General features: G+C 53.4%; 102 protein-coding genes and 1 other annotated feature (2 of these 103 only partly in view). Of the genes, 79 read left to right on the top strand and 23 right to left on the bottom strand.

Going from position 1 to position 115,343, the window contains the following annotated elements; genetic code table 11:
• The 4 genes from JNUCC32_RS17130 to JNUCC32_RS17115 form a co-directional block, all read left to right on the top strand.
• A protein-coding gene (locus JNUCC32_RS17130; protein ID WP_192569282.1) for an ABC transporter substrate-binding protein crosses the window boundary here: on the top strand, window positions 1-441 show its 3' portion. Its footprint begins 888 nt before the window's first position; 441 of the gene's 1,329 nt are visible here — the last part of the coding sequence; the start codon falls outside the window, past its left edge; the stop codon is at window positions 439-441.
• Window positions 442-519: 78 nt separating this feature from the next.
• On the top strand, window positions 520-1,413 hold the full coding sequence (locus JNUCC32_RS17125) for a carbohydrate ABC transporter permease (RefSeq protein ID WP_036666213.1): 894 nt from the start codon (window positions 520-522) through the stop codon (window positions 1,411-1,413).
• Between the two features lie 2 nt (window positions 1,414-1,415).
• Window positions 1,416-2,249, top strand: coding sequence for a carbohydrate ABC transporter permease (locus JNUCC32_RS17120; RefSeq protein ID WP_015734103.1), 834 nt, complete (start codon window positions 1,416-1,418; stop codon window positions 2,247-2,249).
• A gap of 100 nt (window positions 2,250-2,349) precedes the next feature.
• Window positions 2,350-2,565, top strand: coding sequence for a DUF2905 domain-containing protein (locus tag JNUCC32_RS17115; RefSeq protein ID WP_009591958.1), 216 nt, complete (start codon window positions 2,350-2,352; stop codon window positions 2,563-2,565).
• Between the two features lie 181 nt (window positions 2,566-2,746).
• On the opposite strand, the gene JNUCC32_RS17110 is transcribed toward JNUCC32_RS17115, so the two are convergent.
• The 5 genes from JNUCC32_RS17110 to JNUCC32_RS17090 form a co-directional block, all read right to left on the bottom strand.
• Window positions 2,747-3,616, bottom strand: coding sequence for a YitT family protein (locus JNUCC32_RS17110; protein ID WP_192569281.1), 870 nt, complete (start codon window positions 3,614-3,616; stop codon window positions 2,747-2,749).
• A 17-nt stretch (window positions 3,617-3,633) separates the two neighbouring features.
• Entirely contained in the window at window positions 3,634-4,878 is a 1,245-nt protein-coding gene (locus JNUCC32_RS17105; protein ID WP_096772978.1) for a cation:proton antiporter, read from the bottom strand.
• A gap of 3 nt (window positions 4,879-4,881) precedes the next feature.
• Complete coding sequence (locus JNUCC32_RS17100) at window positions 4,882-5,373, bottom strand: cation:proton antiporter regulatory subunit (RefSeq protein WP_009591954.1); 492 nt, start codon at window positions 5,371-5,373, stop codon at window positions 4,882-4,884.
• Window positions 5,374-5,610: 237 nt separating this feature from the next.
• Complete coding sequence (locus tag JNUCC32_RS17095; RefSeq protein WP_015734106.1) at window positions 5,611-5,955, bottom strand: hypothetical protein; 345 nt, start codon at window positions 5,953-5,955, stop codon at window positions 5,611-5,613.
• 141 nt (window positions 5,956-6,096) lie between these two features.
• Window positions 6,097-6,288: a hypothetical protein gene (locus JNUCC32_RS17090; RefSeq protein ID WP_096772979.1), complete on the bottom strand. Its 192-nt coding sequence runs from the start codon at window positions 6,286-6,288 to the stop codon at window positions 6,097-6,099.
• A gap of 217 nt (window positions 6,289-6,505) precedes the next feature.
• Here JNUCC32_RS17090 and JNUCC32_RS17085 point away from each other — a divergent pair, with 217 nt between their 5' ends.
• The 10 genes from JNUCC32_RS17085 to JNUCC32_RS17040 all read left to right on the top strand — a co-directional run bounded on the left by JNUCC32_RS17085 (window position 6,506) and on the right by JNUCC32_RS17040 (window position 23,371).
• A complete protein-coding gene (locus JNUCC32_RS17085) occupies window positions 6,506-7,135 on the top strand; it encodes a stalk domain-containing protein (RefSeq protein ID WP_192569280.1) in 630 nt (209 codons plus the stop codon).
• Between the two features lie 47 nt (window positions 7,136-7,182).
• On the top strand, window positions 7,183-7,614 hold the full coding sequence (locus JNUCC32_RS17080; protein ID WP_096772981.1) for a zinc ribbon domain-containing protein: 432 nt from the start codon (window positions 7,183-7,185) through the stop codon (window positions 7,612-7,614).
• A gap of 181 nt (window positions 7,615-7,795) precedes the next feature.
• The gene (locus JNUCC32_RS17075) at window positions 7,796-9,355 is read left to right on the top strand and encodes an extracellular solute-binding protein (protein WP_192569279.1); all 1,560 of its coding nucleotides are present in this window, start codon (window positions 7,796-7,798) and stop codon (window positions 9,353-9,355) included.
• Window positions 9,337-11,175, top strand: a complete 1,839-nt coding sequence (locus JNUCC32_RS17070) for a sensor histidine kinase (protein WP_192569278.1) — start codon at window positions 9,337-9,339, stop codon at window positions 11,173-11,175. Before JNUCC32_RS17075 ends, JNUCC32_RS17070 begins: the two co-directional genes overlap by 19 nt.
• A 38-nt stretch (window positions 11,176-11,213) precedes the next feature.
• Window positions 11,214-12,818, top strand: coding sequence for a response regulator transcription factor (locus tag JNUCC32_RS17065; protein ID WP_192569277.1), 1,605 nt, complete (start codon window positions 11,214-11,216; stop codon window positions 12,816-12,818).
• Between the two features lie 1,068 nt (window positions 12,819-13,886).
• A complete protein-coding gene (locus tag JNUCC32_RS17060) occupies window positions 13,887-14,855 on the top strand; it encodes an ABC transporter permease (RefSeq protein WP_175495180.1) in 969 nt (322 codons plus the stop codon).
• Between the two features lie 16 nt (window positions 14,856-14,871).
• A complete protein-coding gene (locus JNUCC32_RS17055; protein WP_192569276.1) occupies window positions 14,872-15,789 on the top strand; it encodes a carbohydrate ABC transporter permease in 918 nt (305 codons plus the stop codon).
• 297 nt (window positions 15,790-16,086) lie between these two features.
• The gene (locus JNUCC32_RS17050; protein WP_096772987.1) at window positions 16,087-17,619 is read left to right on the top strand and encodes an extracellular solute-binding protein; all 1,533 of its coding nucleotides are present in this window, start codon (window positions 16,087-16,089) and stop codon (window positions 17,617-17,619) included.
• Window positions 17,620-17,743: 124 nt separating this feature from the next.
• Complete coding sequence (locus JNUCC32_RS17045; RefSeq protein WP_192569275.1) at window positions 17,744-22,393, top strand: S-layer homology domain-containing protein; 4,650 nt, start codon at window positions 17,744-17,746, stop codon at window positions 22,391-22,393.
• Window positions 22,394-23,263: 870 nt separating this feature from the next.
• The gene (locus JNUCC32_RS17040) at window positions 23,264-23,371 is read left to right on the top strand and encodes a sporulation protein YjcZ (protein ID WP_192569274.1); all 108 of its coding nucleotides are present in this window, start codon (window positions 23,264-23,266) and stop codon (window positions 23,369-23,371) included.
• A 24-nt stretch (window positions 23,372-23,395) separates the two neighbouring features.
• Here the strand turns inward: JNUCC32_RS17040 and JNUCC32_RS17035 are convergent, their stop codons facing one another.
• Window positions 23,396-24,157, bottom strand: a complete 762-nt coding sequence (locus tag JNUCC32_RS17035; RefSeq protein WP_192569273.1) for an aminoglycoside adenylyltransferase domain-containing protein — start codon at window positions 24,155-24,157, stop codon at window positions 23,396-23,398.
• Between the two features lie 184 nt (window positions 24,158-24,341).
• Between JNUCC32_RS17035 and JNUCC32_RS17030 the strand changes: the two genes are divergently transcribed.
• Window positions 24,342-25,049 (top strand): 4'-phosphopantetheinyl transferase family protein, encoded by a 708-nt coding sequence (locus JNUCC32_RS17030; protein WP_228468771.1) that lies wholly within the window; start codon window positions 24,342-24,344, stop codon window positions 25,047-25,049.
• A 71-nt stretch (window positions 25,050-25,120) separates the two neighbouring features.
• On the opposite strand, the gene JNUCC32_RS17025 is transcribed toward JNUCC32_RS17030, so the two are convergent.
• Both JNUCC32_RS17025 and JNUCC32_RS17020 read right to left on the bottom strand, forming a co-directional pair.
• Window positions 25,121-26,695 (bottom strand): FAD-dependent oxidoreductase, encoded by a 1,575-nt coding sequence (locus JNUCC32_RS17025; RefSeq protein WP_192569272.1) that lies wholly within the window; start codon window positions 26,693-26,695, stop codon window positions 25,121-25,123.
• Window positions 26,696-26,840: 145 nt separating this feature from the next.
• Window positions 26,841-29,153 (bottom strand): AraC family transcriptional regulator, encoded by a 2,313-nt coding sequence (locus tag JNUCC32_RS17020; protein WP_192569271.1) that lies wholly within the window; start codon window positions 29,151-29,153, stop codon window positions 26,841-26,843.
• Between the two features lie 198 nt (window positions 29,154-29,351).
• Between JNUCC32_RS17020 and JNUCC32_RS17015 the strand changes: the two genes are divergently transcribed.
• From JNUCC32_RS17015 to JNUCC32_RS16980, 8 genes are all read left to right on the top strand, one after another.
• The gene (locus tag JNUCC32_RS17015; protein ID WP_192572684.1) at window positions 29,352-30,890 is read left to right on the top strand and encodes an extracellular solute-binding protein; all 1,539 of its coding nucleotides are present in this window, start codon (window positions 29,352-29,354) and stop codon (window positions 30,888-30,890) included.
• 210 nt (window positions 30,891-31,100) lie between these two features.
• Window positions 31,101-32,639 (top strand): extracellular solute-binding protein, encoded by a 1,539-nt coding sequence (locus JNUCC32_RS17010; protein ID WP_192569270.1) that lies wholly within the window; start codon window positions 31,101-31,103, stop codon window positions 32,637-32,639.
• Window positions 32,640-32,789: 150 nt separating this feature from the next.
• Window positions 32,790-33,683, top strand: a complete 894-nt coding sequence (locus JNUCC32_RS17005) for an ABC transporter permease (RefSeq protein WP_375121119.1) — start codon at window positions 32,790-32,792, stop codon at window positions 33,681-33,683.
• A 21-nt stretch (window positions 33,684-33,704) separates the two neighbouring features.
• Window positions 33,705-34,583, top strand: a complete 879-nt coding sequence (locus JNUCC32_RS17000; RefSeq protein WP_192569269.1) for a carbohydrate ABC transporter permease — start codon at window positions 33,705-33,707, stop codon at window positions 34,581-34,583.
• 46 nt (window positions 34,584-34,629) lie between these two features.
• Entirely contained in the window at window positions 34,630-36,039 is a 1,410-nt protein-coding gene (locus JNUCC32_RS16995) for a family 43 glycosylhydrolase (RefSeq protein WP_430623468.1), read from the top strand.
• Between the two features lie 14 nt (window positions 36,040-36,053).
• On the top strand, window positions 36,054-37,172 hold the full coding sequence (locus JNUCC32_RS16990) for a hypothetical protein (RefSeq protein WP_192569268.1): 1,119 nt from the start codon (window positions 36,054-36,056) through the stop codon (window positions 37,170-37,172).
• Window positions 37,173-37,353: 181 nt separating this feature from the next.
• Window positions 37,354-37,686: a cupin domain-containing protein gene (locus tag JNUCC32_RS16985; protein ID WP_192569267.1), complete on the top strand. Its 333-nt coding sequence runs from the start codon at window positions 37,354-37,356 to the stop codon at window positions 37,684-37,686.
• Window positions 37,687-37,741: 55 nt separating this feature from the next.
• A complete protein-coding gene (locus tag JNUCC32_RS16980) occupies window positions 37,742-38,551 on the top strand; it encodes an alpha/beta hydrolase (protein WP_192569266.1) in 810 nt (269 codons plus the stop codon).
• A gap of 96 nt (window positions 38,552-38,647) precedes the next feature.
• Here JNUCC32_RS16980 and JNUCC32_RS16975 read toward each other — a convergent pair whose 3' ends face one another.
• The 3 genes from JNUCC32_RS16975 to JNUCC32_RS16965 are packed head-to-tail and all read right to left on the bottom strand — an operon-like array spanning window position 38,648 to window position 41,908.
• Window positions 38,648-39,751: an ABC transporter permease gene (locus JNUCC32_RS16975; protein WP_228468769.1), complete on the bottom strand. Its 1,104-nt coding sequence runs from the start codon at window positions 39,749-39,751 to the stop codon at window positions 38,648-38,650.
• Window positions 39,717-40,739: an ABC transporter ATP-binding protein gene (locus JNUCC32_RS16970; RefSeq protein WP_192569265.1), complete on the bottom strand. Its 1,023-nt coding sequence runs from the start codon at window positions 40,737-40,739 to the stop codon at window positions 39,717-39,719. Before JNUCC32_RS16970 ends, JNUCC32_RS16975 begins: the two co-directional genes overlap by 35 nt.
• 5 nt (window positions 40,740-40,744) lie before the next feature.
• Window positions 40,745-41,908, bottom strand: a complete 1,164-nt coding sequence (locus tag JNUCC32_RS16965) for an NEW3 domain-containing protein (protein WP_192569264.1) — start codon at window positions 41,906-41,908, stop codon at window positions 40,745-40,747.
• A 235-nt stretch (window positions 41,909-42,143) separates the two neighbouring features.
• Here JNUCC32_RS16965 and JNUCC32_RS16960 point away from each other — a divergent pair, with 235 nt between their 5' ends.
• The 3 genes from JNUCC32_RS16960 (at window position 42,144) to JNUCC32_RS16950 (ending at window position 44,742) form a co-directional block, all read left to right on the top strand.
• On the top strand, window positions 42,144-42,743 hold the full coding sequence (locus JNUCC32_RS16960; RefSeq protein ID WP_015734135.1) for a sigma-70 family RNA polymerase sigma factor: 600 nt from the start codon (window positions 42,144-42,146) through the stop codon (window positions 42,741-42,743).
• A complete protein-coding gene (locus JNUCC32_RS16955) occupies window positions 42,724-43,620 on the top strand; it encodes an anti-sigma factor (protein WP_192569263.1) in 897 nt (298 codons plus the stop codon). The genes JNUCC32_RS16960 and JNUCC32_RS16955 overlap by 20 nt, the downstream gene beginning before the upstream one ends.
• Window positions 43,621-43,710: 90 nt before the next feature.
• The gene (locus JNUCC32_RS16950) at window positions 43,711-44,742 is read left to right on the top strand and encodes a dienelactone hydrolase family protein (protein ID WP_096773000.1); all 1,032 of its coding nucleotides are present in this window, start codon (window positions 43,711-43,713) and stop codon (window positions 44,740-44,742) included.
• Between the two features lie 179 nt (window positions 44,743-44,921).
• Here JNUCC32_RS16950 and JNUCC32_RS16945 read toward each other — a convergent pair whose 3' ends face one another.
• The 5 genes from JNUCC32_RS16945 to JNUCC32_RS16925 all read right to left on the bottom strand — a co-directional run bounded on the left by JNUCC32_RS16945 (window position 44,922) and on the right by JNUCC32_RS16925 (window position 52,823).
• On the bottom strand, window positions 44,922-48,173 hold the full coding sequence (locus JNUCC32_RS16945; RefSeq protein WP_192569262.1) for a carbohydrate-binding protein: 3,252 nt from the start codon (window positions 48,171-48,173) through the stop codon (window positions 44,922-44,924).
• 80 nt (window positions 48,174-48,253) lie between these two features.
• Window positions 48,254-49,603 carry an ABC transporter substrate-binding protein gene (locus JNUCC32_RS16940; protein ID WP_192569261.1) on the bottom strand — a complete coding sequence of 450 codons (1,350 nt, stop codon included), beginning with the start codon at window positions 49,601-49,603 and terminating at the stop codon, window positions 48,254-48,256.
• Window positions 49,604-49,700: 97 nt separating this feature from the next.
• Complete coding sequence (locus tag JNUCC32_RS16935) at window positions 49,701-50,600, bottom strand: carbohydrate ABC transporter permease (RefSeq protein ID WP_192569260.1); 900 nt, start codon at window positions 50,598-50,600, stop codon at window positions 49,701-49,703.
• A gap of 14 nt (window positions 50,601-50,614) precedes the next feature.
• Window positions 50,615-51,505: a carbohydrate ABC transporter permease gene (locus JNUCC32_RS16930; protein WP_036666123.1), complete on the bottom strand. Its 891-nt coding sequence runs from the start codon at window positions 51,503-51,505 to the stop codon at window positions 50,615-50,617.
• Window positions 51,492-52,823: a glycoside hydrolase family 125 protein gene (locus tag JNUCC32_RS16925; RefSeq protein ID WP_192569259.1), complete on the bottom strand. Its 1,332-nt coding sequence runs from the start codon at window positions 52,821-52,823 to the stop codon at window positions 51,492-51,494. Before JNUCC32_RS16925 ends, JNUCC32_RS16930 begins: the two co-directional genes overlap by 14 nt.
• Before the next feature lie 525 nt (window positions 52,824-53,348).
• Between JNUCC32_RS16925 and sigK the strand changes: the two genes are divergently transcribed.
• The gene (sigK, locus tag JNUCC32_RS16920) at window positions 53,349-54,050 is read left to right on the top strand and encodes an RNA polymerase sporulation sigma factor SigK (protein ID WP_006208952.1); all 702 of its coding nucleotides are present in this window, start codon (window positions 53,349-53,351) and stop codon (window positions 54,048-54,050) included.
• A gap of 179 nt (window positions 54,051-54,229) precedes the next feature.
• Here the strand turns inward: sigK and JNUCC32_RS16915 are convergent, their stop codons facing one another.
• The 3 genes from JNUCC32_RS16915 to JNUCC32_RS16905 form a co-directional block, all read right to left on the bottom strand.
• Window positions 54,230-54,499, bottom strand: a complete 270-nt coding sequence (locus JNUCC32_RS16915) for a hypothetical protein (RefSeq protein WP_192569258.1) — start codon at window positions 54,497-54,499, stop codon at window positions 54,230-54,232.
• Window positions 54,500-54,703: 204 nt separating this feature from the next.
• Window positions 54,704-54,982, bottom strand: coding sequence for a hypothetical protein (locus JNUCC32_RS16910; RefSeq protein ID WP_096773007.1), 279 nt, complete (start codon window positions 54,980-54,982; stop codon window positions 54,704-54,706).
• A gap of 103 nt (window positions 54,983-55,085) precedes the next feature.
• A complete protein-coding gene (locus JNUCC32_RS16905; RefSeq protein WP_192569257.1) occupies window positions 55,086-55,922 on the bottom strand; it encodes a sugar phosphate isomerase/epimerase family protein in 837 nt (278 codons plus the stop codon).
• A gap of 302 nt (window positions 55,923-56,224) precedes the next feature.
• Here JNUCC32_RS16905 and JNUCC32_RS16900 point away from each other — a divergent pair, with 302 nt between their 5' ends.
• The 7 genes from JNUCC32_RS16900 to JNUCC32_RS16870 all read left to right on the top strand — a co-directional run bounded on the left by JNUCC32_RS16900 (window position 56,225) and on the right by JNUCC32_RS16870 (window position 62,980).
• Window positions 56,225-57,190, top strand: a complete 966-nt coding sequence (locus JNUCC32_RS16900; RefSeq protein WP_192569256.1) for an acetylxylan esterase — start codon at window positions 56,225-56,227, stop codon at window positions 57,188-57,190.
• Between the two features lie 272 nt (window positions 57,191-57,462).
• Window positions 57,463-57,837 (top strand): Na-translocating system protein MpsC family protein, encoded by a 375-nt coding sequence (locus JNUCC32_RS16895; RefSeq protein WP_009592183.1) that lies wholly within the window; start codon window positions 57,463-57,465, stop codon window positions 57,835-57,837.
• Between the two features lie 149 nt (window positions 57,838-57,986).
• On the top strand, window positions 57,987-58,766 hold the full coding sequence (locus JNUCC32_RS16890) for an ABC transporter ATP-binding protein (RefSeq protein WP_009592193.1): 780 nt from the start codon (window positions 57,987-57,989) through the stop codon (window positions 58,764-58,766).
• Between the two features lie 30 nt (window positions 58,767-58,796).
• Window positions 58,797-59,678, top strand: coding sequence for an ABC transporter permease (locus JNUCC32_RS16885; protein WP_090911916.1), 882 nt, complete (start codon window positions 58,797-58,799; stop codon window positions 59,676-59,678).
• A gap of 53 nt (window positions 59,679-59,731) precedes the next feature.
• Entirely contained in the window at window positions 59,732-60,775 is a 1,044-nt protein-coding gene (locus JNUCC32_RS16880) for an ABC transporter substrate-binding protein (RefSeq protein WP_192569255.1), read from the top strand.
• A 38-nt stretch (window positions 60,776-60,813) separates the two neighbouring features.
• Window positions 60,814-61,476: a cysteine hydrolase family protein gene (locus tag JNUCC32_RS16875; protein WP_192569254.1), complete on the top strand. Its 663-nt coding sequence runs from the start codon at window positions 60,814-60,816 to the stop codon at window positions 61,474-61,476.
• A gap of 100 nt (window positions 61,477-61,576) precedes the next feature.
• A complete protein-coding gene (locus tag JNUCC32_RS16870) occupies window positions 61,577-62,980 on the top strand; it encodes an MFS transporter (protein ID WP_192569253.1) in 1,404 nt (467 codons plus the stop codon).
• 74 nt (window positions 62,981-63,054) lie between these two features.
• Here the strand turns inward: JNUCC32_RS16870 and JNUCC32_RS16865 are convergent, their stop codons facing one another.
• Entirely contained in the window at window positions 63,055-64,128 is a 1,074-nt protein-coding gene (locus JNUCC32_RS16865; RefSeq protein WP_009592187.1) for a M42 family metallopeptidase, read from the bottom strand.
• Between the two features lie 559 nt (window positions 64,129-64,687).
• On the opposite strand from JNUCC32_RS16865, the gene spoVAC reads away from it, so the two are divergent.
• The 20 genes from spoVAC (at window position 64,688) to leuS (ending at window position 85,040) form a co-directional block, all read left to right on the top strand.
• Window positions 64,688-65,176 (top strand): stage V sporulation protein AC, encoded by a 489-nt coding sequence (gene spoVAC, locus JNUCC32_RS16860; RefSeq protein WP_015734151.1) that lies wholly within the window; start codon window positions 64,688-64,690, stop codon window positions 65,174-65,176.
• A gap of 7 nt (window positions 65,177-65,183) precedes the next feature.
• Entirely contained in the window at window positions 65,184-66,197 is a 1,014-nt protein-coding gene (gene spoVAD / locus JNUCC32_RS16855; RefSeq protein ID WP_096773012.1) for a stage V sporulation protein AD, read from the top strand.
• Window positions 66,198-66,201: 4 nt separating this feature from the next.
• A complete protein-coding gene (spoVAE, locus tag JNUCC32_RS16850; protein WP_015734153.1) occupies window positions 66,202-66,552 on the top strand; it encodes a stage V sporulation protein AE in 351 nt (116 codons plus the stop codon).
• Between the two features lie 179 nt (window positions 66,553-66,731).
• Window positions 66,732-67,688: an AAA family ATPase gene (locus JNUCC32_RS16845; protein WP_009592163.1), complete on the top strand. Its 957-nt coding sequence runs from the start codon at window positions 66,732-66,734 to the stop codon at window positions 67,686-67,688.
• 2 nt (window positions 67,689-67,690) lie between these two features.
• Window positions 67,691-68,938 (top strand): DUF58 domain-containing protein, encoded by a 1,248-nt coding sequence (locus JNUCC32_RS16840; protein WP_192569252.1) that lies wholly within the window; start codon window positions 67,691-67,693, stop codon window positions 68,936-68,938.
• Window positions 68,935-71,175, top strand: coding sequence for a transglutaminase TgpA family protein (locus JNUCC32_RS16835; protein WP_192569251.1), 2,241 nt, complete (start codon window positions 68,935-68,937; stop codon window positions 71,173-71,175). The genes JNUCC32_RS16840 and JNUCC32_RS16835 overlap by 4 nt, the downstream gene beginning before the upstream one ends.
• Before the next feature lie 235 nt (window positions 71,176-71,410).
• Window positions 71,411-71,941, top strand: coding sequence for a YqeG family HAD IIIA-type phosphatase (locus JNUCC32_RS16830; RefSeq protein ID WP_015734156.1), 531 nt, complete (start codon window positions 71,411-71,413; stop codon window positions 71,939-71,941).
• The gene (yqeH, locus tag JNUCC32_RS16825; protein ID WP_119849350.1) at window positions 71,938-73,065 is read left to right on the top strand and encodes a ribosome biogenesis GTPase YqeH; all 1,128 of its coding nucleotides are present in this window, start codon (window positions 71,938-71,940) and stop codon (window positions 73,063-73,065) included. The genes JNUCC32_RS16830 and yqeH overlap by 4 nt, the downstream gene beginning before the upstream one ends.
• A 53-nt stretch (window positions 73,066-73,118) precedes the next feature.
• The gene (locus tag JNUCC32_RS16820; RefSeq protein WP_192569250.1) at window positions 73,119-73,985 is read left to right on the top strand and encodes a shikimate dehydrogenase; all 867 of its coding nucleotides are present in this window, start codon (window positions 73,119-73,121) and stop codon (window positions 73,983-73,985) included.
• 100 nt (window positions 73,986-74,085) lie between these two features.
• Window positions 74,086-74,376, top strand: a complete 291-nt coding sequence (gene yhbY, locus JNUCC32_RS16815; RefSeq protein WP_009592173.1) for a ribosome assembly RNA-binding protein YhbY — start codon at window positions 74,086-74,088, stop codon at window positions 74,374-74,376.
• A gap of 64 nt (window positions 74,377-74,440) precedes the next feature.
• The gene (gene nadD / locus JNUCC32_RS16810) at window positions 74,441-75,031 is read left to right on the top strand and encodes a nicotinate-nucleotide adenylyltransferase (protein WP_090911900.1); all 591 of its coding nucleotides are present in this window, start codon (window positions 74,441-74,443) and stop codon (window positions 75,029-75,031) included.
• Entirely contained in the window at window positions 75,015-75,593 is a 579-nt protein-coding gene (gene yqeK, locus JNUCC32_RS16805; RefSeq protein WP_015734160.1) for a bis(5'-nucleosyl)-tetraphosphatase (symmetrical) YqeK, read from the top strand. The genes nadD and yqeK overlap by 17 nt, the downstream gene beginning before the upstream one ends.
• Window positions 75,590-75,937 (top strand): ribosome silencing factor, encoded by a 348-nt coding sequence (rsfS, locus tag JNUCC32_RS16800; protein ID WP_009592160.1) that lies wholly within the window; start codon window positions 75,590-75,592, stop codon window positions 75,935-75,937. The genes yqeK and rsfS overlap by 4 nt, the downstream gene beginning before the upstream one ends.
• Complete coding sequence (locus JNUCC32_RS16795) at window positions 75,934-76,836, top strand: CvfB family protein (RefSeq protein ID WP_096773020.1); 903 nt, start codon at window positions 75,934-75,936, stop codon at window positions 76,834-76,836. The genes rsfS and JNUCC32_RS16795 overlap by 4 nt, the downstream gene beginning before the upstream one ends.
• Window positions 76,837-76,877: 41 nt before the next feature.
• Entirely contained in the window at window positions 76,878-77,648 is a 771-nt protein-coding gene (locus JNUCC32_RS16790; protein WP_009589238.1) for a class I SAM-dependent DNA methyltransferase, read from the top strand.
• A 434-nt stretch (window positions 77,649-78,082) separates the two neighbouring features.
• Window positions 78,083-78,949, top strand: coding sequence for a sugar phosphate isomerase/epimerase family protein (locus JNUCC32_RS16785; protein ID WP_192569249.1), 867 nt, complete (start codon window positions 78,083-78,085; stop codon window positions 78,947-78,949).
• Between the two features lie 25 nt (window positions 78,950-78,974).
• A complete protein-coding gene (locus tag JNUCC32_RS16780) occupies window positions 78,975-80,144 on the top strand; it encodes a Gfo/Idh/MocA family protein (protein WP_015734164.1) in 1,170 nt (389 codons plus the stop codon).
• Window positions 80,145-80,168: 24 nt separating this feature from the next.
• The gene (locus JNUCC32_RS16775) at window positions 80,169-81,242 is read left to right on the top strand and encodes a Gfo/Idh/MocA family protein (protein WP_192569248.1); all 1,074 of its coding nucleotides are present in this window, start codon (window positions 80,169-80,171) and stop codon (window positions 81,240-81,242) included.
• A gap of 84 nt (window positions 81,243-81,326) precedes the next feature.
• Window positions 81,327-82,208, top strand: coding sequence for an AraC family transcriptional regulator (locus JNUCC32_RS16770; protein ID WP_096773023.1), 882 nt, complete (start codon window positions 81,327-81,329; stop codon window positions 82,206-82,208).
• Between the two features lie 40 nt (window positions 82,209-82,248).
• Window positions 82,249-82,509: a binding site (T-box leader), on the top strand.
• A gap of 89 nt (window positions 82,510-82,598) precedes the next feature.
• Window positions 82,599-85,040 (top strand): leucine--tRNA ligase, encoded by a 2,442-nt coding sequence (gene leuS, locus JNUCC32_RS16765; RefSeq protein WP_192569247.1) that lies wholly within the window; start codon window positions 82,599-82,601, stop codon window positions 85,038-85,040.
• On the opposite strand, the gene comER is transcribed toward leuS, so the two are convergent.
• Window positions 85,021-85,863 carry a late competence protein ComER gene (comER, locus tag JNUCC32_RS16760; protein ID WP_192569246.1) on the bottom strand — a complete coding sequence of 281 codons (843 nt, stop codon included), beginning with the start codon at window positions 85,861-85,863 and terminating at the stop codon, window positions 85,021-85,023. The two genes, leuS and comER, sit on opposite strands and share 20 nt — an antisense overlap.
• Window positions 85,864-86,034: 171 nt before the next feature.
• Between comER and JNUCC32_RS16755 the strand changes: the two genes are divergently transcribed.
• The 6 genes from JNUCC32_RS16755 (at window position 86,035) to holA (ending at window position 93,387) form a co-directional block, all read left to right on the top strand.
• Complete coding sequence (locus tag JNUCC32_RS16755) at window positions 86,035-86,697, top strand: ComEA family DNA-binding protein (RefSeq protein ID WP_192569245.1); 663 nt, start codon at window positions 86,035-86,037, stop codon at window positions 86,695-86,697.
• Between the two features lie 48 nt (window positions 86,698-86,745).
• Window positions 86,746-87,264, top strand: a complete 519-nt coding sequence (locus tag JNUCC32_RS16750; RefSeq protein ID WP_009590851.1) for a deoxycytidylate deaminase — start codon at window positions 86,746-86,748, stop codon at window positions 87,262-87,264.
• Between the two features lie 115 nt (window positions 87,265-87,379).
• The gene (locus tag JNUCC32_RS16745; RefSeq protein WP_228468768.1) at window positions 87,380-90,082 is read left to right on the top strand and encodes a ComEC/Rec2 family competence protein; all 2,703 of its coding nucleotides are present in this window, start codon (window positions 87,380-87,382) and stop codon (window positions 90,080-90,082) included.
• Window positions 90,083-90,266: 184 nt separating this feature from the next.
• On the top strand, window positions 90,267-90,815 hold the full coding sequence (locus tag JNUCC32_RS16740) for an RNA polymerase sigma factor (protein WP_009590814.1): 549 nt from the start codon (window positions 90,267-90,269) through the stop codon (window positions 90,813-90,815).
• Complete coding sequence (locus JNUCC32_RS16735; protein ID WP_192569244.1) at window positions 90,812-92,080, top strand: zf-HC2 domain-containing protein; 1,269 nt, start codon at window positions 90,812-90,814, stop codon at window positions 92,078-92,080. The genes JNUCC32_RS16740 and JNUCC32_RS16735 overlap by 4 nt, the downstream gene beginning before the upstream one ends.
• Before the next feature lie 287 nt (window positions 92,081-92,367).
• The gene (gene holA / locus JNUCC32_RS16730; RefSeq protein ID WP_096773028.1) at window positions 92,368-93,387 is read left to right on the top strand and encodes a DNA polymerase III subunit delta; all 1,020 of its coding nucleotides are present in this window, start codon (window positions 92,368-92,370) and stop codon (window positions 93,385-93,387) included.
• A 242-nt stretch (window positions 93,388-93,629) separates the two neighbouring features.
• Here holA and rpsT read toward each other — a convergent pair whose 3' ends face one another.
• The gene (rpsT, locus tag JNUCC32_RS16725) at window positions 93,630-93,902 is read right to left on the bottom strand and encodes a 30S ribosomal protein S20 (RefSeq protein WP_009590780.1); all 273 of its coding nucleotides are present in this window, start codon (window positions 93,900-93,902) and stop codon (window positions 93,630-93,632) included.
• Between the two features lie 162 nt (window positions 93,903-94,064).
• On the opposite strand from rpsT, the gene gpr reads away from it, so the two are divergent.
• The 18 genes from gpr (at window position 94,065) to JNUCC32_RS16635 (ending at window position 112,835) form a co-directional block, all read left to right on the top strand.
• Complete coding sequence (gpr, locus tag JNUCC32_RS16720; protein WP_015734174.1) at window positions 94,065-95,066, top strand: GPR endopeptidase; 1,002 nt, start codon at window positions 94,065-94,067, stop codon at window positions 95,064-95,066.
• A gap of 162 nt (window positions 95,067-95,228) precedes the next feature.
• Window positions 95,229-96,602 (top strand): stage II sporulation protein P, encoded by a 1,374-nt coding sequence (locus tag JNUCC32_RS16715; RefSeq protein ID WP_192569243.1) that lies wholly within the window; start codon window positions 95,229-95,231, stop codon window positions 96,600-96,602.
• A 54-nt stretch (window positions 96,603-96,656) separates the two neighbouring features.
• A complete protein-coding gene (locus tag JNUCC32_RS16710; protein WP_090911872.1) occupies window positions 96,657-97,070 on the top strand; it encodes a hypothetical protein in 414 nt (137 codons plus the stop codon).
• 89 nt (window positions 97,071-97,159) lie between these two features.
• A complete protein-coding gene (lepA, locus tag JNUCC32_RS16705) occupies window positions 97,160-98,977 on the top strand; it encodes a translation elongation factor 4 (RefSeq protein WP_036666087.1) in 1,818 nt (605 codons plus the stop codon).
• A gap of 206 nt (window positions 98,978-99,183) precedes the next feature.
• On the top strand, window positions 99,184-100,350 hold the full coding sequence (gene hemW, locus JNUCC32_RS16700; RefSeq protein WP_096773030.1) for a radical SAM family heme chaperone HemW: 1,167 nt from the start codon (window positions 99,184-99,186) through the stop codon (window positions 100,348-100,350).
• 75 nt (window positions 100,351-100,425) lie between these two features.
• Entirely contained in the window at window positions 100,426-100,887 is a 462-nt protein-coding gene (locus JNUCC32_RS16695) for an N-acetyltransferase (protein WP_036666086.1), read from the top strand.
• 108 nt (window positions 100,888-100,995) lie between these two features.
• Window positions 100,996-102,030: a heat-inducible transcriptional repressor HrcA gene (gene hrcA, locus JNUCC32_RS16690; protein WP_015734180.1), complete on the top strand. Its 1,035-nt coding sequence runs from the start codon at window positions 100,996-100,998 to the stop codon at window positions 102,028-102,030.
• A gap of 13 nt (window positions 102,031-102,043) precedes the next feature.
• Window positions 102,044-103,579 (top strand): TCP-1/cpn60 chaperonin family protein, encoded by a 1,536-nt coding sequence (locus JNUCC32_RS16685; protein ID WP_096773031.1) that lies wholly within the window; start codon window positions 102,044-102,046, stop codon window positions 103,577-103,579.
• Between the two features lie 59 nt (window positions 103,580-103,638).
• Window positions 103,639-104,253 carry a nucleotide exchange factor GrpE gene (gene grpE / locus JNUCC32_RS16680; protein WP_096773032.1) on the top strand — a complete coding sequence of 205 codons (615 nt, stop codon included), beginning with the start codon at window positions 103,639-103,641 and terminating at the stop codon, window positions 104,251-104,253.
• 84 nt (window positions 104,254-104,337) lie between these two features.
• The gene (gene dnaK / locus JNUCC32_RS16675) at window positions 104,338-106,176 is read left to right on the top strand and encodes a molecular chaperone DnaK (protein ID WP_009590812.1); all 1,839 of its coding nucleotides are present in this window, start codon (window positions 104,338-104,340) and stop codon (window positions 106,174-106,176) included.
• Window positions 106,177-106,268: 92 nt separating this feature from the next.
• Window positions 106,269-107,387, top strand: coding sequence for a molecular chaperone DnaJ (dnaJ, locus tag JNUCC32_RS16670; protein WP_009590783.1), 1,119 nt, complete (start codon window positions 106,269-106,271; stop codon window positions 107,385-107,387).
• A gap of 235 nt (window positions 107,388-107,622) precedes the next feature.
• Window positions 107,623-107,994: a hypothetical protein gene (locus JNUCC32_RS16665; RefSeq protein WP_176502366.1), complete on the top strand. Its 372-nt coding sequence runs from the start codon at window positions 107,623-107,625 to the stop codon at window positions 107,992-107,994.
• Between the two features lie 50 nt (window positions 107,995-108,044).
• Window positions 108,045-108,245: a YfhD family protein gene (locus tag JNUCC32_RS16660; RefSeq protein ID WP_009590798.1), complete on the top strand. Its 201-nt coding sequence runs from the start codon at window positions 108,045-108,047 to the stop codon at window positions 108,243-108,245.
• A gap of 185 nt (window positions 108,246-108,430) precedes the next feature.
• On the top strand, window positions 108,431-109,408 hold the full coding sequence (gene prmA / locus JNUCC32_RS16655) for a 50S ribosomal protein L11 methyltransferase (protein WP_009590801.1): 978 nt from the start codon (window positions 108,431-108,433) through the stop codon (window positions 109,406-109,408).
• A gap of 2 nt (window positions 109,409-109,410) precedes the next feature.
• Window positions 109,411-110,103: a site-2 protease family protein gene (locus JNUCC32_RS16650; RefSeq protein ID WP_119849328.1), complete on the top strand. Its 693-nt coding sequence runs from the start codon at window positions 109,411-109,413 to the stop codon at window positions 110,101-110,103.
• A 72-nt stretch (window positions 110,104-110,175) separates the two neighbouring features.
• The gene (locus JNUCC32_RS16645) at window positions 110,176-110,946 is read left to right on the top strand and encodes an RsmE family RNA methyltransferase (RefSeq protein ID WP_009590785.1); all 771 of its coding nucleotides are present in this window, start codon (window positions 110,176-110,178) and stop codon (window positions 110,944-110,946) included.
• 2 nt (window positions 110,947-110,948) lie between these two features.
• A complete protein-coding gene (gene mtaB / locus JNUCC32_RS16640) occupies window positions 110,949-112,292 on the top strand; it encodes a tRNA (N(6)-L-threonylcarbamoyladenosine(37)-C(2))-methylthiotransferase MtaB (RefSeq protein ID WP_192569242.1) in 1,344 nt (447 codons plus the stop codon).
• Between the two features lie 87 nt (window positions 112,293-112,379).
• Window positions 112,380-112,835 carry an NUDIX hydrolase gene (locus tag JNUCC32_RS16635; RefSeq protein ID WP_192569241.1) on the top strand — a complete coding sequence of 152 codons (456 nt, stop codon included), beginning with the start codon at window positions 112,380-112,382 and terminating at the stop codon, window positions 112,833-112,835.
• On the opposite strand, the gene JNUCC32_RS16630 is transcribed toward JNUCC32_RS16635, so the two are convergent.
• A complete protein-coding gene (locus JNUCC32_RS16630; RefSeq protein WP_192569240.1) occupies window positions 112,832-113,803 on the bottom strand; it encodes a Na/Pi cotransporter family protein in 972 nt (323 codons plus the stop codon). The two genes, JNUCC32_RS16635 and JNUCC32_RS16630, sit on opposite strands and share 4 nt — an antisense overlap.
• 209 nt (window positions 113,804-114,012) lie before the next feature.
• Between JNUCC32_RS16630 and JNUCC32_RS16625 the strand changes: the two genes are divergently transcribed.
• Window positions 114,013-115,343 carry the 5' portion of a class I SAM-dependent rRNA methyltransferase gene (locus JNUCC32_RS16625; protein WP_192569239.1) on the top strand. Its footprint extends 43 nt past the window's final position, so 1,331 of the gene's 1,374 nt are visible here — the first part of the coding sequence; its start codon is at window positions 114,013-114,015; its stop codon lies beyond the right edge, outside the window.

Here is a 115,343-nt window from a genome sequence, read left to right as displayed (position 1 = left end):
ATAGCCATCGCGCCGATTCCGGTCATCGAAGAAGGAATGCCCCGGTCGGTTGGCGGCGGCGGAACCGGCACGGTCGTGACCAAGACGGCAAAAGACGTGCAGCTGGCAAAAGATTTTCTGGCCTTCGCCAAACTGTCCCTGGATGCCAATAAAGAAATTTGGAACACGCTTGGATTCGATCCGGTCAATATGGACGTCTGGGATATGAAGGATGTTACGCACAATGCCGAGAATCAGTTCGTGAAATATTTCGTCAATAACCCGTTCGATGTCCTGAATGAGATCCGGGATGAAATCCGTTTAATCAAATCGACCTCCGCATCGCCCACCATCAACAACGTCCTGTGCACAACCACCTTCAACGAGATTTTTGAGGACGGCAAGGACATTACCGAAGCCCTGAATGACGCCCAGAAGCAAATCGAACAGGAATTGAAATAACGTTCGCTTATACGGTACAAAAACGAAGAGCTGCTCATGGATCGTCGGTGAGCGGCTCTCATTCAAAGGAGTCGAATCATGATTAAAAAATTTCTGTACTCTCAAAAGGTTGCTCCTTACGTGTTTGTCCTGCCGTTTATTCTGGTATTCCTCGTATTCTGGGTGTTTCCGCTCGGCAGCTCATTCAGCATGAGCTTTCAGAAAACGCAGCTGGGGCAGGAAGCGGATTGGGTCGGCTTGGCTAATTACGGGAAGCTGATGGGGGACGGCGTCTTTTTGAAGGCAGTCACGAACAGCGCGATTTACATGGTGTTGACGCTCCTGATCCTGATTCCGTTTCCGATGCTGTTCGCGGTGCTGATCAACAACAAGTTCATGTGGGGAAGGGAGTTCTTCAAGTCGTCTTTTTTCTTCCCTGCACTGACGTCGGTCGTTGTGGCAGGCACCATCTTCCGGCTCATGTTCGGCGAGATGGAAGGATCCCTGATCAACAGCATCCTGGGGTGGTTCGGGATCGATCCGGTGAAGTTTCTGAAGGGACAGGTCACCGGCTTTATCGCGCTGGTGGCTCTCGCCACTTGGCGGTGGACGGGGGTCAATATGCTATATTTTTTATCGGGACTCAAGAACATTCCGGGTGAATATTACGAGGCGGCATCCATCGACGGTGCCTCGGCCTTCCAGAAGTTTACCAAAATCACGATGCCTTTGTTGAAGCCGACCACGATTTATGTGTTAACGATCAGCATTTATGCGGGGCTTGCCATGTTTATCGAAAGCATGATGCTCTGGAACGGCAACAACTCTCCAAAGAATATCGGCCTCACGATCGTCGGTTACCTGTACCGTCAAGGCATCGAGAAGAACAATTTGGGTTATGCCGCCGCTGTAGGGATCGTGCTGCTGGCAATCACCATGATCATTAACCTGACGCAGCTGAAGCTCTCCGGCATGTTCAAGAAGGAGGATTGAGGATGAGAAGAGAAACGCTGGTCAAAATAATCCTCTTGATCTTGTTCTCCATACTGTGCTTTCTGATCCTGGTGCCTTTTTATGCCGTCACCATCGCTTCCTTCAAACCCGGCGAGGATTTGATCCGGTATGGCCTGAATTTGAAATTTGATCTGTCGGTGATGAGCCTGGACAATTTCGCCTACCTGTTTACGGGCGATCACTCCTACTTCATGTGGTTTTTTAACTCCTTGCTCCTCACGGTGGTGCAGGTTACGTTAACCCTGCTGGTCAGCGCAACCGTTGCCTATGGGTTTGCAGCCTATGATTTCATCGGCAAGAACTTCTTGTTTATCTGCGTGCTTTTGATTATGATGGTTCCTTTTGAAATTCTTCTTCTTCCGCTATACTCCCTGACGTACAATCTGGGCCTCATGAATACGTACTCGGCGATTGTGCTGCCGGGGATCGCAAGCGCGGCCACGATTTTCTTCTTCAGGCAGTATTTAAGAGGGGTTCCAAAAGAAATGATTGCGGCAGGTCGGGTCGACGGGGCCAGCGAATACGGGATCTATGTTCGGCTGATCCTGCCCGTGATGAAGCCGTCCTTTGCAGCCATGGCGATTCTGAACGGCATGAACAGCTGGAACAATTTCCTATGGCCGTTCATGGTGCTCAGCGATGATCGCAAGTACACGCTTCCGATCGGGTTGAAGACGCTGTTGACTCCTTACGGGAACAACTATGATTTATTGATTGTCGGCTCCTTTTTCTCGATCATCCCGATTTTCATCTTGTTCATGGCTTTCCAGAAATATTTCATTGACGGGATGACGGCGGGGGCGGTGAAAGGCTGATCGTTCGGTCGGTATGACCGGTCCTGCCCTTGCTGTCGGCACCTCAAATCCATTATGATACAAGGAAACCTGCGTATTCTGATGAATGAGGTGACATATCGTGCATCCTGTAACAAAGGCTCTACTATGGATTGGCGGCGCTCTGATCGTGATCGGGCTGCTGTGGCCTGTCATCGGCCGATTCGTCGGCCGGCTGCCGGGCGACATCGTCGTGGATAAACCCAATGTCAAAATTTATTTTCCGATCGTAACCTGCCTCGTCATCAGCGTGGTGGGTTCGTTGATTCTGTTTCTGATCCAGCAGTTTCGCAAGTAGTCGGGATTTCATAAGAAAAACGTCATCGACGTACTTTCTCAGAAGACAGACCGCGGTTAGGGGATGTTTTTCTTGCGATATCAGGAAGGCCTAAGCTTCGGAGTTTATACTTTCTGATATCTAAAAAAACAGGCCGGTTAGGGGAAACCCTTAACCGGCCTGTTTACGTGGAACAGCCGTTTTATTTTTGGATGATGGTGATTTCGGCATTCGGATCCAGGCTAAACACGATGGATTTGAACCTGGGCATTTCCAGAATGTGAACCCGGTAGACCAGCTGCTGCGAATGGGCGGCGTCACCGTGGTTCGCGCCTTCACCCTTGGCATGTGCCGATAGGGGATCATACCCCATGATGGCTTTCATGGTGTGCCGGATTTCCGCTTCGCTGATGCTTCGAATCCGTACCTCCCGTTTAAGGGGAAGGCTTGAAGTCGTAACGCGCCCTGTCTCCAGTGCCATCAGGCACGCGATGGCGGAATACATCGCCCGTTCCCAGCCGAGGAGGAGCCCCGCCAAAGTCAGTACCAACAGATTGATCAGGATATGGACGTAGGGCAGCTTCAGCCGGGTCAGCAGCTGCGATAGCTGCTGGGGGATCTTCGGCATCTGGAGCGTATCCAGGACGACGCCGTAACGAAGGCCGATGCCGATGCCGAGACCGAGGAAAATGCCGCCGATGCCTGCGCTCCCGATCTTGCTGTCGATGAGAGCGGGGATCGGAAAGAACAGGATCGAGCATACGGAAAACGTCAGCAGCCCGACGGTTGCGATGACGGCTTTTTCCCGGTTCGACCGGCGATAGGCAAGCAGAAGCAAGGGCAGATTTAATGCAAACAAAAACATGCCCGTATGAAGTCCCGTCAGATGCGAAGCGAGCGCAGAGATTCCCGTTACGCCGCCCGCGATGATTCCGCTAGGAACAAGAAATAAATCCAAACCGAACGCTGCGATCAGGCCTCCGATGGCAGCCATGCTCAGTCTTCTTCGTGTACTTGCCTTGCTTGCGGCCTCTTGTGCACCGTTCGTTGTCCGAACCGGGGCTTGAACCATAGGCAATGTACCCTCCTTTATCCGCTGGCACTTTCATCCTTTAGCTTCGGTTTAACCGGTTTCTTCTCCTTATGATCTTTAAATTTAAATATTTTGTTCAAGAAGTTATAGACGTGCTTGGACTCCTTGGTCAGCAGCGGTCCGAGTATGGCGAGTATCAGTACATACAGGGCAGCGAACGGTTGAATGAAGGTTGCAAGCCCGCCGGCTTTCCCCATATTGGCGAGAATGATGGAAAACTCCCCGCGGGATACAATCGTCAGACCGATATTGGAGGATGCTTTCGAAGACAATCCGGCGCTGCGGCCGGCAAGCATGCCTGCAATGAAGTTGCCAAGAAGCGTGATGATCACGGCGATCAGCGATAACCACACAGCTCCGCCAAGCTCGGACGGTACTATCGTTAAACCGAAGCTAAAGAAGAATATGGCTCCAAAGAAATCGCGGAATGGTAATATCAAATGCTCAATGCGTTCACGATGCTCGGTCTCGGCCAGAACAAGCCCGACGAGCAGCGCGCCGATGGCCTCGGCAACATGAATCGTTTCAGCGAATCCTGCGAGCAGGAACAACGCGCCGAATACGACCAAGGCAAACAATTCGTTAGACCGTATATTCAATGCTTTATTCAGAAGCGGTACGGCTTTACGCCCGATAATAATGACTAGCAGCATAAATCCAAGAGCGATTACGGCAGATATCAGGACGCCGCCCAGCGACGAGGAGCCGCTCAATACGAGTCCGGAAAGAATCGAGATATACACAGCGAGGAATACGTCCTCAAACATGATGATCCCGAGGATCATCTCGGTCTCCGGATTCGCCGTTCTTCTCAAGTCGACCAGCACCTTGGCTACGATAGCGCTCGAGGAGATGGTCGTTATGCCTGCGACAATGAGCGTCTCCGCCAAGGGAAATCCGGCAAAGATCCCGATCATCAGTCCAAGCGTAAAGTTAATGGCAATGTAGATGCTGCCACCTACAACGATGGACTTGCCCGATTTGATCAATCGGCCGACCGAGAACTCGAGTCCGAGATAGAACAGAAGGAAGAGTACGCCGATCCGCCCCATAAAGTCGATGAGCGGAGCACTTTCTATAAAACGAAAATCGAAAGATCCAAAATGAAAAGCATGAGGCCCAACCGCCATCCCCACCAGAATATAGAAAGGGACGACGGAAAACCGGAGTTTAGCTGATAGCAACCCCGCCAGGGCGATCAAGGCAATCGCCAATCCTACTTCTAAAACCAAATGATCCATTCATCAACCACGTCCGTTCATCAAGATTTGTTTAAATAGCCGCTGTTGTTGACGTTCACCCACGACGACGAGCGTCGAATCCGGTGTAATGATAACGTCAGGCCCGGGATTGATTTGTTTGCTGTTTTTGTCAACTCTTGCAATGATGGTTGCGCCTGAGGCTTGGCGTACGCCCAGATCGCCAATCGATTTACCTGCCCCGTAATAGTGGGGCTCGATGCGGTACCACTCGATGATCAATTCATCCAGCGCCATGTCGATCGTTTCGAGCGCCTTCGGTTTATACGTGAGACCGCCGACGATGGCCGCAATTTGACGGGCCTCGTCATCGTCCAGGGAAATCATGGAGATGCTTTCGTCCGGATCGTCGTATTCATAATGGTACATTTCACGGCGGCCGTCGTCATGAATGATGATGACCAGTTTATCGCCACCGCGGGTATCAATTACGAATTTCTTACCGATTCCAGGCAAATCTGTTTCGCGAACATGCATAGATTAGAGTCCTCCTAAGAAAATACACTTTTTAGTTGTTTTGCACACCGATCACACGGATATCAAAAATACACGCAGCCAAATAAAACAATCCATTCACGATGAAATTGCACAGTCTTTAATAAACCCTGATGCACAGGTCAATCCGCACAGGCTGTTTATGTTGTTGCATGGGAAAAGAAAAATTGGCAAATTTAAGAAACCGCAGTCAGTTGGAATGCGAAAAAGTGTGGAGGACTAGACGAACTTCGATGTGTATTTAATGGGGAATAATACTAAAAGCCGGAGTCGAAGCGGAATAATCGGCCGATAGGGCAGACGTGTTTTGGGAGCCTGCTGCATCACAATGGCCGACATCAATAAGAACAGCGCTATGGTATTGCCGGCTGCCTTAAGTTTGGAGAGAATTTGAGAGTGTTTCAGAACAGCCGCTTTCAGATGATGGTCATGCTTGTAAACATACCGCTCATCTTGGGTTTCGTTGCTGTAATACTCCTGGACGGGAATGTATAGGGCAAATGCCGTAACCAGAACAAGCACCAGCATCCATGCAATTCTTGCCGTTTTTAAGAAACAGTTCACGGTTACTCCCCCCTTCGTCCCAAGCTTCTATGTTAATCATAACATAAAAATAATCGTTCTCAAAATGAGAACGATAAATTATTTTTGAACACTTTTACAGATCGATTCAATTTTTTACATTATATAGAAGCGATGCTTCTTCTATTTTTTGCGAAGCTTATCATAGTTTTCCGTATCGGGCCCGATATCGGCTTTCGCTTGATCCTTGTCTTCCAAAACGCCGAGGACAAGATCGTCGAGTTTATCGGTTGCGGCCTGATCCGGCCGGTCGGGCTCGGGAATCGGGTCCACGCCGGGAAATTGACCGTCAAATTCAGGTTTCTGTTTGCTCATTGGGCTCTCATTCCTTTCTGGCAATATTGTGGCACAAAAGGATCTATTATATGTAACGAATAAACGCGGGAGATGAAAGTGAAACAATGCAGGAACGTCGGCCTGGTAACAATTCATAACAATTCACCTTCTATATAATGTAACCCTATATATCAATCAGCTATATAAGAATATGCTAGAATAGTAGAGGAATATTATACCAGGGGGTTATTTAGGCATGAAGAAAAAATGGATAGGCTGTACCCTTGCTTTATTGCTTGTATCCGGCTCTGTCGTATCTGCGCATCCGGGACGAACGGATGCCAACGGAGGGCATACCTGCCGAACCAATTGCGAACGCTGGGGTCTGTCATATGGCGAGTATCATTATCATAACGGCGGTGGGAGCTCTTCCGGAAGCAAGTCGTCCCCATCCGCGCCTAAGTCGAAATCATCGCAAAAGAGCACGGCTAAGCCTGCAGCGCCGAAGCCCGCGGCTCCGGCTTATGCTAAGTCCGGCCTTAAGGTTTACGTCAACGGCAGCGCGGTAAAATTTGATAGCGAGCCATTGGTGTACAACAACATCAACCTGGTGCCGCTGCGGGAAATTGCGGAGGGCATGGGGGCTAAGGTCAACTGGAATCGCGATGCGGCCAGCATCGGCGTGCAGAGAGGCAATCATAAAATCACGCTCACGATCGGAAGCAAAACCGTTTTCTATAATGGCAAATCGGAAACCGTTGCGGTCGCTCCCAAAGTGATGGACGGCGTGACGTATGTTCCCATTCAGGTGTTCGCACGGGGGCTGGGCGCTGGCGTGAACTATACCGAGCATGATAAAATTCTGAGAATATCGTTTAAGGAATAAAATAAACACGGGTTCCATTTTGCGAACAGAGAGGGGAAGAGTTTGCTTTGAGTTTTTTTGATAAATTTAAAGCCGGTGTATCGGACGCCGGAAACAAAGCGAAAACGCTGGTGGAGATCAATCGCTTAAAGCTGCAGAACAACGGCAAAAAAAGCGATATCGACGAACAGCTCCTGGAAATCGGCAAGGTTGTATTCGCTTCAACCGAAGCAGGGAAGTGGCCGCCTGATCAGGAGAGCATCCAAAGCTACGTGGCCAAGATTCATCAATTGAATTTCGAAATCGAGCAAAATCTGCTTCAGATTGCCAACCTTACGGATGAGAAAATATGCCGGGGGTGCGGGAACAGTTCAGCCATGAACGCCAAATTTTGCGCCCACTGCGGCCGTACGTTCGAAGTGATTCAAGTTCAAACGGAAGAGCAGCGCAAAGAGGTTCCGCTGCTGGAGGATGGCGGCGACCAAGAGGAGCCGAAATAGAAGCTGTTTGCTTCATGAATAGCCGTACCCTGGTTCGGGAATGACCAGGGTCGGCTTTTTCTTTTTGTCCGGGGTGAAGGAAGCAGCGCTTGATTAGGAGAATGATTATTAAGGTGATCTTACTCACGACATCATCATTATATAGTAATATTAGCTTACTAGCTGGAGGGAGTGAGGACATATGCCGATGAACAAGGCCTGTAATGATGAATTTAGTCAACATGGGGATCGAGGGGTGTCAAGGCTGCTTAAAGGTAACGTTCTATTGCTTCCCGTATGCGTAATTTTGATGCTCTTTGCTGCCGGGTGCAACGGCCCGGGGTCTTCGGAGGAGGAGAATGCGCCGGAGAACCTCCCCAAGGGCGCATCCATCAACATCGTCATTTCCAGTCTGGGGATGACGTTCCCTGCAGGAATGGACGAGAATGACAATCCGTACCTGAATTACATCGAAGAGCGTACGGGGCTCGAGATCGGAGTCAATCTTCCTCCGCCCGAGGTATACAACGAGAAGCTCGACGTCATTATGTCCTCAGGCAATTTGCCGGATATGCTCCATACGTACGAGCCGGTGTGGTTCGACAATTACGTCAAGCAGAAGGCATTTATGCCGCTGGATGAATTAATCGACAAGTACGGCCCCCACCTGAAAGAAAAAATTCCGCCAGAGGTCTGGGATCGGGTCCGATACGGCGGTAAAATCTATGCGGTTCCGAGCTTGAATGAGGTGACTGGAGCCGAATTGATGTATGTCCGGAAGGATTGGCTCGATCGGCTCGGCTTAGAGCCGCCCGAAACGCTGGAGGAATATTACGAAGTCATTCGTGCCTTCACCCTGGATGATCCTGACGGCAATGGCGTCCAGGATACGATCGGTCTAACCTTGACCTCGAGCCTGGGAAGGTCCTCGCCGTTTTTCGGCGCTTTCGGCACGCAGCGAAATACGTGGTTTGAACGGGACGGGCAGCTGGTGAACGGAAGCATTCTGCCGGAAACGAAGGAAGCCCTCGCCTTTTTTGCCAAGCTGTATCAGGAGAATCTGCTCGATCGGGAATTTCCTTTAAACCTGCAAAACAATCTGTTCGAAAAAATAGAAAACGGCACGGTCGGCCTGTTCTCCGCGGCTTGGTACGATACGCGCGGACCGATTGCGGCCAATATGAGCAAGGACCCCGAGGCCGAATGGATGCCGCTTCCGTATCCGACGGGACCGGACGGATTTAAAGGCGTTGAAGGGAAGGACATCATACGAGGTTATAACGTCATACCGGCCGAATCGGAGAAGGCTGCCGAAGTGATCCGGTTTCTGGACTTCGTTGCCAGCGACTACAAGACGCTGAAGCTCGGCTTCGAAAACGAAATCTGGCGCTGGGAGGACGGGGCGATCGTTACGGACTTCGCGCTGCACGACAAGCATTTATACCGCGGCATTTACCAATCCCTTGTCGACGTGCCGGATCAATTGCTGTTCAAGGAACGGCTTGATTCGCTCGGGGACTTCAATCTGTACAACAATCTGCAGCTGATCAATCAGAATATTATTCCGAATGCATTCTACGGAGTTCCTACCCCCGGGATGACGAAATACAACACGAAGCTTAAAAATCTGGAGGATGTGTTCACGAAAATCATCATGGGGCTTGAGCCGCTGGACGCATTCGACGACTATGTGAAGACCTGGAAGGAAGAAGGGGGAGATGAAATCACGAAGGAAGTGAATGAATGGTACTCCAAACAATAATGCTGGCGGCCAAGAGCGCGGGGGACCGAGTGATCGACTTGTTTCGCTGGATCCGGGATCGGTTTTCGCAGAACATTCAAACCCGCTTGACCGGTTATTTTCTGCTGATCCTGCTGCCGCTGGTCATTATCAGCCTCTTCGCCGTAGAACGGTCCCGGGATATTCTCTACGAACAGGCGGTGGGGAGGACGGAGATGGCGCTGTCGTCGGCGATGAACCATTTTGATCTGGCGCTACAAAACGTGGAGGAGATATCGACCCTGATTGCGGGCGACCTTGGAATGAATGAGCTGCTTAACAAAAACAGCACCAACTTCTCCCCTCAATCGATCGTTGATTTCTCGCACATTTTGGAGCAGCTGTCGAATTCCGTATCGGTAAACCGGTTCGTATCCCAAATTACGGTGTATCATCGGGCTTCCAACATGTTCATCTCTACCCATTACGGCGGCAAAAAGCTGACGGGCGAGACGCAGCAGGAATGGCTGGTGGAAGCTGCGCGACGGAACGGAACGGGGATTTCCTACGTCATGTCGGAAGCCCCAGTGGCGGAGGGCATTACGTTTGGCCAGATGACCAATACGGACAGCATCTCCCTGATTCGGGCCATGGACCTGTACAACAGCGAACGGCAGTCGAACCTGCTGGTGGTGTCTTTTAATAAAAGCAAACTGCTGAATATCATCAAGACGCTGCTTCCGTCCGAGAACAGCCGCATCGCCCTGCTGAACGAAAGGGGAGAAGTGGTGGTGGAGACCGGAAGAGTGTATGAGGAGGACATTACCGAGAAGGATATGACCGTCACGATTGATTCGGATTACTCCACATGGCGTCTTGAGCTGGTTCAGCCGAAAAGCGAGCTGTACAAAGAAACCGATCAGCTGCGCCTGTTCACGGTTGCGATCATCGGGCTGAGCATCCTGCTGGCCATTATCATTTCATGGGTGGTGTACAGCGGGATTGCCTCACCTGTGTTGAAATTATCGCGCGGGATGAAGCGGCTCAGCAGCGGAGAGCTGAACATTCATGTCGACACCAAGCGGAAGGACGAATTCGGTTTTCTCATCCAGTCGTTTAACAAAATGGCTGTCGTGCAGAAGCATCTGATCGAGGATCATTACGAGCAGCAGCTGCGATTGACGACAACGGAGCTGAAGTTCCTGCAATCCCAGATCAATCCGCATTTTCTGTATAACACCCTCGATTCGATTTATTGGACGGCCAAAAACTACGATGCGGATGAGATCAGCGAGATGGTGATGAACCTGTCGAAGTTTTTCCGGTTGAGCCTGAACAAGGGCAGGCAGGTGTTTACGATTGAGGAGAGCATTACCCACCTGCACTACTATCTACGAATCCAGCAGCTTCGTTTCATGGACAATTTCACCGTGGATTATCAAATTTCGGAAGAGAGCAAGGGGGTTCCGATTCTCAAGCTCCTGCTTCAGCCTTTGGTGGAAAATGCCATCATTCACGGCATGGAGGGCAAATCCTCCGGAGGGAGCCTGGTCATCTCCAGCCGGATTGAAAAAGGGCATACGGTGGTTATCAGCGTACAGGATAACGGGCCCGGGATCAGCGAAGAGCGGCTGCGCTACATCCAGCATGAGCTGGAGATGATGGGCTCGCGCAGCGTGCCCGCGTCTTCCCAGGATGAAGAGCATGTGAAGGATCTGTTCGGTCTTCGGAACGTGCTTGGCCGAATGAAGCTGTATTATGGCAGAGAAGCGGATCTGACGGTACAGAGCGTGGCAGGGGAAGGCACCACCGTCACGATTTCCATCCCGCTGGATCGCTGCAAGGAATTTAACCTGAAATAGACACTTATATAGAGATGCTCGAAAGGGGAACAAACCGAATGAATCTCATGATCGTGGAAGATGAACCTCGGCTGCGCAACGCACTGGCTTACAATATCCCATGGGACAAGCATGGGATTGAAGTTGTGGGCATGGCGTCCAACGGCATCGAGGCCCTTGAGCTGGTTGGCCGAAAAAAACCCGATATTATGCTGATCGATGTGCAGATGCCTGAAATGGACGGGCTGACGCTCCTCGGCGAGCTGCGAAGCCGGCAGGACATCAGCCGATTGACGAAAATGATCATCCTGAGCGGACATGACAACTTCGAATTTGCGCAGCTGGCGCTGGAATACGGGGTGTCCAAATATTTATTGAAGCCCGCCGGCGAGGAAGACATTCTCGAAGCGGTGCTTGACGCGAGGCAGCAGCTGCGGGAGGACTTGGAGCAGTGGCAGCGCAAGGCGGCTTTGGAGCAGAAATGGAAGGACAATCTGCCGCATTTGCAAAATCTCTTTTTTATCCAATGGGTCAGCGGCAAATATACAAAACAGGACGTCCTTACCAAGGGCAGGGAATTATATATTTCATTGAAGGAGAATGACCGCATCGCCGTCGCCGTGGTGGATCTGGACCCCTTGCCGGAGAGCGAGACCCGCTTTCAGCGGGGGGATGTCGAGCTGCTGCAGTTTACGATGCAGTGCCTGGCCAAGGAGCTGCTGTCCCATCTTTGGATCACGTCGGATTCAGGCAATATGCTCCTGATGGTCCTGATCCTGGAGGAAAGCCAGGATGCCAAGGAAGCCATGCTGCGACTGAATGCGGACGTATCCAAGCTCCTCTCCCAAACGAGGGAGGTGCTGAAGATAACGGCCAGCGCCGGCATCTGTGCATCCATCGGGACGATCGAGGAGATGAGCCTCTTGTATGCGCAGGCTTGCCGGGCGCTTCAGGAGCGCGTCGTGTATGGACACGACCTCGCGATTCCTTACCGGGAGCAGCTTCAGCGGGATATTCAGGGCGTGATCGTGCAGCAGAACCTGGAGAAGACGCTGGAGATCGCGCTGGAAACGGCGGATGAAACGAAGGCGCTGGAGGCGCTGAAGGGATTATGGGAGGAAGCCTTCTCGAGGTCCGAATCCTCGGACGAATTCCAGGAGGCGGTGCTTTACATGAACAGCTTCTTTACCCGCATGATCCAGAAGCAGGGCTGGACGGTTAAAAGAGTCGTCGGCGACGATATCGAATATTTCCACAACGTCAAGCTGCTGAGCACCAAAATGCAAACCTGGTCGCTCCTGGAGCGAACGGTGAAGCATATCATCACGTTTATGGGCGAACAGCGGAAAACGACAAGCAATCAGGTGGTAAAGGACATTCTGAACCTGCTCGAGGAGGAGATGGACCAGGAAATTACGCTGCACACGGTAGCGGACCGGCTTTACGTGAATTCTTCCTACCTCAGTCGGCTGTTCAAGCAGGAAATGGGGGTCGTCTTCTCCGCATATGTGCTGGAACGCAAAATGGAGCGGGCCAAGTCGCTGCTGCAGGACGGTCTCAAGGTATACGACGCCGCCCGGCTGGTCGGGTACCGCGATGTCAGTTACTTCACCAAGGTGTTTCGGAAGTATTGGGGCGTGAACCCGGGGGAGTTCAAGGGATAAGGATATGGGAGAGGCCGTACGGCACTGCTGCACACATCTGAAAGCCCGTTGCGCGGCCGTATCGTTCCTCCAATCGCTGTTGTCGCCGAATTTCCTGGAATGATGAAGACAGCGGAAGAAATTCGGCTCCAAAGGCGACCGCTAACGCTTTTCCGGAATCGATTCGCCCTCTCCGCTGGTTAATGTGGGTTGTATCACAAGAACGTCTTTCCCTTGAGATTGGGGTGAAGGGAGAGATGTGGAAGCCCGCTGCGCGGCCGTATCGTTCCTCCAATCGCTGTTGTCGCCGAATTTCAGGAATGATGATGACCAGAAGAAGAAATTCGGCTCCAAAGGCGACCGCTAACGCTTTTCCGGAATCGATTCGTCCGCTCCGCTGATCCGCGTGGGGCCCCGATCCTCCCCCTATTAGGATGGGGGAGGGGGCAAAACGCAGCGCAGCAGAGCGTGCGCAGTTACATAAACCAAGCAAACGAGCCGTTCGGGGCATACATCCAGAACGGCTCGTTTGCGTTTACCCCCTGCCCCAACCATCGGCAGGGCGGAAGTAATCACCCGCGCAGAAAGGTTGAGGCTAGGGAGGCCACGCTCGACGCAGAGCTGAGGAGGCCTCGCTTGACGACGAAGCACGGCATTGCCGTGTTTCGAATGCCAACGCCATGATTGAATCAGCTTCAACGGAGCATGCGGAATTGTTCTGGAGAAGCGGCAGCGGTCCCCTTTATCCCCGGATTTCCACATTGTCTATCCATTCGGATGAAATCCGGGGGTAACAGGGATCGGAAGAACAATCCGCATGCGGAGTGATGAACAACCCTCTTTTTTTAGCAGCGTATGCTTTGAAATCCAGTTATGAATTTCGTTGCCAACGGTTCGCCGATCATCACAAGTTAACATCCCATGAAACACCCACCGCAGCCCCATGGCATAATTTCTGACGTCCGTGCCCCAACACAACATCATATTACCATAAATAGTAATGATCCTCGCCTACTCAGTCCCTGCGCAGGGAATTACAATTTGTAGTAACCAAGGAGATTGAATCAATAGAAAGGGGGAGACGAGTCGATGAAACCCACGTTAGAACCATCGCCCGCACCGCATAGAGAGATGAAGCCAAAACGAGGGTATTGGGGGCGTTTAGGGTCCGACATATGGAAAGAGTGGGATCTTTATTTGCTGCTCGTGCCGGGCATTTTGTTCATTTTACTGTTCAAGTACACGCCGATGTACGGGATCACGATCGCATTTAAGGATTTCAACATCTTCACCGGATTTGCCGACAGCCCGTGGGTAGGATGGAAGCATTTCGAGAAGCTGTTCACGTCGCCGGATTTTGCTCAGGTATTCAAAAATACGGTCATCATCAGCTTCCTGAAAATCGTGATCTTGTTTCCGCTCCCTATCATTATCGCACTGATGCTCAATGAGCTGAGGCATATGGTATTTAAACGCACGGTGCAAACCGTCATCTATCTTCCGCATTTCCTGTCCTGGGTCATCGTTGGCGGATTGTTTATCGATTTGCTGTCGACGAATGGAGGAATCGTCAACAAATTGCTGGTGTCTCTGGGCATGGAGCAGATTGCGTTCTTCCTGGATAACAGCGTGTTCCGGAGCGTGCTGATCACGTCGGCGGGTTGGAAGGAAACGGGCTGGAGCACCATCGTATATTTGGCAGCGTTTACAATGATCGATCCGATGCTGTATGAAGCGGCGAAGATTGACGGTGCCGGACGCTGGAAGCAACTGTGGCATATCACGCTGCCGGGGATTGCACCAATCATTGTCCTGATGTTTATCCTGCGGCTGGGGAATGTGCTGGAAGCGGGAACCGAGCAGATTCTGGTCATGTACAACCCGGTGGTGTACCAGGTGTCGGATGTCATTGGTACCTATGTTTACCGGCAAGGCTTAGGGAACCAGGACTACAGCTTCTCGACCGCGGTTGGCTTGTTCGAAGCGGTGATATCGTTCACGTTGGTCATTGTCGGCAATGCCATGAGCAGAAAATACTTACAGCGCGGGATCTGGTAAAGAAAGGGTGGCATAAATGGATCACAAAAAAGCTTTGGAAGGAACAAACACCACCCGAGGTGTCATCAAAACGTCGTTCTCGGAAAAATGCTTCTCGGTATTTAATTATACGTTCTTCATCGTGATGGGTTTAACGACCCTGCTGCCTTTCATGAACCTGATTGCGAAATCCCTGAGCAGCGAGGGAGCCGTCATATCGGGTCAGGTTGGACTGCTCCCGGTCGGGGTTCAATTCGAAACGTACAAGTACGTGCTGCAGGATTCCATGTTCTTGAATTCGCTCAAGGTGTCCATCTTTCTGACGATCATCGGAACGGCTTGCAGCTTGTTTTTGACCACGCTGACGGCTTATCCGTTGTCCAAATACCGGCTTCGCGGACGGAAAGGCCTTCTGTTGATCTTCGTATTCACGATGCTCTTCAGCGGCGGACTGATTCCGACTTACCTGCTCATGCAGAATTTGAATCTGGTGAACTCCTTCCCGGTGTTATTCCTGCCGGCGATGGTGAACGTGTACAACATGCTGATCATCAAAAACTATTTCGAGGGTCTTCCGGATGAGCTGGAGGAATCCGCCAAACTGGACGGCGCGGGGAACATCCGCATTTTGGTTTCGGTCATCGTGCCGCTCTCGCTCCCCGTCATGGCAACGATCGGATTGTTCTTTGCGGTTGCTTTCTGGAACGATTATTTTGCAGCGATGATCTACATTACCGATCCTGCGATCAAACCGATGCAGCTGTACCTGAAGGAACTGCTGGTTTCGTCCAGCGGGGATTTCCTGAAGGACAATGTCGACGCCGCGATCAACGCAACGCCGCAGTCCATACAAGCTTCGTCGATTCTGCTGGCAACGATCCCGATTTTGCTGGTGTATCCGTTCCTGCAAAAGTATTTTGTCAAAGGCGTGCTGGTGGGTTCGGTTAAAGGTTAGGGTCATCAGGTTTTCTGAAGATATCAGAAAGTATAAACATTGGAGGGATCTGCAGCCTGGTATCGCAAGAAAAACCACCGCTAAACGCGGTCTGTCTTCTTTGAGAGTACATCGATAGATCGATAGACGTTTTTCTTAACATTATAGAAGTTATAATTTCCGGGGTCTCCGCAAAGTACCTGAATGGACTTCGGAGCAAGGCCCCACTTTGTGGGGTTATCTTAAAGGTGGTGATGCGCTTCGTATTGCTCAGCTGGCAGAATTCATTGAATTTCTCAATCACAAGGAGGGTTATCCATGATCAAGATTAAAAAATCCGCGGTACTAGCCGGGATTCTCGGATTCACGCTGGCGCTGTCCGGCTGCGGCGGCGGGGGAGGCGGCACGACGAACACGCCGGCGGCTCAGCCATCGGACACACCGGCAAGCACCCCGAAAGACGACGGGAACAAAGACACAACGGCTGAAAAACCAGGGCTGCGCATGATCATGCAATATGGATTGTTTGATCCGAAGACCGAATACGTGGCCAAGTACATCCAGGAAAGAACCGGGTTCAACGTGGAATACGAGCTGCTACCGGCAGAGAACGCGGATGAGAAGCTGAACCTGCTCGTGTCCAGCAAAGATAACTATGACCTGGTGAAATTGAATGCGGCCCAGTTCTACAATCTGGCCTCTGCGGGTGCGCTCGAGCCGATCGATGAGCTGTTGGAATCCCACGGCAACTATATTAAGCAGTCCATTAAACAGGAATCCTTCGGCAGTGCAACGATCGACGGCAAGATTTTCGGCATTCCTGAAACCGGAGCCGGCGTAAGCATCGGGGAGGAACTTGTGGTCAGACAGGATTGGATGGATGAATTAGGGCTGGCCACGCCTACGACCGCCGATGAGCTATACAATGTGCTCAAAACGATCAAAGAGAAGAAAAAAGTCATTCCGCTCACCATGAGCAAGGACTCCCTTTATGGCGACATCGCAACGACATTCGGCATTTTGACCGATTGGAAAGAGGTTGACGGCAAACTGGTGCATCGTGCCGAGCAGCCGGAGATGAAAGAATACATCACCTTTATGAACAAACTGTACAAAGAGGGTCTGCTGGACACCGAAACGCCGATCAATACCGCACAGAAGTCCATCGAGAAATTCTCGGGCGGCAATGCGGCGATGTATAAGCTGGCATGGTGGAACGCAGGGACGACGATTGCCGCACTGGAGAAAAACTTCCCGGATGCCAAAACGTCCATCATTCCTTATCTGAAAGGCAAGGACGGCAAAGCCGTGGTCGGAGCGAAAGCGAATACCACTTGGTATGTAGCCATCCTGAAATCCTCGAAGAACAAGGAAGCCGCCATGGAATTCCTGAACGCGAAGATGGAGCCGGAGACCTTCAAAGGCATCGCGCTGGGTAAAGAAGGCGTCCACTATGAAGTGAAAGACGAAAAATACTATCCGATTCTGCCGATTTTCAATGATGAATTGAGTAATGCAAGCAGCTTCCTGACAGGGGTGGACGAAGAGAAATATCCGATCTACTGGCAGGCACGCGTACGTAAAGATCCGATTCTGCAAGCACATTTCGAAGCCTTCCAGAAGAATGCCGAAGGCATCATCGTTGTGGATCCGATGTCAACGGCACCGCCGATTGAAGCCGTATCCAAAAACCTGCTGAAATTGACGACCATGCTCGATGACAATGTGCTGCAATTCATTTCCGGAGCGAAGCCGATTGATGCTTACGATCAATTCCTGGCTCAATGGAGAGCCGAAGGTGGAGCCGATATGGTGACCGCAGCAAATGAATGGTTTCAATCCACGAAGTAAATGACCTAAACGAAAAAGCAGTCTGCGCAAGCAGCTGCTTTTTCAAAATTCGTAAAGGGGGTGACTGTTGAATTTATATTCACGTGATCGTTCATTCTGAATAAAAGAAGGGTGGTATTCCTTGATGTATCGTTTATTTCGCAGGCGGATCGCGCTGCTCCTCAGTTTGTCGCTGATCGTATCGCTCATCGTGCCGATTGGTTCTTCCGCGTTCGCGGATAACGAAATTCCCCCGGCTCAAAGCGCGGTTCCCGAGCCGGTTACGCTGGTCTCCCAAGGCGGAAACAGTCTGGAATTCACGGATATCAACGTGGCAGGCGACGCGCTGGAGAGCAAAAATGACTACTTGGCGCTGTACACGAGCGGCGCTTCGGTTACGGGCTCCGTGTACACCGATGAGGTATGGGTTCCCACGCTTCATGTCGCGGTCTCGGTGGATGCCGGCGGTCAAGTGCTGGACATTCTCGGACCGAAAGACGATCCTCCGACTGCCTGGGATCCGGGCACGCTGCTGCCGATTCCGGCCGGCGGTTATGTTGTCGTGGCCGGCGGGACGCTTCCGTGGGAGCAATCCGCTTTTCAAAAGCCTCTCTTTAATCAAAACAAAACAGGAGATTCGGTGAAGCTGATGCGCGCGGGCGTCGAAGTGAAAGCAGCCGATTTCCTGCCGGATCAGCCGGGGCCAGGGCCGGATCCGCTGCCTCCGGAGCTGCATCTGCTTACGCCAAACGATGCGACCGTGGATATCCCGGTCATTGAGATTGCGGGTTTTGTGGCGAACTATGCCGCGGACCTGGATTTAAGCGTGACCGTCAATGGCGATGAAACGGCGCTTACGGCGGATGGCGTGTTCCGCACGAATGTGTATTTGGAACCGGGCCCGAACGCGGCTGAGGTAAAGCTGTTTAAGGGAGACGGCGAATTGGCCGTCCAAACGCTGAACATCGTGTACGAACCGATCGAGAACCAGGATTATATTGAAGTCGAGGCGGCACCGAAGGATATTACGATCGACATCGAAGGTCCGCGCAAGAAGCTGGATTACGTCGATAAGGATGTCACGGGCGTGCCGAACATCGTGGCGGTATTTACGAGAGATTACGGCAGCTCCATCACGATTCCCCAGACCAATGTGGCCGTGCAGGTGGATGCCAACAACCGCGTATTGCTGGTGGTCAATCCTTCGATCAACGGCAAGCCTCCGGTATGGACCGGACCGACCGATCTTGAAATACCCGAAGGCGGTTATGTGCTGATGGCACAGGACAACAGCTATGCAGGCAACAACATCAAGCGGTATTTGGCCGAGAACTTTAAGGTCGGCGACATGATCAAGCTGCGCAAGAACGGGGAAGTGGTTCAGGTACGCGACATCATGAGCGGCAACGGTCTCATTGCACGTCTCACGCTGGATAACCAGACGATGTACACCGTAACGGAAGGCAGCACCGCCATTACGGGGCGCATCGACAACATGGACGATGTTACGGCCATCAAGCTGCTGGTGAACGGGAACGAGATTCCGTTTGAAGCGGACGGCACCTTCACTCACAATTATACGTTAACAAACGGCACCAACTATATCGAAGTCAAAGTGATGAAGAATGACATCGAGCAGGATGTGCGTCATTTGGCCGTGTTTGCCAGACCTGGTTTTTCTCCGGAAAAAGAAGTCATTCTCTGGGTGGACCAGGCATCCAATGCGAGAAAGTTCAAAACCAGCGAGGATGTTTTGGCATTTCTGCAAAAAGCCAAGGAAACGGGCGTGACTTCGGTCGCGTTTGACGTGAAGGGCGTTGAAGGCTATGTTTCGTACAAAAAGAACGATTTGACAGGCAGACCTTACGTCAGCGAGATCAAAGCACCCGAAAAGGCGGGGGCAAGTCCGGATCTGGATCTGCTGCAGGAGTTCATTGACCATGGTCATGCCCTGGGATTAGAGATTCATGCGGCGATCAACGTGTTTGCCGAAGGATCGATCGCCCATAACGAGTATGCGGTTCTGAACGACCACCTCGATTGGGAAGAACGCGTGTATTTCCCTGAAAACAACGGCGAGATCAAGCGTCTGCGCGAAAGCAAAAAGCAGGGTCTGGTAGCCTTCGTCAACCCGTCCAATGACGAGGTTCGGGATTATCAGCTCAGAACGTTCGAGGAAATCATCAAGAACTACGACGTGGACGGGGTCGTCCATGACCGAAGCCGGTATGACAACGAAGGGGCCGATTTCAGCGACGAAACCCGCGTGAAGTTCGAGCAGTTTTTGCAGGCCCGGGGCAAGCAGCTTGTCAATTGGCCAAACGATATCTTCTCCTATGAAAACAATGTAAGGGTATACGGCCCGCTGATTCAGGAATGGTGGGAATTCCGTTCGGGCACGATTCAGAGCTTCTTCGGCGAAGTGAAGGCGCTGGTGGATTCCTATGAAGTTTCAGAAGGCAGAAAGATCGAGGTATCCTCTTATGTAGGATCCTGGTATGAAACGTATTATCTAAACGGCGTCAACTGGGGCAGCAAGAACTTCCGGTTCAATCCCGCACTTGGCATGCCGGACGAATCGGTGTATACGCCGGAATATTACCAAACCGGATATATCGAATATTTGGATTTTCTGATGATCGGGGCTTATCAGACCACCAGTCAGGAAATCCAGAAATACATTACGCTCGGCAATATCGTAACGAACGGGGAAATTCCGCTGTATGCAGGCATTGCCATGAACAACGTGCAGGCGCCGGCCGTCCAGCGCGAAGTATTCCAGGCGGGGCTGAAGTCCACGAACGGCCTGATGCTGTTTGACGCATCCCAGGTCAACTGGCCGATCGCGGCTGCCGCTCTCCAAGATAAGGAGTGGGTGAAGGACTACCAGCTCGGCATGAGCTTGCCGGGAAGCCCGGATTCGTTCCTGGAAGGCAATTTCTATAATATCAACCGGATCGAGGGCAACGTCAACGTGATGACGGAAGCCTTCGGATACTCCACGGGCACGAACCGCTTCGGGGTTGAAGTGGTTGTGGATAACACGGGTCACGTGACGCGAGTAGTCAACCGGAACCAAGCGATCAACTGGAGCTGGGGAGCCCCGGAAGAGAATAACAGCGTCATACCTGCGGGAGGTTTTGTTATTTCCGCTCTGGATCCGTCAGGCACAAGAACGCTTCGTCAGCTCGTGGCCAATGCTTACAATACGGGCGACCAGGTTCGTTCGGCCATATTAAGCGGGCTGATGGACGACGAAGGCAAGGAAACGCGCGCCAGCCAGCTTGCGTTGACAGGGCTGGTCGAAGTTCTCGGACCCGGCCAAGCGACCGTGAAGGTGAACGGTGCCGATGCGACCCTGTCGGCGAAAGGTGAATTTACAGCGAACGTGCCGCTGCAAACGGGCGCCAATTCGATCACCGTGGACGTATTCGTTGACAACTTCAAAACAAACAGCAAGACGTTTGAGGTCATCCGGACTTCTACGGGAGACGGCGGATCCGATCCGGGAAATCCGGGCGGAGGATCCGGTTCACCTGGTGGAGGAACGACGCCGACCCCTCCAAAACCGACCGAACCCGAGCGCTTGAACATCAAGAAAGAGACGGCACCGGACGGCAGGACGGTCATCATAGCGGATGCAAACGAGAAGTCTTTGCTCGATGATGTGGCACGGCTTAGCAAGCTGCCGGCGGCTTCACGCGTGCTTACGTATTCGGTGACCGACGCTTCGGATTCCGTCGTTCTTCACTTGCCGGTTCAAGGGCTGAGCGCCGCCGTGAAAGACCTGCCGGGGGGCTCCATCGTGTTGGAATCCTCCCAAGGGCGATTGGAAATACCGCTCCAGTCGCTGACGGAAGCTTTGCAGCAGCGAGGGACGGCGGAAAGCTTGCAGATCCGCGTCGGGTTTGCTTCGAAAGAAGAAGAGGACCGGATGAAGGCAGCACTGGAGGAGGGAGCCTCCATGCTGGATGCATCGCTTGCCATAACCTTGGCTTGGAAACAAGGTGACAAGTTGTCGACACTTCCGGCACTGAAAGGACCTTACGCTAAGTTTACGAAGGTTCTATCCCGTGTCGCCAGTCCATCCCAAACGACGGTGCTGCGGATGGATCCGGCTTCCGGCAAGCTGGTCTTCGTACCGGCGCTCATTCGCACATCGAACGGTACCTCCCAAGCGGAGTTCAAATGGAGGGAGAGCGGTGTTTATTCCGTTGTCTCCCATGCGAAGACATTTGAGGATTTAAGCAGTCATTGGGCCCGCGAAGACGTATCGCTGCTGGCCTCGAAAAAATTGATTGAAGGACTGAGCGATACGCGTTTTGGTCCGAACGAGCCGATCACGAGAGCGCAGTTCACGGCCATGCTCGTCCGTGCGCTCGGGTTGAAGGATCAGGGAGCCGACACGGGCTTCCAGGACGTGAAGGCAAACGATTGGTTTGCGTCCGCTGTCGCTACGGCTGTGGAGAGTGGGCTGATCGAAGGCTTCAGCAATGGCACATTCCGTCCGGACGAGGAGATTACCCGTGAGCAGATGAGTGTCTTGCTGCTCCGGGCGCTGAAGCTTGCCGGCAAGGATCTGGAGACAGGAGACTCCGGCTCCATATTGGAAGGGTTCAAGGATCGTGACCGCATCGCATCCTGGTCCGAAGAGGCCGTGTCGGCCATCGTCCATTCAGGTCTGATGGAGGGACGTTCTTCTGACAAGTTCGTTCCAAAGGCACATTCTACCCGTGCTGAAGGAGCGGTCGTATTAACCAGAATGCTGCAGATGGCAGAATTCATTAATCGTTAAAGCCAAAGACCCGTTCGATCCTATCGAACGGGTCTTTGTTATGTACCAGGGCGTTGCACATAAGCAACGATCTATTAAATACGGATAGATTATTATCGATCCGTATCGTTAGTGTTATTTTTTATTCTTAAGTAAACCCATCTAACAATCAACAGTATCAGGAAGGAGGTTGTTACGTACCAAGGAGTTGCGTTACCAACGAATCTGCCGAGCAAGAAAACACCGATAAATAGAAGGATGAATATAACAACGGCCAGAGACTTAACCATTATGATCGTTAATTTATCCATAAGAAACTCTCCTAGAAGAACCAATTATATCTAATTCCAACAGCTATAAATAAAATGATCCAACCCCACAGAACCCATAATCGAAAAGAACGCGGGATAATTAAATACTCCGAATACAGTTTGAGTATAATCTTCAACCGATTCCCTCCTGTCGATCGTGAGACTGTAATAGACTTTCTAAATCTAAGTGGGATTTTAGTGCATCGCTGCGGCAACTGACCAGCCATCAGTTGAATAGCTTCATCATCAGTCGCGGGATATATAACACGGTATCAGTGATGAGGGTAAGGATGTTTGCCCAGTTTTCGATACGGGATCTTCCAAACCTGAATTTTTTCATATTAAGCACCTCGCTTCAGAATGAGATCAGCTCCTTAAAGTCAATATTACGCAGGAATTTGTACAAAGTTCCAATAAATAGGAGGTAAGCGGATGTACCGAACTCTGCTTCGGATATGCAGGAGGCATGACATGGAAATTAGACTCATGCACATTCTGATCATCATTGCCGAAATGCCCTGTCTAAGGGCATCTGTTTACATAAACTGTACCATACCACTTCGCAAGGAGGTTTATATCGATGAGCTACGATAAATGTTGCTACGGCGGCGGATACGGAACTTCGGTAGGCATTGTTCTGGTATTGTATATCCTGTTGGTGATTGTATTGAGCACCTTTTGGATTTAAGTCTTGGTGAAGCATCCTTGTCAATCATAGAACCTTCCGGATTCGCTCCAGCATGTCGCCGGCAAACGTGATGAGTCCGTCCGGTGCGGATTCCGCAGGTTTCCCGGCTCCGCCGGTATATTGATGCAGGGCATGCTCGATCATCGGGTGATACTGCGAGGGAAGTGCGCGAAGCCCCCATTCGCCTCCTTCTTTTTTGGAGGACACCACGCCTTCCCTCAGATAGTACAGCACCCGGCAAAGGTTCAGCGTGTAATACACAGGAGAGGCGGTAATATCCTGTACCGCACTCTCTACATCCTCGAGGATGGCTTGAACGTAATAGGATCGGTCCACGGACGGGAAGACCTCGCGAACGGGTTTGCCGTACAGTGCAATGCCCCGATGATAGATCACGGTATAATGGGCGGCCAGGTCCGCATCTTGGAATCCGCCGCATAGGTAATCGTCATCGGCCAGATACCTCTCGCGATGGAAGGCGGAGTAGTGGAATTCGAATGGTGGCGGATAGACGAGCTCCCGAAGACTGGACTCCAGGACCAGGCTCAGTTCCAATCCCTGCTGATTGGCCATTCCATCGTGGAGGGCTATGAGTTTGTTGGCAAGCCGCCTCAATTGATCCCGGGACGGCTGCCTTGCTGCCACGACCAGCAGATCCACGTCGCTTGCTTCCGGGTTGAAACAGCCCATAGCCAAGGAACCATGCAAGTAAACGCCGACCAAATGGCTGCCCAGCTCCTCCGTAAACAAGTCCACCGCTTGATCCAAAACCGATTGCGTGTCCAATCGAACCCCCACCTTCATTTAAACGATAATTTTCTCCATTATGGTAGGGTGGTCTTTCCGTTGTCAATGATCATTCCTTCCCCCGTATATGAGGAAAAGGCAGCAGGAGGGCGGAAAGAAGCAGGGGAACGGAACGTACATATCGAAGTGAACACGGGACTATGTTTAGAGAAAGGGCGGAGTTATGGACACTTTTAATGAGAATCATCCAAGCGCTGTGGAGGTCTACGCGATCCGGAATTCGGATCATATCCGCGACGAAACGTTTCGGACCTTGTTCCAGACGCTGTCCCCTGATCGACAGGAGTATGTGTCCAAGTTCAGAAGGGCGAGCGATTACCAGCGTTCGGTGCTTGGCGATGCATTGGCCCATCGCATGCTTCGGGATAAGCTGGGACGGGAACGGACGAATATGGAAATCATCAGAAACGCTTACGGCAAACCATTCTTGAAGGATCATGATAACCTGCATTTTAACGTCTCCCATTCCGGGCAGTGGGTCGTGTGCGCCGTCGGCTATGAGCCGGTCGGGATCGACGTCGAGAAAATGGAGAACATCGATATGGATATCGCCAAACGTTATTTCCATAAAACCGAGTTTAACGCGCTGCTTAACTGCCCTCCATCCGAACGGCTTTCCCGCTTCTTTGATTTATGGACGCTAAAAGAAAGCTACATCAAGGCCGTTGGCAAAGGGTTGCATTTGCCGTTGGATTCTTTTGTAATGGAGCGGCAAGGCGGTGAATGGGAGTGGGCACCCGTGGTTGGCGATAACGGAGGAACCTACTATTTTAAGCAATATGCGCTGGAAGAAGGGTACAAGCTGTCGGTGTGCAGCATGGATCGCCATTTCCCCGATCAGATTCAATACGTAACGGCTGATGAGTTATAAAATGGAAAAACCAAAACCAGCTCAGGGCGTTGCCCTTGAGCTGGTTTTTGCAGCGGTTCTATAGCGGCGGATCAGACGGGCCGGAGTGCCGGCCATGCCAGCTCGATGCCTTCGCTTACGAGCTTTTGCTGGAAGCTGGCCAGTCTATCTTCGTCGTTCCGAACATCCGTCGGCAGAATGTCATGATCCAGGCAATGGCTGATGCAGTATCCGGCGGCCTCGCCGATGTTCCATTCTACAGGATGCAGCCGGTAGCAGCCGTTCGTAATGTGGGTGACCCCGATGTTTTTGCTGGCCGCCAGCACATTCTTCACCCGCTTCGGTATTAAGCTGCCCAGCGGAATTTGAAATGGCAGGGAAGAGATATCAATGTAAGGACGCTCACCCGTGCTCGGGTGCAAATCGATCCGGTAACAGCCGATACCGACGGAATCGTGGAACGTTTCGGCAACTCCGTCAGGGCGCGATTCGGTTGCCACATGCTGTTCCAGGACCGTGAACTCGGCCTGAATTCTTCTCGACTCACGGATGTAAGGATACATGGCCATTCCGTCTTCCGTTCCAACCACATCGGGACGCAGACGCAGTCCGGGATAACCCTGTCCGCCATCCGGCCGGGGCACCTCGGTTTGAAGCCAGTACAGCAGGGACAAGCTGAGCTGTTTAGCTTGATCAATATGATGGTCGGCCTCTTCCTTCGGCACATCGATAATGGAACCCAGCCAGTAGTCGTTCTGCGGCCAGTTCACTAGCGACACCGAACTGTCGAACGTACCTTCGGCAAAATGCTTCGGGTCCAGGATTTGACGGTATTGATAAAGCGGGAACTTGCCGTGTCCCGGGAAAATCTCATACTCGACCGGCTCATTCGTCGACGGCTTGACGGCGGTCAGGCTTAACAGCTTATCCGGCCAGAAATCGGGTTTATACTCCCGCCAAAAATCATAAAGCGCGGGCTTCTCAATCGTATGGTCTTCACCCTCCAGATAGTCCACGGCAAAACAATACGTAAAGCCCTGCATGTCCTGCGGCAGCGGATCGCCGTCGACGGCGTGCGGCTCCCCTGTCTGGGATTTGGACTCCGCACCGGTGACATATTCGATGCCTGCCAGCGGAAGCAGATCCCCTAGCTCGGTGGCATCCACGAAGAACGGGGCGCGGAGGACGATTTGATCCTCGGTTTCAAGATGACGCACGGTTACGCTGTCCACGCGATCCCCTGAAACGTCGGCAGACTCCGCCGCATATTGATACAGGATCGTCAGCCGCCCGCTGTGAATGTACGGGGCCAGCATTTGGTGCAGCACGGCGAGCGCCGTGCGGGGCTCATGGCACAGCCGGCTGACGATGCCGCTGCCAGGATTCAACTGCACGTTGGATCTGGCCTCGGGCGTCATGGGAAAATAATCGCGATAGTACTGGCGGACGCCTTCGCGGAACTGCCGGTAGCTGCGCGTGCAGCCAAAGGATTCAATCCACGGATGCTCGTCGGGCGGAACCGCCTGACTGGTCAGCTGTCCCCCGATCCAAGTCGTTTCCTCGGTCATGATGACGGTTTTTCCTGATTTGGCGGCGGCAAGCGCAGCGGCTGTTCCTCCTGTCCCGCCGCCGAGAATGACGATATCGGCCTGCATTTCTCGTATCATGGCACAGATTCTCCTTTTGGGATGGTTTCGTAAATGATCAACAATCGGCACAAAAAGTGACTATTCTAATTGTAGATGCTCATCCTTAGGAAAAGTACGGGACACAGGTGACCTTTTTTGGTAATCTGATGCCGTTTTACAAGGCTTATGATCCGGTTTTGTATTTGCTGCGATATTGCCCGGGCGTCATCCCCTCCAGCTTGCGGAAGGACCGGATAAAGTTCTGCGAATTGTTGTAACTCAGCTTCTCCGCAATATCCTTAATGGGCATATCGGTTTCGACAAGCCATTTCTTGGACATCTTGAAGCGGTATTGGGACAGGTATTCGCTGAAGGACATGTTGGTTTCTTTCTTGAACACGCTGCTTAGATAAAAATTGTTGTAATGGAGGCGCGAAGCACATTCCTCAAGCGTAATGTTGCGGTCGAATTCCTTGCGGATCATCTCGATCATCTGCTCGGAGAGGTTCTGGTATTGAGAGTCCTGGCGATCCCTGAACACACTCACCATCGGCCGGATGATCCGGGATTTGAACCAGCTCTCGATATCGGGATTGGTGTAGAGCCGAAGAAGCTCCTCCACGAGGGAGCTGTCCCGGATGTCGAGCTGCTCCAGCATGATCCCGTTCTCCTGCATCACGATCATCAGGTCATTCAACAGCCGGATGAGCGAGATTTGATACTCATGCGGCGTCCGGTCCTTGCGAAACACCTCGTCCAGCCACTGCCTCAGAAGCTCCACGGCCCGTTCCTCGTCAGCCAGCTTGATGGCATCGATCAGCTCGTTCTCCACCTGCATCGGGTAGAAGTAGACCCGGGTATGCTTGCCGGAGTTCAGGCTGAAATAAGGGACGATGACGCCGGTTCCCAGCTTGATGCGGTGTTTCAGGGCTTCAAGCCCTTCCTGGTAAGCGCGCGACGTTTTGGACAGGTTGTCGTAAGGCAGGCTGATGCCGATGCTGACCTCCAGGTCCAGGAAACTTCGCGTCGTCTTCTGGATCTCCTCCGATAGGGTATACACATAATCGTTGAATGCCTCAGGCGTGATGCCGCCTCGTCCGATGAGCGTAACCTGCGTAAGGTCGATAATGACGGAGGGGAGCCGGTGGGAGGAGGGGATCATCTCCTCGATGATATTGTTGACGGCAAACAGCAGCAAATCCCGGTCTTTGCGTTCATAGCGGGTTTCGTCCAGCATGTCGATCTGGAGGGTGAAGACCGCCAGCTGTTCCCATGCGGATACTTGCTCCTTGAAGCCGAACATCTCGATTTGTTCCATCGCTTCGGGCGGATTGATCTTGCCCAGGAACAGTTTATGGAGGAAAAAGGTGCGCACCTGCTGGCTCGTCTGCCGAAGCTCGCTGCGGAGCTTGGTATTCGAATTGAACATATCCCGGATATGTTCGTCGATGACTTGCAGCTCGCTCTTTTTGTTCGCTTGGATTTCCGGGAGACGCTCCACGATATTTTCGAAAATGTGACGGATCGGCGTATACATCTTCCGCGTTCCAAGCCATACAATCAGGACGCTGAAACCGATCATCAGCAGGCAGATATACAGCGTAAACCAGCCGATGGAACGGGACTCCTTCGTGATGGCGGACATTTCGGTGAAGGAGGCATACAGCCAGCCGTTAAAATCGGAACGCACGTAGGTAACCGACACTTGCCTGTTGTCGATCTTCGTCTCGAACTGCCCCGATTTGCTGTCAAAATGGTCCAGCTCCGCCTCCGCATACCCGGTATCGGTCAGATATAGTCCCAGTTTCCCTTGCTCCGGATGCACAACGATCCGGTAATTGTGGTCCAGCACCATGACCTCCCGGGATTCGGAAGGGCTGTCCATCATGGCGGCAAGACTGCAGCTGGGAATGGTGGCAAGCGCGACGCCCCGTGCGCTGGAGGAAGAGAGCGGCATTTTCTTCACAAGGGCGATCGTATAGGGGCAGGCATAACTGAGCGTATCGCTGGAGCCGAGGGATTCGGTCTCCAGCATCATCCAATTGGAGTTTCCTTGCAGCTCGAGAAGCTTCAGGAGCGTCTCTTTGGAAGCGTATTCATTAAATTCGTACATGCCCCGGTTATTGATCAGCCAGTTGCTTGTCGCATTCGCAAGAATGACGTCCGTTACTTTGGTTTCGGGAGACTGCAGCAGACTCATCTCTTCTCTCAGTTTGTTATACAGCTGGAAGTCATAATAGGAAAGGGGACGATATAAGGCGCTTTGCAGCATGTTGGAATTGATGACGTAATTCAGTGTATAGTCTACGGTCCTCAGCACCTGTTCAAGATTGCTGTTCGTTTGATTCATGATCTGGATGTTGCTGCTGTTGACATGGTTTTGCACGGAGGTGGATGATTTCATGAACGAGAAGAAGCCGAGGGCCACAAGAGGAATGATGCTGATGAAGCAGCCGAACAGGACCATTTTAGAATAAAAGCTACTTTTTGGATGCAATAGGTACACCTTCCTGTTTAACAAAGTGTATAATCATTGTATGGGCAACCCCCGTTACATTCAATAATCATTTCAAAATGAATAATCACTGGATTTGATCATCCTGGTTTGTCATGAAAAAAGATGTACATATGATATGATCGTCTCAGTCACTTGGGATCCGCAAGAAACATGGGGGAACGGAGGTAGAACGGATTGATGACCCGTCTGTCAAACTATGTTATGCTTACGCTCGCTATCCTATTGGTATCGGCTGCTTGCATCACCATGGCCCGCTCATCGGGGGCGGATGGCGGAAATGCGTCTTTTGAACGGAGTACCCGCATTTCGATGATGGCCAACCTGCACACCACCGAGATTCCATCCGATCGGATCGAGAAAGAGATCGAGGAAAAAACGGGCGTTCAGCTGGACATCCAGTGGGTGCCGGACGGCAGTTATGATGAAAAAGTGTTTGCAGCGCTTGCGACAGGGACCTTGCCGCAAGTCCTCTATCTCAAGAATGCCGCATCCTTGTCCTACTTCAGGGATGAAATACGAAGCGGGCTGTTCTGGGAAATCGGCCCGTACCTTGACGGCTATCCGAATTTAAAGCGATTGAAGCCCGAGGTTTTAAGGAATACCGCTATTGACGGGAAGCTGTACAGCCTGTATCAGGAGCGTGCCTTGGCCCGATCGGGCATCATTTACCGAAAGGATTGGGCGGATCGGCTGGGGCTTCCGGCGCCGGAAACGCTTGACGATTTGTACGAAATGCTGAAAGGGTTTACATTTAACGATCCGGACAACAACGGCATCGATGATACCATCGGCTTAACGGACCGCAACGACTTGATTTACGGGGCTTTCAAGACGATCAGCTCCTACTACGGAACGCCGAATCGTTGGGGATGGTACAACGATTCGTTGCAGCCGGAATTCGTCTTTCCGCAGTATATGGAAACGATGAAATTCTTTAAGATGCTGCATAGCGAAGGACTGGTGAATGAAGATTTTCCGATTACCAGCAAGACGGACCAGCAGGAGCTGTTCATTACGGGGAAAGCCGGGGTCTATATCGGCGCGATGGGGGACGTCCTGTCTCTGCAGTCAAGGCTGCTGGCGAATGACCCTGAGGCCGTACTCGATGTTCAGAATCGGGTTCGCGGGCCGGAAGGGTTCGGGATATGGGCATCGCAGGGATACGGAACGGTCATCTTGTTTCCGAAGTCCGCGATCGCCACGGAAGAGGAATTGAAGAATGTGCTCTCCTTCTACGATGCGCTAATGAGTCCAGAGCTTGCGAACCTGATGTATTGGGGAATCGAGGGCACCCACTATACCGTACAGGATGGCAAAGCGGTGGCGGTGGATGCTTTTGAGCTGAGGGAGAAGGACGTGAAGCCTTACCAGGCTTTGATGGCCGGAAGCTTCAGCACCATCCCGGGCATGCTGGAGCCGGTTAACACGAATAAGGTCAAGGATAAAGCCGAGCGGCTGATTTATGATAATGAAAGCTTCCTCATCTATGATCCTACCGCACCGCTCGAATCTCCGCTGTATAACGAGATCGGCGTCCGATTGAATGAACGCATGCGGGACGCCACCTATCAATTCATGCTGGGAATGATCGATGAGAAGGGGTTCGAGGCGGAGATCGACCGTTGGCTTGAAGAAGGGGGAAGCCAGATTATCGAGGAATATGATGCTTCGTATCGAAGCACGGTGGGACCGTATCTGCATGAGAAATACCGCTAGGGGATTGATTTCCCCGGCGGTTTTTTTGTTGTCGCGCCATCATCGGCGATCCCATTGCCTATGTAATCATTAGATTTGATTCCCCCGGCTCCCTATGCCGGGTGCGGCCGAACTCCCCATATCCAATCGAAGGATTATATACGCACCGAGCTTCCGTCATCTAAGCTGTTTCTTGTCAGTCCTTAACCCAATTATAACGGAGGTCAGATGATGAAGAAGAAAAAAGCCAGTACCATCCTGGCAATTGTAACCGCTTTATCCGTGTTGGCGGGCTGTGGCGGCGGCTCCGCCCCTGCAGCAACCGGCAGCAGCACAAATGGAGGTCAGGCGCAAGGCGAGAAACCAAGCGAACCGGTTGCCATCTCGATCATGGCCAACCTCCACACCCCTGAAGTTCCTTCCGACATGATCGAGAAGCTGCTGGAAGAGAAAACGGGCACCAAGCTTGACATTCAGTGGGTGCCGGACGGCACTTACGACGAGAAGGTCAATGCATCCTTCGCAACCGGAACGCTGCCGCAGGTGACGTATCTGAAGAATGCCGCTTCGCTAGTCAATATGCGGGACGCGATCCGCAACGGGCAATTCTGGGAAATCGGGCCGCTGCTGGATCAGTACCCGAACCTCAGCAAGCTGAAACCCGATGTGTTAAAGAACACGGCGGTGGACGGCAAAATCTATGCGTTATACCGTGAAGTGCCTTTGTCGCGCCAGGGCATCATTTATCGCAAGGATTGGGCCGACAAGCTTGGGCTCAGCGCTCCGACCAATATTGACGAGTTCTATAATATGCTGAAGCAGTTCAAGGAAAAGGATCCTGACGGCAACGGCCAAGACGACACGATTCCGTTGACGGACCGGAACGATCTGATCTATGGGGCATTCAAAACGATAAGCTCATGGCTCGGGACACCGAATAACTGGGGCGAGAAGGACGGCAAGCTGGCTCCCGAGTTTATGTTCCCCGAATATATGGAGACGATGAAATTCTTCAAGAAACTTCATCAGGAAGGGTTGATCAATCAGGATTTCCCGGTTACCAGCAAAACCGATCAGCAAAATTTGTTCATTACCGGCAAATCGGGCGTTTATATCGGAGCGATGGGGGACGTATCCAGCCTGCATCCCAAGGTCGTCGAAGTGAATCCGGATGCGGAGCTCGATGTTCAGAATAAAATCGAGGGGGGACCGAACGGCTTCGGAATCTGGTCGGTTCCCGGCTACGGCTCGGTGATACTCTTTCCGAAAACAGCCATCAAATCGGAGGAAGAACTGACAGGAGTGCTTGCCTTCATGGATCAGCTGATGAGCCCTGAGCTCGGCAACCTGATCTATTGGGGAGTGGAAGGACAGCACCACCAGCTGGAGGAAGGCAAGGTCGTTCCTTCGGAGGACACCAAGCTGACCGATCGTGAAGTGAAGCCTTATCAAGCGATGCAGGTGGGCGGGCCGCTAACGATCGAAGGATTCTATGAGCCGAAGCATATGCTTCCTGTTAAAGCGAAGGCGGAGGAAATGATCGTGGAGAACAATGATTATCTCATAGAGGATCCTTCGGCTTCCCTGGACTCCAAGACGTTTAACGAAAAGGGCGTGCAGCTGCAGGAGATGATCAAGGACGGCACGTATCGGTTCATGCTCGGAGATCTGGACGAGGCCGGATTCCAAGCCGTCGTGGACAACTGGCTAAAGAGCGGCGGTCAGCAAATCATCGATGAGTTCAACGTTTCCTACGAATCTTCCAAATAACGAACATGCCAGCATCCCGAACGGCCGGAGACAGCAATGCTGCAGTCTCCGGCAGGCTTCGGGGCAGAAAGGAAGTCTGAGATCATGAGCGAAACCGCAGTGAAGACCGGGATGCGCAAGGACGCCCCCACAATACCGGAGTCCGGTCGAATGAGAAGAATCGTTAAAAACCGGGCGATCTATCTCATGATACTTCCGGGATTTTTATACTTCCTGATCTTTAAATACATCCCGATGTCGGGATTGATCATAGCCTTCCAGGATTATCAGGCTTATCTGGGCGTAACGGGCAGCCCCTGGGTGGGGCTCAAGCACTTTGAGCGGCTGTTTACCGAGCCGATGTTCTTCACGATATTAGGCAACACGCTGTTGCTGTTTTTCTTGAACCTGGCATTTTATTTCCCCGTGCCGATCATTCTTGCCTTAATGCTCAACGAGGTCCGGCGCGAAGCGTTTAAACGTTTTATCCAGACGCTGGTGTACATTCCCCATTTCATGTCGTGGGTCATCATCGTATCCATTTCGTTTGTCATGCTCTCGATGGATCGCGGCATCATCAATGAGCTGCTGGTTATGGCCGGATTCGAAAAAATCAATTTCCTGATGAGCAGCGAGTGGTTCAGGCCGATGTATGTCCTGCAGATCATCTGGCGTGAGGCCGGCTGGGGGACCATCATTTATTTGGCCGCCATGGCCGCGATTGATCCGGGTTTATACGAAGCGTCCCGAATTGACGGAGCCAGCCGCTTTCGGCAAATGTGGCATATCACGCTCCCTTCGATTCGAAGCGTGATCGTCGTTTTATTGATTTTGAAAATCGGCGACGTGCTGGAACTTGGGTTCGAACATATCTATCTCCTCTTAAACTCGATGAACCGGGATGTTGCGGAGATTTTCGATACGTATGTGTACACCGCGGGTCTGAAGCAAGGACAGTTCAGCTTCAGCACGGCGGTCGGGTTCTTTAAATCGCTGATCGGTCTCATTCTGGTGATGCTGGCCAATTGGCTGGCCAAAAAGGCCGGAGAAGAAGGCATCTATTAATTATGAGAAAGGTGGACCGCTATGGTACAAGATAAAACGATATCGAGCCGAATCTTCGATATCGTGAACTACACGCTGCTGTCGATCATCGGCCTCGTTACCATTCTGCCTTTCCTTCACGTCATCGCCGGATCGTTCACGACGGTGACGGAGCTGGCGCAGAAGCAGTTTGTCCTGTTTCCGACCGTATGGTCCCTTGACGCTTATAAGTACGTGTTTTCGACCAATACGGTTTTTCGTTCGCTTGGCGTTTCCGTTGGCGTCACCTTCCTGGGCACTATGTTCAGCATGCTGTTAACCTGCCTGATGGCCTACGGGCTGTCGCGCAGGGATTTGGAGGGCCGGAATTTCATCATGTTCATGGTCTTGTTCACGATGCTGTTCAGCGGGGGGATGATACCGACGTTCCTCGTGGTGAAGGAAATGGGGCTCATCGATACGTATGCGGCCTTGATTGTCCCGACGGCGATCAATGCCTTCAACCTCATCATCATGCGAAACTTTTTTCAGAACCTGCCCGAAGGTCTGGAGGAATCAGCAAAAATCGACGGAGCGGGAGATTGGGGCATCCTGTTCCGAATCGTGATTCCGCTGTCGATGCCAGCCATTGCAACCATATCGCTCTTTTATGCGGTTACCTACTGGAATACGTATATGTCGGCGATTCTGTACCTGAATGACGCTGCCAAATGGCCAGTGCAGGTCATACTGCGGCAGATCGTCATTCTTGCCAGCGGCTTGGCGGCCGATACCTCCGGCATGGACGAATTCGTCCGCCCGCCGGAACAGACGGTGAAAATGGCGGTCATCGTCATTGCCACGCTGCCAATACTGTGCGTATATCCCTTCCTGCAGAAGCATTTTGCGAAGGGCGCGCTGCTGGGATCCATCAAGGGATAGAGAGGAGCGAAGGAGCGTGTTGGAAAAGAAACGGTGTGTACCGATCATGGCCGGCAATTATGCGGACCCGTCGATCATCCGGGTCGGCGAAGATTATTACATGACGCATTCATCCTACAAGCTGACGCCCGGGCTCGTCATCTGGCATTCGCGTGATTTGCTGAATTGGAGCCGGATCGGGGCCGCACTGCCCCATTACGAGGGAGATGTGTGGGCGCCGGATTTCGTCGCGCATAACGGGAGGTATTACATCTATTATCCGGCAGGGCGGACGAATTGGGTCGTTACGGCAGCCAGTCCGGCGGGACCGTGGAGCAAGCCGATCAATCTGGGGATCAAGGGAATTGATCCGGGGCATACGGCAGGACCGGACGGAAAGCGTTATTTGCATATGTCGGGCGGTGATTTTGTAGAGCTTACGGCAGACGGGCTCGCGGTCGCGGGCGAAGTGAGGCATGTGTATAACGGCTGGCGGTATCCGGAGGCTTGGGTCGTAGAGGCATACAGCCTGGAAGGGCCGAAGATGACCGTTCGCGACGGATATTATTATCTGACGGTAGCTGTCGGGGGGACGGCAGGACCGCCTACAAGCCATATGGCCGTATCGTCAAGATCCCGAACGCCATGGGGGCCGTGGGAGCATTCGCCCTATAACCCGGTCGTTCATACGGAATCCAAGGAGGAGCCCTGGTGGTCCAAGGGACATGCCTCGCTGATCGACAGTCCTGACGGCCAGTGGTGGATGGTCTACCATGCATATGCGGGCGGATTTCATTCGCTCGGTCGGCAGACGTTGCTCGAACCGATCGAATGGACCTCGGACGGGTGGTTTCATGCTGCGGAAGACTATGAGAGGCTTGACCAGCATGATGGGCCGGATGACAAAGAAGAAATCAATGTGGTGAATCAAAGCGTTTCATTCAGGGATACCTTTGCCGGATCTGAACTGGGCCTTCATTGGCAGTGCGAAGGCGTGGAGCCTTCCACCCGGTTCCGTCCGGGGAATCATGAGTTGGCAGCCGAAGCAGCACCCGAGGAAGCCAAAGCTTCTCCGCTGCTCTACATGGCTGGCCATAAGCGTTACTCAGCAGAGGTCGAGATTATCGTGGAGGGTCCGGCGGAGGGCCGACTGCTGCTCTATTACAACGATGCGGCATATCTCGGCATGGGAGTCAACGAGCGCGGAGTCCGGCATTTCCGGTCATTCAAGGGATACGGCACGATGCCGAACCATACTCGCAGGGCATTTCTGCGGTTGGTTAACGATGCGCATATCGTTTCGTTCTATTACAGCTTCGAGGGGACGCAGTGGATCCGGTACGACAAGGTCGCGGATGTTTCAGGGTTCCATCATAACACGTTTGGCGGATTTCAGAGTCTCCGCGTCGGATTGGATGCCATCGGTAAAGGCAGGGTGATTTTCCGGAATTTTTCATATAACGTCATAAGCAGCTGAAAGAAGGGGTAGAAATGGCACAGGGATTAGAGGATATTCTGGCAGGCGGCGACAGGCTGTTTGAAGGCTTCTTCGAATGGCTCGAGGGGCAATACGACGCGGCTTCCGGCGGTTTCTATTATGCCCGCAGTTCACGGGATTCCGGGGCGTTCGTTCCGGACATCGAGTCGACCGCGCAGGCATTGGGCATTATCGAGCGATGCGGGCTTCTGCAAAGACTGTCCGATGGCATCAAGGCGGGGCTCGTTCGGTTTTTTCAGTCCAAACAAGACCCCGCGACGGGTTACTTTTATGATGCCGATCCCAATATGAGAACAGACGATGTGATGGTGGGACGAGCGCTTGGGTACAGCGTGGGAGCACTCCGCAAGTTGGGTGCAGCCCCCTTGCACCTGCTGCCGGGCAATCGGCATATGGCTCCGGCATACTGCCGCTCTCACGAGGAATACACGAAGTGGCTGCGCTCGATCAGTCTGGTGAACAGCTGGCGCGGCTGCGATCGTCTGTGTAATTCGGCCCCTTATTTATCCCAAATGCCGCAGGAAGAGAGGGAGCCGTTTTTGCGTGAGGCGCTGTCGTATTTTGCGAGCATACAAGATCCGGCGACGGGGCTGTGGGGCGAAGGCACGCCTTATGTCCGAATATCGGGAACCTTCAAGCTGCTGACGTTCTATAATCGGTTTCAAGCCCCTTTGCCGCGGATATCGGAAATATACCATTCGTTGATGCGTGCACTGCAAAGCGAGGAGGCCGTTGATATGTGTTATATCCGGAACCCGATCAGTCTCCTCACATCGATGAAGCCGCGCATCCCGGAGCAGGATGTTCGGATCATCGCGGAAATCACCTTGCAGAATATGGCGCGTCTCAAACGCGCGGACGGCGGATTTTCACGGGTAATCGATCATTCCCCGCCGGCGCCGAATGTGGCTCAGGTAAAGCCGGGAGAGTATTATCCCGACATGCCGGAGGCGGTTCCGCTGGGCAATGGAGAGATAGAGGGGGATATGAATGCGGGAACCCAGGCGATTCTGATCCGCTATTCGCTGCGGGAGCTGGGCGGGCTGCAGGAGCGAAAGCTGGATGCCGCCGATTCCGCATTCTCCAATCTTCGGGCAGCTGCAGATATATAGTTGCGGGTCTGAAGGCAAGGACCTTCTCATTAAGAAAGATCCATCTTCGTGCGGACATTTCGATTTTTTTGGTGATGGCCATAGGAAAATCCATGCCCTTCGCCGAAGAAGTAGAAAGGTCGTTTACGGAAGAATCGATGGTGCGTAAATACGGCGCTTGGCACAGGAGAGGAGAAAGAGGATGGCAGAGATCGGGGTTTGGGAGCAAGCGGAGCCCGGTGTGACGAGGAAGGTATTTAAACCTGGGACCGGTCTGATGATGATGGAGGTTCACTTTGAAGCAGGAGCGGAAGGAGCACTCCACAGTCATCCCCATGAGCAGATGAGTTATTGCCTGAAGGGAGCCATTGAATTCTATATCAACGGCGAGACGACCCTTGTGCGTCAGGGAGACACCATCGTCATTCCGGGCGGAGCGGAGCATGGCGTGAAAGCACTCGAGCCATCCGCTCTTTTGGATGCGTTTACACCGTTGAGGCTTGATTTGCTTGGACCCGAAGAGAGTTGCGGCTGAAAGAAATCGATTCGAAGGACAACGACAATTATGAAGTCGGAAAGGAATGGATAGAATGAAGCTTTGGGAACAGGATACACCAGGATATGCGTCGATGGAAGAGTCGTTCACGCCTTATATGACACCTTATCTTCTACAAAAAGAAACACCACACGGAGCCGTGCTCGTTCTGCCGGGCGGCGGATATGGACGGCGGGCAGATCATGAGGGCGATCCGGTGGCCCTGTGGCTGAATTCGATCGGCTTATCGGCATTCGTCGTTCATTATCGGGTTGCCCCGTACCGGCATCCTTATCCGCTGTATGATGCCCAGCGGGCGATTCGGCTCGTAAGGCATCATGCCAAGGAATGGAACATCGATCCGGAACGCATCGGAATTCTCGGATTCTCTGCCGGCGGACATCTCGCGGCCAGTGCAAGCACCTATTTCGATGAAGGAAATCCGGAGGCCGAAGATCGCGTTGAGAGGCAGGGCTCCCGTCCGAACGCATCCATTCTCTGTTACCCGGTCATTTCATTTAAGGACTACTACCATGAGGGCTCCATGATCAATTTGTTGGGGGAGAATCCGGCGGAAGACTTAAGGAATGCGATGTCCCTCGAATGGGCGGTAAAACCGGATACCCCGCCTTCCTTTCTGTGGCATACCGCGGATGACGGCGCGGTCCCGGTCGAGAACAGCCTGATGTATGCCGGATCGCTGAGCAAGCAGCAAATTCCGTTCGAACTGCATGTTTTCCCGGAAGGCCGGCATGGCCTTGGCCTTGCGGAAGAAGATGCCAGTGTTTCGCAATGGACGCGCCTGTGCGAGGGTTGGCTGCAGAAGATTGGGTTCCTGTCGCAAGCCGTCGTGCAAGGAAGGTAGAACAAATCATATAACTTGAGAACGCTTGAACGCTCGATAAAAAAACAAGCTCATCTGAAGAATTCTTCAGATGAGCTTGTTCGTATAGCCTGAAGATCAGGACCGGCCTCGAATCTCCTGGCGGAGGAACAGGACGTAGGAGATGGCAAAGCAGATCAGCGTGGCTGCGGCCAGCCCGATAATTTGCGGCCAGACGAGCAGCAGGCTTTGGCCGAACGGCAGCGGACTGGCAATGGCTCCATACACCTGCTCCTGCGTGAGCGGACCGAGATTGCGGATGGATGGCATCAACAGGGTGGTCGTCGCTTCATTGAACAGGGTATACGGCGACAGCCGGCCTAGCCACAGCATCAGATTCTGATAGGTCATGACATCTTGGACCGTCGCCGAGGCAGTACTGGGAGCCAGTCCCCGCGACAGCAGCTGCAGGATCATGTCAAAGAAGAAGCTGAAGAACAGCCAGACGGCTATGCTCGACAAGGCGGAGGTGGCTGGCTGTCGGAACCTTACGGAGAACGTAATGGACAGATTCAGCCAGAAGCCGACGTAACAGATCGTCACGACCAGAAAACTGATGATCCGTAAAAATTCCTCAAAGGTAGGCGGAATGCCGATAATCAGGGTGCCCAGTGCCATGGTCAACAGCCCGAGCGTGATAAACATGATGCTGATGACGATCAGGGAAGCCGCGAATTTCGCATTGAGCAGATCGTCGCGATGAATCGGCTGGGCCATGATTCGGCTGAGCGTGCCTTTGTTCCGTTCACTGTTGATGGCATCAAAACCCATGCCGATTCCGAGCAAAGGACCCAGGAAACCGACAAACCCGATGAAGGTCGGAAGGGTGCCGTCCGAGATGGTGAACAGCTTCAGAATGACAAAATCATGGACCCCGTTCTCCGATCCGAGGGCTTCCCGGATGCTGTTCATGGCGGTATACAGCGAGGCTACGCAGGTTAGGGCAATGATGCCTAGCAGCAGGATGAAGCGCCAGCTGCGGATATGGTCCGCTATTTCTTTGCGGACAAGCACGCCGAATGCCGAGGGCATGGAGGGTTGGGCGGATTTTTCGGCTGCCGTTTCTCCGGGGGCCCGGGCGGGCTTGGCAGATCCCTTTTTCCTGCTTTCGAATAAGGCTTGCAGCCGGCGGCCCATGCCGGTCAGCTTAGCCGGTATGCTTGGCGTCGTTCGTTCTGCCATGCTCCTCACCTCCTGCAAAATAACGGTGGTAGATTTCGTCCAGGCCGTGCTGCTGGCGATTCAGCGAGAACAGCCGAACGCCTGCATTTACGACCGTTTGGGCAATCTCCGGGCTGCAATCCCTATCGGCCCGAATCAGAACTTTAATTGGCAGCTCTCTGGTCAGCGTGTCGTTTGATTCAGCCGGACCGCTCTCGGCAGGCGGAACTTCGATCTGGTGAACCCCTGGGATGCTGCCGATGGCATCCCGCAATTCGGGCACAAGCTCATCCAGCTCCGCCGTGATCATAATGGGATCATCCGCAAACAGAGTTCGGGACAGACTCCCGACATCGCCTTCGGCGAGGAGCCGTCCCCGAACGAACAAGCCGACGCGGTCGCAAATCTGCTGAACCTGGTGGAGCTGATGGGACGATAACAGCACGGTCAATCCTTGCTCGCGGCTGAGCTTCCGAATCAACCGCAGCAGCTCTTCCATACCTGTCGGATCGATGCCCAGGGTCGGTTCGTCAAGAATGATGATTTCGGGGGATTTCATTAAGACGTCGGCAAGTCCGAGCCGCTGCCGCATCCCGCGGGAATAAGCCCCCGTCTTCTTGTGGGCAGCATGCGTGAGACCTACCTGCTCCAGCAGCTCCAATGCCCTTTCGCGGGCTTGGTTATCCGGAATTCGATTCAACCGCGCGGTTAGCATCAGGTTTTCCATGCCGGTACGGTCTTCGTAAAAGCCGACGTCATCCGGAAGGTACCCAACCCGCCGCTTCACCGGAATCGGCTCTCTTGTCGGATTGATGCCAAGCACGCTTATCGATCCCGAATCCGGTTCGCTCAGCCCCAGCAGCATCAGGATCGTGGTGGATTTGCCCGCACCGTTCGGACCGAGCAGGCCGAAGATCTCGCCCCGCCTGATTTGAAGGGATAAACGGTCCACCGCTCTCGTGTCGTGGTAACTCTTCGTCAGTTCCTGAATGTCAATGACCGTATCCATCAGGGTCATCTCCTTCCGTATTTGCGAATGAGGACATAGATGCCTCCCAGAATGGCTAATATGACAAGCACGCCGATCCAGCCCCATAGCATGGAACCTTTGACGGCTACGCGGAATTGGGCGTCGGAGCTTGCTTCGGCCGCAGCGGCTTTCAGGCTCGTAACATAATCGCCGGCGATGGCTTTGTCGCTTGAAGTCAGCTTGGCTTCTACCGTTGTGGATTTGCCTGCAGGCAGATTCTCGATCGTTTTCGGATTAAAGCTGACCTCCCAGTCCACCGGCGTATCGGCGCTGAGATTAATGTCCGAGAGTGGTGCGGTGCCCGTATTCTTCACCAGCAGCTCTATGGTTTTGCTTCCGCCCGCATTGACATTCGTGCTGAGCAAGCCGCTTGGCGTTGTAAGCTCCAGCCCGTAAGACCCTGTAATGACGGCTTCCAGCGCAAGCTCGGAGGACGTCGATGAATTGGAGGCGCGGATCGGAATGGAGAAGGAGCCTTCCGTCACCTCCGCAGGCGGCTTGACATCGACGGTAATGGATTGGCTTGCGCCTGCTTCGATTTCGACGGAGGATACCTGCTTGCCGCCTGACGTGAACGTAACGTCCCAACCCGCCTGGGCATCGGCGCTCAGGGCATAGTTTTGCTTATTGGCCGTTCGGTTTTGCAGATTCACCGTGTAGGTGAACGTGGAATCGGCGTGGCCCTCCAGATTGGCCTGATCGGTTGTGAGCTCGGTTTGATAGGTTCCTTTTTCCGTGATATCCACGGTTAACTGCAGACTGGCCATCGAGCCCGCGGTTAATTGAAACCGGTAGGAGCCTTTATCTACCTTAAGCGGCACGGTTACCTCCAGGGTCACCGATTCGGATTCGCCGGGCTTCACCGATACCTCCTTCAGCTGCCAGCCTCCACCGTTTAGCTTGGTGCTCCAGCCGCTCGGGAGGCTGTTGATTTGCAGTGGAACCGTAATGACGCTATTCGTATTGTTTTTGACCTCTAGCGGGTAATTGATGACTTCTCCAGGCGGAACGGAAATCGACGTATATGGCGTGTATAACGTGATTTCTCCGGCCGCTAACGCGGTGTTCCCCCCGCCGTACAAGCAAGCACCCAGGATGAACAAAAGCATCAGGCTCAGCTGCTTGGCTCGTTGTTTACATGATTTCATGACACTACCCCTCCTAATTTTTTTTTGTCACAAAGAGTACGTTGGAACGACCGGGATTGGATTTATCGGAAAGATTAAAATTACCTAAAAAATTCATTAAAGGAACCTGAAAAGCGTCCCGGTTTATTCAAAAGCCAAGGACGGTTTGCTAAAATATTGAATCGAAAATGGCCGTATGCAGGCGAGCCATCCTTAATTATTGGAGAGGAGAACAGGTTAGGGGGGAGTTATGGGGATGAACGATCATTCCGCGTTATGGTTGGAGGAGATTGCCGAGGGCTCCGCCGCAGCATTCAGACGCTTCTATGATGCCTATGCCCGACTAGTGTACCGGTTGGCTTTACAGATGACGAAGGACCCGGCCGAGGCGGAGGATGTATGCCAGGATATCTTCATGGAGGTGCTGCATAAGGCGGATCAGTACGATCCCGCCCGCGGAAGCGTCGAGGCTTGGCTGGCGGTGAGAACAAGGTGCAGGGCGATGGATCGCCTGCGCAAGCGGCAGCGCATCGCTGCGGCCGAATGGAACGGGGAGGCGCTGCCGGAGACGGTATGGAGCGAAGAGCAGGAGTCGGTTGAGCTGGCCGCCTTGCGACGGGTGGAGCTGGAGCAGGTAAAGGAGGCGCTGCAAGGCATTCCGCCCCTTCAGCGGATGGCGGTTTACGGAAGCTACGTCGAGCAGCGGTCCCACCGGGAAATGGCGGAATTGTTAAACCGGCCGGTCGGCACCGTCAAATCCTTAATCCGGTACGGCATCCTCAATGTCAGGCGGCGGCTGGATGCGATGAACGGGAAGGAAGGGGGAAGCGCACAGCATGAAACTTTCAAAGCATAACCTTGAACACCTTGTCCAAGGTGACATCGGCTGTACGGCCTATCCCGAGGAGAAGCTTGTCGATTACGTCATGAAGCGTTTGCCGTACGCGGAGAGCAGGAATCTGGAGCTCCATCTCAAGGAATGCGGGGCGTGCTCCGGCACGGCGGCGGAATGGGCCGGCCTTATGGGAGCAGAAAATCTCGCAATGCCATTCCATGAATCCGATGTCTTCGGGCAGGAGCTGTTTCGAAGCCGTGAGATGGACGGCGAACAGCTCGGATCGACTCAGCCGGCAGGTACGGAGCCGGCCATACGGGGGGCCGTGCAGGATCAAGCTCCGAATGATGGACCCATGCCTCCCGATCGGCTGCGCCACAGGCTCATGCGAGCGGCTTATATCCGGTCCTTCCGAAGCAAGGTCCGAATCAGGAAGCATGCTGCCTTGCAGGCGATATCCGGAGCGCTGCTCATCCTGTTGATAGCCGGTTTATTCACCTTGAAAGGGAACGACGTCCAGACCCAGGCGGCCTTCGAACATACCGTGAGCCAGCGGATTGCCGATATGCAGAGCGACGATACCGAGCGGTACGTCATACAGCCCGTAGAGCCGTTTTACGGCAGCGGATCGGTATGGCTCAAACGCGGCTCTGGAGAAATGCTGATCGTTGTGAACGGCCTGCATTCCTTGCAGGAAAAAGACTATCAGGTATGGCTGCAGGATGAGGAGCGGCTGTCGAGCGCCGGCTTTATGCTGGTTCAGGGTCCGCAGGGAAAGAGTTATTATTACGGGTTCGGCGCGGAGAACGCGAAGCGGATCGTGGTCAGCATGGAACCCAAAGGGGGGAGCCGGAGTCCGACCGGGCCCGAAGCCGTCCTGGTGAATATGGGGCCTTGATGGCCTGAGGTTTAGGTGCAGGGATATGCGATGATCCAAGGGAGCACCGGGTCTACAATAGTGACTTTATCGAAGGGGGTGAGTTTTCGGATGTGGCGTGCAGATGCTTTTCTGGAATCCATGTATAACGAGGCTGAGAAAAAAACGAAAGACAGTCAGGCTGCCATGAGCGCCGAAGAGCGCAATCGGTATTTGAAGCAAGCGCTTCGGCGATTGATCGGCGAGTTCGAAACCAACGAAAATCACAAGCCTGTCCTGCTCGAACAGGTATCATGCGACGGTTATATTCGCGAAAGGATAGAATTATCAGCCGTACCGGGCGTATCCTTTGCCGCGTATATCCTAATCCCGGAAGATCAGCGGAAGCCGATGCCCGCAGCCGTCGCCGTTCATGGCCATGGCTATGGAAGCCGGGAGATCGTAGGGCTGAGGCAGGACGGATCCAACGATTCGGATCCGCCAGGCATTCATCGGCATTTCGCGGTTCAGTTGGTGCGGCGGGGCATGGTGGTGATCGCTCCGGATGTGGCCGGTTTCGGAGAGCGTCGCCTAGCCGCCGATCTTGCACGGAACCCGGAAGCCGCGAACTCCTGCCACCGGCTGGCCGCCCAGCTGCTGATGCATGGCAAGACGCTCGCCGGTCTCCGCGTAGCCGAGACGCTAAGGGCAGTGGACTATCTGGCCGAGCGCCCCGAAGTCCAGCCTGGCGGAATCGGCATCATGGGTTTTTCGGGAGGCGGCCTGATCTCGTTCCTGTGCGCGGCGCTGGATGAACGGATCCGGGCTGCGGTGCTTGCCGGTTATCCCAACACCTTCAAGGACAGCATTATGGCGATGCAGCACTGTATATGCAATTACATTCCGGGCATCCTGAACCATGCCGAGCTGCCGGAATGGATAGGGCTGATCGCTCCGAGATCCTTGTATCTGGAGTCGGGAGCCGATGATCGGATATTTCCGGCTGCGGGTTTTAACTCGGCGGTTGAACAGCTCAGGGAAACCTATCGGCGTGCCGGCGCGGAGGATAGGCTTCAAGCCGACCTGTTTCCTGGAGCGCACGAAATTAGCGGCCGTCATTCGTACGATTGGTTGTTCGAACGGTTAAGCAGCCCGGAGAATTGAAGATTTTCCCTGCTGGCCGCTGATCAGCACTGAAATAGAGCCCGATCTCGCATTGATTAAGGTCTGAACTTGGAAGAGTGGCGCACGCACAGGAGATTAAATTCGAAAAAGATGACTCCCGAGTGACCGGGAGTCATCTTTTTTACATGTCATCCAGGGGGGGCTAAAGCGCCTCCGGTTTACTCCAAGTCATCCTGCCAATCATGAATCAGAAAGTTGGCATCCGTATTCAATACTGCTTTGGCTTGATCGTTGATATTGCGTCCCATAGCCTCTTTATTCAGGTGCTTGGTGAAATTCTGCATATGTTTCACGGCCTGATCGCGTCTTCCCTTATCCAGATGATGCTGGACCTGGTTAAGGGCATTGCTCAGCTGGGGAATGAGTGCACCGCGTACATCGCCTGAATCCGTGAATCGCTCGACTAATTGTTTCATGGAATTCACGCTGGTGATGACCCGGAACCGGAGGTTTTTCCGAAGCTTGTTTCCTGAGCGGTCCTCGGTCGTAATCGTGGCGGTTTTATCGCCCAAGTTGCCGGCCAAATCAATGTCGATAGGATCCATGGTCATCGGATCGAGGGTGTAAGCCTTTCCGTCGATGGTGATTTCGGCAAAACGAATGGAAGAGTCCAGGATATTAAAACGAAGGGGCGTAAAATCCTCCATGGAATCGCCGTCTTGCAAGCTCTTGCCATTCACAGTCAGAGAGAAGGCAGGCGAGTCGGTTACCTCGAGGGTGATCCCCTGCGAAACATTGCCGGATAGATCCTTGGACCGGATGAAAAGCGAATAATCCTTGCCCGCTTCGATTCCTTGTATCACCGCTGTTTGAATTCCGCGATTGACCTCGATGACGTCTCCGACCTGCTGCCCATCGCTCCGCAGCGTAATTTGCACTTTTTGAGCATCGATATCGTAAGGACCGTCCCAATACAGCGTCATACTGCCCTCTCCGCGCTTCACCTGCACGTTCTCTACTTCGCCCGGAGCAACGTCGTCTTCTTCGGGTATGGTAGGAGGGGCAGGCTCCGTGAATACGGCCGGATCGCCAAAGGTGAATTTATCGAAGTTGTATAACCAGTCTCCGCCTTTAAAAGACATGAATACAATGTGTTTTCCCGTTACGGGAGTCGTTACGTCCGCCGAGAAAACCTTGAAATTTTGCCAGCCCCCGGTTCCAGAGACGGTTCCGGTAGCAATAACCGGCCCGTTAAGGCTATCCAATCGGACTTCAATTGTCCCGCCGCTAGTGTCGCTGGCCGCATTGACATGGAACTGGGTTGGGCTTTCGCTGCCGAAATCGATGTAATTGTACATGGCATAAGGATTATTCGGTCCGAACATGCCGGCCAGGTAGGTTTCCCCGCCCCCGGTTTCATTGCCGAAGCCTACTCCGTTCGTATAGTTTTCGGCTTCCAGCTTGCCGTAAGCATCCCTGGCTTTTCCTTTCATGGTTGTAAAGGTGAACCACCCCAGATTAAGGGGATAATCGCTGCCGTTCGCTCCCTTGAAAACCAGGTAAACATCGTGCACCCCTACGGCCAGGGTGTCATCGATATTCGCCATAATATCGACCCAACGATCCCAGCTTCCAAGCGCCGGAATTGGGATTACGCCTGCGGTAGGTCCATCCAGGCCGTCCAACCTGACTTCGATCGTGCCGCCCTGATTGCCGCTCGCCACATGGACGGTCACGCCTGCCGCGCCCGATCCAAAGTCGATTCCTTCATAAGCCGCATAAGCATTGTGATGGATGCCGTCTAAGTACCCAAGCTCGGCATGTTTGCTGAGACCTTCGCTGCTGTCGTAATTTCCCGCTTTAAGCTTGGCATAGGCATCGGTTTCGGTGGGATCGGTCGTCGTGAATTTAATCCAGTTCAAATTGAACAAATAATCGTCATTCGTTTTGGTGAAGACAAGATACACATCATGGACGCCGGTAATGGAGCTTGGCGATCCCTGGTCGTCCTTAAGTAGGGTGACGGCATCGATATAATTATTCCAGCCGCCCGTTCCCTCTACGTTCAAGGTCCCGACCTTGGGTCCGTCTTTGGAGTCGAGCCGGATTTCGATATGGCCTCCGCCCGTTCCGCTGGACGCCCTGGCGATGAAGCCGATCGCCCCTTCTGCTCCGAAATCCACATTTTTATATGCGGCATAAGAGCCGTGCTGAATTCCGCCCAGTTGGAGCGAACCTTCAAACGCACCCTCGAGCACGAATCCGGAACCGATATTATAGCGTTCCGCTTCGATTTTATCGAAGGGATTCTTAACGCCATAATGAAGGTCGGCTTCCATCGGCTTGATGACGTTCAGAGCTTGAACGGCAGCAGCCGAGGACCAGGACTCATAGGTTCCGGACAGCAGCTGTCCTGCCCAGTTTCCATCCACGATCTGATTCGGATTGCGGTGGCTCCAGGCCATTTCGGTATTGAAGGCAAGCCATTCGTCGAATTCGGCGCTGAACTCCGGGTGCTGCCCGGTCTCATCCAGTGTTTTTTGCAGGTGGGCCAAATTGCGCATCAGGATCGTTTTGCCGCCCTTCAGATCCCCGTTGGGACCTTCATAGTTCAACACGCCGTTTGCATCCACCAGACGGCTCTTGGTAAACTTCGCGGCTTTGACCGCGTCGTCGAGGTAAACCGCATTCCCGGTCGCTTTATACAATCCGACGGCCGCTCCGATGTATGTACCCTGGTTGTAGTGAGTGGCGTCCGGAACCGCGCCGCGTTCGAGCTCGATCCGGTCGAATACTTTTCCGTTTCCGTCCGTCAGCATCGTTTTGCCCCATCTGAATATTTGGGTTGCCGCGTTTAGATAATGCTCATCCTTCGTAATATCGTAAAGATACAATGCCGCTTGTGCGGCCGGGAAATTGATGCACGCGTTCTTGGTGTTATGGTCGCTGTTCAGCCACCAAATGCCGCCGCTCGCGAATTCTTCGTCCCACTGCGTGTCGTACACGAAATCGAAATGATGCCTCGCCGCCTCCAAGTATCTTGGGTTCCCGGTGATTTGATAGGCTCTGGCGCTGCCCATCGCCCACCACATGATATCGTCATTGAACGGATTATTCGTCCAATCTTCGCCGTACTTGGCTACGGTGCCGTCATAAACATCGTCGATCTGTGTTCTGAGCTCAGCCTTCAAAGCAGGATCTGAGGTGTGCTGATACGCATCCATGACCAATTCCCACAGTTCGGCCTCCACCCAGAAGTCCTGATGCTTGTCGCGTTTGGTGTCCTTCCAGAACATCTTGGCGTTCGGATCCCAGAATGTTTCGTTATAAGCTTTCATCGCCGTATCCCCGTCCGATGCGGTATAGGCATAGGCTTTGGAAGAGCCGATCCCCGGCATGGATCCAAGCAAGAATGCGAGGGTCAAAGGCACCGTCAAAAACCTGAACCATTTGCCTGATCTTCGTGACATGAATATTCCTCCTTCATTTTCAATTGGAAGCCGATCCGGGCAGATTCGCGATCGGCTTCATGAGCGCTTGATGCTTCCGGTTATTTGCCGGTAGTGATCACGTTATTGATTTTTTCAGCCATCACATCCAGTTCGGTGATCGGGGCTTTGCCCATCAGTATGTTTTTCCATGATGCTTCGATGAACGGGTACGCTTTGCCCGCCCACGTCGACAGGAAACGAACCGGCTGCGTATTCGGGGATTTCAGAATATGATCGAGGCCTTCGCCTACTTCGGGATGGCCCGCCGCTTTCAGCGCATCGTAATAAGCTGCGGAAGAAGCCTGGTAGGCTGCAGGAGCGACCGGGGTCGATGGGAGGACCTCTTCATACATTTTGGAATTCAGGTACTTGAGCACTTTCCATACCGCCTCGGGATTTTTGAGCGTTGCCGGGCTGGACCAGCCTACGGCGTCGTAAATCTCGGTCTGGCTGTTCACCACCGGCATCGGCGCGTAGCCCCATTCCAATTCCTTGGGAGCCGTGCGGATCAGATCGTCCGCTACCCACTGTCCTTGCAGGGTCATCGGAACTTTGCCTTGTTTGAACGAGCTCATGGCATTCGTTAAATCAAAGGTAGGGGGATTCATGTAGCCGTTTGCAATCGCGGACTTGTACTTTTCGACGCCTTCCCGGAATTGGTCGCTGATTTCCACCTTCGTCGGGTTGATGATGGCGTCGGCGAAGGGAGCACCGCCCGCGGAAACCGAATAGAGTGAGACGTGGAAGGGATCAAGGGGGGCATAATAACCGAATTGCTGCACGCCGCCTTGATTGCTCGAAAGCTTCTCCATCGCCGCAAAGAATTCGTCATAGGTCCAGCCGATTTTCGGTTCCGGAAGGCCTGCCTCCTGGAAGGACTTTTTATTGTAAAAAATGCCGTACGTGTTCAAGAGACCCGGTAAGCCAACGAGCTTGCCATCATAGTACCAGCTGTCCACCACGCCTTCGTAAAAGCCCTCCATGAACGCTTTGTCCTGGGTGGCAAGCTCCGTCCAGTCGTAGAGTAGTCCCTTGCCGGCATTATCGAGCAGCATGTCGTTGCCGGTCATGAAGATGTCCGGCGCTTTCTTGGCCGTGATCATCCCGTTGATCTTGACGCCGTAATTATCCAATGGCGTAGGGATGAGTTTTACTTTGATGTCGGGGTTTTCCTCTTCGAATTTTTTCATGGATGCCATGATTTTTTCGTTCATGGCCCCCGACTCCCAAGTAATCATCGTGACTTCGACGGGTTTGCCGGATCCCGCGTTATCTTGTCCGGACGGCGCGTTCCCGGAGTCCGCCGAACCGGAGCCTCCGCCGCCGTTCCCGCCGCAAGCGGCCAGCAGACTTGAGAAGAACAATAAAGCGATGATAGCGCTGGCCCACCCTTTTGCACCCTGTCTCATTGAAAGACCTCCCCAAAGGTAAATTTAATGAACTGAACATCACCTAGTTTTCGCTTCAGCCAACCGGTCTGCATCACCTCCCATCCGTGAGGACGACTTACTTCAAGCCTGCGGAATTCATGGAGCCGAGCCCCTGCATAAAAAATTTCTGGCCAAAGAAAAAGAGCAGCAGCATCGGCAGGATATAAATCAGATCCGCGGCCATGAACAAATTCCAGGCTGTCGCATAGGTGCCCGTATAGGTAGCCATTGCCAGAGACAGCGTCCATTTGCTCGGGTCGATAATATAGAGCAGGGGTTCCAAATATTGATTCCATGCGCCTTGGAACGCAAAGATCACCATGGTCATGATCACCGGCATCGACATGGGCACCAATACCTTAAGCAGCACATACAGGTCCGAAGCCCCGTCGATTTTGGCCGCCTCGTCAAACGAAACGGAAATCGTTCTTAAATACTGGACGAACAGGAAGGAGAACGTGGCGTTTCCAAAAAAAGCGGGCACGATGATGGGCAGCCACGAATCGTACCATCCGATGCTGGTGTACAGATTAAACATGGGAATCATGCCTACGAATCCGGGAAGCATGAGGCTTCCTATAAATAGCGAGAACCACAGCTTCCGGCCCGGGAACTTCAGCCGTGCGAGCCCGTACCCGACCAGCACCGAGCTGATAATCTGCCCGATCGTGCAGGTGATGGCAATGAACAGGGAGTTCCCGAATGTTTGCCAAAAGTTGATTTCCTTCGTTCCGGTCACGAAATTGGACCAATGAAATTCCCGCGGAAACCATTCGGGCGGAATTTTGAACACGTCATTGTTGCTCTTCAGCGCAATGGTGACCATCCAGAAGAGAGGGAACAGCATCGCTATGGCGCCGATGGCCAAGACCATAAATCGAAAGGCGTCAATCCAATTGAACCTTGCTCTCCGCTTCACGCGAATGTCCGCTGGATTCAGGTTTCCTCTTAGTTCCGGCCGTACTTCCGCTTGCATCGCTTCTTACCCCCTTATTTGTCGCTTTCGTAATAAACGAACCGGTTGGAGTACCGGTATGAAATAACGGTAAAAATCATGATGATAACGAACAGAACCCATACCTCCGCGATGGCATATCCAAACATTCTTCCGTTGAAGGCATCGGTATAGATCTTGTAATTCAGCAGGGAAGTGGAAAAATTCGGCCCGCCTCCGGTCAGCACCTGAACCTGGTTAAACGCCTGGAATGCGCCGATGATGCCGAGTATAAGCTGCAGAAACAGGATGGGCGTGATCATCGGAAGCGTAATGTTGATCGACATTCGCCATCTGGAGGCGCCGTCGACTTCGGCGGCTTCATACATGTCCTGCGGAACCGACTGCAGCCCGCTCAGAAAGATGATGACGCTGGAACCGACCTGCCATAAACCGATCAACACGATGGATGGAAGCGCTGTCGTTTCGCTCGTCAGCCATGTGCCCGGCGGCAGCCCGAACTCCCTTAGCAGCGAATTCGCCAGCCCGTATTGCGGCTCATATATGAACTGCCACAACGTGAGCGTAGCGATGGAGGGAACGACCACCGGAAGATAAAAGATGGTACGGAACCATTTGATGCCGGTCAGGTTTTTGTTCAGCATCATCGCCAACAACAAACCTAGGACCAGCGATAACGGAACACTCAGGATCACGAAATAAAACGTCGCGCGGATCGATGGCCAGAAAGCCGGATCCTCCGTGAACAGGTATCTAAAGTTCTCGAAGCCGATAAAACGGGGGGTGTCGTACCCGCTCCATTCCGTCAAGGCATAATACATGGACGAAAGCAGGGGATATCCGACAAAAACACTAAAGCCGATAATGGACGGCAAAATGAACAGATAGCCGATGACCCAGCCGCGTAGCTTTCTATTGGTTCCCATGATGATCCCGATGACCTCCTAGGCGTTCATTCGCTTTGACCCGAATGCCGTTATAGTCCATGATCAGCTCGCAGAACATCATATTTGCCCAAGAAAACCATGGGCGGGTATAACGGGCAGGGTCGTCGACCAGAAATCCCTCATGCATCATGCCGGTGCCAGCATCGGTATCCGCCATTAACCGAAGCAGCCGAAGCTTCTCCTCTTGATCGGTGGTCGTCAAGCCCTGAATGGCCAGCCCGATCGGCCATATATAACGAGCCGGCGTATGGGGGCTCCCGATGCCGGAGGCGGCAGTGCCTTGGTAATAATACGGATTGGCCTGGCTCAGCACGAACCGGCGGGTATTTTGATAGACCGGGTCATCGGTGCTTGCATAACCCAAATAGGGGATGGACAGCAGGCTGGGGACGTTGGCGTCATCCATAAGCAGGTGGTTTCCCATTCCGTCCGTCTCATAAGCGTAAATTCTGCCGTATTCGGGATGGTCGAGTACGCCGTACATTTCGATGCCATGCCGGATTTCATCCGCCAGTTTCGCCGCTTCCGCCGCCATCTGGGGATCGCGAAGGACGTCTCGGCAAATTTCCGCCAGATAACCGAGCACGACGACGGCGAACATATTCGACGGAATCAGGTATCCATAGGCGCAGGCGTCGTCGCTCGGACGGAAGCCGGACCAGGTCATTCCCGTATAAGCCACTTCCGTGCCTTTGCCGCCGCGGGGCAGCGTGTCGCTTGGAGGACAATCAAAGCGTTCGAAATAATACGGCGATTTCGATTCATGATGCTGTTCGGTTCGCCAAAGGGCCAGAATCGCCTTGGCAGCTGAATGGAATGTGTGATCGAGGTGAGAGGTTCTGCCGGTTTCTTTCCACAACAGGTAAGCAAGTTGGAGGGGGTAACACAATGAATCGACCTCATATTTGCGCTCCCAAAGCCAGGGGTTCATGGCGGTGCGATCGTTCTGATGGCCTTGACCGGAAGGCGAATCGTTAAACGCGTTGGCGTAAGGATCCAGCAGGATGAATGCCGACTGCCTCCGTACGAGCCCTTCGATCAGATCGGCCAGTCTGGGGTCTTGGCCTGCCGGAACGAGGAACGGCCGGATTTGCGCCGCCGAATCCCTCAGCCACATGGCCGGAATATCGCCGGTAATGACAAAGGTGGTGCCGTCTGGCTGTCTTCGGATGGTCGATCCCAGCGTGTTGTCCAGCATGCTCCTGAACATATGCCCAAGTTTCGGATCATCCGGGGTGCCTTCGGATATCGTGCGGTGCAAATCGTGCAAAACAGCAAAATAGTCCAACGTAAACATGTTAGCTCTTCTCCCTTCCATAGTTCCGGGTGTCGATCGTTGCTGTCATGCCCATATATAAAACGCTTACATTCAATATAATTACATACCAATTTAATGTCAATATATTATATTTAATAAATTTTATGCTGTTATATTATTTTGTTGTTCTGCGCGAGTTAATGGTGGTTCTTTGGATCGTTTACTTTGGTTTGAAGTGAGATCTCTTTGTTTTCAAGATGTGGATTCTGCTGATTATTTGATTTATATCATGTTATATTGATATGTGGCATACCTCTGGATTTTCGATGTTTCGGATCGTTTATGTTTGGCAGCAGGATCCATTAGATCCGCAGAAACTCCATTGGCCAAGAGAGCGAATGGCGTCTGGAATTTACGGGAAAGCGATAGCGCATTTAACGATTTTGCGCATCAGTTTCCCCCGTACAGGCACTTCTGGGCCGCTGCCTACATACAATGAGAAGACCGAGAAACCGAGCGCGATAAGGGCCGGTTGCATTGTAACTTCGCAGGAGGTGTCCTAAAGTGCCTGGATTGTTTACCGCAATTGCTTTGTTCATTAAAGAGTTGACCCTGCTCGTTTCGTATGTGAAAAACAACGCGTTTCCCCAGCCTCTGACCGAGGAGGAGGAAGCTAAACATCTGCAGCGAATGGCCGAAGGCGATCCTCAGTCGCGGAATAAACTGATTGAGCATAATCTTCGGCTGGTCGCGCACATCGTCAAAAAGTTCGATAACACCGGCGAGGATCTGGAAGATCTCATATCCATCGGCACCATCGGTCTGATCAAAGCCATTGAAAGCTTTCGGCCCAACAAGGGGACGAAGCTGGCGACGTTTGCTGCCCGTTGTATAGAAAACGAAATATTGATGCACTTGCGTTCGCTTAAGAAAACGCGCAAGGACGTATCCCTGCATGATCCGATCGGAACGGACAAAGAGGGGAATGAGATTACTCTTATCGATATCCTCGGGACGGAAGCGGATGACATTGTGGATGCAGTGCAGCTGAAAATCGAAAAGAGCAAAATTTATCGAAATCTGGACATATTGGACGACCGGGAGAAGGAAGTTGTCATAGGACGGTTTGGATTGGAAGCCGGGGGAGAAGAACGGACGCAGCGGGAAATCGCCAAGGAACTGGGAATTTCGCGCAGCTACGTGTCGCGCATTGAGAAGCGGGCGCTGATGAAGCTGTATCATGAGTTTTATAAGCAGAAACGATAAGAAGCGGCTGTTCTCACATCAAAAGGATCGAAGAGGATTGTCTATATAAAGAAAGATAAAGCCACTTCCATATGATGGAAGTGGCTTTATCTTAGTTGTTTCGGGTTAGAAAAAACGATGCTCGGCAAGAGGTTTCGGAAACTAGGCGTGCTCAGTCAAAACCATCATGATGCACGGTGTTATGTAGGGTTCGGCGCGCTCGGCTTGAAGAGTGAGCGCAGATCCAGGCGCGCATGACGCCCGGATTTGAGCTGCTGCCATTGCAGCACGCGGCGGATCGCCATCGGGGCGATGATGCTGCCGATCATGCCGAACAGATCGGATTGAAGCGCTCTTTGAGCGATGATGTAACCGCAAGAACCGCCGATAAATTCGATGGACATGTAGCGCTTGACGTTGGATAACGAAACGACATAAATCACGAATTCCTTCTCTTTCTTAATGGGCATGGTATACTCCCCCGCTCCCTCATGTCTTTTAACACTGCAGCCAACGGTGTTTCTTCCTGGGGATCGTGTGTTAGATGCGCGTTTTTTACATGCCATTTTATGTATTTTTATAGGCCGTTATGCATTCGGTGTCGGGTGAATACAAGCCCTGTTACGACAAAAACCAACCGTCTTGTCCAAATAACGACGGTTGGTTATAAACTCCTACTCAGGTTTCTCTTGTCCCGGATCTGCTTGCATGCTCTCGTCTTCGCCGGGATACTCCCGCTCGATGCCCATATGCAGCCGGCGATCCTCATAATCGAACCGATTCGGAGGCCGCTGATCCTTGCGCCAAGGCGTGCTCTTGCCGAGGGAATCGCTGCGAAGATCGGAACCGTAGGGTCCCTCGGGAAATTCCTCTGCCACCAGATCGTTCCGTTGGGACTCAACGGTAGACAAATCCGTGGACTCCGCTCGTTTTTCCTTCTCAAATCCGTTCATGCTAAAGACCTCCTGAAAAGGTACTTAACGTACCCTTTCAGTGTGCCCTGTATTAGAGGAATCATTCCGATATGTGCGCGGCACCGACTGTGCAAACTAAATATTACAGACCTGCAGCGCCGAATACGTTGTTGAAGGCTTGGCGCGATTTGGCAGCCAGCTCCTCTGGAGTACCCGCCGGTGTGGAAGGCGTCAATATTTCTTGCGTTACCGGGCCCTTATAGCCGATATCGTTCAGCGCCTGAAGGAAGCCTGGCAAATCAATCACGCCCTCACCCGGGTAAAGGCGGTCATTATCGAGCACGTCCCGAATTGGAATGTCCTTGGCATCGTTGATGTGGACATGAACAATCTGGTCTGCGCGCAGCTGCCGAATATCGGCGGTTGTCATCTCGTTGGTGTACCAGTGATAGGCATCATACAGCAGCCCGACATTCGGCTCCCCGATGGCATCGATCCAGTCCAACGTCTCTTGTACCGTCCATATGAACGGGTTCTTCCATTGGGTGCGCAGATGGTGCGGACCGACGAACTCCAGGCCCAATCGGATTCCGTATGCTCCCAGAATGCTGGCGCAGGCCCGCAGCCTGGAAGTGGCCAGCGCCATGAAATGGGCTGCAGGCGCGTCCGTGGAAGGAAGAATGTATGTACAGCAGCGGGTGCTGCCAAGCGCCTTGGCGGCGGCCGCGGCGGCCGGCAGCTTCTCGAGTCCGCTTAGGAACTGCTCGTTCGACCCTCTCCATTCCACCGGGAGACCGATCGCCCCGATTTCCAGTTGGCGGGATTGCAGCATTTCGGCAGCCGCTTCCGCGCCAAGCCGGTCCACAAGACCTTTGGCATCGATATCGACGCTTTGGAATTCATATTTGGCCGCAAGCTCGATAAACTGTAAATCGCTTTCAAGTTTTCCGAGCCCTGCGCTTGTTAAACCTTGCAGCATATTCATCGTCTCCATTCGCTATATGATGTCGTATTGCTAGAGGCGGGTGCTTGTTTATATCAACCCGTTTGGCATTTCATAGTTTCTATTATGATATGTTCAACTCTATAAATCTATGATCGCTTTTTAATTTTTTGAAGAAAGATAACGATGGTGGCTGCGGCCGATTCGTTATTTTGAGAGGATTTTGTAATAAACCGGCATGAATTCCAATCGTTTCGAAGGGGATAAAGGACGTTATGCCGAAATAACCATGTCATATGAACTTTCACTTAACACGCGAAAAGGAGATTTAACACAGAATGAATACCATTGAGCAGCGTAAGAAAGAGCTTGGCAACTTGCGTCCGGAACCAACGATCGACGAGCAGGTTTTGAATGTTTTTTGGGAGGGAGTGCTGAAGTCGCATGGGGACAGACCGCTTCGCATGGTTAGTAGACCGGAAGCTACGCCTTATCCCCATATGGAGGTATCTCGGGTAACCTATCATGGATATGATGATACTCCTATCAATGCTTGGCATATAGCGCCGGCTAATCATTCATCGAAAGCAGAGGCCAGGCCGTGTATCGTAACCTTCCCGGGTTATACCGGAGACCGCGGATTTCCTGAACGGTATGCTCATTGGCTGATGCTGGGGTATACGGTGTTTGCCGTCGACGTCAGGGGTCAGGGCGGGGAGACGGGGAATTTGCTGCCGCTGGACAGCGGCGCGGTTAAAGGCTGGGTGTCGCAGGGGATTACGGATATCCATCGCTCCTATTACATGGCCATTGCCATGGATGCCGTGAGAGCCGTGGATGCGGCATCACGGCAGCCGGGAGTAGACCCTGCAAAAATCGCCGTGGTGGGCGGGAGCCAGGGTGGCGGCCTGTCGATGCTGGCAGGGGCGCTGAACCCCAAGGTTGCGGCCATCGTAGCCGACATTCCCAACATGTGCAGGATGGATTACGGCATTTTGTATTCGGTCAGCTCGTTGAACGAAATCGCCCAATACATAAAGCGGTACCCGGAGCAGCTGGATCAGATTTTGGCGCATCTCGCGCATTTTGACATGCTGAATCTCGCACCGCGAATCCAGGCGCCGATCATGGTGTCCGTCGGATGGAAGGATACGGTTTGCATGCCCGAGACCATCTATGCGGCTTACAACCGGATCGAGGCGGCAAAAGAAATCAGGGATTATCCGTTCTCCGGCCATGAAGTCAGTGAGTATCAGAAGCGGGAAGGCGTTTTGTTCCTGGAACGGGTATTTAATCAGAGATAGACAAATGAACGGAACGGGCTTTGTCCCGTTCTAAGGATGTGTAAAAAATGTGAAAAGAGATCACGCACGAACGGTATATCGCAAGCCAATGTGTTATATGTATGTAATATAAAATAACATAAAATTAAATGTTGTTAACTTTTTTGATGTTAATGTATTGACAATCCTCTGTGTTTGCCTATAATTAAACCCAAGGACACAACGAACTCGATAAACACCCTATACCTACCCCGGTCAATGTAATAATAATTTACACAAAGGGATGTTGAACCATGATGACAGCAGGCGAACTCAAACAGGATCTTTTGAGGGTTTACAACGCGATAAATAAGAAAATATTTAACGTGGGTGTAAAGCAGCAAAAAGTCGATTTCGTTGGCAACAAAATCATCATTGTATCGAGGAATAGTAGAGTCCCCGTCCTAAAACTGCTGGATGAGAATTACCCCCTCTCTACCCGGCAGTTGGACCACCTTTTATTCCAGGTGTTCAAGCAGGAGATTAAAACCAGCCTGGAAGAGAAGTTTCCGTTTAAAATCATCTCCATTCTTAAAGACTATGATGCAGAGACCGAGTTTTCCGGTACCATCGTATTCTTGGAGAAGGAGATAGAAACATATCTGAACGACATGCCGGAACTCGGGTAGAGAGCGGGCCGATCGTCAGTTTGGTACCAAGGTACACGTTGGTGTGCGGCTTGGGGCTGGACTGGCGATTTTTTGTTACATCCGCTTTTGAAAATAAATGTGTGTTGTTACTGAAAAAACATGAAAAACAAAGAAGAGGAGGAAGGGCCATGACTCACAAAATCGAAATTTCGGGCGTCAGCAAATGGTTTCGCAGAAACGGGGAAGAGATTCCGGCCATGCGGGAGACGAGTCTGGCGATCGAGGAGGGGCGTTTTGTCAGCATAATCGGTCCCAGCGGTTGCGGCAAATCCACCCTGTTCAACATTATCGCCGGCCTGATGCCTCCTTCCACGGGCAAAGTGATGGCCGACGGAAAGGATATCGTGGGTACGACCGGTTATGTCGGTTATATGCTGCAAAAGGACATGCTTCTGCCATGGCGCACCATTCTCGATAACATCATTCTGGGCATGGAGGTTCGGGGCGTTCCCTACAAGGAAGCCGTGGAGAGGGCGCTGCCCTTGATGGAAAAATACGGTCTGAAGGGCTTTGACAAGCATTATCCGAAGGAACTCTCGGGAGGGATGAAACAGCGTGCCGCGCTGCTGCGGACGCTGCTCTACGACAGGGACATCATTTTGCTGGACGAGCCGTTCGGTGCGCTTGATGCACAGACCCGGTTGACCATGCAGAACTGGCTGCTGCAGATCTGGGAGGACTTTGGCAAAACGGTGCTGTTTGTCACCCACGACATCGATGAAGCGATTTACCTGTCGGATGACATCTACGTATTCTCGTCCAGGCCCGGGCGGATCAAGTCCAAAATCACCGTGACGATGGAGCGTCCACGCAAAACGGAAGACATGACGTCGCCGGCATTCATGGAGCTGAAGCATCATCTCATGGACCTGCTGTCGGCTGGGCATGAGGAAGAGCAAATATCGTAAAGCGAGAAGAACGAAAGGAGAGGGAGCCTGATGGAAACTGCACGCAAAGAGGCTTTTATCGTACATGCCGTGACACCCGCGGAGTCTGCCGCGGGTTCGTCCAAGCGGCCGGAGGTCGTGCCGTACATATTGGATGAAGAGGGACTGGAGCGCCGCAGGAGCCGGCGGATCGTTTGGGGAAGGGCCGCTGTAGCCGTGCTTGTTTTTCTGGTATGGGAAGTGTTCACCCGAATCGGCCTGCTGGACTCCTATTATTGGAGCAGCCCCAGCGCGATCCTTCGCACAACCTGGACCCAAATCACCGAGGGGACCCTGTTAAGGGATATTACGTACACGTCCGGCTCAACCATACTCGGGTTTGTGTTCGGCACCTTCCTCGGTGCACTGCTCGGGCTATCATTCTGGTGGTCGAAATCGTATGCAGGGATCAGCGAGCCGTACCTAATCATACTGAATGCGATGCCAAAACTCGCCTTAGCGCCCGTACTCGTCATTCTGCTCGGAATCGGATTCTTCTCGAAGGTGGCTCTGGCTTTCTCCATGACGGTTGTCGTGTCGGCCCTGTCGGCATACAGCGGCGTGAAGAGCGTGGACCCGGATATGGAAAAGCTGATGTACTCCCTGGGCGCCAAGCGGCATCAGGTCTTTACCAAGGTCGTTGTACCGTGGTCCATGCCCTGGATCATCAGCAGTTTACGGATCAATATTGCCCTTGCGCTGGCAGGTGCCATCGTGGGCGAGTTCATTGCCTCAAGCCAGGGCGTCGGCCGGATGATTATGTATGCAGGAACGATACTGGATATCAACCTCGTGTGGGTGGGCGTCGTCGTCCTGTCGTTGCTGTCCATGGTGATGTACTGGGGCGTGGTCGTACTGGAGAAGTGGTTATCCAAGGGCTTGACCAAGCAATAGCACTGGACACATCCACCAAAAACGAACTATTTCTATTAAAAAGGGGAATTCATATGAACAAAAAAACGAGGAAACGTTCACTGCTGTTCGCACTGGTCATGGTCACCGCCCTGCTTGGCGCCTGCGGCAACGAGAAAAGCGACGGCAGCACCGTCTCCGCTTCCGGCGACGGGAAGCTCAAGAAAATCGTGATCGCCGAGCCGCTCCACTCCACGGGCTATCTTCCCCTGTACGTCGCACAGCGCGAAGGCTACTTCGAGAAAAGAGGGCTGGACGTCGAGGTTATCCAAGCGGCAGGGGGAGCGCACGTAACCGCCGTGGTCAGCGGTGATGCCTGGGGCGTTATCGGCGGGACGGAGTCCAATGCCTTGGCCAACAACAACAATTCCGACCCGATCATCTCGGTCGTCAATGTCGTCAATCGGGCGAACGTGTATTTAATGGCTAAGAAGGGCACCGCGCCTGCGAGCGATTCCCCCGAGGACCTGAAGGCATTTTTGCAAGGAAAAAAGATTAACGCCGGCCGCCATGGAGGGACACCGAATCTCTTAACCCGCTATCTGCTGATTCAGCTGGGGCTCGATCCGGAGAAGGATGTGCAGCTGCTGGAGCCGGCCGACGGCTCCACGGTGGTGACGATGGTTCAACAGGGCGCAGCCGATATCGCCAATGGAGCCGAACCGCAAATCAGCGACGGAATTTCGAAGAACGTGTGGGAGGAGCCGTTTTACAAATTTCATGATCTCGGGGATTTCTCGTATTCGGTGCTCAGTGTGAAGAAGTCTACCATCGAGAAGGATCCGGAAGCCGTTCAAAGCTTTACCGATGCCATCATCGAAGCGCTTGAAGTCGTCCAGTCGGATAAGGAACTGGCCAAGAAGAATCTGAAAGCCGAATTCCCCACATTATCCGAGGATGCGATACAAGCTGCGCTGGACCGTGCCTATGCGGACAATCTGTGGAGCTTGGACGGGATGATTTCGGAAGAAGCGTTGAAGCATGATATGGATGTCATGATAGAGACCGGAATTTTTAAAGGGGATTATACCTATGATGCCCTGGTGGATATGCAGTTTGTGAACCAATCCAAGAAGTAAAATTTCAAATATACGGGCCTGAAGGGGAGAGTGTCACGATGAAATCTTTGAATCAACTGATGCTGGGAAGCAAAGCGGCGGTGATCGTGGTGGATGTGCAAAACGATTATTGCCATCCGGAGGGGGCATTACCTAGAGCGGGCTGCGATGTTAGCGGGGTGGCAGAGATGATGCCGCAGCTCCATAAGCTGCTTCATTCCGCCAGGGAGCTGAATGTGCCGATTATCTTCATCCAAACGCTGCATGAAAGAGCGACGGATTCCGAGGCCTGGACGACCAGGTCCTCCGGACGCTCGGCTCATGTGTGCCGGAGGGGAAGCTGGGGAGCGGAATTTTACGAGATCACGCCCGAGGCGGACGATATCATTGTCAATAAACACCGGTACAGCGCATTTGTGAATACTAGGCTGGATTCGGTATTAAAGACGCTGAAGATCGAGACCTTGATCATGACGGGGGTCAGCACCAATGTGTGCGTGGAATCGACGGCCCGGGACGGCTTCATGCTGGATTATCATATCGTGCTCGCGTCGGATGCCTGCGCGTCGTACTCGCAAACGGCCCATGATATGACGCTCGAGAATATCGAGGGTTATTTCGGGAAAGTTAGTGAGGTGGCGCGGCTTATCGATATTTGGATGGATAAAAAAGCCGAGGAACCGGTGCGGCCGAAATCCGCGGCGCAGCCGGCCATCGGTTAGCTTGCACGGTACGCAGGTTCAAGCAGAGTGGAGCTCTCCGCATGGGGGGCTTTTTCTCTGAGCGGCACCGAAATTCATGAATAAAGCGGGTGAGTCCTGCATGAACAGCACATCAAGGATGATCGTTCAATACACCATATGTTTAGGGGCATTTCTGTCCAATCTGTCGGCCGGCATGTTCAACATCGCGCTTGTAGATATCGCAAGAACATTCGATTCCGGTATCCCCGCGGCACAGTGGATCGTGACCGCATATTTGCTCGTCATCTCCATCCTGCTCCCGGTCATGGGTAAGCTGGGGGACATGCTGGGCAGGCGGAAGATCCACAATATCGGCTATTTCGTGTTTATGGCCGGTGCGCTATGCTGCGCATTGTCTCCTTCCTTAAACGGTCTGATATCTTCCCGGATTCTTCAAGGCATCGGAGCGGCCATGTATCAAGCCACGAATATGGCGCTCATCATCTCCGTGTTTCCGAAGGAACAGCGCGGTAAAGCGCTGGGATTAATCAGCACGTTCGTGGCTGCGGGTTCCATGATCGGTCCGAGCCTTGGCGGAATCTTGATTCAATGGTTTTCGTGGCGGAGCAATTTTTGGCTGCTTACGGCGATCTCGCTGGTTGCATGGATATTCGCGCAGCGTTTCATTCCGAAGGACGAGCCGGATCAAGGCGTGAGCCGGCTGGACGTGCCGGGGGCTGCCTTTTTTGCGATATCCTTGACCGGACTGGTCACGGCCGTGAATTTGGGGGCTCAGTGGGGATGGGGTTCCTGGCAGGTTACGCTGCTGTTCATGATGTTCGGGGCAGGAGCCGCCGCATTCATCGGGTGGTGCCTGTCTTCCCGCTGGGAGCGAAAAGGGAAGGGCCATCTTCCGTTTATGAAGCTGGATCTGTTTCGGGATGCAGGCGTTAGCGTCGGAATCCTCATTACCATCATCACCTATATGGCCGCTTTCTCCGCGCAGCTTGTGCTGCCGGTGTTTTTGCTCAGCGAGCTGGGCATCGAACCTGCGACGGCAGGGCTGATCATGATGGGGTACCCGTTGTCGTTGATCATATTCTCCCCCTTAAGCGGAAGCTTGTCGGACAAGCTGGGGACATTTCCGTTATTGTCTGCCGGCTTGCTGGCCATGACGGCGGCGCTAATCGTGCTGGGCTTTGTATCGCCTGCGTATCCGATCTTCTTCCTGATTCTGCTTATCGTCCTGCTCGGCGGTTCCATGGGCTTGATCACGCCGCCGAACAATTCCCTGGTGATGGGCAGGACGTCCAAAACGGACCTCGGACTGATCAGCAGCATTTTGGCGCTGTCGCGAAATCTGGGGATGATGTTTGGCACGGCGGCGGGAGGCGCCATGCTGGCGCTTCCGGGTCAGGCGGCAGGGGGGCTTATCGGATTTCGGATGATATTTGTGCTGAATACGGCGCTGGTTGCCATCGTTTATATCACGATGCTCATATCGTTTCGCTTCGCCAGGCATAAGGAGACGTTATCTTCGTAAAGGCAGAAAGAAAAAAAGGGTATCCCGCAGTCTGTTCAAGACCTGCAGGATACCCTTTTCCATTTTCGTTTGGCTTACGCGCGGTCCAGGATCGTCTGGAGCGTCGTGCGGTCCAAGCCCTTGACGAGCTTGATCAGAAGCTCTTTGGCTGCCTCGTAGTCGTCCGTGTGGATGATGGACGAAGAGGTGTGGATATACCGGGAGCAAATGCCGATGATGGTGGACGGAACGCCGATGCCGCTTAAATGCACTTGGCCAGCGTCCGTGCCGCCCGGCGACACAAAGTATTGGTATTTGATTTTGTTTGTCTCCGCCGTATCCTGAACGTACTCGACCATGCCGCGATGGGTCAGCATCGTCGGATCGAAGATGCGAAGCAGCGCGCCTTGACCCAATTGGCCGAACTGGCTCTTGTCGCCCATCATGTCGTTCGCTGCGCTGGCGTCCAGACCGAAGAAAATATCCGGCTGAATCAGGTTTGCCGAAGTGCGGGCTCCGCGAAGGCCCAGCTCTTCCTGCACGGTCGCACCGGCGTATACCGTGTTGGGCAGCTTCTCGCCATGGAGCGCCTGGACCAGCTCGATGGCAAGGCCTACGCCGTAGCGGTTATCCCATGCCTTGGCCATGATTTTTTTCGGATTGGCCAGCGGCGTGAATTCGCAGATCGGAACGACTTGCAGGCCGGGACGAATGCCGAACGACTCCGCTTCGGCCTTGTTGTCGGCGCCGATATCGATATACATCGTTTTGATGTCGACCGGTTTGCTGCGCTGCGCTTCATCCAGCAGATGCGTAGGAATGGAGCCGACAACCCCGACGACCGGGCCGTTGTCCGTGATGATCTGCAGGCGCTGGGCAAGCACGGCTTGGCTCCACCAGCCGCCGAGCGGCTGGAAACGAACCATGCCCGCTTCGGTAATGCCGGTTACCATGAAGCCGACTTCATCCATGTGTCCGGCCACCATGACTTTCGGACCTTCATCGTTACCGCGAAGGACGGCGAACAAACTGCCCAGCCGATCCTGCACGAACTCATCTGTATATGGAGAGAGGGCATCCTTCACCCAAGAACGGAGTTCCCTCTCAAAGCCCGGTGCAGCAGGGAATTCCGTTAATGTACGGAATAATTCCAGTGTTGATTCATTCATGACGAAATCGCTCCTTTAGAAAAGGTATGTAAGAGTTTTTCCTTTTCTAGTATGCCCCTATACATCCGAAAAGTCTACAAAGCCGGCTTCGTCAGGCTGCGTTATATAAATGTAAGTGGAACAAGCACCCCCTATCCTGGACGGGAATACGATATAGAAAAACATGTGGATGTTTGTTGTCAGCGGGAAGGGGCAGAATATGAACCGCCATGGGATTGATGGATACGACTATCATGCCGAAGTCCGAGAACTTCTGCTCATTATGGTCTTGTTCATCCTACTCGTCATTTTATTGAAATACATTCTTATATAACGGCCGGCTCCAAACGAATCAAGTCAGCGAGTTTGAATTTCAGCTTTCAGGATGCTCCTGGAAGCTGATTTTCGCGTTGGCGTCACAATGGCCGGACAAGCCATGATGCGTCGGCGAGAAGGATGATTTTCCAAACATAAAGGGAGATCATTCAAAGCATAATGATATGTGAGTGATATCCATAGCGGCTTTTCAGCGTTTGTTCAAAAGGATTCCATACTTAACCAATTGCGGAGGTGTATTGAAATGTCAGGCTCCAACCAAAAGCCTAAGTCTGATATCACCACGATGAGCTCGGCGGAATATCAGACGATTGCCAAAAAGCATGAGCCTCCCCGCGCCGTGCTTAAAAATTGCTTGCGCGCTTTTTTGGTGGGAGGCCTCATCTGTCTGATCGGCCAATGCATTCAGCGTTTTTTTATGTCCGTATTCGATATGAGCACCACCGAAGCGAGCAATCCCACGGTCGCCGTATTGATCATCCTCTCCGTCATTCTGACGAGCTTCGGCGTATATGACAAAATCGCGCAATGGGCCGGAGCGGGCAGCGCCGTGCCGGTCACGGGGTTTGCGAACTCCATGTGTTCCGCTGCGCTTGAACATCGTGCAGAGGGATTGGTTCTCGGGGTCGGAGCCAGCATGTTCAAGCTGGCGGGCTCCGTGATCGTATTTGGTACCGTGGCTGCGTTCATTATCGGTATCATTTACGCTATTTTCGGCATCGAGGGGAGGTAACGCGATCATGAAGGTGATCGGTCAAACATGGCAGTTCGAGAACAAACCCGTCATTATCAGCACGGGGACGATCGTTGGCCCTGAAGAAGGGGAAGGTCCGCTGGCCAACGATTTCGACTTTGTCTACGACAATATTGAGATCAACGAAAAAACATGGGAAAAGGCGGAACGGAAGCTGCTGGAGGACGCGTCGAGAAAAGCCGTCGAAAAGGCAGGCATCAAGGAAGACCAGCTGCAGTTTTTCGTGGGCGGGGACTTGATGAACCAGATCATCAGCAGTTCGTTTGCCGCCAGACAGATGGGCGTGCCGTATATCGGCGTGTTCGGTGCTTGCTCCACATCGATGGAGAGCCTTGCGGTCGCCTCCATGCTTGTCGATTCGGGCGGAGCCCAGTATGTCATGGCTGGTACGGCCAGCCATAACTGTACCGTCGAGAAGCAGTTCCGGTATCCGACGGAATACGGATCGCAGAAACCGCCTTATGCGCAATATACGATCACGGGAGCAGGCTGCTCCGTCGTTTCGGACAAGGGAGACGGACCTGCCGTGACGTATGCCACCATCGGCAAGGTGGTCGATCTGGGCATCAAAGATCCGTTCAACATGGGGGCGGCGATGGCTCCGGCGGCGGCCGACACGATCACGAAGCACTTTAAGGACACGGGCCGGCAGGCGAAGGATTATGATCTGATCGTGACGGGCGACCTGGCCTCGGTCGGACTTCCCATTGCGAAAGACCTCCTGCAGCAGAACGATGTCATCATGGACGGCACGGTATTTGCCGATTGCGGCTTAATGATCTACGACATGGAAAAACAGAAATACGTCAACGCAGGGGGCAGCGGCTGCGGCTGCTCGGCGGTTGTCACCTACGGCCATATTTTGAAACGGATGCGCAAAGGCGAATTGAAAAAGGTGCTGGTCGTTGCTACCGGTGCCTTGCTGTCGCCCCTTTCTTACCAGCAGGGTGAGAGCATTCCGTGTATCGCTCACGCCGTAGCCTTAGAGATGGGAGGATAACAAGATGCAGTTTTTATGGGCGTTTATTATTGGCGGATTGATTTGCGTCATTGGGCAAATTATGATGGACGTTATTAAACTGACGCCGGCGCATACGATGAGTACGCTGGTGGTTGCAGGGGCCATCGCGGACGGCTTCGGATTGTACGAGCCGCTGGTGAAATTCGCGGGAGCGGGAGCCTCCGTGCCGATCACGAGTTTTGGCAACTCGCTTGTGCACGGCGCGTTGACGGAGCTGGGGAGGGACGGCTGGATCGGGGTCGTGACGGGGATATTCGAAGTAACCAGCGCGGGGATATCCTCGGCGATCATTTTCTCCTTCCTGGCAGCGCTGTTCGTTCGTCCGAAGGGATAACACCCTTGAACATCCAGAAGCAAAAGATCTCGGCTTTATGCCGGGGTCTTTTTTTTCTGCCTAATGGGCCTGTAAGAAGGAGAACAACCAAAATATCTCTACGAATGTACTCCGGGACTTCGATCATGTACAATAGTACTAAATTAAGTATTTATTCCCTTACAGGAGGTTAGTCATACATGCCCGTAAGCCAAGAATCCATGAAAATCATTACCTCGGTACGAACCAATCTGGAGTCGTGCCTGCTAGGCAAAGAATTTGAGATCCAATTGCTCCTTACGGCGCTGCTCGCTGGCGGACATGTACTGATCGAAGATGTGCCCGGCACGGGAAAGACCCAACTGATCAAAGCACTAGCGAAATCCATGCAGGGGGATTACCGCCGCATTCAATGCAACCCGGATATCCTCCCGAGTGATATAACAGGCGTTTCCGTTTTCCACCCTCGAGACGAGATGTTTTACTTCCGACCAGGTCCGGTCATGACCAATATTTTGCTGGCGGACGAAATCAACCGGGCCACAACCAAAACGCAGTCGGCCCTGCTGGAAGTGATGGAGGAGCGCAGCGTAACGGTGGACGGGGCTACCCACGAACTCCCGCATCCTTTCATGCTGTGCGCGACCCAGAACCCGATTGATTTTGAAGGCACCTATATGCTTCCGGAAGCGCAGCTGGACCGGTTCATGCTGAAGCTGAGCCTGGGTTACCCTGATGCCGCCACGGAGAAGCAGCTGATGTACCGTTCGCGCGACGGGCAACTGTCGGACAAGCTTCAGCCTGTGACGCATATGGATAAGATTTCATCCATTCAGCGCGAGATTCGCGAGGTATTCATCGGCGAGCCCGTTGCCGATTACCTGCTGAATATCACCCGTTCGACCCGTGAGCACCCTTCCGTTATGCTGGGCGCAAGTCCACGGGCCACCCTGTCCTTCATGAATGCGGTTAAAGCCTATGCCTTCCTGCAAGAGCGGGATTACGTTCTGCCAGATGACGTGAAGACGCTTGCTCCCTACGTACTTTCGCACCGGATCATGCTGCGTCCGGAAGCCAGGCTCGACAATGCGAGTCCGGAGTCGGTGCTTGAGTTTATACTCCGTCAGGTTAAAGTGCCTGTTCAGATGGGGAGATAGGCATGCGCCGCGCGGTTTCGTTATTTTTGAATGGCATGCAGCCGTCCAGACTGGCAGCGGTATTGGCGGTATGGTGCCTATGTCTTTTGTATGTTTTATTCCAGGGAGGGAAAACCTCGCTCATGCTCTTCTCCATGGTCAGCCTTCTGACGGTCTATCTGATCGGCGCTGGTTTTGGCGGGGTCAATCGCGTCAAAGCGCACCGGGTCGTCCTTGGGGGAACGGAGCGCGGTGGAGAACAGCTTCATGCCGGCGAGCAGGTGCGCGTTAAGCTCGAGGTCCATGTCCCGGGGCTGCTGCCGATGCCCTATATGATCGTGCGCGAAGTGCTGCAGAGGCATAACGGAGACTCCTGGTCCTTTGAAGACAGCGTCATTCCGAACCTCCGGGGGGCAGGCAAGCTTGTATTCCAGACTCCTCCGCTCGAACGCGGGCGATATGTTTTTTCCAAGACGGAATGCATAAGCGAAGATATCTTCGGATTGATGGAGCATAAGGGACGCATCGAGGTTCAAACGGATTTCCGCGTTCTGCCGAGAACCATTTATATTCCAAAGTGGCAGCGGAACATTAGGAACTCCAGATTGGGCGGGACGCAAACCACGGTGTCGGCTTCAAGACGGGAAACCACGCAAATTAACGGCGTCCGCGATTATGTATATGGCGACCGGATCTCCCGGATTCACTGGAATGCAACGGCGAAGACCGGCTCGTGGAAATCGAAGGAATTCGAGCATGAGTCCTTCCCCAGAACGATGATCGTTCTGGATTGCGCCGCCGACGGATACGACAATGCCCAGCAATTCGAGCTTGCCGTATCGGCAGCCGCTTCGCTGATCGAATACGGGGCCAAGGAGCATGCGGGGACGGGGCTGTTCACGGCTGCCCAGGAAACCCAAATGTTCGCTCCGGCCGATCACGCCGGGGAACGGATGCGCATGATTCAGCATTTGGTTGACGTGGATTATAACCGGAAGAGCAAGCTGATTGCGTCCCTTGAGAAATCCTATCGCCATTTTCCCAAAGGAGCCTTGTTCCTGCTGATCAGCCCGATGAGCGGCAAAGAGGCTTCTGAGATCATGCGCTGGGTGGAGACCAGAGGGATGAACCCTTGCTTCTTGCAAATCGCTCCTTCCAAAGAAACAGCAAAACGCGATGAATCGATTTCGCTCCTGCAATCCCGGGGGATCTCAAGTTATTCGGTTGCTTCCCTCGATGAGCTTCCGGCTGCGCTTGGAGGTGGTGCATGATGAAGTTATGGCTGGACAAACTATCGACGACCTTCTTCAGCACGTTAACGATGCTGTGGATCTGGATCATGGGGATGCAGTGGGTATCCTTCACGGAAACGATATGGCTGTCGGAAACGACCGCCATCGTTATCGCGGCTCTAACGATTACGGCGGTTACCGAAGCGCTGCTGCCGATCAAGCAGGGTTACCGAGTGGTTCTCCAGTTTCTATTGATCCTGTATTGCGTATACAGTTTGCTGAAAACTTCCGGCAATCCGGTTCCTGTCTTCGGAGCGGAAAGTTTCCTGACCGAAGAACTCCTGTATCTCTTTCCTTATTTATGGTTTGCTATCGCTGCTTGGGCCATGTTCCTCTTTCTTGCCCGCTGGGCCAAAACCAAGGGACGCGTCCTTCTTGTAGTCGGGATCCACGTCATTAGTTTTGCCATTTTGGATTCCTTCACGAAAATCGTGCTGTGGGACGAGATTGCTTGGGTCGTCGGGGCCGGAATGGGCTGGCTCGTATCCAGCCACTTCAACCGGTTCCGCAGACGCTTTCCTCAAGGATGGGTCAATCTGTCGAAGTATCCGTTTAAGATTATCGCCAATATTCTGGTCATTTTCTCATTGATTATCGTGGCCGGCGTGAACATGCCCCACGTGAAGCCGACACTGACCGATCCTTATACGGCATGGAGAGAGTGGAACGGGGTACCGTTATCCGGCGTCGGCACATCGGGGACCGGAACCCTTATCGAGTCGGCGTCCGAAAGCATGTCCGGTTACGGAAGAGAGGATAACGATCTTGGCGGCGGTTTTAATTTTGATTATTCGCCGGTGATGTCGATCACCTCGGAAGAACGCAGCTATTGGCGCGGCGAAACCAGAGCCGTGTACTCGGGCACGGGCTGGGCTGACGGAGCCAGCAGCGGTCGATCCGGGACGGGAGTCGACATCGGCGACGCCTTGCCGGGAGAAGCCGGCACATCCGTACCTACCAAAAAGCTGGAACAATCGGTAACGATGCTGAGCGACACGGTGTATCCGGTCTTGTTCGGGGCCTACAGCGTTCGTCAGCTGGAAAGCCTGGATGAGGACATCGATCCGGACCGGCTCAGCTGGGTGACCGAAGGCGCGGAGATGCATTTGGACGACGTTCGCGATGCGGACTATCCGAAGAGTTATACCTTAACGTCGGAAGTTCCCGTCATCCCGATCGATGAGCTGAGCGCCAGAACTTATGATGAGCTGTATTCCGGCTCGTTCGACGAAGCCTACGTCCAGATGCCGAGAAATTTCCCGGACCGCGTATCGGATCTGGCCGAAGAAATTACGGCGGACGGAGACACGCCGTATGAGAAGGTTATGCTTTTGCAACAATATTTAACGAGCAACTATACCTATACCAACACCCCCGACCTTTCGCTCAAAAAGAGCGACGATTTCGTAGATGCCTTTTTGTTCGAAATCATGGAAGGGTATTGCGATTACTTCTCCACGTCCATGGTGATGATGACTCGGTCGCTGGATATCCCTGCTCGCTGGGTCAAGGGCTACGCCCCCGGCAGGATGACGGCTACGGAATACGTTCCGGTCGACGGTCAAACCTCGATCGAGCCTGATAACTATACCGTTACGAACGCTGACGCCCATTCCTGGGTTGAAGTATACTTCGGCGAGTACGGCTGGGTTCCGATCGAAGCGACTCCGGGATTCAGCATGCCGATTCTGACGGCAGACACCGAGGCTGAGCCCGTCATCGAGGAGGAAGTCGAAGAGGAAGAGAAGGCCGAGGACGAGGCAGCTCCTGCCCCGACTTCTGATAATCCATCATCCGGATGGGTTAAAGTCATAGTAACGGCAGCGGTGGTTGTCATCGTGCTGTGGATTCTGTATATCATGTGGAGAATGCGCATCAGCCTGCGCTTCGCCGGGGCACGGATTCGGGCAGGCAAGCCGCTGACGGCAGCGGATAAGGTGATTGCCGAGACGGAACGCTGGATCCGTTCCGTGCAGCGCAAGGGGTTGGTAAGGCAAGAACATGAAACGCTCCGTGAATCGGTTCGCCGCTGGGCATTTGCGCATCCTGAACTGGAAGCAGAGCTGAGACCGCTGCTGCAGCAGTTCGAGGCTGCCCGTTACAGCCCTGCGGAAGTGGAGGAAGAGCAGTGGCGCTCGGTCCAACAGGATGCCGAGAAGCTGAAGAAGTCCATCAAGAAGGTCCGCATTGTGCCGGACAAACGTCTATCAACGTAATCCAAGAAGACAGACCGCGTCACAAGTGGTTGTTCTTGCGATATCAGGATAGCTTGATATGAATACGTTCTGATATCGGTCATTTCAAGACCGCCCGGTCCGCTTCGACGGCTGCCGGGTGGTCTTTTGCTGGTAAAGATTGCAATCCGGAAAGAAGGAAGGCGCCGGCCGTGATTATTTTTACTAAGGAACCGGAATATGGTATAGTTTTTCGTATGAAATTGAGGTGACGAATTTGTTTGAAATGTTAATCCCAAAGCTCCGTGTCAACACGGTTTTTGATATTAACCTGGAGGAATTATATGAGCAGGGGTATCGTGGAATCATTACCGATTTGGACAATACCCTTGTTGGGGCCAAGGCGCCGCTTGCCACGCCGGAATTGGTCGTTTGGTTCAAAAGAGTGAAGGAGATCGGTTTCCAACTCATCATCGTCTCGAATAATCAGCTCGAGCGCGTATCTAAATTCGCGACGCCGCTGGACATCCAGTATGTGCATGAAGCCCGAAAGCCAAGCAATACTCCGTTTCGCAAAGCGATGAACATGATGGAGCTCACTCCGGAGAAAACGGTTGTTGTCGGCGACCAGATGCTGACCGACGTATACGGCGGGAATCGGCTCGGCTTGTATACGGTTCTGGTTATGCCCATCGCCATCAACGATGAAGGATGGTTTACCCGCCTCGTCAATCGTCGGGTGGAACGCATCGCCTTGACCCGTTTGCGCAAAAAAGGATTATGGATGGAGGAGGAACCGAAATCATGACGTTGCCTACAGGCGGAGATGACATCAAGAAGTGCAGCGGCTGCGGCATACAGCTTCAGAGCGCTGCGCAGGACAAGCCGGGCTATTTGCCGGAGAAGGCTTGGGACCGCGACCCGGTGATTTGCCAGCGCTGTTTCCGTATCAAGAATTACAACGAGGCTTCTTCGGTCGCCGTAGACCAGGATGAATTTTTACGGCTGCTCGGACAGATCGGCGGCAAGAATGCGCTGGTCATTCACATCGTGGATCTTTTCGATTTTGAAGGAAGCCTGATTTCAGGGCTGCAGCGGTTTGTCGGCAACAATCCGGTGATTCTGGCGGTTAACAAAACCGATCTTCTGCCGAAGGTGACCAATTGGAACAAGGTTCTGAATTGGGTGCAGAAGCAGTGCAAGGAGCATGGTCTGAGAACGGAAGACATCGTGCTCTGCAGCGCGAAGAAGAACCAAGGCTTTGAGCGGCTGCTGGAGACGGTTGCGCATTACAGGGGCGACCGGGATGTCTATGTGGTCGGCGCCACGAACGTGGGGAAATCCAGCTTGATCAATCGCCTGATCCGCGACTACAGCGATCTGGACCAGGAGCTGACCGTTTCCCGTTATCCCGGAACGACGCTCGATATGGTCAATATTCCGCTGGATGACGGCCGGTATATTATTGATACGCCCGGCATTGTGTACCCATGGCGCTACAGCGAGCTCGTGAGCCGTGAGGATTTGGGGACGGTCATGCCGGAGAATCCGCTGAAGCCGATGGTATACCAGCTGAACGAAGGGCAGACCCTCTTCTTCGGAGGTTTCGGCCGCTTTGATTTTCTGCAAGGGGAGCATCAATCCTTTACTTGCTTCATCAGCGGCCGGCTCGGCATTCATCGGACCAAGCTGGAACGGGCGGATTCGCTATTTGCGGAGCATGCCGGGGAGCTGCTGTCCCCGCCGACCAAGGAACGGCTTGAAGAGCTTCCGGAATGGACGAGACACGAAATTCGTATTCCTAAGGGTGCGCGCCAAGACGTGTTTATCTCGGGACTCGGCTGGATCAAGATCAACGGTGAGCAGGGAGCGCTTGTAGCGGTTCATGTACCTAAAGGTATCAAAGTCTTGTCGCGTCCATCCCTGATATAAGTGATATATCCCAATGGTAACCGTCCGGCTATCATGGGAGAGGCGGAGGAGAAATGAAAGTGAATCCAATGAACGAGCGTGATTATTTGCTCCTTGGCGTAATGGGGGATCCGATCGGCCACTCGAAATCGCCGGCCATGCATGATGCGGCGATCAACGCCCTAGGTTTGTCAGGAGCGTACGTCCCCCTTCATATTCGTCCGCAGGGCCTGGGCGACGCCATCCAGGCCGTCAAAGCACTGGGATTTCGAGGGGTGAACGTAACAATCCCGCACAAGGTGGAAGTCATGAAGTATTTGGACGTCGTCGATGAAGGGGCGCAGCGCATCGGTGCCGTGAACACCATCGTCAATGACAACGGCAAATTGACGGGTTACAATACGGACGGCATCGGATATGTTCGTTCATTAAAGGATGAAGCCTGTCCCGACCTGAAGGGAAAGCGCATCGTTGTCATTGGTGCGGGCGGTGCCGCAAGAGGCATCATCTATGCCCTCATCGGCGAAGGGCCCGAGAAGATATCCATTGTAAACCGGACGTCCGCCAAAGCATTGGCGCTTGCCGAGGAGTGGAGCTCGCTTGCGGACTTGAGAGGGTACGGAGAGGAACAGGCCGGAGAGGCGTTGTCGGATGCCGATGTAATCATTAACACGACCTCGGTGGGCATGTTTCCCCGGGTTTCGGAGCTTCCCATTCCGTCGGAGTCCATACGTGAAGGGACCGTTGTCAGCGATTTGATCTACAATCCGTTGAAGACCGAGCTGCTGCGGCAAGGGGAGCTTCGGCGATGCACCATACACGGCGGGCTTGGAATGTTCATTAATCAAGGTGCCTATGCATTCGAATATTGGACGGGTCTGACGGCACCCGTGCAGGCCATGAAGGAAGCCGTTCTGACCAGCTTCCAATCCGAGTCTTAATATCTTTGTTTATTGATTAATGCTTATGCAAAAGCTACAATATAGCTTTCGACAAGCGCCAGGATTTAATAATTGAATGTTTAAGGAGTAATGACCAAGCATGTTAACAGGAAAGCAAAAACGACATTTACGCTCGCTCGCCCATCATCTGGATCCGCTGTTCCAGGTAGGCAAGGGAGGCAGCAACGAGCATCTGATCCGTCACATTTCCGAGGCGATCGAGAAGCGGGAACTCATGAAGGTATCCGTGCTCAACAACTGTCTTGAAGACCCGCGCGAAATCGCCCAGGAGCTTGCTGAAGGAGCCGGAGCCGAGCTGGTGCAGGTGATCGGCAAAACGATCGTGCTTTATAAAGAATCGAAAGACCACAAAACCATCGAACTGCCGTAGGGGGGCCGGACGGCTCCAGCTTAGCGGATATTAATAACTCTCTAATTAGGGGAGGTGAACCCGGATGAAGGTGGGGATAATGGGCGGAACCTTCGATCCCATTCATATCGGGCATATGCTCGCAGCCGAATGCGCGCGGGACGCTTACGATCTGGAAGAGGTGTGGTTTATGCCAAGCCACATCCCGCCGCATAAGGAAGATGCCGGCGTAACGGGCCTGATGAGGCTGGAGATGACCGCTGAAGCCATAGCCGGTCATCCGTCTTTTCGCACGTTGGATTGGGAAGTGAAACGCGGCGGCGTCTCCTACACGGTAGATACGGTCAGAGAGCTGCGCGATGCGTACCCCGAGCATGACTTCTACTTCATTATCGGTGCGGATATGGTTGCGTATCTTCCCAAGTGGAACCGGATCGGCGAACTGGCGGAAATGCTGACTTTTATCGGGCTTAACCGTCCCGGAACCGAACTATCGGTGGATGATCTGCCTGATTTTCTGCAAAAGGCGGTTGTCACGGCCGAGATGCCGCTGATCGAAATCTCCTCCACCATCATTCGGAGCCGGGCGGCATCAGGTTCGTCCATCCGTTATATGGTGCCGGACCGAGTATACGATTATATTGTTAGGAGCGGTATTTATGGACTACAGCCGTGATGAGCTCATAGAAGCCGTATCCTCCCAGATGCCGGCCAAGCGCTGGGAGCATACCAAAGGCGTCATGGAAACCGCGGTCATCCTTGCCGGCAGGTTCGGAGCCGACCCGGTTAAGGCGGACTTGGCCGCCATCCTGCATGACGTGGCTAAATACTGGCCCGTGCAGAAGCTTCATCAGATGATGGTGGAGCATAAGCTCTCCGACGAGCTGCTCCATTACGACAAACAGCTTTGGCATGCTGAAGTCGGGGCATTCGTAGCGGAACACGAATATGGCGTAACGGATGCCGAAGTGCTTGACGCCATTCGGTACCATACGTCGGGGCGCATCGGCATGACGCTCCTTGACAAGGTGGTCTGCCTGGCGGATTATATGGAACCGGGGCGGGATTTCCCCGGCGTGAATAATATTCGCGAACTGGCCAACCATAGCCTTGAAGAGGCGCTTGCAGCCGGTTTTGATTCGACGATTGGATATCTGCTCTCGCGCAGACAAATCATTTTTCCGTTGACGGTGCTTGCCCGCAACGATCTAATTAAGCAATTGGAGGCGAATTCATGACGTTGAAACCGAATGAATTGTTAAATGTGGCAGTAGCTGCCGCTGAAGATAAAAAAGCGATGGATATCGTGGTCCTGGATCTCAGAGGGATTTCCCTGATCGCCGACTATTTTGTCATTTGCCACGGTAACTCGGATACCCAGGTTCAAGCGATCGCAACCGAGGTCCGCAAACGGGCTCACGACGAGGGCGTGGCATTGCGCGGACTGGAAGGAATGGATGCTGCCCGTTGGGTGCTGATGGACCTTGGAGACGTGATCGTTCATATTTTTCACCGCGATGAGCGGGAATACTACAACATCGAGCGTTTGTGGTCGGACGCCAAAGTGGTGGAGAACGTATGAGTCTGATTGCCGGCACATTAACGAAACTCGTTGTATCCAGGGAAGTGTCCCCTTACGGTTATTTTCTGGATGGCGGAGATCGGGATGTGCTTCTTCACTATTCGGAGCTTACGGGTAAAATCGAGCCGGGGGATACGATAGAGGTCTTTATATTCTTCGATACGGAAGACCGCCTAGCCGCAACGATGAAGAAGCCGTTCCTAACGCTGGGCGAAACGGCGAAGCTTGAAGTGGCCGACGTCCATCCGCGCCTCGGCTGTTTCCTTGAGATGGGACTTGGCAGGCAGCTGCTGCTTCCGATCCGGGAATTGCCGGAGCTGCGGGAGCTTCACCCGCAAGTGGGAGACCACGTGTTTGTGATCATGGAGCATGATAAGCAAGGCCGGCTGCGAGCGAAACTCGCCGGGGAACAAGAGCTAGCTCCGCTTGCGTTCCATGCGCCGGATTCGTGGAAAGGCCAATGGTTTACTGCCCTGGTGTATAAACCGCTCCAGATGGGCACGTTTGTCATCATCGACGGCGGCGTGGTCGGCTTCGGCGCGATCGGCATGATCCATTCCTCGGAACGGACGCGGATGCTGCGTCTTGGCGAAGAGGTAAAGGTTCGGGTCAGCCATATCCGGGAGGATGGCAGGGTCAATCTGTCCATGGTTCCGCAAAAAGAGATCGGACGGACCGATGATGCAGACCGGCTGCTGGCTTTTCTGAAGGAGCGTCCCGGCCATGCGATGCCGTATTCGGATGAAACGCCGCCCGACATCATCAAGCAGCGTTTCGGCATCAGCAAATCAGCCTTTAAACGCGCCCTTGGCAAGCTGATGAAGGAAGGCCAGGTTACGCAGAAGGACAGCTGGACGTATATGGTCAAAAAAGAGGAGAACTCCGGTTCAAACGAATAACCCGGCAACGCAGGGGAAGCTTCTAAGAAAGTGGTGTCATCATGTTGTCTTACCGCAAGTTTGCTTACGTATATGATCAACTCATGGAAGACATGCCGTACCCGGACTGGATCCGCTTTGCGAGAACCGCCTGGGAGAAGCACGGAATGCCAAAAAGCGTCGTCGAGCTCGGATGCGGGACAGGCAGCATCACCATACCGCTCGTCAACTCCGGTTTTGAAGTAACGGGGATTGACCTGTCAGCGGATATGCTGTCGGTTGCCAGGCGCAAGCTGGAGGGCACGCCTCAGGGACATCGCTTGTTCCGGGAAGGGAGCGTCCGCTGGGTGCAGCAGGACATGCGTTCCTGGGAGCTGCCCGAGCAGGTGGATTCCGTCATTTCATTTTGTGATTGTGTGAACTACCTGCTGGAGGAGAAGGACATCCGCTCCGCTTTTGCAAGGACCTACAACGGTCTCAAGGAAGGCGGCACGTTCCTGTTTGACGTGCATCACCCCAATACGCTGCTGCGATACGACGAAGAGCAGCCATTTGTTCTGGATGAACGGGAAGTGTCCTATATATGGACATGCGACCTGGACGAACGCAGGATGGAGATTGAACACCATCTCTCCATTTTTGCACGGGATGACCAAGACCGAACGATCTACCGCCGCTTTGAAGAAACGCATGTCCAGCGGGGATACGACCCGGAATGGATGAAGGTTGAGCTGATTAAGGCCGGATTCCGGGACGTGAAATGCTATGCCGATTTTGAGTGGACGGAAGCGGGTCAGGATGCATCCAGGCTGTTCTACGTTGCCGTAAAATAAACGAATACCCTATGAGAAGGCACGCTTCTTCGTCTATTCAGGACGGAGGAGGTGCCTTTTTTGGTTATATAAGAGTGCCTAAACTTCGAGTCCGGGCCTCTTCGAAAATCGCTATGGATGCGACGGCTCATCGCGGTCTGTTCTCAAGGGAAACACGTCGATGGACACTGTGCTTGTATCAACGGGAGCTGCATTATATTCAAAGACATTTCTTTTCGGCTTTATTTGACTGTGGTTAAGGTTCATGGGAAGGGATATGGGTTTGCTTTCGGTACTGTGCTACGATGGGGGATAGATAGGATCATCAGATATGAGAGCGCTATCTTTCGGGAGGCTTTTAACCATCCGGAACGCACTGAATGACATCATATGAGTTCAACGTTGGTCAAATGATGCATAAGCTAATAAATTTGGTCGAGAGAGGATGAATGATTATGAAACTGTCCGTATTTACGGTCGCCACCCCTGATTTACTGCCGGAGGAATTGGCCCAAGCGGCGGCGGATGCCGGTATCGAAGGGATCGAGTGGCGCTTCAAGGAGATTCCGGAAGAGGCTGCCGGAGAGAAGCCTTCCTTCTGGCGGCATAACCGCTGCTCCATTGATCCAAACGGCACGCAGGAAGATTGGCTCAGATTTAAGCAAGCAGCCGACAAGCATGGCCGGCGCAGTCTTGCGGTCGTTCCTTATCTGACCTGCGGCGACGTGGAAGCAACGGAGAAGGTCATGCAAGCGGCCAAGCTGATCGGAGCCTCTTTCATTCGCGTTGGGATTCCGGGATATGACCGAACGCGCAATTACAACGAGCTGTACGACCAGGCGGTCCGTTACCTCCATGAGGTGCAGGATCTCGCTGCCGCTTACGGGGTTAAAGCCGTGGTGGAAACCCATCATCTTACGATCACTCCGAGCGCCGGACTGACGCACCGGCTCGTATCCCACTTCAATCCGCAGCATATCGGCGTGCTGTATGATCCGGGCAACATGGTCCATGAAGGTTACGAGAACTACCGGATGGGCTTGGAGCTTCTCGGTCCCTACCTGGCTCATGTCCATGTGAAGAACGGGGGATATCGAAAAACGCCTTCGAAGGATGGAAGCTCGGCATCCTGGTCCGGAGAATGGGTCTCGCTTGACCAAGGGGCCGTCCCATGGAAGCAGGTCATACAGGATTTGCAGTCGGTCGGCTATGAAGGTTACTACGGAATCGAGGATTTTAGCGGGACGTTTGAATCCAGGGAGATGCTGCTTCGTTTTGCCGAGCAGATGAACATGTGGGCAGACCATAAACAAAGCGTATAGGACACTTATGAAGGAGGCGATAGATATGGAACAGGTAAGAGTAGGGGTTATCGGACTGGGGATGGGTTTTTCGCATGCCAAATCGCTTGCCGCGGGGCGGATTGCGGGGGCGCGGCTTAGCGCCATATGCGACCTCAACCCGGCCAAGCAGGAAGAAGCGAGGGCTACGCTCCCTTCGGACGTGAAAATTTGGAGTGACACGGACGCTATGATCTCTTCGGGAGAGATCGATGCGGTGATTATCGCAACGCCCCATTATGCCCATCCTCAAGTGGCCATCGCGTGCCTGAACCAAGGACTCCACGTCCTGATTGAGAAGCCGGCGGGCGTGTATACGAAGCAGGTGCGGGAAATGAACCGCGCGGCCGAAGCCAGCGGCAAAGTGTTCTCGATCATGTACAATCAGCGCTGCAATCCGCTGTATAAAAAGCTTAGAGAGCTCATCGCGGCCGGCGAGCTCGGCGAGGTGCGGCGAATGAATTGGATCGTCACGAATTGGTACCGCTCACAGAGTTATTACGATTCAGGCGGATGGCGCGCGACTTGGGCGGGAGAAGGCGGAGGCGTCCTGATTAACCAATCTCCGCACCAGCTGGATCTGTGGCAGTGGACAACCGGCATGATGCCGAAAAGAATCCGCGCATTTTGTTCGTTCGGCAAGTACCGGAACATTGAAGTGGAAGACGATGTGACGGCTTATGCGGAATACGAGAACGGCGCCACGGCCGTCTTCATTACGACAACGGGGGAAGCGCCGGGCACGAATCGGTATGAAGTGACGGGAGACCGCGGTAAAATCGTCATCGAGGACGGCAAGCTTACCTTCTGGCGTCTCCGGGTGCCTGAACCGGAGTTCAATCAGCAGTATACCGGGGGCTTCGGCGAACCGGAATGCTGGAAATGCGAGGTGCCGATTTCGGGGGACAATCCGCAGCATAACGGCATCATCCAGAACTTTGCGGACGCCATTTTGCACGGAACGCCATTGATTGCGCCGGGCGAAGAGGGAATCCACGGATTGACCCTGTCCAATGCCATGCATTTGTCCACCTGGACCGACAATTGGGTCGACCTGCCGTTGGACGAAGATCTGTATTACGAGATGCTGCAAGAACGGATAGCGAATTCGTCCACCCGGAAAACGGTCAAGGAGATCGGGCCGGTGGATATGAGCAAGACGTTTGGCGCTTATTAAATTACAATCGGGGAGGCTCTTGGTATGGACCGCAGCAATGGAATGCTCTATGCGCCGGTGGGCAAGGCCCAGCCGGTGTGCAAGCCCGGAGAATTTATTTTTGCAGCCATGTCGCTGGAGCATGGCCATATATACGGCATGTGCAACGGCTTGATTGAGGCCGGGGCGACGCTGAAGTGGGTGTATGACTCAGACCCCGCCAAGGTTGCTGCTTTTTGCAAGGCATACCCGGAGGTTGCCGTGGCTTCCTCCGAGGCCCAGGTGCTGGAAGATACCGAAGTTCATCTGGTGGCGGCTGCCGCCATTCCTTCGGAGAGATGCGAGCTTGGCCTGAAGGTCATGTCGCACGGCAAGGATTATTTCACGGATAAAACGCCGTTCACCACGCTGGAGCAGGTGAACGCTGCACGCGCGAAAGCCGCGGAGACGGGCAAGAAATACATGGTCTATTACAGTGAACGGCTGCATGTGGAGAGTGCCGTCCATGCCGGGAATCTGATTCAGGACGGGGCGATCGGGCGAGTGGTGCAAGTGATGGGAACCGGACCGCACCGTTTGAATGCGTCCTCCCGCCCGGACTGGTTTTTCCGTCATCAACAGTACGGGGGCATCCTGTGTGACATCGGCTCCCACCAGATCGAACAATTTTTGTTTTATGCGGGATGCCGCGATGCCAAGGTGCTCAGCAGCAAGGTGGGCAATTATGCGAATCCGGAATACCCCGAGCTGGAGGATTTCGGAGATGCAACGCTGGTGGGAGACAATGGAGCCACCAATTATTTCCGCGTCGATTGGCTGACGCCCGGAGGACTTGGCACTTGGGGAGATGGCAGAACCTTTATTCTGGGAACGGAAGGATACATCGAGCTTCGCAAATACATCGATATCGCAAGGCATCCGCAGGGGGATCATCTGTACTTGGTTAACGGTGAAGGAGAGTTTCATATGGAACTCCAGGGGAAAGTGGGCTATCCGTTTTTCGGGGAGCTTATCCTGGACTGCCTGGAACGCACGGAACATGCCATGTCCCAGGAGCATGCCTTCAAGGCCGGAGAATTGTGCGTGATTGCCCAAAATGAAGCCGTGCGTATTCCCTAAAATCATTTATAATAGAGAAAACCCCGTTACGTTGAGGGTTGGGGGTTAGACGACTCCAAAATCGCTAAAGGGGCGATTCTCTAAATGACCTCATCTGTCGATATGATGCCAGGCTTTGACCGCATGCAGCTTCAAGCGCCGTTCGATCTGACCTACTACAATGAACAGCCGCTGTCGGGAGGGCGGTTTCACTCGCATGCTTTTTATGAAATTTATTATTTCCATGAGGGACGCTGCACGTATTTGATCGGCGATTCCGTGTTCACCCTGAAACCGGGGGATCTGCTCCTGATGAACGGGCTTACGCTGCACTGTCCGAACGTTGAACCCGATTCCAGATATGTCAGGAGCATTTTGCATTTTGATCCGGCCTGGGTCTGCAGGGGGCTTTCGGAGACGGCCAAATCGATATTGCTGGACCCCTTCGAAACGCTGCGGAATCATCGCATGACGCTGACGGGGGAGAACCGGGAAGAATTCGAAGGGATGCTGGCCGATATACACCGCCTGTCGTCCTCCACGGCCGGCTTTCGCCAGGAGCGGATGACCCTTCGAATCCAGGAGATGATGTACGTCATCGCCGATTGGTGCCAGGCCGCCGTGCAGGATCACGACTCGATCTCGGAGAAGGAGCGGCATGTCCAGCATGTCGTCTCGTTTGTCGAGGAAAATTATATGCTGGATTTGACGCTGGAGGGAATCGCCCGCGACATGCATATCACGAAACACTACTTATCCTCCTTATTCAAGGAAGTGACCGGAACGACGGTGTTCAAATATGTGTATCACCGGCGGATCAACCAGGCCAAAATCATGCTTAGGCTCCACCCCCATCTGAGCATAACGGAGATCAGCCAGGCGTCCGGTTTCAAGCATTTGGCCCATTTCAGCCGGATGTTCAAGGCCATGGTCGGGACCACGCCGGAACATTACCGCAGAAGCGGAGAAGAGCTTTCGTTGACTTGACCGCGCTTTTTGGGTATAATAGCCACATTAAAACGGTAATATGAACGCGATGATGAGGATCAATCGTTCCAATTTCGATCATGCAGAGAGCCGGTGTCTGGTGAAAACCGGTTGACGATAGGGATGAACTCGCCTCGGAGCAATGGTGTTAACCCGGCCGTCGGAGGGCTGTATTCCGGCAGAATCGGCCGATGAAGCATCGTCGTCTTATCCGCGATAAGGATGCAAAGGGAGCGAAAGGCAAAGCATGCCTTTGGCTAACTAGGGTGGTACCACGGGAATCAAACCTCTCGTCCCTAGCGATCAACGCTATGGATGATGAGGTTTTTTTGTTTTTTTGGGCAATGGCGCAGGCCTTGCCTCTCGACTGTGAAGGAGGAGCAATGAAGTATGACGGACAATCAACCAACCGGCCACGGCTACCAGCCGCAGGCCATCGAACCGAAGTGGCAGCAATACTGGGATGAGAACAAAACCTTTAAAACGGAAGATTCCTCGTCCAAACCGAAATTTTACGCGCTGGATATGTTTCCGTACCCATCGGGCGCAGGCCTGCACGTAGGTCACCCGGAGGGATACACGGCAACGGACATCGTGTCCCGCTACAAGCGGATGCGCGGATACAACGTGCTTCATCCGATGGGATGGGACGCCTTCGGCCTGCCGGCAGAGCAGTATGCGATGGACACGGGCAAACATCCTCGGGAGTTCACCGTGCAGAATATCGATACGTTCCGCCGCCAGATCAAATCCCTCGGGTTCTCGTATGACTGGGACCGCGAGATCAGCACCACCGATCCGGAATATTACAAATGGACGCAGTGGATCTTTATCCAGCTCTACAAACGCGGCTTGGCCTATGTGGCCGAGGTTCCGGTGAACTGGTGCGAAGCGCTCGGCACCGTGCTGGCGAACGAGGAGGTCATCGACGGCAGGAGCGAACGCGGAGGCCATCCGGTCGTACGCAAGCCGATGCGCCAATGGATCCTGCGCATTACCGAATATGCGGATCGCCTGCTGGAGGATCTGGACGAGCTGGACTGGAGCGAAAGCTTGAAGGATATGCAGCGCAACTGGATCGGCAAATCCACGGGCGCCGAGGTCCGTTTTGACATCGAAGGGTATGATGGTCATCTGGAGGTGTTCACCACTCGTCCGGATACGCTGTTCGGGGCAAGCTACTGCGTCCTGGCACCGGAGCATGACCTCGTGGACAAAATTGCGACAGCCGATCAGCGCGAAGCGGTGAAGGCTTATCAGGATCAGGCAGCACGTAAAAGCGACCTGGAGCGGACGGATCTGGCCAAGGATAAAACCGGCGTATTCACGGGCGCGTATGCCGTCAATCCGGTAAACGGCGCCAAGGTACCGATCTGGATCGCGGATTACGTGCTTGCCGGCTACGGCACCGGTGCCATTATGGCGGTTCCGGGACATGACAGCCGGGACTGGGAGTTTGCGAAGCAATTCGGTCTTCCGATCATTGAAGTCGTTCAAGGCGGAAACGTCGAGGAGGAAGCATATACCGGCACCGGCGCGCACGTGAATTCCGGCTTCCTGAACGGGCTGGATAATGAAGAGGCTATCCAGGCGATGAATGAATGGCTGGAGAAAGAGGGCAAGGGCAAGAAGAAGGTAACCTACCGTCTGCGCGACTGGCTGTTCAGCCGTCAACGCTATTGGGGCGAGCCGATTCCGATTCTGCATCTGGAAGACGGAACGATGAAGACCGTGCCGGAAGATCAGCTTCCATTGCTTCTGCCGGATGTAGACCAGATTAAACCGTCCGGAACCGGCGAATCGCCGCTGGCCAACGTGACGGAGTGGGTGGAGACGGTTGATCCCGAAACGGGCATGAAAGCCCGCCGCGAAACCAATACGATGCCGCAATGGGCCGGCAGCTGCTGGTACTACCTGCGTTACATCGATCCGGATAACCATAACGAACTGTGCTCCAAGGAGAAACAGAAGGAATGGCTGCCGGTTGACCTGTACATCGGCGGCGTGGAGCATGCTGTGCTGCACTTGCTGTATGCGCGCTTCTGGCACAAAGTATTGTATGACCTGGGCGTCGTCGATACGAAGGAGCCTTTCCAGAAGCTGGTCAATCAGGGCATGATCCTGGGGAACAACAATGAGAAAATGAGTAAATCCCGCGGCAACGTCATCAATCCGGACGATATCGTGAACGAGTATGGCGCTGACACGCTGCGCGTATACGAAATGTTCATGGGGCCGCTGGAAGCGACGAAGCCATGGAACACCAACGGCGTTGAAGGAACGCACCGCTTCCTTTCCCGCGTATGGCGTCTGTTCATCGGAGACGACGGTCAATTGAATCCTAAAATCGTGGATGGCGAGGGTACGGACGAATTCAAACGCACGCTGCACAAAACGATTAAGAAAGTGACCGACGACTTTGAGCATCTGCGCTTTAACACAGCGATCAGCCAGTTGATGATATTCATCAACGAGGGGTACAAGAGCGAAGTGCTTCCTCGCAAGGCGATGGAGAACTTCGTCCAACTGCTTTCCCCGCTTGCCCCTCACCTGGCTGAAGAGCTGTGGAGCCGTTTAGGCTACACGGAGAGCGTAACTTACGTGCCATGGCCTGAGTTTGACGAGGCTTGGACCGTAGAGGCAGAAGTCGAGATCGTGGTGCAAGTCAACGGCAAAATCGTGGAACGCGCCAAAATCGCGAAAGACATGGACCAAGAAGCCATGCAACAACATAGCCTCTCCCTTCCAAATGTCAAGCAGGCGCTGGAAGGCAAGAGTATTCGCAAAATCATTGCCGTACCGGGTAAACTGGTCAATATCGTGGCCGGTTAATCGTAAAACCGAAGGCAGCATCCAGTTTGGCCAAATCCTCCTCATACTTGTCGTGTGTGGTTTGGATCAATTGGTAGAACAACCCGTTCAGGTTCGATTCCAGCAGTGCCAGAGCCTGGGCCGTGATGCCTCCGGGAACCGCCACCCGCTTTTGCAGCTCTTCGGGGGAGAAGCCCTCCTCCGTTAGCAGCTTGCCGGTGCCAAGCAGCATTTCGCCGGCTAGTGCATTGAGGGACCTGCGGTCGATTCCGGTCATTTCAACGGCAGCGTCGATCCATTTTTCCATGAATAAACTTAAAAAAGCAGGCCCGCAGCTGGAGAAATCGGAAGTGATTCGCGTGTGCGATTCCAGTATCTTGAGCGGCCTGCTGATATAAGACAGGAGGCTTTCTATAAGCTGCCTGTCTTCTTCTTTTATTCGGGAACCATACACGCATAACGATGCTCCGCCTCCGGTGATGTTAGTGATGCTCGGTATGATTTTCGCTACCTTGCAGGGCAGCGATGATTCCAGATGGATCAGTTGGACCGGACTTGTGATGGATATGGCGATTTGCCGGGTTTCGAGCCGATCCTTGATTTCGCCGATGACCGCTTTGAATTCCAACGGCTTGATACATAAAAATAGCAGGTCGCTTTGAGAAGCCGTCTCCGTGTTACTGCTGCATACCGTCAGACCGGGATGACGTTTTGCCAACTGCAGCGGCTTTTCTGGGCTTCGGTTGCTGACCCGAATCTGCTCAGGCAGGAGTGCGCCCGATTGAATGAAGGCATCGATCAACAGACTACCCATGCTGCCCGTACCGATAAAACCGACCTTCATGTGTATGTTCCCTCCTTTCGCGCTTTACGGCAGAAATGTACCGTCCTTACGTCTAATGTATGCGGGGAAGATGCCGATTCATGACGGTTTTTCATGCGATTCCGGTGGGGAAGCCGAAGATTATTCCAGAGTTTGTACGAATTGAACTTTGAAGTTAAGGAGAGGTCTTGGATGAAACGGATATCTTTAGGTTGGAGTCTTGCCGCAACGCTTGCGGGCTGCGGACTCATCTTGTTTGCCGGCGGTACGGAACAGGGGATCGAGGGCTGGCAGCCGTTAAACGAACAGCTGGAGCAAGTCATGACCATGGAGGAGAGCGCCGGTGCGAAGGCGCTTGCTTCCGATTCCCGGGATAAGGATGCGGGAGGGGCTGCAGCCCCTGCTGACGCTCGAAGGGATTCTGCTGATGCTGCAAAGACCGCTCAGGGTGGACAAGGCGAGCCGGCTACGAACGCGAAGGAACCGGTGCCAAGTCTGGACTCGGCTGCTGCGGCCGGGAACGGCCAAGGAGCGGAAGCCTCACCATCTTCAGCTTCTGATCAGGCAGCCGTCTCGCCGGCTTCATCCCCGCCGGAGGCTGTCGGTCAACCGGTCTCTGCCAATGAACCTCCAGCGCTGCCGCCGTCCATTCCGGATCCGTCCGGATTGATCAATGTGAATACGGCGGATGCAGCCACGCTGATGGAGCTGCCCGGCATTGGCGAGGCCAAGGCCAAGGCGATTATCGATTACCGGAATCAGTTCGGCCCGTTTCGAACTCAGGCCGACTTGATGAACGTAAAGGGCATCGGGCCCAAAATGCTGGAGAAGATGAAGCCTTACGTAGGACTTTAGCTATGTGCTACAATAAAGGAGATATTGACAAGGAACAGGTGACAGATGATGAGTGCAGATCAACGTAAAGATTGGGATACTTATTTCATGGATATTGCCTTTATGGTATCTACCCGTTCTCAATGCCCTCGGCGTCATGTGGGAGCGGTGCTGGTGCAGGGCAAGAAGCTGCTCGGGACGGCTTATAACGGCGCGCCGATGGGGGTGCCGGATTGCTCGGAAGCTGGTTGTATGATCGCGGAGGATTATGAATTGGTCGTGCAGGACGGCAAGGAAAGCATGGTGAAGAAGCAGCGCTGCATCCGTACGATTCATGCCGAGCAGAATCTGCTGCTGTTCACGGACCGGATCGACAGGGAGGGCAGTACGGTGTACGTGACAGACGAGCCTTGCTGGACCTGTGCGAACATGCTTGCCAACAGCGGCATTGTCGAGGTTGTGTTCCATCGTCCTTATCCCAAGGACTCCGGCAAGGTGTCCCGCATGATGGAACAGAAGGGGATTTCGTTTCGGCAGCTTGAAGCATACGAGCCGCCGCGCGAAACCTTGATGACGGTAGCGGAATAGATCATGCATTGACGATGCGAATGATAGGAATAGGAAGTTATGGAGGAAGAACCTTTGACTGCGATTTGCAGGCAAGGGTTCTTTTTTTTATTTCGTCAAGAAGGGGATACATTCAATGATGAAACGAAGGCCATTACTTGTGTTTACCGTGTTATGGGTGGTCGGCAGCGGTGCTGCATGCCTGTATGACGGATGGAAGCTCGCCGTGATTGCGGTCGGGCTAATTCTTCTATTATTAGCTGTATGCCAGTGGGTGGGCGCAGGGCGCCTGTTTACGATCTGCATGCTATTCTCATTGTGCGTATCGGGCTCGTACTGGGAATGGCATGATGCGGCGAATGTAAGTGATTTCGAGTCGGTCCTTGCAGCGGAAGAGTCGACTGAACCCATTCCTGTTACTGCGTTCGGGGTGATTTCTTCTCCTGTCGAGGTGGATGGCGACCGGGCTGATTTCCAGGTAACCTTGCAGCGGGCTGATCTGATCCAATCCAATCACCCGGTTGTGCAAAAACAAGCCGATCCGAATGACAGCATGATGCTGAATACAGACGATATCGTTATGGTCCAAGTAAAACTGCTGAATAAAACGGAGCTGGAGATTGTGAACCAATGGCAGCGCGGGGACCGCATACAGCTGAGCGGGGAAATGCAGAGGCCTGGAGTGGCCCGAAATTTTGGCGGGTTTGATTACCTTCAGTATTTGCGTACTCAGAAGATTCATTGGATCGTCAAAGTGAAGGGCTCGGACCAAGCGGTGATCGAACCGCCAGACAGCTGGAAATTAAGCCATGTTCTCAGATGGAATGATGCCCTTCGCGACAAGCTTGGAAGCAAGCTGGATCAATTGTACGGCGGCATCCATGCGGGGTATATGAAGGGACTCGTCATTGGCAATCAGGATGACTTGGATCCCGATACATTCATGGAGTTCTCGCGTTTGGGATTGACTCATATTCTTGCGATATCGGGCATGCATGTGGCCGTGGTTGTAGGATGCCTGCTATTCGTATGCACAACCCTTCGAATGACGAGGGAGGCCTCGCTGACTGTGGTGATGTGGCTGATTCCCGTATATGTCCTGCTGACCGGGGCGAGTCCTTCCATCGTGCGCGCGGGCATCATGGGAATGATCGGTTTGTATGCAGCGCGGCGGCGGCTTTTGAAGGATGGGCTGCATATCCTCAGCGTGGCCGCGCTTGCCATGCTGGTGTGGAATCCGTATTTTCTCGTGAACGTCAGCTTTCAGCTGTCCTTCATCGTGACGGCGGGTTTGATGATATTCGTGCCCAAGCTGATGCCGCTGCTGGCATTCTTGCCCCGCTGGCTGGGGGGAACCGTCGGCATAACGGTCGTGGCGCAGCTGATTTCCTTTCCGCTCACCATCTATTACTTCAACCAGGTCTCGCTTATTTCCGTTTTCGCCAATCTGATCCTCGTTCCGGTCATTAGCCTGGTCGTTCTGCCTTTAGGCATGGTGTCTCTGTTGATGGGATGGGTATGGATGCGCGGGGCGGGCTGGCTGGCCGCCGTGACCGAATGGTTAAACCATATCACGTTCCAGATCGTTGAATGGATGAATGGTTCCTCGGTTTTTATGACATTGTGGCCGTCCCCGTCGTTAGCCTGGATACTGTGTTATTTCGTTGTCCTGTATGCTTTGCTGTCCATCCTGAACAAGAGATTCAAGAATCCCGAGGGCGGGCAGAACGGTTCGAATGATACGGAGCCATTGGACGGACGCCCGCCATGGGGCGGTAGAGCAGACTTGTCCGGCGTGGACACGCTGCCGATCGTGGGTCGATTGGCCGGTGCTTTGCGATGGAGAGGCTTCCTTCGTGCCAGTCATCATATCGAACGGTATGCCCCGGGAGCTGCGATAGCCCTGCTGACCGGGATTTTGATTGTTCTGCTGTACAGCGGCTATCAGTCGCCGTCTACGCAAGGGGCGGGACTGGTGCAATTCCTGGATGTGGGACAGGGAGATTCGATATTGGTCACAACGCCTTCGGGCAAGCATGTTCTCATTGACGGTGGCGGGACGGTGAATTTTCGCAAGGAGAAGGATGCCTGGAAGGAAAGGAAAGCTCCGTACGAGGTAGGAGCGAAAGTGGTGGTGCCTTTGTTGAAAAAACGGGGCGTGCACCAGCTTGAAGCCGTCATCATGACCCACGGGGATCAGGACCACATAGGGGGACTCCTGGCTGTTTTGCAGGAAATCCCCGTGAAATCCGTCGTGTTTAACGGGACCTTGACCGAATCCGCTTCCTTCCGGAAGCTAATGTTATCCGCGGTTGAACAGCGCATTCCCGTATATCGGGCAGGAGCCGAATCCGAATGGAAACTTGACGGTCACACGGAGATCCGATTTTTATCCCCTCTTTTCCCAGAAAGTGGAGAAGTCATCAAAGCATTACCGTTGATTAAGGAGCAAAATCATGCTTCACTAGTATTTGTCCTTCAGATGAACGGCAGCCGGGTTTTATTTACGGGGGATACGGATCAAGCAGCCGAACGGAAAATACTGCAGCACCTGGAGGGGCAATCCCAAGATGACCCAGCTGTCGAAGACCGGATCGACGTCATGAAGGTGGCCCATCACGGAAGCAAGACATCCACATCCGCGCCATGGCTGAATGCATGGAAGCCGACGGCTGCGGTAATTTCTGCCGGCGTCAACAATATGTACGGTCACCCTCATCCGGACGTGGTCGGCCGGTTGGAACGTTTTCAATCCATCATCTATCAAACCAATCTTCATGGCGAAATCCAGATGAGGATCAAGAACGGGCATATTGAGACGCGAACGAAGATTCCATAAAGACGCCCGCTGTTCCTGGGACCGGGTTTCGTAGTATGATCTTTATAGGAAAATGCAGCGGATGACTATAATCTTTATATTTGGTATAGTTAGATGAAGTTTCCTGAAAAAATTAATAGGTTACATACTGCAACATTTTTTAATTCTATCCGTCTGTATGTATGCAGGGAGAGGGGGATCCACTGTGGTGGAGCAGGGACTCATAAGAGCCGCTCAATCGGGCGATCGCGACGCTCTAATCACCCTATTGCGAGAAATTGAGCAACATGTTTACCGAACTGCTTATTACATTTTAAACAATGAACAGGATGCCATGGATGCAGCCCAGGAAGCACTGATACGCGTATATACGAAGATCAACTCCTATGAGGAGAAAGCCCAGTTCAAGACTTGGGTCCAGCGGATCGTTACCAACATATGCATCGATAAATTCCGCAGAACGAAGCCGACGGTTTCCATCGATGAGCATGACATGGTGTTTCGGGATCATCTCGACGTGGAAAGGGAAGTGATGTCGGGCTATCTGGCCCAGGATATCCAGGAGGCCATTAACCAACTGCCGGATCATCATCGCACGGTCATTGTCTTAAGGTATTTGCAGGACCTGTCCTACAACGAAATCGCTGATTGTCTGAACCTTCCGCTCAATACGGTGAAATCCTATTTGTTCAGGGCCAGGCAGCAGCTGCAGAATATGCTCCAAGAGCATCAGAAAGGTGGTGTATCAGGATGAATTGCCAAGAGGTGGTGGAACGCATGCACCGCTATTTGGACCGGGACCTTACTTCCGATGAGACGGCCCAAATGTATCAGCATATTGCCTTGTGTCCCGAGTGTGCGGAGACCTTTAACATATTAAAGTCATTAAACAGAGAGCTTGAAGATCTTCCGGCCGTTACCCCGCCTGTCAGTCTGGTAGACGCTATCATGCCTAAACTGGATGCCATCGACCGTGATCGCGAGAGCCTTGTCGCACCTCCGGCCGTGAAAAGCCAGGAGCCTGCCGAAATGATGCCGGACATTCGGCGTCCGCGGCGTGCGGGCAGCTGGTGGAGCACGGTTGGCGGAAGAACGGCGATCGGGGCTGCCGCCGCTGTACTTATTCTCGGCGTCGCTATTTTTAATTATGAACCGAAGATGTTATCCGATGCGGAGATTCCGTATGAAGAGGCGAGCACGACCAGCGCGGGAGCGAATGAGGATTCGGCCGAGACGGAGATTCAGGACATGGTTCAGCCGTTTGCCGCCGATGGCGGCGCGGAGACTGGCGGTACGGCGAACGAGGGGAGCGATCCTTCCGCAGGTTTGCGGAGTTCGCCGCCGGAATCGTCGGAATCCGATCCGAACCCGGGCCCGAACGACGAATCCAAGGAGAAGACAGAGCCATCGGATGGGGCTAAAGACACCAGGGAAGATGCAGCAGTCCCCGATGCTCCGGTTCAGAAGAACAATGACGGGGAGCCTCAAGCGCCAGACCAACCTGCAACAAGCAGCAATGAGGTACCCAAAAAAAATGACGCAAGCCCTTCGAACCCTCCGGCCGACGAGCCTGGGCAGAACTCGGAGAGCATGAGCATCCAGACTTCGCCTAATGAAGCAATGGACGTCCAAACCGAGATGGTGCCGCCGATCAGCGACCCTGCCGGCGATGCAGGCGCTGGAAGCACGGAATCTTCCGACCGTTCCACCGGATCGTACCAAGGGCTGGCGATGGTGCCGGAACAATGGCCGTCCCCGGATGGTCTGTACAGGGCCTCCCTGGAGGCCGAATATCTGGTGATCTATCGCCTGCCGTCGGGAGACCAGACTTCAGCTGAAGCGGTCGAAACGGTCGAGAGGATTCCGCTTGGCGGAAGCTGGGTATCCGGTCAATGGTCCGAGGACGGCTTAACGTTCAAGTACAAGGTACAGACGAACAAAGAGCTGGTTGAATCCGTCTACTCCATAGAGAAGGCTCAGCCGCCGGCGTCTGCGGGTCAGAAGCAGCCTAAACCATAGAATTATACAGATATAAATACATTCGGCGCACCAATGCCGGGAGATATGAATACAATATATTAGAGAGAGCATTATACCAACTACCGTCGTATGACCGGCGGCGAGGTGTTTCTAGAGCATGCTTGCCGGCGTTTATATAGATGTGTTGGGACGAAGGGACCTTGCCGCTGCCTACAGCCGAGGTCTCTTTGTTTTCGCGTGGGCGATTTCGTTTTTTATGTTGGACGTCTATCGCATTCGGGCACTGTTTTTTGGTATAGTGTACAGAGTAGAAAGGGGGGACGCCGATGGATGCCAAAGCGGCGGCCAAGGCGGTCAAGCAGGGAGACGTGTCTTCCGTCTATTTGCTGTACGGCAGCGAGAAATTCCAGATGAAGGAGTTCGCCGAATTTCTGGAAGCCCAGCTGATCCCGAAAGAAGACCGGGATTTTGCGCTGGTTCACATGGATTTAGGGGAAGTTCCGATACAAACCGTGGTAGAGGAAGCCGAGACGGTTCCTTTTATGGTTCAGAAAAAACTGATATTCGTCCGGGATACGGCTTTTTTTACGGCTGCAAAAGATAACGGGAAAGTGGATCATCGTCCAGAGGCTTTGCTGGATTATTTGACCAATCCCGCAGATTATAGCGTGATTGTCTTTATGGTGGGGCAGGAAAAGCTGGATGAGCGCAAGAAGGTAGTCAAGGCGGTCAAGAAGTCGGGGGTTGCCCTCTCCTTCATGCCTTTGGGCGGGGACGAACTTCTTCGCTGGGTGGACCAGCAGGTGAAGAAAGGCGGCTGCACGCTGCGCGCAGGCGCGGCGGAAGCGCTTGTTCGGAATGCGGGAACCAGTCTCCAGGCTTTATCGGGTGAAATCGAGAAGCTGTGTTTGTATGCGGGAGCCGACGGAGCCATTGATGTTGCAACCGTGGATATGCTGGTGGCGCGCAGCACGGAACAGAATGTGTTTGCGCTCGTGGAGGATATCGCCAATCTCCGATTGGACAAGGCGCTCGGGATCTATTATGAGCTGCTGAAGCAGCGCGAGGAGCCCATCAAGATTGCGGCCCTGATTACCAGGCAGTTCCGAATCATTCTTCAGGTGAAGACGTTATCCACCCAGAGCTACTCGCAGCAGCAGATTGCTTCCCAAATCGGGGTGCATCCTTATGCGGTGAAGATTGCTGGCGAGCAGGCCCGCAAGTTTCAGACGGCACGTCTTGAAGGCATATTGAACCATCTCGCCAATCTGGATTACCAGATGAAGACCGGGGCCGTGGATAAGGTGCTCGGAATCGAGTTGTTTCTGCTGCGGCTTGGCGCGTAAGCGAACCGAGATAAGTCAAGAGCGTACGGGGACGCGCGAGCGGCCGTACGCTCTTTTTCATCTAGAGATCAGAAAGTATGACCTGCAGAGCTAAACCAAGTTGACCCCGCATGAAAAACATCCGCTATAAGCGGTCAATCCTCGGAAGAGTGTGCATCGATGAACGTTTTTCTAATCACAAAAAGCCCTGAGCAGCGTGAACTGTTCAGGGCTTTTTCCATGTCGTATTCAACAAACGTTTCTTACGCTTGGGACGTAAGAGCGTTTAGTCTTTTCGCCAGACGGGATTTCTTGCGGGCAGCTGCGTTCTTATGGATCAGGCCCTTCGTTACGGCTTTATCAAGCTTCTTGGAAGCAGCTTGGAAAGCTACTTTAGCAGCTTCGATTTCTGTACCGTTCAACGCTACGTCAGCAGTTTTAACAGCTGTGCGAAGCGCGGATTTTTGAGAAATGTTAAGCGCGTGGCGTTTGTCATTTGTCTTTACACGTTTAATCGCGGATTTGATGTTTGGCATTACATTCACCTCCTGTAAGGCATTTCAATAGAGCGAAATGATTCACAACTTAAAATATTTTAGCATGGGGGTGGACAAAAAGCAATACTCATTCGGACTTCTGCATAATCTCTCCCCTACTCTCGCACACTACTAGCAATATGAGGAGGAGTGTGAATTTAGATGGATCTGGATCTGCAAAAATACTCGGTCCGAACGGATCTGGCCGTTGAATCAAGAGAACTGGCTGGAGGCACAGGAAGCGCGCCCATTCCCGGGGTTATGGAGGACGTGGTGCAGGAGGACGGAATCAAGATTACAAGGCTGGATGTGGAGAACGATGCTGCCTCTCAGCAAATCGGAAGGGTGAAGGGGCATTACGTCACGTTGGAGGTTCCCGATCTTCGCAAGGGCGATACGGGGCTTCAGGATCAGGTATCCGTTGTTTTTGCCCGCGAGTTTGAAGCTTTCATGTCCCGGATCGGGATTGGACCCAAGGCAAGCGTGCTCATTGTCGGGCTCGGCAACTGGAACGTGACGCCGGATTCGCTGGGACCGCTCGTGGTGGAGAACGTGATGGTGACCCGCCAGTATTTCGAGCTCATGCCGGATCGGGTGGCCCCGGGCTATCGCCAGGTAAGCGCCGTTGCGCCGGGCGTTCTCGGCCTGACGGGGATTGAGTCGAGCGAAACGGTTCAAGGCATCGTGGAACAGACGCGCCCCGAGTTGATCATCGCCATCGACGCACTGGCTTCGCGTTCGCTGGAGCGGGTGAACACGACCATCCAGATTGCGGATATCGGCATCCATCCCGGCTCCGGCGTCGGCAACAAGCGCAAGGGATTGACCCAAGAAATTCTCGGGGTGCCGTGCATTGCGATCGGCGTTCCGACCGTCTGCTACGCTTCCACCATCGTCAATAATGCGATTGAGCTGATGAAATCCCACTTCGGGGAAGGCGCGCCGGAGACGGGCAAGATTATGGGAATGCTGCACGATATCCCCGAAGGCGAGCGCCTCGCCCTGGTGAAGGAGGTTCTGGAGCCGCTGGGCCATGACCTTATCGTAACGCCTAAGGAGATTGACGAATTTATAGAAGATATCGCCAACATCGTGGCGACCGGCCTGAACGCGGCGCTCCATGAAGCCGTGGATCCCGGCAATGTAGGCGCGTATACCCACTGACCCATAGTAAAAGCTCCGAATCTATCGGAGCTTTTATATTTTTCCAGGATCTAGTTCTATCGAATCTCCCCGGTTCATAGATTTGAAGTATAAGAGATTACAGAGTCGCGGGAACGGCTGGATGAGGTCGGCATCTCCCGGCGAACCGAGGAGGACATCGCTATGAACAATCGCAAGTTCCGCATCTGGAATATTGCCAGGATGAAACGGAAGGTCATGGAAGGTCTGAGCATGGGGCGTACGTTAATTATACTGATGCTAGGCTCTCTTATATTTTTTATTTTGCTAGGGCTCGGGGGAATGGCGGAACAGCGGATGAATTCCTCGCCCGTGTCGTCGATGAAAGGATTGGCCGCTTCGTTATCCAGCCATTTTTTCATCGATATGATCGGCATGGAGATGCCGCATATGACGGCTTCCAAAGAGACCTCGAGCTTCTCCGGCGAAAAAATGTCCACGTTCGTCTTTGAGCTCCTGACGAGCGTAAACCCGAAGGATCCGAAGAGCCTCCTTGCGGGAGAGCTTCCCGGCATGAAGGCTAATCAACCGGTTCAGCTGTCGCACGGCTCCGGTAACGAGGATGGCGAGGCACCGGCCGATTACCGGCCGGATCCGGCGGAAGAGCAGGCGGAGGGAGAGCCCGCCGAGGCCGGGGAAGAGCCGACGCAAGGCGAACAAGGGAACAGCGGCAATGAAGGAAAGGGCGAGGATGCTCCGGATCAGGGCGGGAAGGACGACCCCGGCAGCAAGAATGAACCCGGAAGCACCTCCAAGGACGGAAAGACAACGAACGGGAAGAAATCCGTGCTCATCTATCATTCCCACCCGCAGGAAGCGTATAACCCGCTGCTCTCGCATCCATCCGATAATCCGGGGGCGGTATCCCCGACCAAGAACGTCATGCTGGTGGGCAGCTTCCTGAGCAAAAGGCTTGAAGCCAACGGAATCGGCACCCTGCACGACAAGAGCGATTATCAATCTACCGTGGAAGGATATAACTATAACTATTCTTATAAATACTCGCGCCAGATGGCCATGGAGGCCATGTCCCAGAACGACGGCATCAACTATCTGATCGATATCCACCGGGATTCGCAGCGATACAACAAAACGACGGCTACCGTAAACGGCGTCAATTACGCCAAGGTGTACTTCATCATCGGACATGCGAACGAGAACTGGAGACAGAACGAGGCGTTTGCAAGCAAAATCAATGCCAAGCTGGAGAAGTCCTATCCCGGCGTTTCCCGGGGCGTGTGGGGCAAATCGGCGGACCAAGGGAACGGAGAGTACAACCAATCCTTGTCCCCGAACAGCATCCTGATCGAAATCGGCGGCATCGACAATACGAAGGAAGAATTGCAGCGAACGGCCGAAGCGCTGGCCGACATCATCGCCGACGTGTACTGGCAGGAACAAGAAGCCGAGAAGGCCAGTGTGAAAAAAGAGAGTGATCCAGCGAAGAAGCAGTCGGCTTCAGCAGCCAAGGACGGTAGCGATAAAGGTGCCGAGGATAAAGCATCCAAAGCAGGTTGAAGGTAAGGGGTCATTAACGGAGCAGGAATGAAGGGGTAAATCAAGGAGGGGCTTATGATGTCGAGATTGGGAAAACGGTTTGTGGCGCTAATCATATGGACAGGCATCGGCATATTGGTCGGCATGCAGCTTGGAGGGGCCAAAGGGCCGGTGCCGGCCGACGGTACCGGGGGAACGCAGACCGTGGTGCAAGGCCATGTTCAGGATCCGCAAGGCGGTACGGCCCAGGGGAATGGATGGGGAGGGACGCGGAAGCATCCTCCCGCCCCTGAATCCGTCGACCAGGAACCGGACGCCCGTAAGACGGCAGTGCCCGAATACGAGCCGTCGCCCAGCGACATCCTGCTCCCCGAACGCTCCCAACCGCCTGCCGATGTGCTTGCCGACAAAACGGCCGGACTGCTTCAGCAGCTCTCTGACCAAAGCATCCGCTGGGTCGTGTCGATGTTCGGATCGATTACGGAATAAATTTCGCCTTTATTCTCAGCATTGCTGTGCATCCCCTCAACTGGTATAATAAGTTGATTCAAACATCTGGTGGTTGTTGGGGGTTAGGCATGACAGACGTACAAGTAAGACAACAAAAAATTCGTAATTTCTGTATCATTGCACATATAGACCATGGGAAATCGACGCTTGCCGACCGTATTTTGGAATTTACGGGCGCATTAACTTCGCGTGAAATGCAGGAGCAGGTACTGGATCAGATGGATCTGGAGCGAGAGCGCGGAATTACCATCAAGCTGCAGGCGGTTCGCCTGAACTACAAAGCCGATGACGGCGAGGAGTATATATTGAACCTGATCGATACTCCGGGACACGTCGACTTCACGTATGAGGTATCCCGAAGCCTGGCCGCTTGCGAAGGCGCGCTGCTCGTTGTCGATGCCGCGCAGGGAATCGAAGCGCAGACATTGGCCAACGTATATCTGGCCTTGGACAACAATCTTGAAATTTTGCCTGTCATTAACAAAATCGACCTGCCGAGCGCCGATCCCGAACGGGTGAAGCAGGAGGTCGAGGATGTGATCGGGCTCGATGCCAGCGATGCCGTTTTGGCTTCCGCGAAAGCGGGCATCGGAATCAAGGAAATTCTGGAGCAGGTGGTTCAGAAAGTGCCTGCGCCAACGGGTAGTTCCGAAGAACCGCTGAAAGCGCTGATTTTCGACTCCCATTATGATCCTTACAAGGGCGTCATCGTATATGTTCGCGTCATTGACGGCAGCATCAAGGCCGGCTCCAAGATCAAGATGATGGCCACCGGCAAAACCTTCGAGGTGATCGAGGTGGGTGCCTTTAAGCCGCGCATGTCCATCGTGGACGAGCTTAACGTCGGCGATGTCGGTTTCATCGTTGCGGGCATCAAGAGCGTGGGCGATACGCAGGTCGGGGATACGGTAACGGATGCCAAGCGTCCGACGGCCGAGCCGCTGCCGGGTTACCGCAAAATCAATCCGATGGTGTTCTGCGGATTGTATCCAATCGAAACATCGGACTACAACGATCTGCGCGAGGCGCTCGAGAAGCTGCAGCTGAACGATGCATCGCTCAGCTTTGAGCCGGAAACGTCCAGCGCGCTCGGATTCGGCTTCCGCTGCGGATTCCTGGGCCTCCTTCATATGGACGTCATTCAGGAGCGGATCGAACGCGAGTTTAACATACCGCTGATTACGACCGCGCCGAGCGTGATTTACCGCATTACGCTGACGAACGGAGAGCAGATTCAAATCGATAACCCTTCCCATTATCCTGAGGTCGGCAAGGTCGATTATGTCGAAGAACCTTATGTTAAAGCAGCCATTATCGTGCCGAATGATTATGTCGGAGCGATCATGGAGCTTTGCCAAAACAAACGCGGCGAATTCGTCAACATGGAATACCTGGACACGACGCGCGTCACCATTACCTATGAAATTCCGTTGTCGGAAATCGTGTACGATTTCTTCGATCAGTTGAAATCGAGCACCAAAGGATATGCTTCATTCGATTATGAGCTGTCCGGATACCGCCGGTCCAATCTGGTCAAAATGGACATTCTGCTTAATGCCGAGCAGGTGGATGCCCTGTCCTTTATCGTGCACAAGGACCGCGCTTACCACCGCGGCCGGGCGATTTGCGAGAAGCTGCGCGAGCTGATTCCTCGCCAAATGTTCGAGGTGCCGATTCAGGCATCGGTCGGTACCAAGGTCGTGGCCCGCGAAACGGTTAAAGCGATGCGCAAGAACGTGCTTGCCAAATGTTACGGCGGCGACATCTCCCGTAAACGGAAACTTCTGGAGAAGCAGAAGGAAGGTAAGAAGCGGATGAAGCAGGTGGGCAGCGTCGAAGTGCCGCAGGAAGCCTTCATGGCCGTTCTGAAAATCGACGACAAGTAATAGGAAGCCAATGGCAGGGGAAGGCCTTTGAGTTAAAGAGCCGCTCCTTGCCTGTATAGCCTTCTCGATGTAAATGATGGGAAAGCCGATTCTCGGCTTTCCTTTCTTTCATTCCAAGAGGCATAGCGTTATAGTAGAGAAGGAACTTTCAAGAAGTTACTTAAAGTAAGTCATGCCAGAGCGGTATATGAGGGGGCAAGAAAAGAATGACGGCAAACGATCAACGGACGGAAGCGGTGTACATCCATATTCCGTTCTGTACCAATAAATGTTTTTACTGCGACTTCAATTCCTACGTGTTAAAGGATCAGCCGGTAATGGATTATTTGCGAGCGCTGGATAAGGAAATGGAGCTGACCGTTCAGGCTAATCCGCCGGGACGAATCAAAAGCATCTTTGTAGGCGGCGGGACGCCAACCGTGCTGAAGCCGAACGAAATGGAATACTTCTTGCAGAGCGTGAAGCGCCATTTTCCGGAATGGTCCGATAGCATCGAATTTTCAATGGAGGCGAATCCCGGCACCACGGATCTGGAGAAGCTGTCCGTCATGCGCCAAGGCGGGGTGAACCGGATCAGCTTCGGGGTGCAGGCCTTCCAGAACACATTGCTGACCGGCATCGGCAGAATTCATGATACGGATGACGTATACCGAAGTCTCGATAACGCCAGAAGAGCAGGCTTTGACAACATGTCCATCGATCTGATGTTCGGTCTCCCGAATCAAACCTTGGACATGCTTGCGGAAAGCGTGGATAAGGCATTGGAGCTCGAACTCCCGCATTATTCAATCTACAGCCTGAAGGTCGAAGAGAATACGCTGTTCCATACGATGTACCAGCGAAACCAGCTTCCGCTTCCGGATGAGGAGGACGAGCTGAATATGTACCTTCTTTTAATGGAACGGATGAAGGCTGCCGGATATAAGCAGTACGAAATCAGCAATTTTGCGAAACCCGGCTTCGAGAGCCGGCATAATATGACGTATTGGCGCAACGAAGACTATTACGGCCTAGGCGCGGGGGCGCACGGATATGTCGGCCGTCAGCGCCATGTGAACATCAAAGGGGTCAATCCCTATAATGAAGCAGCCAATAAAGGCCTTCCAAGATTGGAGAGCTTTGAGATATCTAAGGAAGAAGCGATGGAGGATTTCCTGATGGTCGGGTTGCGCGTGCTGGACGGCGTCTCGCGCAGCCGGTTCCGGGAGCAGTTCGGGATCTCCATGGAGGATGTTTTTGCCGGTCCGCTGAATAAAATGGTAGGCGCGGGCCTCCTCGATGCCACCGAAGACGGGTATAAGCTGAGCAGCAAAGGCATTTTGTTTGGCAACGATGTGTTTGGCGAATTCATAGGAAGCCTGACGACAAATTAATCTATTGAACTTATATGCGCTCTGTTGTATATTTATTCATAACATGACGGAGCGTGTAAAGGGGAGACGGACAACATGTCGGCGGTATGCAGAAAAGCAAAGTTAGAGGATGTCGAGCCGCTGTATCAGATGATTCAGGGTTATGCCGAGAAGGGGATTATGCTCCCCCGGTCCAAAAAAGTGCTGGAGAAACAAATCGGAGAATTCGTTGTAGCTGAATCCGAAGGGCACGTCATTGGCTGCGGTTCATTGTGCCAGCTGGGAAGCGATTTGGTCGAGATCCGTTCGCTCGGCATCTCGGAAGGATATAAAGGGCAAGGCATCGGCTCCATGCTGGTGGACACCCTTCTGGAAGAAGCGAAACGCCGCGAGCTTCCGAAAGTAATGGCCTTGACGTATGAGGTATCTTTTTTCATCAAAAACGGCTTTGCCGTCGTAGAGAAGGAGATTTTTCCGGAGAAGGTATGGACCGACTGCATCCACTGCAAGAAGCAGCATGCTTGTGACGAAATAGCTGTTCTTAAAGTACTGAACTGACTTGACAATCCTCAGGTCGGTTTGGTATTTTTGTTATATCGGTTAGCACTCGATGGCGATGAGTGCTAACGAAAGCGAAAATGAGCAGTCAGCAAGGAGGGAAGCGACATGTTAACAGATCGTCAGCGCATGATTTTGAATGCCATTGTGGATGACTATATCCGTTCTGCCGAGCCGGTTGGTTCAAGAAGCATTTCCAAGCGAGGGGACGTCGGCTACAGCCCGGCAACCATTCGCAACGAGATGGCTGATCTGGAGGAGCTCGGGTTTCTGGAGCAGCCCCATACTTCAGCTGGACGAATACCGTCGCATAAAGGATATCGATATTATGTTGATCATCTCACGTCGTCGTTTTCCTTGAACCCTGCGGAACTGCATATGATGAAATCATTTTTTGCAGAAAAGCTGAACGTGATGGAGCAGATGATACAGCATACAGCCGGCATTCTGTCTCAAATGACTAATTACACTTCCATCCTGCTGGGACCGGAAGTTTTTCATACGTCTTTGCGCCATTTCCAGCTTCTTCCTCTACATGAGGATCAAGCGGTGGCCATCATCGTTACCAGCACAGGGCAAGTCGAGAACAAGGTTGTTTCGATTCCGCAGGGCGTGTCCGTATCGGAACTGGAGCAAGTGGTAAATCTTCTGAACAAGAAGCTGGTCAATGTGCCTCTATATAAACTCAAGACTCGTTTGTATTCGGAAATTGCCGAGGAAATGCAGCGGCATATTTCACATTATGAGGATCTGATGAGTATGCTGGATATCGCTCTCAACAACGAACCGGATCACCGGGGGGTCTATCTGAGCGGCACGACCCACATGCTGAACCAGCCGGAGTTCAAGGATGTTGATAAGGTTAGGGAAATATTCGAGCTTCTGGAGCAGACTCCCGCACTGATGAAGCTCATGGCACCTGCTCCCGGGGAGCACGGTGTCCAAGTGAAGATCGGCACGGAGAATACGCATGAGGCCATTTCGAACTGCAGTTTGATCACTGCGACGTATTCGATCGACGGCAAAGCGCTTGGTTCGATCGGCATTCTCGGTCCTACAAGAATGGAATATGCACGGGTGATCGGCATCTTGAATGTGTTATCCCATGACCTGACGAAGCTGCTGTCACACTGGTACAAATAAAGGAGTGAGACAGATGAGCCAAGGACAACATAGCCAAGTGGACGGAGACGAGCGTTATTCCACGCTGCTGAACAACAGCAATGCCGTCCGCGCAGTTACGTCCGCCGTAGAAGGCACGCTTGGCCCCAAGGGGCTCGACGTCATGCTGGTTGGCCCGCGCGGCGAAGTGGTCATCACCAATGACGGAGTGACGATTCTGGACAAAATGGATGTCACCCATCCCGCCGCGCGCCTTCTGATTCAGGTGGCTCGGGCGCAGCAGGAGAAAATCGGCGACGGTACCACAACGGCAACCGTGCTTGCGGGCGCCCTCGTGCAGGAAGGGGTATCCCGCATCACGCGCGGGGTGCCCGCTTCCAAGGTGGTTGAGGGCCTGCGCCAGGGAGTCGAGAAATCGATGCAGCTCTTGTCGAAGCGTGTCCGGCTGATCGGCGGATTGGATGATCCGCTGCTGGAACGGACGGTGCATGTCGCCGGGCGTGAACGGAAGGACATCGTGGAGCTGGTTATGCAAGCCGCGCGCAAAGCCGGAATCGACCGTCTGCAGGATCCTTCCTACTCGCTCGCAGACAGTATAATTGCGCTGGAGAATGCCGAGAATGAAGTGTTCGAGGGGGTTCTGCTCCGGCAGCGGCCGATCTTCGCCAGGGAGTCCAAGTCCTACGACGATGCCAGAGTGCTGGTGCTGTATGATTCCCTGGAGCCCGACGACATCGACGAAGAGGCCCTTACAACCGAAGCCGGATTCGCGCAGTATATGGATCTGCGAAAAGTGTTCGCGTCGGATTTGGACAGATTGTCCGAACTATCCGTAAAACTCATCCTCCTCGAAAAGGGCATTCATCCGGATGCGGAGCAGTTTTGCCTGGATCACGGGATGATGGTGGTGCCGCGCGTATCGCGTGCGGATCTCCGCAAGGTAAGCGACATGACGGGAGCTACACCGATACGCCGCAAGGCGTTACATAAAGACTCGAAAGAGCTTGCGGCCCTTCTGGGTCATACCCCGCGCGTCGCTTATGATGAAGGCATCGAAAAAATCCGCCTGTCCTGCGGCAGCAAGGACCGCATTGTGACGGTGATCGTCGGGGCAAGCACTTCGGAAGTGGTAGGGGAGGCCGCCAGGATTGCGGGCGACGCCGCTTCGGCACTTCAGGCTGCCGTATCCGGCGGGGTGCTTCCAGGCGGCGGGACAAGCGAACTGGCCGTGTCTTATGAACTGGAACGGATCCGGGAAGCCCAGAAAGGCATGGAAGCCTTCGGCATGGAGGCAGTTTCCGCCGCGCTGCGAAAGCCGATGTCGCAGATTCTTCTGAACGCCGGTTATAATCCGCTTGAGAAGATGGAGGAGGTCCGAGCCGCACAAATTCGAGCCGACTCCGACTGCATGGGGATTGACTGCGACAGTGGGCGGGTTGTCGACTATGAAGAGCTGGGCGTGCTGGATCCGGCCCCGGTCAAACTTCACGGCCTGCGGGCAGCCGGCGAGGTTGCGGCTGCCGTGCTGCGGATTCATCATGTGATCAAGATGAAGGAAATAGGCGAATAACGCTAAGATAGATGAGTTATAGACCGTCTGGTTTAGAATATGAAGGAGGTGAAGGCGTCTTGAATAATGAGCACAAGGATGCCGTTCAAGATACAGTTACAGAAGAAACGATCGAAGAAACTTTGGAAAACACGCCAAACACGGGTGAGAGCGGGTCTCCGGAGGAGGCCGTGAATCCCGAGCAGGAGATTCCCGTAACGGAATCGGCTGATGAAGCCGCAGGTTCGGCCGAGCTTGAGAAGCTTCAGGCCGAGCTGCAGGAGCAGCAGCAGCGTACCCTGCGGGTACAGGCGGATTTCGATAATTTCCGCCGCCGCACGCAGAAAGAGAAAGAGGATCTGGGCAAATATGCTTCCTCCAAACTGATTACGGAGCTTCTGCCCGTCATCGACAACTTTGAGCGTGCCCTCCAGGCATCCGAGGAGAACCCGGAATTTGAATCCTTCTCCAAGGGCGTCAGCATGATCTTCCGTCAATTGGAATCCGTTCTTGCTACCGAAGGCTTGAGCGCAATGAAGAGTGTGGGCGAGCCGTTCAATCCGGAGTACCACCAAGCGATCATGCAGGTGGAGAGCGATGAGTACGAGGAAGGCATCGTGGTTGAGGAAGTGCAGAAAGGGTACATGTTAAAAGATAAAGTATTGAGACCTGCCATGGTCAAAGTGAGCATGTAAACGACTTTCGATAGTCGTTTATCATATAAAAATGATGAATGTCATGCGGGGATTCGCATGAATGAATAAGGAGGAAAATTTTACATGAGCAAAGTTATTGGTATCGACTTAGGAACAACCAACTCCTGCGTAGCCGTCATGGAGGGTGGGGAAGCGGTAGTTATCCCGAATCCGGAGGGTGCCCGCACAACCCCGTCGGTTGTCGGATTTAAGAAAGACGGCGAGCGCATCGTCGGGGATACAGCCAAACGCCAAGCGATCACCAACCCGGATCGCACCATCATTTCCATTAAGCGCCATATGGGCACGAATCACAAAGAATCCATCGACGGCAAAGACTACACACCGCAGGAAATCTCCGCCATCATTCTGCAGAAGCTGAAATCCGATGCGGAAGCATACCTGGGCCAACCTGTAACCCAAGCGGTTATTACGGTTCCCGCATATTTTAATGACAGCCAGCGTCAGGCTACCAAGGATGCCGGCAAAATCGCGGGCCTAGAAGTTCTGCGTATCGTCAACGAGCCGACGGCTGCGGCATTGGCTTACGGCATGGAGAAATCCGAAGACCAAACCATCCTGGTATATGACCTTGGCGGCGGTACATTCGACGTTTCCATTCTGGAACTGGGCGACGGCTTCTTCGAAGTAAAAGCAACCAGCGGGGACAACCAACTGGGCGGCGACGACTTCGACCAAGTGATCATCGACTATCTGGTAGCCGAATTCAAGAAAGAGCAAGGCATCGATCTGAGCAAAGACAAAGCAGCCGTTCAACGTCTGAAAGACGCAGCGGAAAAAGCGAAAAAGGAATTGTCCGGCGTACTGACAACAACGATCTCGCTGCCGTTCATCACGGTTGCAGACGGCGTTCCTCAGCACCTTGAGATCAACCTGACCCGCGCCAAATTCGAAGAATTGTCCGCTTCCCTTGTAGAGCGTACGCTTGGACCGACTCGTCAAGCGCTCAGCGATGCAGGTTTGACAGCGAACGATATTCATAAAATCGTCCTGGTCGGCGGTTCCACTCGTATTCCTGCCGTGCAGGAAGCGATCAAAAAATTGACGGGCAAAGAGCCTCATAAAGGCGTAAACCCGGACGAAGTGGTTGCGCTTGGAGCAGCGGTTCAAGCCGGCGTATTGACCGGTGACGTTAAAGACGTCGTATTGCTCGACGTGACCCCGCTGTCCCTCGGTATCGAAACCGCAGGCGGCGTATTCACCAAAATGATCGACCGCAACACGACGATTCCTACAAGCAAATCCCAAGTGTTCTCCACTTATGCGGATAACCAGCCGAGCGTGGAAATTCACGTGCTGCAAGGCGAGCGCGAAATGGCAGCCGGCAACAAAACGCTGGGACGCTTCATGCTCGGAGACATTCCTCCTGCACCGCGCGGAGTTCCGCAAATCGAGGTTACCTTCGATATCGATGCCAACGGGATCGTAAACGTGTCGGCAACGGATAAAGGTACCGGCAAGAGCCAGAAGATCACCATCACGTCCTCCAGCGGCCTGAGCGACGCTGAAGTTGAACAAATGATGAAAGACGCTGAGCTTCATGCCGAAGAAGACCGTAAACGCAAAGAGCTGGTGGAGGCTCGCAACAATGCCGACCAACTCGTGTACACGACCGAGAAAACACTCAAGGACCTGGGCGACAAAGTCGATGCTTCCGAAGTGGAAAAAGCAAACGAAGCGAAAGACAAAGTGAAGAAGGCGCTTGAATCCGATAACCTGGAAGAGATTAACGCTTCGGTAGAGGAGCTTACTCAAATCGTACAGCAGCTGTCCGTGAAGCTGTATGAGCAAGCGGCACAAGAACAACAAGGTGCTGAAGGTGCCGAGTCCGGCGCTCCTAAGAAAGACAACGTCGTGGATGCAGATTACGAGGTTGTTGACGAAGATAAAAACAAAGGTTAATCTGAATAGATTGTATGGGAAGGTCAAAGCTGCGCATCTTCGCACTTTGGCTTTCCTTATGTAAAGAGTAATAAAGAGATTGGGGTGAAACCGTGGCTGATAAGCGTGATTATTATGAGGTGCTCGGTGTCGGCAAGGATGCATCGGACGATGAGATCAAGAAGGCGTACCGCAAAATGGCCCGCCAGTATCATCCGGACGTGAACAAAGCGGCGGACGCGGAAGCCAAATTCAAGGAAGTGAAAGAGGCTTACGATGTATTGAGCGATGGTCAGAAGCGTGCGCGTTATGACCAGTACGGTCATATAGATCCGAACCAAGGCATGGGCGGAGGCGGTTTCTCCGGTGATTTCGGCGGTTTTGGAGATATATTCGATATGTTCTTTGGCGGCAATGGACGCCGTGATCCGAACGCGCCTCAGCGGGGGAACGATCTGCAATACACGATGACGGTTGAATTCAAGGAAGCCGTATTCGGAAAGGAAACGGACATTACCATTCCGAGAACGGAGACATGCGATACATGTCACGGCTCGGGAGCGAAGCCGGGCACGCAGCCGCATACCTGCTCGGTGTGTAACGGAAGCGGGCAGCAGGAGGTCGTGCAAAATACGCCGTTTGGACGTATGGTGAACCGCCGCGCCTGCTCGAACTGTAACGGAACAGGGAAGATCATCAAAGACCGCTGCTCGACTTGTAACGGCAACGGCAAGGTGAAGAAACAGCGCAAGATTCACGTTCGTGTACCTGCAGGCGTGGATGACGGAGCTCAGCTGCGCATGACGGGCGAAGGCGAAGGCGGATTCCGCGGCGGTCCGGCCGGCGACCTGTATATCGTAATCCGCGTGAAGCCGCATGACTTCTTTGAACGCGAAGGGGACGACATTTATTGCGAAGTGCCGCTTACCTTTGCCCAAGCCGCGCTTGGCGACGAGATCGAGATTCCGACGCTAACCGAGAAAGTGAAGCTGAAGATACCGGCCGGCACGCAGACGGGAACTTTCTTCCGCTTGAAAGGCAAAGGGGTGCCACGGCTGCGCGGTATGGGACAGGGTGACCAGCATGTCAAGGTTGTGGTCATTACGCCTAGCAAGCTCAGCGATGAACAGAAAGAGCTGCTTCGTCAATTCGCTTCGCTTGATGGCGAACAGACCCATGAACAGGAACAGTCCTTTTTTGACCGTGTAAAAAAAGCTTTCCGCGGTGATTAATCCACGATAGGGGTAATTCCCTCATAGCATAGCAAAATAGCAAAAAGCAGCAGGCTCTAAAGGTTTCCCTACCTTTGGCCTGCTGCTTTTTGGTTTGTGGCAGAAGAAGCAGCAGGGATATCCCGCTGCTTTACAGGTTCGTATCGCTCAAGAATAAAAGGTTTGACAATGAAGCAACCTAGGATAGTTCCATCTCGGAAGATGCAATCTTGAATAGGAAATGCAGGTGAATGAAGTGGCAGAGAAAAACATTTTGGCCTATTTCAAAAGTCCGGAAGAAGCCCGGCATGCCGCCCGCAAATTGCAGTCGCTGCGCGTTGCCGATATGTCCATCGACCGGTTTAGCGCCGATCCCGGCGGGGAGCTCAACAATCCGATGAATCCGTTGACAGGCAACATCGCAAGCTTAACAACGATGACCTTAAATGCGGATATTTCGGGGCCGGGAGCCGGAATTCTCGGAGCTGCGGACCCAGCGGCCAGCGGGATGAGCACCGGCGGTGAAGATGGAACCGAAGGCCGGGATATTTTGCTGACGGTTGTACTGGACGAAAGCGTCTTCCCGCAAGCCATGCGGTTAATCGAAGAATCCGGCGGCATGATTTAAGGTTCCAGGCACCGCTCTGAGTGTTGATATCGGAAAGGAGAATGACACCCATGATGAGACGCGTAAAAAAAGGGAAGATCTCGAGCAAAACCGAGAAGATGATTGCGCTGCAGTCCGCCAAGGCGGAGGATGTTGAGTTTTCGGCTATGGAAGCCGATCACGATGATGTGGAAGCGCTGCGCCGAAGCGAGGCAGCGGATGAACGCCAATTGAAGAAAATTTTGGATGAAACCAGCAAAAATGTAGATTAATCGCTACCGATGTGGAATGTGGAAAAGCCCGCCTGCCTTCTTTTAATGGAGGTTGCAGCAGGGCTTTTTTGAATTTGATGAATGACTTTGAAAAGTTATCATGGTATTTTAGTGCAAACTTTGTATCCGGGGTCCTCAATATAGTACAATGATACTTACGTATGAAAGAGGAGGAACAATTGCACATGTTATGGCGTGAATTAACGATACATACCACGGAGGAAGCCGTGGAGATGATTACGAATTTCCTGCATGAAGCGGGAGCCGGAGGCGTTTCGATCGAGGAGTCCGGTACTACGAACAAAAAGCGGGACACCTCTCTGGGACAGTGGTTTGACGAGATCGTTCCGTTTAACGATATTCCTGAAGGCCAGGCCGTCATCAAAGGTTACTTCGACGAGACGGTGACGCTGGAAGCGATCCGCGATGAAATAACGCCGCGCGTCAATGAGCTGAAGGAATTCGGTATCGAAACGGGCGAAGTGCGGTATGAGATGAAGACGGTGGACGAGAATGATTGGGCTACGGCCTGGAAGCAGTATTTCAAACCGATCCGCGTCTCCGACAGGCTGACCATCAAACCGACGTGGGAAGAGTACACCCCGGAATCAGAGCACGAGTCCATCATCGAGCTGGACCCGGGCATGGCCTTCGGCACAGGAACGCATCCGACGACTTCGTTATGCTTGCGTACATTGGAGATGGTGATCAAGGGCGGAGAGGAAGTCATCGATGTCGGGACAGGCTCAGGCATCCTCTCCATCGGCGCAGCGCATCTGGGCGCTTCACGAATTTTGGCTCTCGACCTGGATCCGGTCGCGGTATCCAGCGCGACGGAGAACACCCGCCTGAACGGCCTGGAAGACCGGATTACGGTGAAGGAAAGCGATCTGCTCTCCGTACTCACGGATTCGTCCGATGACTCGGATCTGGGCGTGACGCTGCCGGTACAAATCGTGGTGGCAAACATTTTGGCCGAGGTTATTCTGCTGTTCGTGGACGACGTATACCAGGCTCTTCAGCCGGGAGGCGCTTATATCGCTTCGGGCATTTACAAGAACAAGGAAGAGATCGTGGAGAAGGCTTTGATTGCTTCCGGTTTCGAAATTGCGGATATTTGCCGCGAGGATGATTGGGTTGCATTCGTGGCGAGGAAGAACTGATTATGGATTTTTTGGACCAACTGCTATTTTACCCGTTGGAGCAGCTTCCTTTTTACCTGATTGCTTTGATCATCGCATTTACCGTGCATGAGTTCTCGCATGCCTATTTTGCCAATAAATTCGGAGACCCGACGGCCAAGCTGCTGGGCAGGGTCACGCTGAATCCGGCGGTGCATTTCGATTTTCTGGGAATTCTTCTCCTGCTGATTGCAGGTTTCGGCTGGGCACGGCCGGTGCCGGTCAATCGGGAGAACTTCAGCAACCCGCGCCGCATGAGCATCATCGTGGCTGCGGTCGGTCCGCTGAGCAACCTTCTCTTGGGAATACTGGGGGCTCTCATTTATGCCGTTTTGTATCAAACAGGGATGATTCCTCCTGTCGGATTAACCAAGACGGATCAAGCGGTGCATTTGTTCTTTAATATCTTTATATTGCTCAATTTCTTTCTATGCCTGTTCAATCTGGTTCCATTGCCTCCGCTGGACGGCTACCGGATTCTGGAGAATGCGCTGCCGCCGCGTCTTAGCGCGAGGATTCAGAAGTTTGAGCAATGGTCGATCCTTTTCTTCCTGTTGATCATACTGTTGCCTGTGTTCCAGGATTATACGATCAAACCCCTGTACGATGCGGCACATGCACTGTCTTCCAAATTTTTGGACATGTTCATTATGATGACCGGCGGTTACCGGCTCTGATTTACTCTGGTCAGTTTGCGCGAAAAGTTGTATGATGGGGTTTGGCGATTTTTGAGTTAGGTGAGGATAGAGATGCAGCGATATTTTGTGACTCCCGCGCAATTCGAGGGAGACCGTGTTGAGATTACGGGCGACGATGCCCGTCATATTGCCAAGGTCATGCGAGGCAGGCTTGGCGATAAATTGATCGTGAGCGACGGGGTATCCCGCGAGGCCTTGATGGAGATTGAGCGCATCGATGCAGGCAGCGTGTTTGCCGTTGTGATTGAACCCATGGAGATGTCGCAGGAACCGCGTCTGCAAGTGAGCATTGCTCAGAGTTTGCCGAAAGGCGACAAGATGGAGACCGTCATCCAAAAGTGCACCGAGATCGGCGCGGTGTCCTTTGTTCCCTTCCTGTCGGAAAGAACGATCGTTCAGTACGATGCCAAAAAGGAAGGGAAGCGGCTGGAGCGCTGGCGCAAAATCGCGAAGGAGGCGGCTGAACAGGCGCATCGCAACCGGATTCCGTCTGTTGAACAGCCTCTGACGTGGAAAAATCTGCTTGCAGCGTTTTCCGGCTATGATGCCGTATATTTTTGTTATGAAAAAGAGCAGGGTTCCCAGCTGAGGGACGTGCTGAAGCCTTTTGCAGAGCAGGCGCTGCGTGAATCGGCCAAGCCTGCCAGCTTGCTGCTGGTCGTTGGACCCGAGGGCGGCTTTACGGAAGAGGAATGCCGAGCGGCCGAAGCTGCGGGAGCCGTAGCCGTTGGACTCGGAAGGCGGATCCTTCGCTGCGAGACCGCCGGCATGACGGCGCTGGCCTGCGCACTATACGAATCTGGAGAAATGGGGGGCGTTTGAACATGCCATCCGTAGCGTTTTATACGTTGGGTTGCAAAGTCAATTTTTACGATACCGAGGCCATCTGGCAATACTTCAAGAATGAAGGCTACGACCAGGTGGACTTCGAACAAACCGCTGATGTTTATTTGATTAACACCTGCCACGTTACCAACACAGGGGATAAGAAGAGCCGCCAGATGATCCGGCGCGCGGTTCGCCGAAATCCCGAGGCGATCGTGGCCGTAACGGGCTGTTATGCCCAAACCTCGCCGGCGGAAATTCTGGATATCCCGGGCGTGGATCTCGTCATCGGGAACCAGGATCGCGAGAAAATCATGGATTTCATCCATGACATCGAAAAGACGCGCCAGCCGATTAACGCCGTGCGCAATATCATGAAGACCCGGGTATTCGAGGAAATGGACGTACCGGATTTCGCGGAACGTACTCGCGCATTTCTGAAAATTCAGGACGGATGCAACAACTTCTGCACGTTCTGCATCATCCCTTGGTCCCGCGGTTTGTCGCGAAGCCGTGATCCGAAGAGCATCATCAAGCAGGCGCATCAGCTGGTCGGAGCGGGTTATAAGGAAATCGTGCTGACCGGTATCCACACCGGCGGATATGGGGATGATCTCGAGGATTACAGATTGTCCGATTTGCTGTGGGACCTTGACCGGGTTGACGGTTTGGAACGGATCCGCATCAGCTCCATTGAAGCAAGCCAGATCGATGAGAAGATGCTGGACGTGCTGAACCGCTCCAGTAAAATGTGCCGCCATCTTCACATTCCGCTCCAAGCGGGGGATGATACGGTACTGAAACGGATGCGCCGTAAATATACGACGGAAGAATTCTATAACAAGATGGGCCTGATTCGTCAAGCGATGCCGGATGTGGGCATTACGACGGACGTCATCGTCGGCTTCCCTGGCGAAACGGATGAGATGTTCCGGAACGGATATGACCTGATGAAGGCGATTCAATTCTCGGAAATGCATGTATTCCCGTATTCGAAGCGTACCGGCACGCCGGCGGCACGAATGGAGGATCAGGTGGACGAGGAAGTGAAGAATGCGCGGGTGCACGATCTGATCGACTTGTCGGAGCAGCTTCAGCTGGCTTATGCCGAGCGTTTCGTGGGCCAGATTCTGAACGTGATACCGGAGCGCGAATACAAGGGAGCCCCTAATGGCGGAAAGATGCAGGGGTACAGCGACAACTACCTGCAGCTTGTATTCAACGGATCGCCTGATCTCGAAGGCAAGCTGTGCCGCGTAAAAGTAACCAAAGCCGGTGTAAATGAATGCGAGGGCGAACTCCTCAGCGTCATGGATCATGGATTAAAGGCAGCTGCCCAGTAATATTCCATAGCGGCCATACCAGACAAGGATTTCATTTCCTGGCTACCGGAAGTGGAGTCCTTGTTGTACATGAAGGAGGAACAGGACATGGCATATACACAAATTTCCGCGGGCGGCGTTGTATACCGTTATCATGAAGGGGCGCTTCAGATCCAGCTCATCTTGGACCGTTATGGAAAAACCTCGCTTCCCAAAGGCAAGATGGAAGCCGGTGAAACCGTCGAGCAGACGGCTCTCCGAGAAATACGCGAGGAGACAGGTATAGTCGGATCCATCACTTCTCCAGTGGACATTATTGCATATAAATACCATCATCCCGAATTCGGCCTGGTCGACAAGGAAGTTCACTACTACCTCGTTAAGGCGGAAGGAGGCATCCTAAAACCCCAAATCGAGGAAATCAACGGGGTGGACTGGTTCGAGCCTCTTGCCGCATGGAGGAAGCAGCGTAGCAACGGGTACAATAACAACGATATCATCCTGCGTAAAGCGCTGATGCTGCTTGAAGTCGCTATTCCGGCGGATGAAGATATGAAATTTTAGGACGGCAACCGCTTGTTCCAGAGTGGCAGATAGCATAGAGGAAGCGCGATCAGCGAGCATGCGATGTTAAACAGGGTTTGCGCATGGGCGATTTGTCCGGCCGGATCTGCGGCTAACCATCCGGATACGGCGGTTAATCCCGCTGTGAACGGAATGAAGAGCAGGACTCCGCCGATATTAAGCCCCAAATGGGACCAAGCCACGAATCGTCCGGCGCGGCTGCTGCCAATCGCCGCGATGAGCGCCGTCACGCAGGTACCGACATTGGAGCCCAGGACGATCGCGACGCCGATCTCGGGAGGCAGCGCTCCGCTGGCGGCGAGCCCCATAGCCATGGCGATGACGGCGGCGCTGCTGTGCATCAAAGCCGTCAGGATCGCACCGGCTGCAATGCCCCAGAGGACGCTTTGCGAGGCGTGGTCAAGGAACCATTGGAACAACCCGAGGCTTTGAAGGGTCGGCCCAATGGATTGCATGATTTGTATCGCGAGCAGCACCAGCGAAAATCCGGCGACAGCAAGGCATAAAAATTGGCTGCTGATCAATTGGTTTTTTAACTTGTCGTGACTCGCAGGTACGCGCTCGCTGACAAGAACGGCTCCGACCCACAGCATCAGCGAGAGGACAAGCAGAGGCATGGCGGCTTGTCCGATCTGCAGGCTGATGAGTTCGGTGGTTACCGTCGTGCCGATGTTCGTGCCGAGAATAACGCCCAAGGTACCGGACAGGCTTAACAATCCGGCATTGGCAAAGCCTATCGCCAGCACGGTTACGGCGGTGCTGCTCTGCAGCAGGGCCGTGACCGCCGTGCTGGCAACCATGCCTTTCAGGGGCGTGGATGTCGCTTTGTGGAGCCACTTATGCAAGAGCGGTCCGGCCCAGCGCTGGAGGGCGACCTCCATGACCTTCATGCCGAACAGGAACAGGACAAGACCATAACAGACGGGAAACCAGAGCGTGGATAGCATGATGTTCTCCTTTTTGTAAAATAAGGTGGGAGCGCAGTTTCCAGCAAAGCCGAAAGTCATCGGTCATCGCAAGAAAACGATCTCTTCACGCGGTCGGGTAACTGTGAAAGCACGTCGGTCGACGTTTTTCTTAATTACGTATATGACCCTTGGCGGACATGCATGCCTATTGCAATAAACCAGGGGATAACTTTAAGGAGTGAAATACAGTGCCATCGGTTATTTTGGAGCGCAGTCGAAAAAAGAGACTGGAGCAGGGGCACCCTTGGGTGTATAAAAGCGAGATTGCTTCTGTCGAGGGCGAGCCCGAGCCGGGCGATATCGTATCGGTGTTCAATCACCAAGGCCGTTTTCTTGCCTCCGGGTATTACAATCCGCAATCACAAATCACCGTGCGCACCGTTTCGTATGAACCGGTCGAGGCGATGGACAAGGCTTTTTTCGCAGCCAGATTCCAGGAATGCCTGAAACACCGGGAGCGGTTTATCGGAGACGAGAATGCTTACCGGCTGGTATACGGCGAGGCTGATTTCCTGCCGGGGCTGATCGTGGACCGTTTTGCCGACGTGCTGGTCGTGCAGCTACTGACGCTGGGCATGGACCGATGCCGTGCGGACATCGTGGACGCGCTTGTCGAAGTGGTACAGCCGAAAGGAATTTACGAGCGCAGCGACGTTTCCATCCGGGAACTGGAAGGGCTGGAACAGCGCAAGGGAACTCTTTACGGGGAGTGTCCCCGCCACGTCGTCGTGACGGAGAACGGCTTGAAGATCAAAGTGGATATCGAAGAGGGCCAGAAGACCGGATATTTCTTTGATCAGCGGGAGAACCGGGCATCCATCAAACCGTTAATGACCGGTTGGGGAAGCCGGAGCGGGATTACGCTACAGGCCGTGGAGCGGGAAGGTGAGACGAAGCCCCTGCCGGTGAACAAAAGCGGAAAAGAAGTTACGTTCCCGTATTGGGACGGCGCAACGGTGTTGGAATGCTTTTCGCATACGGGCAGCTTCACGCTGCATGCATGCAAGTACGGCGCCAAGAAAGTCACCTGCCTCGACATATCGGAGCATGCCATCGAAAGTGCCAAAGAGAACGTGGAATTGAACGGATTCCAGGATCGCGTGGAATTTGTGGTGGATGACGCCTTCCAATATTTGCGCAGCCAGGTAAAGGGTTTGGAAGAGCGCGAGCTGCGCGCCCAAGGGGATCAGAAAGTGGATACCTCGAAACCGTTGACCGCGGGCGGGGGGCGATCCTGGGACGTGGTCATTCTGGACCCGCCGGCGTTTGCCAAAACCAGGTCGGCCGTCAAGGGGGCTTGCCGCGGGTACAAGGACATCAACCTCCACGGCATGAAGCTGGTCAACGAGGGCGGATATCTGGTTACGGCAAGCTGCTCGTACCATATGCGGCCGGATTTGTTCCTGGAGACGATCCAGGATGCGGCGAAGGATGCCGGCAAAATTCTGAGATTGGTGGAATGGCGTGCGGCCGGCAAGGACCATCCGCAAATTCTTGGGGTCGACGAGGGACATTATTT

This window comes from Paenibacillus sp. JNUCC32 (assembly GCF_014863545.1).
Taxonomy (GTDB): domain Bacteria; phylum Bacillota; class Bacilli; order Paenibacillales; family Paenibacillaceae; genus Paenibacillus_AQ; species Paenibacillus_AQ lautus_A.
Note: the sequence above shows the minus strand (reverse complement) of the source record. Positions and strands in the feature narration are given on the sequence as shown.

Coding starts and splice junctions, on each gene's coding strand:
- JNUCC32_RS17125 (WP_036666213.1), top strand. CDS start 520: ATGATTAAAAAATTTCTGTACTCTCAAAAGGTTGCTCCTTACGTGTTT.
- JNUCC32_RS17120 (WP_015734103.1), top strand. CDS start 1,416: ATGAGAAGAGAAACGCTGGTCAAAATAATCCTCTTGATCTTGTTCTCC.
- JNUCC32_RS17110 (WP_192569281.1), bottom strand. CDS start 3,616: ATGGTTCAAGCCCCGGTTCGGACAACGAACGGTGCACAAGAGGCCGCA.
- JNUCC32_RS17105 (WP_096772978.1), bottom strand. CDS start 4,878: ATGGATCATTTGGTTTTAGAAGTAGGATTGGCGATTGCCTTGATCGCC.
- JNUCC32_RS17100 (WP_009591954.1), bottom strand. CDS start 5,373: ATGCATGTTCGCGAAACAGATTTGCCTGGAATCGGTAAGAAATTCGTA.
- JNUCC32_RS17090 (WP_096772979.1), bottom strand. CDS start 6,288: ATGAGCAAACAGAAACCTGAATTTGACGGTCAATTTCCCGGCGTGGAC.
- JNUCC32_RS17085 (WP_192569280.1), top strand. CDS start 6,506: ATGAAGAAAAAATGGATAGGCTGTACCCTTGCTTTATTGCTTGTATCC.
- JNUCC32_RS17075 (WP_192569279.1), top strand. CDS start 7,796: ATGCCGATGAACAAGGCCTGTAATGATGAATTTAGTCAACATGGGGAT.
- JNUCC32_RS17070 (WP_192569278.1), top strand. CDS start 9,337: ATGGTACTCCAAACAATAATGCTGGCGGCCAAGAGCGCGGGGGACCGA.
- JNUCC32_RS17065 (WP_192569277.1), top strand. CDS start 11,214: ATGAATCTCATGATCGTGGAAGATGAACCTCGGCTGCGCAACGCACTG.
- JNUCC32_RS17060 (WP_175495180.1), top strand. CDS start 13,887: ATGAAACCCACGTTAGAACCATCGCCCGCACCGCATAGAGAGATGAAG.
- JNUCC32_RS17055 (WP_192569276.1), top strand. CDS start 14,872: ATGGATCACAAAAAAGCTTTGGAAGGAACAAACACCACCCGAGGTGTC.
- JNUCC32_RS17050 (WP_096772987.1), top strand. CDS start 16,087: ATGATCAAGATTAAAAAATCCGCGGTACTAGCCGGGATTCTCGGATTC.
- JNUCC32_RS17045 (WP_192569275.1), top strand. CDS start 17,744: ATGTATCGTTTATTTCGCAGGCGGATCGCGCTGCTCCTCAGTTTGTCG.
- JNUCC32_RS17040 (WP_192569274.1), top strand. CDS start 23,264: ATGAGCTACGATAAATGTTGCTACGGCGGCGGATACGGAACTTCGGTA.
- JNUCC32_RS17030 (WP_228468771.1), top strand. CDS start 24,342: ATGGACACTTTTAATGAGAATCATCCAAGCGCTGTGGAGGTCTACGCG.
- JNUCC32_RS17025 (WP_192569272.1), bottom strand. CDS start 26,695: ATGATACGAGAAATGCAGGCCGATATCGTCATTCTCGGCGGCGGGACA.
- JNUCC32_RS17015 (WP_192572684.1), top strand. CDS start 29,352: ATGACCCGTCTGTCAAACTATGTTATGCTTACGCTCGCTATCCTATTG.
- JNUCC32_RS17010 (WP_192569270.1), top strand. CDS start 31,101: ATGAAGAAGAAAAAAGCCAGTACCATCCTGGCAATTGTAACCGCTTTA.
- JNUCC32_RS17005 (WP_375121119.1), top strand. CDS start 32,790: ATGAGAAGAATCGTTAAAAACCGGGCGATCTATCTCATGATACTTCCG.
- JNUCC32_RS17000 (WP_192569269.1), top strand. CDS start 33,705: ATGGTACAAGATAAAACGATATCGAGCCGAATCTTCGATATCGTGAAC.
- JNUCC32_RS16995 (WP_430623468.1), top strand. CDS start 34,630: ATGGCCGGCAATTATGCGGACCCGTCGATCATCCGGGTCGGCGAAGAT.
- JNUCC32_RS16990 (WP_192569268.1), top strand. CDS start 36,054: ATGGCACAGGGATTAGAGGATATTCTGGCAGGCGGCGACAGGCTGTTT.
- JNUCC32_RS16985 (WP_192569267.1), top strand. CDS start 37,354: ATGGCAGAGATCGGGGTTTGGGAGCAAGCGGAGCCCGGTGTGACGAGG.
- JNUCC32_RS16980 (WP_192569266.1), top strand. CDS start 37,742: ATGAAGCTTTGGGAACAGGATACACCAGGATATGCGTCGATGGAAGAG.
- JNUCC32_RS16975 (WP_228468769.1), bottom strand. CDS start 39,751: ATGGCAGAACGAACGACGCCAAGCATACCGGCTAAGCTGACCGGCATG.
- JNUCC32_RS16970 (WP_192569265.1), bottom strand. CDS start 40,739: ATGGATACGGTCATTGACATTCAGGAACTGACGAAGAGTTACCACGAC.
- JNUCC32_RS16965 (WP_192569264.1), bottom strand. CDS start 41,908: ATGAAATCATGTAAACAACGAGCCAAGCAGCTGAGCCTGATGCTTTTG.
- JNUCC32_RS16960 (WP_015734135.1), top strand. CDS start 42,144: ATGAACGATCATTCCGCGTTATGGTTGGAGGAGATTGCCGAGGGCTCC.
- JNUCC32_RS16955 (WP_192569263.1), top strand. CDS start 42,724: ATGAAACTTTCAAAGCATAACCTTGAACACCTTGTCCAAGGTGACATC.
- JNUCC32_RS16950 (WP_096773000.1), top strand. CDS start 43,711: ATGTGGCGTGCAGATGCTTTTCTGGAATCCATGTATAACGAGGCTGAG.
- JNUCC32_RS16945 (WP_192569262.1), bottom strand. CDS start 48,173: ATGTCACGAAGATCAGGCAAATGGTTCAGGTTTTTGACGGTGCCTTTG.
- JNUCC32_RS16940 (WP_192569261.1), bottom strand. CDS start 49,603: ATGAGACAGGGTGCAAAAGGGTGGGCCAGCGCTATCATCGCTTTATTG.
- JNUCC32_RS16935 (WP_192569260.1), bottom strand. CDS start 50,600: ATGCAAGCGGAAGTACGGCCGGAACTAAGAGGAAACCTGAATCCAGCG.
- JNUCC32_RS16930 (WP_036666123.1), bottom strand. CDS start 51,505: ATGGGAACCAATAGAAAGCTACGCGGCTGGGTCATCGGCTATCTGTTC.
- JNUCC32_RS16925 (WP_192569259.1), bottom strand. CDS start 52,823: ATGTTTACGTTGGACTATTTTGCTGTTTTGCACGATTTGCACCGCACG.
- JNUCC32_RS16915 (WP_192569258.1), bottom strand. CDS start 54,499: ATGCCCATTAAGAAAGAGAAGGAATTCGTGATTTATGTCGTTTCGTTA.
- JNUCC32_RS16910 (WP_096773007.1), bottom strand. CDS start 54,982: ATGAACGGATTTGAGAAGGAAAAACGAGCGGAGTCCACGGATTTGTCT.
- JNUCC32_RS16905 (WP_192569257.1), bottom strand. CDS start 55,922: ATGCTGCAAGGTTTAACAAGCGCAGGGCTCGGAAAACTTGAAAGCGAT.
- JNUCC32_RS16900 (WP_192569256.1), top strand. CDS start 56,225: ATGAATACCATTGAGCAGCGTAAGAAAGAGCTTGGCAACTTGCGTCCG.
- JNUCC32_RS16895 (WP_009592183.1), top strand. CDS start 57,463: ATGATGACAGCAGGCGAACTCAAACAGGATCTTTTGAGGGTTTACAAC.
- JNUCC32_RS16890 (WP_009592193.1), top strand. CDS start 57,987: ATGACTCACAAAATCGAAATTTCGGGCGTCAGCAAATGGTTTCGCAGA.
- JNUCC32_RS16885 (WP_090911916.1), top strand. CDS start 58,797: ATGGAAACTGCACGCAAAGAGGCTTTTATCGTACATGCCGTGACACCC.
- JNUCC32_RS16880 (WP_192569255.1), top strand. CDS start 59,732: ATGAACAAAAAAACGAGGAAACGTTCACTGCTGTTCGCACTGGTCATG.
- JNUCC32_RS16875 (WP_192569254.1), top strand. CDS start 60,814: ATGAAATCTTTGAATCAACTGATGCTGGGAAGCAAAGCGGCGGTGATC.
- JNUCC32_RS16870 (WP_192569253.1), top strand. CDS start 61,577: ATGAACAGCACATCAAGGATGATCGTTCAATACACCATATGTTTAGGG.
- JNUCC32_RS16865 (WP_009592187.1), bottom strand. CDS start 64,128: ATGAATGAATCAACACTGGAATTATTCCGTACATTAACGGAATTCCCT.
- spoVAC (WP_015734151.1), top strand. CDS start 64,688: ATGTCAGGCTCCAACCAAAAGCCTAAGTCTGATATCACCACGATGAGC.
- spoVAD (WP_096773012.1), top strand. CDS start 65,184: ATGAAGGTGATCGGTCAAACATGGCAGTTCGAGAACAAACCCGTCATT.
- spoVAE (WP_015734153.1), top strand. CDS start 66,202: ATGCAGTTTTTATGGGCGTTTATTATTGGCGGATTGATTTGCGTCATT.
- JNUCC32_RS16845 (WP_009592163.1), top strand. CDS start 66,732: ATGCCCGTAAGCCAAGAATCCATGAAAATCATTACCTCGGTACGAACC.
- JNUCC32_RS16840 (WP_192569252.1), top strand. CDS start 67,691: ATGCGCCGCGCGGTTTCGTTATTTTTGAATGGCATGCAGCCGTCCAGA.
- JNUCC32_RS16835 (WP_192569251.1), top strand. CDS start 68,935: ATGATGAAGTTATGGCTGGACAAACTATCGACGACCTTCTTCAGCACG.
- yqeH (WP_119849350.1), top strand. CDS start 71,938: ATGACGTTGCCTACAGGCGGAGATGACATCAAGAAGTGCAGCGGCTGC.
- JNUCC32_RS16820 (WP_192569250.1), top strand. CDS start 73,119: ATGAAAGTGAATCCAATGAACGAGCGTGATTATTTGCTCCTTGGCGTA.
- yhbY (WP_009592173.1), top strand. CDS start 74,086: ATGTTAACAGGAAAGCAAAAACGACATTTACGCTCGCTCGCCCATCAT.
- nadD (WP_090911900.1), top strand. CDS start 74,441: ATGAAGGTGGGGATAATGGGCGGAACCTTCGATCCCATTCATATCGGG.
- yqeK (WP_015734160.1), top strand. CDS start 75,015: ATGGACTACAGCCGTGATGAGCTCATAGAAGCCGTATCCTCCCAGATG.
- rsfS (WP_009592160.1), top strand. CDS start 75,590: ATGACGTTGAAACCGAATGAATTGTTAAATGTGGCAGTAGCTGCCGCT.
- JNUCC32_RS16795 (WP_096773020.1), top strand. CDS start 75,934: ATGAGTCTGATTGCCGGCACATTAACGAAACTCGTTGTATCCAGGGAA.
- JNUCC32_RS16790 (WP_009589238.1), top strand. CDS start 76,878: ATGTTGTCTTACCGCAAGTTTGCTTACGTATATGATCAACTCATGGAA.
- JNUCC32_RS16785 (WP_192569249.1), top strand. CDS start 78,083: ATGAAACTGTCCGTATTTACGGTCGCCACCCCTGATTTACTGCCGGAG.
- JNUCC32_RS16780 (WP_015734164.1), top strand. CDS start 78,975: ATGGAACAGGTAAGAGTAGGGGTTATCGGACTGGGGATGGGTTTTTCG.
- JNUCC32_RS16775 (WP_192569248.1), top strand. CDS start 80,169: ATGGACCGCAGCAATGGAATGCTCTATGCGCCGGTGGGCAAGGCCCAG.
- JNUCC32_RS16770 (WP_096773023.1), top strand. CDS start 81,327: ATGACCTCATCTGTCGATATGATGCCAGGCTTTGACCGCATGCAGCTT.
- leuS (WP_192569247.1), top strand. CDS start 82,599: ATGACGGACAATCAACCAACCGGCCACGGCTACCAGCCGCAGGCCATC.
- comER (WP_192569246.1), bottom strand. CDS start 85,863: ATGAAGGTCGGTTTTATCGGTACGGGCAGCATGGGTAGTCTGTTGATC.
- JNUCC32_RS16755 (WP_192569245.1), top strand. CDS start 86,035: ATGAAACGGATATCTTTAGGTTGGAGTCTTGCCGCAACGCTTGCGGGC.
- JNUCC32_RS16750 (WP_009590851.1), top strand. CDS start 86,746: ATGAGTGCAGATCAACGTAAAGATTGGGATACTTATTTCATGGATATT.
- JNUCC32_RS16745 (WP_228468768.1), top strand. CDS start 87,380: ATGATGAAACGAAGGCCATTACTTGTGTTTACCGTGTTATGGGTGGTC.
- JNUCC32_RS16735 (WP_192569244.1), top strand. CDS start 90,812: ATGAATTGCCAAGAGGTGGTGGAACGCATGCACCGCTATTTGGACCGG.
- holA (WP_096773028.1), top strand. CDS start 92,368: ATGGATGCCAAAGCGGCGGCCAAGGCGGTCAAGCAGGGAGACGTGTCT.
- rpsT (WP_009590780.1), bottom strand. CDS start 93,902: ATGCCAAACATCAAATCCGCGATTAAACGTGTAAAGACAAATGACAAA.
- gpr (WP_015734174.1), top strand. CDS start 94,065: ATGGATCTGGATCTGCAAAAATACTCGGTCCGAACGGATCTGGCCGTT.
- JNUCC32_RS16715 (WP_192569243.1), top strand. CDS start 95,229: ATGAACAATCGCAAGTTCCGCATCTGGAATATTGCCAGGATGAAACGG.
- JNUCC32_RS16710 (WP_090911872.1), top strand. CDS start 96,657: ATGATGTCGAGATTGGGAAAACGGTTTGTGGCGCTAATCATATGGACA.
- lepA (WP_036666087.1), top strand. CDS start 97,160: ATGACAGACGTACAAGTAAGACAACAAAAAATTCGTAATTTCTGTATC.
- hemW (WP_096773030.1), top strand. CDS start 99,184: ATGACGGCAAACGATCAACGGACGGAAGCGGTGTACATCCATATTCCG.
- JNUCC32_RS16695 (WP_036666086.1), top strand. CDS start 100,426: ATGTCGGCGGTATGCAGAAAAGCAAAGTTAGAGGATGTCGAGCCGCTG.
- hrcA (WP_015734180.1), top strand. CDS start 100,996: ATGTTAACAGATCGTCAGCGCATGATTTTGAATGCCATTGTGGATGAC.
- JNUCC32_RS16685 (WP_096773031.1), top strand. CDS start 102,044: ATGAGCCAAGGACAACATAGCCAAGTGGACGGAGACGAGCGTTATTCC.
- dnaK (WP_009590812.1), top strand. CDS start 104,338: ATGAGCAAAGTTATTGGTATCGACTTAGGAACAACCAACTCCTGCGTA.
- JNUCC32_RS16660 (WP_009590798.1), top strand. CDS start 108,045: ATGATGAGACGCGTAAAAAAAGGGAAGATCTCGAGCAAAACCGAGAAG.
- prmA (WP_009590801.1), top strand. CDS start 108,431: ATGTTATGGCGTGAATTAACGATACATACCACGGAGGAAGCCGTGGAG.
- JNUCC32_RS16650 (WP_119849328.1), top strand. CDS start 109,411: ATGGATTTTTTGGACCAACTGCTATTTTACCCGTTGGAGCAGCTTCCT.
- JNUCC32_RS16645 (WP_009590785.1), top strand. CDS start 110,176: ATGCAGCGATATTTTGTGACTCCCGCGCAATTCGAGGGAGACCGTGTT.
- mtaB (WP_192569242.1), top strand. CDS start 110,949: ATGCCATCCGTAGCGTTTTATACGTTGGGTTGCAAAGTCAATTTTTAC.
- JNUCC32_RS16635 (WP_192569241.1), top strand. CDS start 112,380: ATGGCATATACACAAATTTCCGCGGGCGGCGTTGTATACCGTTATCAT.
- JNUCC32_RS16630 (WP_192569240.1), bottom strand. CDS start 113,803: ATGCTATCCACGCTCTGGTTTCCCGTCTGTTATGGTCTTGTCCTGTTC.